At 70.7% G+C, this 112472-nt stretch carries 105 protein-coding genes, 3 tRNA genes and 1 pseudogene (2 of these 109 only partly in view); 63 read left to right on the top strand and 46 right to left on the bottom strand.

Going from position 1 to position 112472, the window contains the following annotated elements:
- Positions 1 to 1122: the 5' portion of an ROK family transcriptional regulator gene (locus tag MUN74_RS07400; RefSeq protein WP_244855794.1), read on the bottom strand. 102 nt of this gene lie to the left of the window's left edge; only the first 1122 of its 1224 coding nucleotides appear in the window; the start codon lies at positions 1120 to 1122; its stop codon lies off the left edge, out of view.
- A 129-nt stretch (positions 1123 to 1251) separates the two neighbouring features.
- Here MUN74_RS07400 and MUN74_RS07395 point away from each other — a divergent pair, with 129 nt between their 5' ends.
- Both MUN74_RS07395 and MUN74_RS07390 read left to right on the top strand, forming a co-directional pair.
- Positions 1252 to 4002, top strand: a complete 2751-nt coding sequence (locus tag MUN74_RS07395) for an alpha-N-acetylglucosaminidase TIM-barrel domain-containing protein (protein ID WP_244855793.1) — start codon at positions 1252 to 1254, stop codon at positions 4000 to 4002.
- Between the two features lie 116 nt (positions 4003 to 4118).
- Positions 4119 to 5705: an MFS transporter gene (locus tag MUN74_RS07390; RefSeq protein ID WP_244855792.1), complete on the top strand. Its 1587-nt coding sequence runs from the start codon at positions 4119 to 4121 to the stop codon at positions 5703 to 5705.
- A gap of 110 nt (positions 5706 to 5815) precedes the next feature.
- On the opposite strand, the gene MUN74_RS07385 is transcribed toward MUN74_RS07390, so the two are convergent.
- A complete protein-coding gene (locus tag MUN74_RS07385) occupies positions 5816 to 6823 on the bottom strand; it encodes a diacylglycerol/lipid kinase family protein (RefSeq protein ID WP_244855791.1) in 1008 nt (335 codons plus the stop codon).
- 73 nt (positions 6824 to 6896) lie between these two features.
- Here MUN74_RS07385 and serS point away from each other — a divergent pair, with 73 nt between their 5' ends.
- The 10 genes from serS to MUN74_RS07335 all read left to right on the top strand — a co-directional run bounded on the left by serS (position 6897) and on the right by MUN74_RS07335 (position 15056).
- A complete protein-coding gene (gene serS / locus MUN74_RS07380; RefSeq protein ID WP_244855790.1) occupies positions 6897 to 8165 on the top strand; it encodes a serine--tRNA ligase in 1269 nt (422 codons plus the stop codon).
- Positions 8162 to 9022, top strand: coding sequence for an HAD family hydrolase (locus MUN74_RS07375; RefSeq protein WP_244855789.1), 861 nt, complete (start codon positions 8162 to 8164; stop codon positions 9020 to 9022). The genes serS and MUN74_RS07375 overlap by 4 nt, the downstream gene beginning before the upstream one ends.
- Before the next feature lie 65 nt (positions 9023 to 9087).
- Positions 9088 to 10569, top strand: a complete 1482-nt coding sequence (locus MUN74_RS07370) for an LCP family protein (protein WP_244855788.1) — start codon at positions 9088 to 9090, stop codon at positions 10567 to 10569.
- A gap of 125 nt (positions 10570 to 10694) precedes the next feature.
- Positions 10695 to 10779: transfer RNA gene (locus MUN74_RS07365), tRNA-Ser, on the top strand.
- A gap of 76 nt (positions 10780 to 10855) precedes the next feature.
- Complete coding sequence (locus MUN74_RS07360) at positions 10856 to 12133, top strand: LCP family protein (protein ID WP_244855787.1); 1278 nt, start codon at positions 10856 to 10858, stop codon at positions 12131 to 12133.
- 76 nt (positions 12134 to 12209) lie between these two features.
- Positions 12210 to 12298, top strand: a tRNA-Ser gene (locus tag MUN74_RS07355).
- Between the two features lie 57 nt (positions 12299 to 12355).
- Positions 12356 to 13102 (top strand): signal peptidase I, encoded by a 747-nt coding sequence (gene lepB, locus MUN74_RS07350; RefSeq protein WP_370647360.1) that lies wholly within the window; start codon positions 12356 to 12358, stop codon positions 13100 to 13102.
- Between the two features lie 53 nt (positions 13103 to 13155).
- A complete protein-coding gene (locus MUN74_RS07345) occupies positions 13156 to 13656 on the top strand; it encodes a metallophosphoesterase family protein (RefSeq protein ID WP_244855786.1) in 501 nt (166 codons plus the stop codon).
- A gap of 49 nt (positions 13657 to 13705) precedes the next feature.
- The gene (locus tag MUN74_RS07340) at positions 13706 to 14584 is read left to right on the top strand and encodes an alpha/beta fold hydrolase (protein ID WP_244855785.1); all 879 of its coding nucleotides are present in this window, start codon (positions 13706 to 13708) and stop codon (positions 14582 to 14584) included.
- A gap of 52 nt (positions 14585 to 14636) precedes the next feature.
- Positions 14637 to 15056, top strand: a complete 420-nt coding sequence (locus MUN74_RS07335) for a PPOX class F420-dependent oxidoreductase (RefSeq protein ID WP_244855784.1) — start codon at positions 14637 to 14639, stop codon at positions 15054 to 15056.
- A 72-nt stretch (positions 15057 to 15128) separates the two neighbouring features.
- On the opposite strand, the gene MUN74_RS07330 is transcribed toward MUN74_RS07335, so the two are convergent.
- The 3 genes from MUN74_RS07330 to MUN74_RS07320 all read right to left on the bottom strand — a co-directional run bounded on the left by MUN74_RS07330 (position 15129) and on the right by MUN74_RS07320 (position 18399).
- Positions 15129 to 16013, bottom strand: a complete 885-nt coding sequence (locus tag MUN74_RS07330) for an anti-sigma factor (RefSeq protein WP_244855783.1) — start codon at positions 16011 to 16013, stop codon at positions 15129 to 15131.
- Positions 16010 to 16600: an ECF RNA polymerase sigma factor SigK gene (gene sigK / locus MUN74_RS07325; protein ID WP_244856383.1), complete on the bottom strand. Its 591-nt coding sequence runs from the start codon at positions 16598 to 16600 to the stop codon at positions 16010 to 16012. The genes MUN74_RS07330 and sigK overlap by 4 nt, the downstream gene beginning before the upstream one ends.
- Before the next feature lie 65 nt (positions 16601 to 16665).
- The gene (locus MUN74_RS07320) at positions 16666 to 18399 is read right to left on the bottom strand and encodes a cytochrome c biogenesis protein CcdA (RefSeq protein ID WP_244855782.1); all 1734 of its coding nucleotides are present in this window, start codon (positions 18397 to 18399) and stop codon (positions 16666 to 16668) included.
- Positions 18400 to 18543: 144 nt separating this feature from the next.
- On the opposite strand from MUN74_RS07320, the gene MUN74_RS07315 reads away from it, so the two are divergent.
- The 6 genes from MUN74_RS07315 to MUN74_RS07290 all read left to right on the top strand — a co-directional run bounded on the left by MUN74_RS07315 (position 18544) and on the right by MUN74_RS07290 (position 23867).
- Positions 18544 to 19206 carry a fasciclin domain-containing protein gene (locus MUN74_RS07315; RefSeq protein WP_244855781.1) on the top strand — a complete coding sequence of 221 codons (663 nt, stop codon included), beginning with the start codon at positions 18544 to 18546 and terminating at the stop codon, positions 19204 to 19206.
- Positions 19207 to 19313: 107 nt separating this feature from the next.
- The gene (locus MUN74_RS07310) at positions 19314 to 19727 is read left to right on the top strand and encodes a DUF4383 domain-containing protein (protein ID WP_244855780.1); all 414 of its coding nucleotides are present in this window, start codon (positions 19314 to 19316) and stop codon (positions 19725 to 19727) included.
- A gap of 9 nt (positions 19728 to 19736) precedes the next feature.
- Positions 19737 to 20312 (top strand): hypothetical protein, encoded by a 576-nt coding sequence (locus tag MUN74_RS07305; protein WP_244855779.1) that lies wholly within the window; start codon positions 19737 to 19739, stop codon positions 20310 to 20312.
- Positions 20313 to 20402: 90 nt separating this feature from the next.
- Entirely contained in the window at positions 20403 to 21530 is a 1128-nt protein-coding gene (locus MUN74_RS07300) for a DUF998 domain-containing protein (RefSeq protein WP_244855778.1), read from the top strand.
- A gap of 220 nt (positions 21531 to 21750) precedes the next feature.
- Entirely contained in the window at positions 21751 to 23289 is a 1539-nt protein-coding gene (locus tag MUN74_RS07295) for a nucleobase:cation symporter-2 family protein (RefSeq protein ID WP_244856382.1), read from the top strand.
- A gap of 146 nt (positions 23290 to 23435) precedes the next feature.
- A complete protein-coding gene (locus MUN74_RS07290; RefSeq protein WP_244855777.1) occupies positions 23436 to 23867 on the top strand; it encodes a hypothetical protein in 432 nt (143 codons plus the stop codon).
- Positions 23868 to 24208: 341 nt separating this feature from the next.
- Here MUN74_RS07290 and ku read toward each other — a convergent pair whose 3' ends face one another.
- Positions 24209 to 25162, bottom strand: a complete 954-nt coding sequence (ku, locus tag MUN74_RS07285) for a non-homologous end joining protein Ku (protein WP_244855776.1) — start codon at positions 25160 to 25162, stop codon at positions 24209 to 24211.
- A gap of 114 nt (positions 25163 to 25276) precedes the next feature.
- Here ku and MUN74_RS07280 point away from each other — a divergent pair, with 114 nt between their 5' ends.
- Together MUN74_RS07280 and MUN74_RS07275 are read left to right on the top strand one after the other, a co-directional pair.
- Positions 25277 to 27793 carry an ATP-dependent DNA ligase gene (locus tag MUN74_RS07280; RefSeq protein WP_244855775.1) on the top strand — a complete coding sequence of 839 codons (2517 nt, stop codon included), beginning with the start codon at positions 25277 to 25279 and terminating at the stop codon, positions 27791 to 27793.
- Positions 27794 to 27972: 179 nt separating this feature from the next.
- The gene (locus tag MUN74_RS07275) at positions 27973 to 29346 is read left to right on the top strand and encodes an NRAMP family divalent metal transporter (protein WP_244855774.1); all 1374 of its coding nucleotides are present in this window, start codon (positions 27973 to 27975) and stop codon (positions 29344 to 29346) included.
- A gap of 50 nt (positions 29347 to 29396) precedes the next feature.
- Here MUN74_RS07275 and MUN74_RS07270 read toward each other — a convergent pair whose 3' ends face one another.
- From MUN74_RS07270 to MUN74_RS07260, 3 genes are read right to left on the bottom strand one after another with little or no spacing between them, the layout of a single operon-like run.
- Positions 29397 to 30383, bottom strand: coding sequence for a DNA topoisomerase IB (locus MUN74_RS07270; protein WP_244855773.1), 987 nt, complete (start codon positions 30381 to 30383; stop codon positions 29397 to 29399).
- Between the two features lie 25 nt (positions 30384 to 30408).
- Positions 30409 to 30675: a DUF7218 family protein gene (locus MUN74_RS07265; RefSeq protein ID WP_244855772.1), complete on the bottom strand. Its 267-nt coding sequence runs from the start codon at positions 30673 to 30675 to the stop codon at positions 30409 to 30411.
- A gap of 33 nt (positions 30676 to 30708) precedes the next feature.
- Positions 30709 to 31590 carry an SDR family oxidoreductase gene (locus MUN74_RS07260; protein WP_244855771.1) on the bottom strand — a complete coding sequence of 294 codons (882 nt, stop codon included), beginning with the start codon at positions 31588 to 31590 and terminating at the stop codon, positions 30709 to 30711.
- Between the two features lie 147 nt (positions 31591 to 31737).
- On the opposite strand from MUN74_RS07260, the pseudogene MUN74_RS07255 reads away from it, so the two are divergent.
- Positions 31738 to 32040: pseudogene (locus tag MUN74_RS07255) on the top strand (DUF7882 family protein); the annotation flags it as partial.
- 208 nt (positions 32041 to 32248) lie between these two features.
- On the opposite strand, the gene MUN74_RS07250 reads toward MUN74_RS07255, so the two are convergent.
- Positions 32249 to 32821 (bottom strand): SRPBCC family protein, encoded by a 573-nt coding sequence (locus MUN74_RS07250; RefSeq protein ID WP_370647359.1) that lies wholly within the window; start codon positions 32819 to 32821, stop codon positions 32249 to 32251.
- 181 nt (positions 32822 to 33002) lie between these two features.
- Between MUN74_RS07250 and MUN74_RS07245 the strand changes: the two genes are divergently transcribed.
- The gene (locus tag MUN74_RS07245) at positions 33003 to 33215 is read left to right on the top strand and encodes a hypothetical protein (RefSeq protein ID WP_244855770.1); all 213 of its coding nucleotides are present in this window, start codon (positions 33003 to 33005) and stop codon (positions 33213 to 33215) included.
- A 34-nt stretch (positions 33216 to 33249) separates the two neighbouring features.
- Here MUN74_RS07245 and MUN74_RS07240 read toward each other — a convergent pair whose 3' ends face one another.
- Positions 33250 to 33573 carry a DUF7882 family protein gene (locus MUN74_RS07240; RefSeq protein WP_244855769.1) on the bottom strand — a complete coding sequence of 108 codons (324 nt, stop codon included), beginning with the start codon at positions 33571 to 33573 and terminating at the stop codon, positions 33250 to 33252.
- Positions 33574 to 33634: 61 nt separating this feature from the next.
- Positions 33635 to 34348, bottom strand: coding sequence for a DUF6766 family protein (locus tag MUN74_RS07235; RefSeq protein ID WP_244855768.1), 714 nt, complete (start codon positions 34346 to 34348; stop codon positions 33635 to 33637).
- A 123-nt stretch (positions 34349 to 34471) separates the two neighbouring features.
- On the opposite strand from MUN74_RS07235, the gene MUN74_RS07230 reads away from it, so the two are divergent.
- From MUN74_RS07230 to MUN74_RS07205, 6 genes are all read left to right on the top strand, one after another.
- Positions 34472 to 35479 carry a LacI family DNA-binding transcriptional regulator gene (locus MUN74_RS07230; RefSeq protein WP_244855767.1) on the top strand — a complete coding sequence of 336 codons (1008 nt, stop codon included), beginning with the start codon at positions 34472 to 34474 and terminating at the stop codon, positions 35477 to 35479.
- A 309-nt stretch (positions 35480 to 35788) separates the two neighbouring features.
- Positions 35789 to 37489 (top strand): glycoside hydrolase family 13 protein, encoded by a 1701-nt coding sequence (locus MUN74_RS07225; RefSeq protein WP_244856380.1) that lies wholly within the window; start codon positions 35789 to 35791, stop codon positions 37487 to 37489.
- Positions 37490 to 37613: 124 nt separating this feature from the next.
- Positions 37614 to 38978 carry an ABC transporter substrate-binding protein gene (locus MUN74_RS07220; RefSeq protein ID WP_244855766.1) on the top strand — a complete coding sequence of 455 codons (1365 nt, stop codon included), beginning with the start codon at positions 37614 to 37616 and terminating at the stop codon, positions 38976 to 38978.
- Positions 38979 to 38983: 5 nt separating this feature from the next.
- Positions 38984 to 39964 carry a carbohydrate ABC transporter permease gene (locus MUN74_RS07215; protein WP_244856379.1) on the top strand — a complete coding sequence of 327 codons (981 nt, stop codon included), beginning with the start codon at positions 38984 to 38986 and terminating at the stop codon, positions 39962 to 39964.
- The gene (locus MUN74_RS07210; protein WP_244855765.1) at positions 39961 to 40947 is read left to right on the top strand and encodes a carbohydrate ABC transporter permease; all 987 of its coding nucleotides are present in this window, start codon (positions 39961 to 39963) and stop codon (positions 40945 to 40947) included. The genes MUN74_RS07215 and MUN74_RS07210 overlap by 4 nt, the downstream gene beginning before the upstream one ends.
- Before the next feature lie 194 nt (positions 40948 to 41141).
- Positions 41142 to 41214: transfer RNA gene (locus MUN74_RS07205), tRNA-Arg, on the top strand.
- Between the two features lie 104 nt (positions 41215 to 41318).
- Here the strand turns inward: MUN74_RS07205 and MUN74_RS07200 are convergent.
- Together MUN74_RS07200 and MUN74_RS07195 are read right to left on the bottom strand one after the other, a co-directional pair.
- Positions 41319 to 42263 (bottom strand): site-specific integrase, encoded by a 945-nt coding sequence (locus tag MUN74_RS07200; protein ID WP_244855764.1) that lies wholly within the window; start codon positions 42261 to 42263, stop codon positions 41319 to 41321.
- Between the two features lie 220 nt (positions 42264 to 42483).
- Positions 42484 to 43179, bottom strand: coding sequence for a hypothetical protein (locus tag MUN74_RS07195; protein ID WP_244855763.1), 696 nt, complete (start codon positions 43177 to 43179; stop codon positions 42484 to 42486).
- Positions 43180 to 43349: 170 nt separating this feature from the next.
- On the opposite strand from MUN74_RS07195, the gene MUN74_RS07190 reads away from it, so the two are divergent.
- From MUN74_RS07190 to MUN74_RS07170, 6 genes are all read left to right on the top strand, one after another.
- Positions 43350 to 43589, top strand: coding sequence for a helix-turn-helix domain-containing protein (locus MUN74_RS07190; RefSeq protein ID WP_244855762.1), 240 nt, complete (start codon positions 43350 to 43352; stop codon positions 43587 to 43589).
- Between the two features lie 44 nt (positions 43590 to 43633).
- Positions 43634 to 44293, top strand: a complete 660-nt coding sequence (locus tag MUN74_RS07185; protein ID WP_244855761.1) for a hypothetical protein — start codon at positions 43634 to 43636, stop codon at positions 44291 to 44293.
- A 189-nt stretch (positions 44294 to 44482) separates the two neighbouring features.
- Positions 44483 to 44773: a hypothetical protein gene (locus MUN74_RS07180; RefSeq protein ID WP_244855760.1), complete on the top strand. Its 291-nt coding sequence runs from the start codon at positions 44483 to 44485 to the stop codon at positions 44771 to 44773.
- 10 nt (positions 44774 to 44783) lie between these two features.
- Entirely contained in the window at positions 44784 to 45158 is a 375-nt protein-coding gene (locus MUN74_RS07175) for a helix-turn-helix domain-containing protein (protein ID WP_244855759.1), read from the top strand.
- A 360-nt stretch (positions 45159 to 45518) separates the two neighbouring features.
- The gene (locus tag MUN74_RS19305; protein WP_370647358.1) at positions 45519 to 45815 is read left to right on the top strand and encodes a helix-turn-helix domain-containing protein; all 297 of its coding nucleotides are present in this window, start codon (positions 45519 to 45521) and stop codon (positions 45813 to 45815) included.
- A 535-nt stretch (positions 45816 to 46350) separates the two neighbouring features.
- Positions 46351 to 47817 carry an APC family permease gene (locus MUN74_RS07170; RefSeq protein ID WP_244855758.1) on the top strand — a complete coding sequence of 489 codons (1467 nt, stop codon included), beginning with the start codon at positions 46351 to 46353 and terminating at the stop codon, positions 47815 to 47817.
- A 136-nt stretch (positions 47818 to 47953) separates the two neighbouring features.
- Here the strand turns inward: MUN74_RS07170 and MUN74_RS07165 are convergent, their stop codons facing one another.
- From MUN74_RS07165 to MUN74_RS19300, 3 genes are all read right to left on the bottom strand, one after another.
- On the bottom strand, positions 47954 to 48559 hold the full coding sequence (locus MUN74_RS07165; protein ID WP_244855757.1) for a DUF305 domain-containing protein: 606 nt from the start codon (positions 48557 to 48559) through the stop codon (positions 47954 to 47956).
- Positions 48560 to 48662: 103 nt separating this feature from the next.
- Positions 48663 to 49088 carry a hypothetical protein gene (locus MUN74_RS07160; protein ID WP_244855756.1) on the bottom strand — a complete coding sequence of 142 codons (426 nt, stop codon included), beginning with the start codon at positions 49086 to 49088 and terminating at the stop codon, positions 48663 to 48665.
- A gap of 201 nt (positions 49089 to 49289) precedes the next feature.
- Positions 49290 to 50606: a hypothetical protein gene (locus tag MUN74_RS19300; protein ID WP_370647357.1), complete on the bottom strand. Its 1317-nt coding sequence runs from the start codon at positions 50604 to 50606 to the stop codon at positions 49290 to 49292.
- A gap of 61 nt (positions 50607 to 50667) precedes the next feature.
- On the opposite strand from MUN74_RS19300, the gene MUN74_RS07150 reads away from it, so the two are divergent.
- On the top strand, positions 50668 to 51135 hold the full coding sequence (locus MUN74_RS07150) for an Hsp20/alpha crystallin family protein (RefSeq protein WP_244855755.1): 468 nt from the start codon (positions 50668 to 50670) through the stop codon (positions 51133 to 51135).
- Positions 51132 to 51446 (top strand): GNAT family N-acetyltransferase, encoded by a 315-nt coding sequence (locus MUN74_RS07145; RefSeq protein ID WP_244855754.1) that lies wholly within the window; start codon positions 51132 to 51134, stop codon positions 51444 to 51446. The genes MUN74_RS07150 and MUN74_RS07145 overlap by 4 nt, the downstream gene beginning before the upstream one ends.
- 260 nt (positions 51447 to 51706) lie before the next feature.
- Here MUN74_RS07145 and MUN74_RS07140 read toward each other — a convergent pair whose 3' ends face one another.
- From MUN74_RS07140 to MUN74_RS07125, 4 genes are all read right to left on the bottom strand, one after another.
- On the bottom strand, positions 51707 to 53017 hold the full coding sequence (locus MUN74_RS07140; protein WP_244855753.1) for an APC family permease: 1311 nt from the start codon (positions 53015 to 53017) through the stop codon (positions 51707 to 51709).
- The gene (locus tag MUN74_RS07135; RefSeq protein ID WP_244855752.1) at positions 53014 to 54363 is read right to left on the bottom strand and encodes a M20/M25/M40 family metallo-hydrolase; all 1350 of its coding nucleotides are present in this window, start codon (positions 54361 to 54363) and stop codon (positions 53014 to 53016) included. The genes MUN74_RS07140 and MUN74_RS07135 overlap by 4 nt, the downstream gene beginning before the upstream one ends.
- Before the next feature lie 82 nt (positions 54364 to 54445).
- Positions 54446 to 55894, bottom strand: a complete 1449-nt coding sequence (locus tag MUN74_RS07130) for an SLC13 family permease (RefSeq protein WP_244855751.1) — start codon at positions 55892 to 55894, stop codon at positions 54446 to 54448.
- Positions 55895 to 55997: 103 nt separating this feature from the next.
- Positions 55998 to 56465: a MarR family winged helix-turn-helix transcriptional regulator gene (locus MUN74_RS07125; RefSeq protein ID WP_244855750.1), complete on the bottom strand. Its 468-nt coding sequence runs from the start codon at positions 56463 to 56465 to the stop codon at positions 55998 to 56000.
- A 340-nt stretch (positions 56466 to 56805) separates the two neighbouring features.
- On the opposite strand from MUN74_RS07125, the gene MUN74_RS07120 reads away from it, so the two are divergent.
- Both MUN74_RS07120 and MUN74_RS07115 read left to right on the top strand, forming a co-directional pair.
- On the top strand, positions 56806 to 57183 hold the full coding sequence (locus MUN74_RS07120) for an ArsR/SmtB family transcription factor (RefSeq protein WP_370647356.1): 378 nt from the start codon (positions 56806 to 56808) through the stop codon (positions 57181 to 57183).
- 83 nt (positions 57184 to 57266) lie between these two features.
- A complete protein-coding gene (locus MUN74_RS07115) occupies positions 57267 to 58877 on the top strand; it encodes a SulP family inorganic anion transporter (RefSeq protein WP_244856377.1) in 1611 nt (536 codons plus the stop codon).
- 33 nt (positions 58878 to 58910) lie between these two features.
- On the opposite strand, the gene MUN74_RS07110 is transcribed toward MUN74_RS07115, so the two are convergent.
- The 3 genes from MUN74_RS07110 to MUN74_RS07100 form a co-directional block, all read right to left on the bottom strand.
- On the bottom strand, positions 58911 to 59723 hold the full coding sequence (locus MUN74_RS07110) for a winged helix-turn-helix domain-containing protein (RefSeq protein WP_244855748.1): 813 nt from the start codon (positions 59721 to 59723) through the stop codon (positions 58911 to 58913).
- Between the two features lie 505 nt (positions 59724 to 60228).
- Complete coding sequence (gene upp, locus MUN74_RS07105) at positions 60229 to 60861, bottom strand: uracil phosphoribosyltransferase (RefSeq protein ID WP_244855747.1); 633 nt, start codon at positions 60859 to 60861, stop codon at positions 60229 to 60231.
- 10 nt (positions 60862 to 60871) lie between these two features.
- Entirely contained in the window at positions 60872 to 61636 is a 765-nt protein-coding gene (locus tag MUN74_RS07100; protein WP_244855746.1) for an SDR family oxidoreductase, read from the bottom strand.
- Positions 61637 to 61708: 72 nt separating this feature from the next.
- On the opposite strand from MUN74_RS07100, the gene MUN74_RS07095 reads away from it, so the two are divergent.
- Positions 61709 to 62584, top strand: coding sequence for a sigma-70 family RNA polymerase sigma factor (locus MUN74_RS07095; protein ID WP_244855745.1), 876 nt, complete (start codon positions 61709 to 61711; stop codon positions 62582 to 62584).
- Positions 62585 to 62642: 58 nt separating this feature from the next.
- The gene (tadA, locus tag MUN74_RS07090; protein WP_244855744.1) at positions 62643 to 63116 is read left to right on the top strand and encodes a tRNA adenosine(34) deaminase TadA; all 474 of its coding nucleotides are present in this window, start codon (positions 62643 to 62645) and stop codon (positions 63114 to 63116) included.
- Here the strand turns inward: tadA and MUN74_RS07085 are convergent.
- Positions 63035 to 64333: an MFS transporter gene (locus MUN74_RS07085; protein WP_244855743.1), complete on the bottom strand. Its 1299-nt coding sequence runs from the start codon at positions 64331 to 64333 to the stop codon at positions 63035 to 63037. The two genes, tadA and MUN74_RS07085, sit on opposite strands and share 82 nt — an antisense overlap.
- Positions 64334 to 64436: 103 nt before the next feature.
- Here MUN74_RS07085 and MUN74_RS07080 point away from each other — a divergent pair, with 103 nt between their 5' ends.
- A complete protein-coding gene (locus tag MUN74_RS07080) occupies positions 64437 to 65318 on the top strand; it encodes a winged helix-turn-helix transcriptional regulator (protein ID WP_244855742.1) in 882 nt (293 codons plus the stop codon).
- Here the strand turns inward: MUN74_RS07080 and MUN74_RS07075 are convergent.
- The gene (locus tag MUN74_RS07075; RefSeq protein WP_244855741.1) at positions 65299 to 65964 is read right to left on the bottom strand and encodes a TetR family transcriptional regulator; all 666 of its coding nucleotides are present in this window, start codon (positions 65962 to 65964) and stop codon (positions 65299 to 65301) included. The two genes, MUN74_RS07080 and MUN74_RS07075, sit on opposite strands and share 20 nt — an antisense overlap.
- Before the next feature lie 117 nt (positions 65965 to 66081).
- Between MUN74_RS07075 and MUN74_RS07070 the strand changes: the two genes are divergently transcribed.
- Entirely contained in the window at positions 66082 to 66867 is a 786-nt protein-coding gene (locus MUN74_RS07070) for an SDR family NAD(P)-dependent oxidoreductase (RefSeq protein WP_244855740.1), read from the top strand.
- An 82-nt stretch (positions 66868 to 66949) separates the two neighbouring features.
- Here MUN74_RS07070 and MUN74_RS07065 read toward each other — a convergent pair whose 3' ends face one another.
- A complete protein-coding gene (locus tag MUN74_RS07065) occupies positions 66950 to 67912 on the bottom strand; it encodes a cation diffusion facilitator family transporter (RefSeq protein ID WP_244855739.1) in 963 nt (320 codons plus the stop codon).
- Positions 67913 to 68028: 116 nt separating this feature from the next.
- Between MUN74_RS07065 and proC the strand changes: the two genes are divergently transcribed.
- From proC to MUN74_RS07045, 4 genes are all read left to right on the top strand, one after another.
- On the top strand, positions 68029 to 68877 hold the full coding sequence (gene proC, locus MUN74_RS07060) for a pyrroline-5-carboxylate reductase (protein ID WP_244855738.1): 849 nt from the start codon (positions 68029 to 68031) through the stop codon (positions 68875 to 68877).
- A complete protein-coding gene (locus MUN74_RS07055) occupies positions 68874 to 70160 on the top strand; it encodes a beta-N-acetylhexosaminidase (RefSeq protein WP_244855737.1) in 1287 nt (428 codons plus the stop codon). Before proC ends, MUN74_RS07055 begins: the two co-directional genes overlap by 4 nt.
- 125 nt (positions 70161 to 70285) lie before the next feature.
- Positions 70286 to 70675, top strand: coding sequence for a YciI family protein (locus MUN74_RS07050; RefSeq protein ID WP_244855736.1), 390 nt, complete (start codon positions 70286 to 70288; stop codon positions 70673 to 70675).
- On the top strand, positions 70672 to 72021 hold the full coding sequence (locus MUN74_RS07045) for a DUF6596 domain-containing protein (RefSeq protein WP_244855735.1): 1350 nt from the start codon (positions 70672 to 70674) through the stop codon (positions 72019 to 72021). Before MUN74_RS07050 ends, MUN74_RS07045 begins: the two co-directional genes overlap by 4 nt.
- A 95-nt stretch (positions 72022 to 72116) precedes the next feature.
- Here the strand turns inward: MUN74_RS07045 and MUN74_RS07040 are convergent, their stop codons facing one another.
- A complete protein-coding gene (locus MUN74_RS07040) occupies positions 72117 to 72353 on the bottom strand; it encodes a hypothetical protein (RefSeq protein ID WP_244855734.1) in 237 nt (78 codons plus the stop codon).
- Between the two features lie 161 nt (positions 72354 to 72514).
- Here MUN74_RS07040 and MUN74_RS07035 point away from each other — a divergent pair, with 161 nt between their 5' ends.
- Entirely contained in the window at positions 72515 to 74095 is a 1581-nt protein-coding gene (locus MUN74_RS07035; RefSeq protein WP_244855733.1) for an SDR family oxidoreductase, read from the top strand.
- 33 nt (positions 74096 to 74128) lie between these two features.
- On the opposite strand, the gene rlmC is transcribed toward MUN74_RS07035, so the two are convergent.
- Positions 74129 to 75280 carry a 23S rRNA (uracil(747)-C(5))-methyltransferase RlmC gene (rlmC, locus tag MUN74_RS07030; RefSeq protein WP_244855732.1) on the bottom strand — a complete coding sequence of 384 codons (1152 nt, stop codon included), beginning with the start codon at positions 75278 to 75280 and terminating at the stop codon, positions 74129 to 74131.
- A 228-nt stretch (positions 75281 to 75508) separates the two neighbouring features.
- Between rlmC and MUN74_RS07025 the strand changes: the two genes are divergently transcribed.
- Positions 75509 to 77419, top strand: a complete 1911-nt coding sequence (locus MUN74_RS07025) for an NAD(P)-binding protein (protein ID WP_244855731.1) — start codon at positions 75509 to 75511, stop codon at positions 77417 to 77419.
- 48 nt (positions 77420 to 77467) lie between these two features.
- Positions 77468 to 78025, top strand: a complete 558-nt coding sequence (locus tag MUN74_RS07020) for a DUF402 domain-containing protein (protein WP_244855730.1) — start codon at positions 77468 to 77470, stop codon at positions 78023 to 78025.
- Here the strand turns inward: MUN74_RS07020 and MUN74_RS07015 are convergent.
- The 12 genes from MUN74_RS07015 to MUN74_RS06960 form a co-directional block, all read right to left on the bottom strand.
- Positions 78022 to 78831, bottom strand: coding sequence for an LLM class flavin-dependent oxidoreductase (locus tag MUN74_RS07015; RefSeq protein ID WP_244855729.1), 810 nt, complete (start codon positions 78829 to 78831; stop codon positions 78022 to 78024). The genes MUN74_RS07020 and MUN74_RS07015 overlap by 4 nt on opposite strands.
- Before the next feature lie 71 nt (positions 78832 to 78902).
- The gene (locus MUN74_RS07010; RefSeq protein ID WP_305038272.1) at positions 78903 to 79598 is read right to left on the bottom strand and encodes a response regulator transcription factor; all 696 of its coding nucleotides are present in this window, start codon (positions 79596 to 79598) and stop codon (positions 78903 to 78905) included.
- Entirely contained in the window at positions 79598 to 82087 is a 2490-nt protein-coding gene (locus MUN74_RS07005; RefSeq protein WP_244855727.1) for an ATP-binding protein, read from the bottom strand. The genes MUN74_RS07010 and MUN74_RS07005 overlap by 1 nt, the downstream gene beginning before the upstream one ends.
- A 4-nt stretch (positions 82088 to 82091) precedes the next feature.
- Positions 82092 to 82706, bottom strand: coding sequence for a potassium-transporting ATPase subunit KdpC (gene kdpC / locus MUN74_RS07000; RefSeq protein ID WP_244855726.1), 615 nt, complete (start codon positions 82704 to 82706; stop codon positions 82092 to 82094).
- An 18-nt stretch (positions 82707 to 82724) separates the two neighbouring features.
- A complete protein-coding gene (gene kdpB, locus MUN74_RS06995) occupies positions 82725 to 84932 on the bottom strand; it encodes a potassium-transporting ATPase subunit KdpB (protein WP_244855725.1) in 2208 nt (735 codons plus the stop codon).
- A gap of 2 nt (positions 84933 to 84934) precedes the next feature.
- Positions 84935 to 86626, bottom strand: a complete 1692-nt coding sequence (kdpA, locus tag MUN74_RS06990; RefSeq protein ID WP_244855724.1) for a potassium-transporting ATPase subunit KdpA — start codon at positions 86624 to 86626, stop codon at positions 84935 to 84937.
- Positions 86626 to 86715: a potassium-transporting ATPase subunit F gene (locus tag MUN74_RS06985; RefSeq protein ID WP_244855723.1), complete on the bottom strand. Its 90-nt coding sequence runs from the start codon at positions 86713 to 86715 to the stop codon at positions 86626 to 86628. Before MUN74_RS06985 ends, kdpA begins: the two co-directional genes overlap by 1 nt.
- A gap of 354 nt (positions 86716 to 87069) precedes the next feature.
- Positions 87070 to 87555, bottom strand: a complete 486-nt coding sequence (locus MUN74_RS06980) for a GbsR/MarR family transcriptional regulator (protein WP_244855722.1) — start codon at positions 87553 to 87555, stop codon at positions 87070 to 87072.
- Positions 87556 to 87583: 28 nt separating this feature from the next.
- Positions 87584 to 89206 carry an ABC transporter permease gene (locus MUN74_RS06975; protein WP_244855721.1) on the bottom strand — a complete coding sequence of 541 codons (1623 nt, stop codon included), beginning with the start codon at positions 89204 to 89206 and terminating at the stop codon, positions 87584 to 87586.
- Positions 89203 to 90156 (bottom strand): ABC transporter ATP-binding protein, encoded by a 954-nt coding sequence (locus MUN74_RS06970; protein ID WP_244855720.1) that lies wholly within the window; start codon positions 90154 to 90156, stop codon positions 89203 to 89205. Before MUN74_RS06970 ends, MUN74_RS06975 begins: the two co-directional genes overlap by 4 nt.
- Before the next feature lie 146 nt (positions 90157 to 90302).
- A complete protein-coding gene (locus MUN74_RS06965; protein WP_244855719.1) occupies positions 90303 to 90971 on the bottom strand; it encodes a potassium channel family protein in 669 nt (222 codons plus the stop codon).
- Entirely contained in the window at positions 90964 to 92409 is a 1446-nt protein-coding gene (locus tag MUN74_RS06960; protein WP_370647355.1) for a TrkH family potassium uptake protein, read from the bottom strand. Before MUN74_RS06960 ends, MUN74_RS06965 begins: the two co-directional genes overlap by 8 nt.
- A 72-nt stretch (positions 92410 to 92481) precedes the next feature.
- Between MUN74_RS06960 and MUN74_RS06955 the strand changes: the two genes are divergently transcribed.
- Entirely contained in the window at positions 92482 to 92910 is a 429-nt protein-coding gene (locus MUN74_RS06955) for an ArsR/SmtB family transcription factor (protein WP_244855718.1), read from the top strand.
- Between the two features lie 66 nt (positions 92911 to 92976).
- Here the strand turns inward: MUN74_RS06955 and MUN74_RS06950 are convergent, their stop codons facing one another.
- Both MUN74_RS06950 and MUN74_RS06945 read right to left on the bottom strand, forming a co-directional pair.
- Positions 92977 to 93468 (bottom strand): anthrone oxygenase family protein, encoded by a 492-nt coding sequence (locus tag MUN74_RS06950; protein ID WP_244855717.1) that lies wholly within the window; start codon positions 93466 to 93468, stop codon positions 92977 to 92979.
- Between the two features lie 174 nt (positions 93469 to 93642).
- The gene (locus MUN74_RS06945; protein ID WP_244855716.1) at positions 93643 to 94152 is read right to left on the bottom strand and encodes a GNAT family N-acetyltransferase; all 510 of its coding nucleotides are present in this window, start codon (positions 94150 to 94152) and stop codon (positions 93643 to 93645) included.
- Between the two features lie 116 nt (positions 94153 to 94268).
- Between MUN74_RS06945 and MUN74_RS06940 the strand changes: the two genes are divergently transcribed.
- The 5 genes from MUN74_RS06940 to MUN74_RS06920 all read left to right on the top strand — a co-directional run bounded on the left by MUN74_RS06940 (position 94269) and on the right by MUN74_RS06920 (position 100051).
- Positions 94269 to 94367 (top strand): 30S ribosomal protein bS22, encoded by a 99-nt coding sequence (locus tag MUN74_RS06940; RefSeq protein WP_003792170.1) that lies wholly within the window; start codon positions 94269 to 94271, stop codon positions 94365 to 94367.
- Between the two features lie 178 nt (positions 94368 to 94545).
- Positions 94546 to 94815 carry a glutaredoxin family protein gene (locus MUN74_RS06935; protein ID WP_244855715.1) on the top strand — a complete coding sequence of 90 codons (270 nt, stop codon included), beginning with the start codon at positions 94546 to 94548 and terminating at the stop codon, positions 94813 to 94815.
- A 115-nt stretch (positions 94816 to 94930) separates the two neighbouring features.
- A complete protein-coding gene (locus MUN74_RS06930) occupies positions 94931 to 97273 on the top strand; it encodes an arylsulfatase (RefSeq protein ID WP_244855714.1) in 2343 nt (780 codons plus the stop codon).
- A gap of 76 nt (positions 97274 to 97349) precedes the next feature.
- Positions 97350 to 98270, top strand: coding sequence for an HAD family hydrolase (locus MUN74_RS06925; protein WP_244855713.1), 921 nt, complete (start codon positions 97350 to 97352; stop codon positions 98268 to 98270).
- Positions 98271 to 98275: 5 nt separating this feature from the next.
- Positions 98276 to 100051, top strand: a complete 1776-nt coding sequence (locus MUN74_RS06920; protein ID WP_244855712.1) for a SulP family inorganic anion transporter — start codon at positions 98276 to 98278, stop codon at positions 100049 to 100051.
- A gap of 217 nt (positions 100052 to 100268) precedes the next feature.
- Here the strand turns inward: MUN74_RS06920 and MUN74_RS06915 are convergent, their stop codons facing one another.
- From MUN74_RS06915 to aspS, 3 genes are read right to left on the bottom strand one after another with little or no spacing between them, the layout of a single operon-like run.
- Positions 100269 to 101189, bottom strand: coding sequence for a formylglycine-generating enzyme family protein (locus MUN74_RS06915; protein WP_244855711.1), 921 nt, complete (start codon positions 101187 to 101189; stop codon positions 100269 to 100271).
- Positions 101190 to 101248: 59 nt separating this feature from the next.
- Positions 101249 to 102346, bottom strand: coding sequence for a hypothetical protein (locus tag MUN74_RS06910; RefSeq protein ID WP_244855710.1), 1098 nt, complete (start codon positions 102344 to 102346; stop codon positions 101249 to 101251).
- 27 nt (positions 102347 to 102373) lie between these two features.
- The gene (gene aspS, locus MUN74_RS06905; protein ID WP_244855709.1) at positions 102374 to 103723 is read right to left on the bottom strand and encodes an aspartate--tRNA(Asn) ligase; all 1350 of its coding nucleotides are present in this window, start codon (positions 103721 to 103723) and stop codon (positions 102374 to 102376) included.
- Between the two features lie 305 nt (positions 103724 to 104028).
- Here aspS and MUN74_RS06900 point away from each other — a divergent pair, with 305 nt between their 5' ends.
- From MUN74_RS06900 to MUN74_RS06865, 8 genes are all read left to right on the top strand, one after another.
- The gene (locus tag MUN74_RS06900; protein WP_244855708.1) at positions 104029 to 104985 is read left to right on the top strand and encodes a Dyp-type peroxidase; all 957 of its coding nucleotides are present in this window, start codon (positions 104029 to 104031) and stop codon (positions 104983 to 104985) included.
- Complete coding sequence (locus MUN74_RS06895) at positions 104982 to 105221, top strand: hypothetical protein (RefSeq protein WP_244855706.1); 240 nt, start codon at positions 104982 to 104984, stop codon at positions 105219 to 105221. The genes MUN74_RS06900 and MUN74_RS06895 overlap by 4 nt, the downstream gene beginning before the upstream one ends.
- A 109-nt stretch (positions 105222 to 105330) precedes the next feature.
- Complete coding sequence (locus MUN74_RS06890; protein ID WP_244855705.1) at positions 105331 to 105996, top strand: histidine phosphatase family protein; 666 nt, start codon at positions 105331 to 105333, stop codon at positions 105994 to 105996.
- Complete coding sequence (locus MUN74_RS06885; RefSeq protein WP_370647354.1) at positions 105996 to 106643, top strand: TlpA family protein disulfide reductase; 648 nt, start codon at positions 105996 to 105998, stop codon at positions 106641 to 106643. The genes MUN74_RS06890 and MUN74_RS06885 overlap by 1 nt, the downstream gene beginning before the upstream one ends.
- Before the next feature lie 60 nt (positions 106644 to 106703).
- A complete protein-coding gene (locus MUN74_RS06880; protein ID WP_244855702.1) occupies positions 106704 to 107456 on the top strand; it encodes a cytochrome c biogenesis CcdA family protein in 753 nt (250 codons plus the stop codon).
- The gene (gene resB, locus MUN74_RS06875) at positions 107434 to 109296 is read left to right on the top strand and encodes a cytochrome c biogenesis protein ResB (protein ID WP_370647353.1); all 1863 of its coding nucleotides are present in this window, start codon (positions 107434 to 107436) and stop codon (positions 109294 to 109296) included. The genes MUN74_RS06880 and resB overlap by 23 nt, the downstream gene beginning before the upstream one ends.
- 54 nt (positions 109297 to 109350) lie before the next feature.
- Positions 109351 to 110406, top strand: a complete 1056-nt coding sequence (gene ccsB, locus MUN74_RS06870; protein WP_244856373.1) for a c-type cytochrome biogenesis protein CcsB — start codon at positions 109351 to 109353, stop codon at positions 110404 to 110406.
- A 137-nt stretch (positions 110407 to 110543) separates the two neighbouring features.
- Positions 110544 to 112472, top strand: partial view of an ATP-binding protein gene (locus MUN74_RS06865; RefSeq protein WP_244855701.1) — the 5' portion only. 669 nt of this gene lie beyond the right edge of the window; only the first 1929 of its 2598 coding nucleotides appear in the window; the start codon lies at positions 110544 to 110546; the stop codon falls past the right edge of the window.

The raw sequence follows: 112472 nt of genomic DNA, 5'->3' as shown, positions 1-112472 counted from the left end.
CACGACCGTGTTCTCGGCGAACGGCGAGAGCCGCACGTCGATCGGCTCGGCGCCGCGCGCAGTCAGCCGCCGTTCGAGCGCCGCCGTCAGCACGTCGCCGCCACGGGCGATGCCGCCCGTGACGTAGACGCGATGCAGGTCGAGTGCGAGCAGGATGGGCGTGAGCGCCCGCGCGGCGACGTCGGCGAGCAGGTCGACGATCTCGGTGGCCGCGCGCTCGCCGTCGTTCGCCCGCTCGAACACGTGGGCGGCAGCGGCCTCGGGGCCGAGTTCCGACGCGAGCCGGGTGAAGGGGTCGCGCGCCGCAACGAGCCGGGCGACCTCGTCGATGCGCTCGGCGCCGACGACGGCCTCGAGCGGGGCCCGGTCGCCGCTCCACGGGTCGGTGACCATGAGTGCGCCGATCTCGCCCGCTGCGCCGAGCGTGCCGCGGTAGAGCCGTCCGTCGAGCACGAGGCCGGCGCCGAGGCGCTCGCCCCATTGCACGGTCAGGAACGAGGGCGGGCAGTCGTCGAGCTCGGACATGGCGAGCGCGGCGAGGTTCGCGTCGTTGTCGAGGTCGACGGCCACGTCGAAGCCCCGGCCGAGCTCTCGCGTGAGGTCGAGGTCGGTCCAGGCGTCGATACCGCGGATGACGCGCACGCGGCCCTCGGCGCGGTCGATCATGCCGACGCTCGCGACCGCGACGGCCGCGATGGCGGCGCGGTCGAGCCCGGCGTCCGCGAGCGCCCGATCGACGGTGACGTTCACGAGGCGCAGCAGTTCGCGCCCGTCGCGCATCTCGTGCGAGGCGTTCGCCTCGGCGATCACCGTGCCCGCCGCGTCGGCGACCTCGGCGACCACGCGGTGGAGGCCGATGTCGACGCCGAGCACGTGGAAGCGCTCCGACGCGACTGTGAACCTGGCCGCCGGGCGGCCGAGCGAACCGACCGGGTCGTGCCGACGCAACCAGCCGTCTGCGTCGAGCTCGTCGATGATCGTGGCGACGGTCGATCGGGTGAGCCCGGTGCGCTCCGCGATCTCGACGATGCGCACCGGCTCGTCGCCGGCGCGCAGCTCATCGAGCACCCGGCCGGTGTTGTAGCGCTTCAGCCGTGCGGTGCCGACGATCGGGTCGTTCATGTGGGCTCCGTTCCGCGAGCAGTTTAGCCGAGACTTTACGTTAAGACCTTGCGTAAAGATCGGGGCTCTGGTTGGGTCGGGATGGCGGCGCGTTCCGCGCCGCCATCCGAACCACCGGCGAAAGGCCCGATGATGCACCCAACGCCCAGACGACGCCGACGAGCGTCCCTCATCCCGCTCGCAACGATCGCGACCACCGTGCTGCTCGCGACGGGCACCGCCGTCGCCGCGAACGCCGAGCCATCGGCCCGTGACGCGAAGCTCAACGTCCCCGCGAAGACCGCGCGAGGGCTGGAGCCCGCGCGAGACGCGCTCGAACGACTCCTCGGCGAGGCATCCGGCGGCTTCGATCTCGCGAAGCTCGAGTCGGCCGACGGCGTCGACGCCTACGAGGTCACGTCGAAGCGCAACCACGTGCGCATCGCCGCGACCGACTCGGCGACCGCGCTCGCGGGGGTGAACGCGTACCTCGGCACGATTGGGCAGTCGATCTCGTGGAACGTGCGCAACGTCGACCCCGGAGCCGCACTGCCCCTGCCGACCGAGCCGATCACCGCGACGTCGAACGTGTCCCACCGCTACTACGGCAACGACACCGAAGACGGCTACACGGGTGCCTACCGCACGTGGGAGGAGTGGGAGCGCGAGATCGACGAACTCGCGGCGCTCGGCTTCAACGAGGTCTTCATGCCGGTCGGTTCCGAGGCGGTGTACGCCGAGGTGCTGCAGCAGTTCGGGTACTCGGCCGAGGAGGCGCGGGCATGGATCCCGCTGCCCGGCCATCAGCCGTGGTGGCTCCTGCAGAACATGTCGGGTTACCCCGCGGGTACGAGCGACGCGCTCCTCCAGGAGCGCACCGAGCTCGGCCGCAAGATCGCCGACCGACTGCGCGAGCTCGACATGACGCCCGTGCTGCCCGGCTACTTCGGCACGGTGCCCACCGACTTCGCCGAGCGCAACGCCGATGCGCGGGTCGAGCCGCAGGGCGGCTGGGTCGGATTCCAGCGACCCGGCTGGCTCGACCCGAACTCGGTCGTGTTCCCCGAGGTGGCCGATGCGTTCTACGAAGCCTCCGAGCAGCGACTCGGCGCCTCGGGCGCGTACAAGATGGACGTGCTGCACGAGGGCGGTCGGCGCGGGTCGGTCGACGTACCCGCCGCCACCCGCGCGATCGAGACTGCGCTGCAGGACGCGCACCCCGGCGCGACCTGGGTGCTGCTCGGCTGGCAGAACAACCCGCCGGCCGACGTCGCCGCCGCCGCGAACCCCGAGACGACCTTCATCGTCGACGGCCTCTCCGATCGCTACGACGGCCGCGGCGGGCTCGAGGCGCAGTGGAGCGGCATACCGTACGCTTTCGGCACCATCTGGAACTTCGGCGGCCACACGACCATGGGCGCCGAGCTCACGACGTGGAACGAGCGCTACTACGACTGGCTGGGCGCCGACGGCAGCGCCGTCGACGGCATCGCCGCGATGCCCGAGGGCGGCCTCAACAACCCCGCCGCGCTCGACTTCTTCGCCGGACTCGCATGGCGCGACGGCCCCGTCGACATCGACGCCTGGTTCGACGACTGGACCGAGCGCCGCTACGGCGTCGACGACCCCGAGCTGAAGGCCGCCTGGCGGGCCCTCGCCGGGACCGCGTACACGCTGCCGACCAACGACAGCTACAGCGAGGCCCACGACGGCCTCTACGGCGCCCGCCCCTCGCTCTCGGCGAGCCGCGCCGCCACCTGGTCGCCGGGCAGCTTCTCGTACGACCCCGACCGGTTCGCGGAGGCCCTCGACCACCTCCTGGCCGCCGCGCCCGCCGCGGGCGAGAACGCGAGCTACCGCTACGACCTCATGGACGTCGCGCGCCAGGTGACCTCGAACACGTCACGCGTGCTGCTGCCGCAACTGCAGCAGGCGTACGGCATGCGCGACCGTGCGGCGTTCACTCAGCTCAGCGAGGAGTGGCTCGGAAACATCGACCTGCTCGACGACCTCGTCGCGACGCAGCCGCAGACGCTGTTCGGCCGCTGGATCGCCGACGCCCGCGCCGCGGCGGCCGACCCGGCCGAGGCCGACCGCCTCGAGTTCGACGCGCGGTCGATCGTCACGACGTGGGGCGACCGCAACGCCGTGAACGCGGGGCTCAACGACTACGCGAACCGGGAGTGGCAGGGCCTCGTCGGCACCTACTACAAGGACCGTTGGGAGCGCTTCTTCGCGAGCATCCAGACGGCGTTCGACACGGGCAAGGCTCCCGCGTCGATCGACTGGTACGCCGTCGGCGCCGAGTTCACCGCCTCGACCGATACGTCCGGCTTCGCAACCGAGCCCGCCGGTGATGTCGTCGAGCTCGCCGGCCTCGCGGTGGAGGCCTGGGATGCGACGGTGCCCGACCTTCCCGACCCGCCGACGGCGGGAGAGCACTTCGTGTCCGACCTCCCGTTCGCGACCGTGTCGCTCAACGCGGCCTACGGTCCGATCGAGCGCGACACCGAGATCGGCGAGGCGGCGTACGGCGACGGCAGGCCCATCCGGCTCGCGGGCGTCGAGTACGCCAAGGGGCTCGGCGTGAACTCGCCCACGACGATCGGGTTCAACCTCGGCGGGCGGTGCTCCGCGTTCGAGGCGGTCGTCGGCATCGACGACATCATGAACAAGGCGGGGGCGTCGCCGAACGTCATCTTCCGCGTCGTGGCCGACGGAGAGGTGCGCTACGACAGCGCCGCGATGACGAAGGGCCTCGCAGCCGAGGTGGCCGTCGACGTCGCGGGCGTCCAGCGGCTCGAGCTCGTGGTCGACCCGAACGCCGCCGGCTCGCCGGCCGGTCAGGCCGAGTGGTGGGACCGCGCGGACTGGGCCGACGCGACGGTGACCTGCGGCTGATCGCAGCCGCCGAGCGGGGCCGGTCGGAAGCGACCGGCCCCGCTCCGGTGCGTTCGGGCGCCGTCGCCCGAACGGGGACTCTTCCGGTGCGACCGCGCGTTGTGGTTGCATGAGCCATGGACTCGAACGGTGCGCCCGGCGAGGTGCGGTTCAACGGCAAGCTGGCACTGCTGCTCGCGATGGCGATGTTCGTGCTCGTCGTCGACACGTCGCTCATGAACGTGTCGATCTCGGCCGTCGTCAACGACCTGCACACGACCGTGAGCGGCGTGCAGAGCGCGATCGCGCTCGAGGCCCTCGTCTCGGCGGCGTTCATCCTGATCGGCGGCAAGACGGGCGATCTGATCGGGCGCAAGCTCGCCTACATCCTCGGCCTGCTCGGCTACGCGGTGGGTGCGATCGCGATGGTGTTCGCGCAGGACCTCATCGCGATCATCATCTTCTGGGCCGTCGTCGGCGGCATCGGCGCCTCACTGCTGCTGCCGGCGATGCAGTCGCTCATCCACGGCAACTTCGAGGGCGCCCATCAGAAGCGCGTCTACGCCCTGGTCGGAGCGTCGGCGGCGATCGCCGCCGCGGTCGGGCCGCTGCTCGGCGGGTTCATCACGACGTTCCTCTCGTGGCGGGTCGGCTTCGCGCTCGAGGCGCTCATCATCGCCGTCGTGCTCGCGGGCATCGGGCTCGTGAAGGACGTGCCGTACCACGGTGACCGGTCGATCGACCTCGTCGGCGCCCTGCTGTCGATCGTCGGCATGGGCGGCGTCGTGACCGGCATCCTCGTCTGGCAGGAGGGCGGCGGCTACGTCGGGCTCATCATCGGCATCGGCGTGCTCGGACTGGGCCTCCTCGTCTTCTGGCTCCGCAGCCGCAAGCGTGCGGGCAAGCCCGTGCTGCTCGACCCCGCGCTCTTCGAGTCGAAGATGTTCCGTACGGGCGCGAGCGGTCAGTTGCTGCAGCAGATCGCGCTCGGCGGCACGATGATCGTGCTGCCGATCTACCTGCAGATGGTGTTCGAGTACAACGCCCTGCAGGCGGGCCTCTCGATCGCCCCCCTCTCGCTCAGCATGTTCGTCGTCGCGTTGCTCGCGGGGCGCGGACTGAAACGCCGCCCGGCGAGCATCATCATGTGGGGCTTCATCCTCGTCGTCATCGGCATCGCCGTGATCGTGCCGATCGTGCCGATCGCCGACTCGGGCTGGTACCTCACGATCCCGCTCATCGTCGCGGGCTGCGGACTCGGCTTCCTCGTGTCGCAGCTCAACAACTACACGCTCTCGCCGATCTCCGACGAGCGGGTGAGCGAGGCGGCCGGGGTGAACTCGGCGGCCGGATCGTTCGGACTCTCGTTCGGGCTCGCCTTCGCCGGTGCGATCATGCTCGCGACGCTCGCGTTCACGTTCACCGCGAGCGCCGAGGCGAGCTCGGTACTGAGCGCCGAAGAGGCGCAGCAGGTCTCGACCGTGCTCGAGGAGGACGCCGAGATCATGAGCGACACCGGCCTCGCCGAGCTGCTCGTCGACGAACCGGCCGACGTGCAGGCCGAGATCCTGCGCATCAACACCGACTCGCGGGACATCGCCCTGCAGGTGGCGCTCTTCGTGCCGATCCTGGCCGGGCTGCTCGGCATCGCGAACGGACTGCGCATGCGCCGGCTGCCCGACCCGAACCCGTCGTCGTCGGCCGAGGGGTCGATGCTCGGCTGACCGGGTCTCGATACGGCGCTGGCGCGCCTACTCGACCACCGGGGTGGCGCTGGCGCGCCTACTCGACCACCGGGGTGGCGCTGGCGCGCCTACTCGACCACCGGATCGGGTCAGCGCGGCACGCGCACGATGAGCGACGCCGGGTCGACCTCGAAGCGGGCGGCGGCGACCGTGCCGAACTCGTCGCCGTCGATCTCGAACTCCTGCGGCCCGCCCTCGATGACGAGGTCGACGGTGCGCCCGCGGGAGTACGCGACGACCTGGCGCCGGTTGCCGCCGGTGAGGTCGAGCACCTGCCGGCCGATCGCGGTCTTGCGCATCACCCGGTTCTCCCACGCGATGACGCGCCAGACGAACAACCAGCCGAACAGGTTGCGCGGCTGCAGTCGCACGACGTCGAGGCGTCCGTCGTCGATCTCGGCGTCGGGGATGAGCTCGAGGTTGCCCGGCAGGTAGCCGAGGTTCGCGACGAGGATGCTCGACACCCTCGACCGGTGGTGGCGGCCGCCGTCGAGCCGGTGCACGACGCGGAACGGCTCCGAGTTCGGCAGCGCCCGCAATCCCGCGTCGACGTACGCCAGCCAGCCGACCTTCTTCTTCAGGTCGGGGTTCGTGTTCGCGATCATCGTCGCGTCGATGCCGATGCCCGCCATCACGAGCGAGGCGTGCGACTCGGTCGTGCCGTCTGGGCGCCGAACCCGCGCGATGAGCACGTCGACCGCCCGGTCGAGACCGGCGAACGCGAGCACGACGGCGTCGTCGACGTCGTTGACGGGGATGTCGAGGTTGCGCGCGAAGAGGTTTCCGGTGCCGAGCGGCACGATGCCGAGGGGCACGCCCGTGCCCCGCAGGCCCGCCGCGACCGAGCGCACGGTGCCGTCGCCGCCGGCCGCGACCACGAGGTCGACGCCCTTTTCGACCGCCTCGCGGGCCATGCCCTTGCCGGGGTCGTCCTCTGCGGTGTCGATCCACAACGACGGCGCGAACCCCTGGCGCTCCTCGGCGCGCTCGACCGCGGCGCGCAGCGCGTCGACCCCCGACTTGGTGGGGTTCGAGATGATCGCCGCACGCGGGCGCGGCTCCGAGGCATCCGCCGTCGGTTGGTGGTCGGCCGTCACCCTGCCAACGGTACGGCACCGCGCCCGGGCGGTGGCTGAAGGGCGGGGGATGCCGCGGGCTAGACTTGCTCGGGTGATCGACCCCGTGCTGCTCCGCGAGAACCCCGACGTCATCAAGCGTTCGCAGGAGCTCCGTGGCGAGTCCTCGGCGTTCGTCGACGAGGCGGTTGCCGCCGACTCGGCCCGTCGCACCGCCATCACCGTCTTCGAGACGCTCCGCGCCGAGCAGAACGCGTTCGGCAAGCAGGTCGCGCAGGCTCCGAAGGAGGCGAAGGCCGAACTCGTCGCGCAGGCGCAAGAGCTGGCCGCGCGAGTGAAGGCGGCGAGCCAGGCCGCGAGCGACGCCGAGGCCGAGTTCACGCTCGCCGTGCAGAAGCTCGGCAACATCGTCATCGACGGCGTGCCCGCCGGCGGTGAAGACGACTACCTCGTGCTGCGCGAGGTCGGCCAGATCCCCGCGTTCGACTTCGAGCCCCGCGACCACCTCGAGATCGGCGAGCTGCTCGACGCGATCGACATGCAGCGCGGTGCGAAGGTGTCGGGCGCGCGCTTCCACTACCTCAAGGGCGTCGGCGCCCGCCTCGAGCTCGCCCTCATGACTATGGGGCTCGACCGGGCGATCGCCGCCGGATTCACCCCGCTCATCACGCCGACGCTCGTGCGCCCCGAGATCATGAACGGCACCGGGTTCCTCGGCGCGCACGCCGACGAGGTGTATTACCTGCCCGAGCAGGAGCTCTACCTCACCGGCACGAGCGAGGTCGCGCTCGCCGGCTACCACGCCGACGAGATCATCGACGTGTCGAACGGGCCGATCCGCTATGCCGGCTGGTCGACCTGCTACCGCAGCGAGGCGGGCTCGCACGGCAAAGACACCCGCGGCATCATCCGCGTGCACCAGTTCAACAAGCTCGAGATGTTCACCTACATCGACCCGGCCGACGCCGAGGCCGAGCACGAGCGCCTGCTCGCGTGGCAGGAGGGCATGCTGCAAGACCTCGGGCTCGCGTACCGCGTGATCGACACGGCGGCCGGCGACCTCGGCTCGAGCGCGGCGCGCAAGTACGACGTCGAGGCGTGGGTGCCGACGCAGAACGCGTACCGCGAGCTCACGTCGACCTCGAACTGCACGACCTTCCAGGCACGCCGCCTCGACATCAGGCACCGCACCGAGAGCGGCAAGACGGCACCGGTCGCGACCCTCAACGGCACGCTCGCGACGACCCGCTGGATCGTCGCGATCCTCGAGACGCACCAGCAGGCCGACGGCTCGGTCGTCGTGCCCGAGGCGCTGCGCGGCTACCTCGGCGGACTCGAGCGATTCGAGCCCGTCGCGCGATGAGCATCGAATCGAGCCCCGGTGGTCGAGTAGCGAGCGCCAGCGAGCGTATCGAGACCGCGGCCGAGCCGTGGTTCGTCGCACTCGACGTCGACGGCACGATCATGCACGAGGACGGCACGATCGACGACCTCGTCGCCGACGCCGTCGCCGCCGCCGAAGACCGGGGCCACCTCGTCACGCTCGCGACCGGCCGCTCGTGGGCGACGACGCGCCCCGTGCTCGAGCAGCTCGGGCTCACCCCCGAGTACGTGGTCTGCGCGAACGGCGCGATCACGATGCGTCGCGACGACACCGCCGAGGGCGGTTACTCGCGCGAGCACGTCGAGACCTTCGACCCGACCGCGGTGCTCGAGCGCATCCGCGCGTTCCTGCCGTCGGGCAAGTTCATGGTCGAGCTCGCCGACGGGTTCCGGCTCTACACGCGCGGCATGACCGAGTGGAACCTCGACAACGCCCGCGAGGTCGAGTTCGAGGGCCTGCTCGACCAGCGCGCGACGCGTGTCGTCGTCACGAGCCTCGAGCACGGGCTCGACGAGTTCTTCGAGATCGTCGACCAGATGGGCCTGCACCACGTGAGCTACGCGATCGGCTGGACGGCCTGGCTCGACATCGCGCCCGACGGGGTCAACAAGGCGACCGCGCTCGAGCGGGTCCGCGGCTGGCTCGGCGCCGACGCCGCACGGGTGCTCGCCGTCGGCGACGGCCGCAACGATCTCGAGATGTTCGCCTGGGCGGGCGCCGCGGGCCGGTCGGTCGCGATGGGCCAGGCGCCCGACGAGGTGCGGGCGGCGGCGCGTGAGGTGACCGGCGCGGTCGACGAGGCCGGGCTCGCCGCGACGCTCGACACGTTGCCCTGACCGGCGAATCACAGCCCGCGCGGGGGTGCGGGAAATAGAATCATCCGGTCGGGAGGGGAAACGACGTGGAGCAGAACGAAGGGCCGACGGCGGGGGATGCCGCGGCGCCGACGAGCCCGACCGACGAGGTCGACCTCGCCGACGGGTCCGGCGCTTCCACCGAACCGGACGGGCCGGCCGACGAACCCGGCACGCCGGCCGAACCGGACCGACCCGCTGAAGCGGATGGGCCAGGCGACGCGCCCATCGGCCCCGAGCCCACCCGTCACGGGCGCCTGCCACGGCACACGGGGCCGCGCGCGACGCTCAAGCTCGTCGCATCCGTCGTCGCCGTCGTCGCGGTGAGCGCGACCGCGGTCGCCGCCTACGCGGCCGTCGACCTCGTGGGCTCGGTCAAGCAGGGCGCCTCGCTCGCGAGCGAGGACATGCTCGACGGCGTGCCCGACATCGGCGCGATGGACGGGGGCCTCAACTTCCTGCTCGTCGGCAGCGACAAGCGCCCGGCCGACGGTTCGTTCGGCGACCCCGAGGAGGACTCGGGCATCCTCAACGACGTCAACATGCTCCTGCACGTCTCGCAGGACCACTCGCACGTCGAGGTCGTGAGCTTTCCGCGCGACATGATCGTGCCGGTGCCCGAGTGCCCCGACCCGGTCGACCCGACCACCGGCCCGCTGTCGGCGATGTCGGGCGTGCCGCTCAACAGCGTGTTGAGTCATGGTGGCCTGACGTGCGTCGCGATGACCATCGAGCAGCTCACCGGCACGAAGATCCCCGTCGCCGGCGTCGTCGAGTTCAAGGGCGTCGCCGCGCTGTCTGAGGCGGTCGGCGGCGTCGAGGTCTGCCTCGCCGACCCGATCGACGATCCCGCCTCGGGTCTCAAGCTCACGGCCGGCACGCACAGCATCAAGGGGTTCGAGGCGCTCGCGTTCCTGCGCACCCGCAAGGCGACGAACGACGGCAGCGACCTCGGCCGCATCGCGAGCCAGCAGGCGTTCCTCGCATCGCTCGCACGCACCCTGCAGTCGAGCGGAACCCTCAGCGACCCCGTGAAGCTGTACTCGATCGCGAAGGCCGTGCTCTCGAACATGGAGCTCTCGAAGGAGCTGCAGAACCCGGCGCGTCTCATGTCGATCGCACGGGCGCTCGCCGACACCGACCTGTCGAAGATCGCGTTCGTGCAGTACCCGACGGCGGGCTACGGCGACGGGGTGCACGTGGAGCCCGCCGAATCGGCCGAGGCGGTGAACCTCGCCCTGCAGGCGGACCGCCCCGTCGTGATCGACCCGACCGCGAACGACAACGCCGGCTACGGAACGTCGGACCCGACGACCCCCGCCGTCGAGGCGGCCACGACCGACGCCGACACCGAGACCGAGAGCGCCGAGGAGGCGCAGGCCGTCGACACGGGCACCGATTCGGGTGGGGATGCCGCAGCGCCGGCGTCGGCCGAGCCGGCGACGACGCCGGCCGAGGAGCAACTGCCTCCCGACGTCACGGGGCTCACCGGCACCCAAGTGCGCTGCGTGACCGGAAATGGCGACTGATCTCGCCTTCTTCCTCGCTTCAGGACTCTTTCAGGCGTGACTGACAGGCTGGCCCGAGCGCATTTCGGCTAGAATCGGGGCCTGCCTGCACGATCTGCTCCACGTCGGAGCGGTCGCACGGGCATGGAGGGCTGTCCGAGCGGCCGATGGAGCTGGTCTTGAAAACCAGTGGGCAGAAATGTCTCGTGGGTTCGAATCCCACGCCCTCCGCGCGACACGACACGAGAGGACCACGGTGAACGAAGCGTTGCGACCCAGCTCACGTCGCGCCGCGAAGAACCCCGCGGTGGCGCGCCACGGCCGACTCCGTCGTCGCTCGATCGGACGCACGCTCGCGAAGGTCGTCGCCTCGGTCGCGGCCGTCGCCCTCGTCTCGGGCGGAGCCGTCGCGGCCTACGCCGCATGGGACCTCGCCAACACGCTGAAGCCCACCGTCTCGCTCGGCAACGCCGACGTGCTCGAGGGCGTGCCCGACGTCGGTGCCATGGAGGGCGGCGTGAACGTGCTGCTCATCGGCAGTGACAGCCGTGAGGGGCAGGGCGACGCGTTCGGCGACCCCGACGAAGAGACCGCCGTGCTCAACGACGTGACGATGCTGCTGCACATCTCGCAGGACCACTCGCACGTCGAGGTCATCAGCTTCCCCCGTGACATGTTCGTCGACGTACCCGCCTGCCCCGACCCGGCCGACCCCGCCGGCGAGCCGCTGTACGAGCAGTACGGCGTGAAGATCAACTCGGTGCTCGACTACGGCGGCATGGCGTGCGTGGTGAAGACCGTCGAGCAGCTCACCGGCATCACGATCCCGTTCGCGGGCACCGTGCAGTTCCTCGGCGTCGCCGCGATGAGTGAGGCCGTCGGCGGCGTATCGGTCTGCGTCGCCGAGCCGATCGAAGACGAGCACACCAACCTGTACCTCACGGCCGGCGAGCACTCGCTCAAGGGCATGGAGGCGCTGCAATTCCTGCGTACTCGGCACGGCGTCGGCGACGGCTCCGACCTCGGGCGCATCTCGAACCAGCAGGTGTTCATGTCGTCGCTCGTGCGCAAGCTGCAAGACGGCGGCACGCTCGGCGACCCCGTCGCGCTGTACTCGATCGCGAAGGCCGCGCTCGCGAACATGGAGCTCTCCGACACCCTCGCCGACCCCACGACGATGGTCTCGATCGCGAAGGCCGCGAAAGACATCGACCTCTCGAAGATCGCGTTCATCCAGTACCCGACGGGTTACGTCGAGGGCGGCGTCGTGCCGAGCGACTCGGCCGAGATCGTGAACACTGCGCTGCAGCAGGACATCCCGGTGACGTTCGACCCCACGGCCGACGACGCCACGTTCGCCTCGGCGGGCGACCCGACCGCGCCGCCCGTCGACCCCGCGACGACCGACGGCGAGGCGGCCCCGGCCGCGCTCTCCACCGAGGAGAGCGGCGAGGAGGCTCCCGCGGAGGACACCGCCGAGGTGCCCACGCCGGCCCCGTCGACCGAGCCGCTGCCGAGCGACGTCACCGGCCAGACAGCGGCCGAGACCAGGTGTTCCGCGGGCCGTACGCTCGAAGACCAGTAGCCGATCTCGCCCGAATCGTGTTTCGGCCGGGCATCGGGTTATGATGGCTGTCGCGTGTGCGCTTGCGTACCCGCGAGGAGACGTCGCATAGTCCGGTCGAGTGCACCACCCTGCTAAGGTGGAGTCCCCGTAAGGGGACCGCGGGTTCAAATCCCGCCGTCTCCGCACTTCGAAGCCCCTCGTTCTCGAGGGGCTTTCGTCGTCCACTGGAGGAGGCCGGGATTGTCCGCTGATGCCGCCGATGCCGGGGCCGACGAAGCGCCTCCTGCAGCTTCGCGTCGGAGGCGGCATCCGGGCCTGCTGTTCGCACGCGATCTCGTGGTGATCGCCGTCGTCGCGATCCTCGTCTCGTTCCTCATCAAGACGTTCCTGGTCCGGCCGTTCTACATTCCGTCGCAGTCGATGTCGCACACGCTCGAGATCGACGACCGCATCATGGTGAACGAGCTCGTGCCCGACGTCGTGCCCATCGCGCGGGGCGACGTGGTGGTGTTCGAAGACCCGGGCGGCTGGCTGGACGCACGGCCCGAGCCGCCGAAGCCGCCGCTCGCCGCCGCGGTCGACTCGTTCCTCGTGTTCGTCGGACTCGCCGCGTCGGACTCCGACAGTGATCTCGTCAAGCGCGTCATCGGCCTGCCCGGCGACCACGTCGAGTGCTGCGACGAGCGCGGGCGGATGAGTATCGACGGCGTGCCGCTCGACGAGCCGTACATCTCGTTGCCCGGCGGGGAGACGCGGGCGTCGAAGACCGACTTCTCGGTCACGGTGCCCGACGGCGCGCTCTGGGTCATGGGCGACAATCGCGACGACTCCCGCGACTCGCGCTACCAGACCGAGACGCCGTCGGAGGGGTTTGTTCCGATCGAGAACGTGATCGGCCGCGCGTTCGTCGTGAGCTGGCCGATCGACCGCTGGGCCTGGCTCGGCGACTATCCCGAGACCTTCGCCGGCGTCAGCGACCAGGGGTAGGAGCCGCTGGCTCCGATGTTGATCGGCCACTGTCTCGGGCGCAGGATGGACGGGTGGTCACGAACCTGCTCCTGCTCGCCGACAGCCATGTCCCGACGCGGGCTCGGCGGCTCCCGGATGCGGTCCTCGATGCCGTCGACCGCGCCGACGTGGTCGTCCACGCCGGGGACTGGACCGACCTCGCCACCCTCACGATGCTCGAATCGCGCGCCAGCCGGCTTTACGGGGTGTGGGGGAACAACGACGGACCGGAGTTGCGGGCACGACTTCCCGAGGTCGCTCGATTCGAGGTGGAGGGCGTCACGCTAGCGGCCGTCCACGAGACGGGTCCGGCGAGGGGGCGCGAGGAACGCATGGACTCGGAGTTCCCCGATGCCGATGTGCTCGTGTTCGGACACTCGCATATCCCGTGGGACACGGTGTCGCCCGCCGGGATGCGGTTGCTCAATCCGGGGTCGCCGACCGACCGGCGACGCCAGTCCGTCTGCACGATGATGCGCGCAGTGGTCGACGGCGACCGCATCGAGGTCGAGCTCGTCCCCGTGTCTCGCTGATCGGACGACGACTCCGCCGGGCGACGGTGGCTCGGCGTACCGTCGAAGGGTGTTCGAGGGTTTCGAAGAAGACGTGATCGAGCTCGGTGAGACCTCGGTCTTCGTACGGCACGCCGGTGAGGGGCCGCCGGTCGTGCTGCTGCACGGACACCCGCGAACCTCGGCGACCTGGCACCGGGTCGCGCCGCAGCTGGTCGCTGCGGGCTTCCAGGTGTTCTGCCCGGACCTCCGCGGTTACGGCCGCTCCCGAGGGCCGTCGCCGACACCCGACCACACCGCCCACAGCAAACGCGCGTCGGCCGGCGACATCGTCGCCGCGATGGGCCGCCTCGGCGTGGAACGGTTCCACCTCGTCGGTCACGACCGCGGCAGCTACGTCGCGATGCGTCTCGCGCTCGACCACCCGCACGCGGTCGACCGGTTGGTGCTGATGGACTGCGTCCCGATCAGCGAGCACCTCGCCCGGGCCGACGCCCGGTTCGCGACCCGATGGTGGCACTGGTTCTTCTTCGCCCAGCCCGACGTGCCCGAACGCGTGATCGGTGCCGATCCCGACGCCTGGTACGGTCCGAAGGCCGATCCCGAGAAGATGGGCGCGGCGAATCATGCCGAGCTCATGCAGGCCGTCCGTCGCCCCGGGACGATTCGCGCGATGCTCGAGGACTACCGCGCCGGTCTCACCGTCGACCGTGACGACGAGCTCGCCGATCGAGCCGCCGAGCGCCGGATCGAGGCGCCGCTCCTGCTGCTCTGGGCGCTTCGCGACGATCTCGAGGAGCTCGTCGGTGACCCCCGCGACATCTGGCGCACCTGGGCGCACCGAGTCGAAGGACACGGCATCGATGCCGGCCATCACCAGGCCGAGGAGGCACCCGACGAGGTGACCGAGGCGCTCCGTCACTTCTTCGCCACCGAAGGCGAACACTGACGAGGCAGTGACGGGCGGTTCGGCGGCACAGCTGCCTCGGTACCATTGCCGGGTGCGCGAGTTGACGGATGCCGGAGTCGAGTTCCTCGCCGAACGGCACCTCGCAACGCTCTCGACGCTGGCTCCGTGGGGCGGCATCCACGCGGTGCCGGTCGGGTTCACCCTGCACGGCGGCGTGCTCCGGATCATCACCTCCGGCGATTCGCAGAAGGTGCGAAACGTCCTGCGGGATCCAACGGCGACGGTGAGCCAGGTCGCCGGTGCCCACTGGGTCGCGTTCCAAGGCCTGGCAACGGTTCACGACGACCCGTCCGAAGTCGAGCTGGCCGTCGAGCTGTACGCGAAGCGCTATCGACGACCGCGCGAGAACCCTCGGCGCGTGACGATCCACGTCGTACCGCAGCGGCTGTTCGGCAGTGCCGCGATGGTCGGGCCGCACGGGGCGGAGGGCTCCGTGCGGGACCCGCGCTGAGCGATCGCACGCGCGAGCGTCGCAGGCCGGGCCGCGCGAGCGTGGCCCGTGGCGGCATCACGGACGCGCGGCTCAGGTCGGGATGACCGCGATCGGGTCGGTCGTCGGCTGCTCCGAACCGCCCTCGGGCTCGATCGTGATGCCGACCGCGACACCCGGCGCGAAGTCGCCCTGCAGGATGCGCCACGTCTCTTGGCCGTGCACGTCGAAGGTGCCGGCGGATGTCGCGCCCGACTCGTCGATGTACCAGAGTTCGTAGGTGCGGTCATCGCCGGCGGCCGGGAGGCCCTCGGCGATGATCGCGCTGCGCCCGGCCTCGGCCGACCAGACGAGCGTCACCTCGCCGCCGCCCGAGACCTCGGACGTCGTCCGCTCGGCGTCGGGCGCCGCAGCGAGCGCCGCCATCTCGCGCTGGGCGCCCCACCCGTTCGGTCCAGCCCAATTGAGGCCGACCACGACGCCGCCGATGACGAGCAGCACGGCCGCGGCCGACGAGAGCACGATGGCGATGTGGTTGCGGCGACGCCGTCGGGCGGCGAGTTCGTCGACCGGTGGCTCACCGGCCGGCGCTCCGGCCGACCGTTCGGCCGGCGCCTCGGCCGGCTCGGATGCCTCGGGGGCCGACCCGGGCACAACGTTCTCGGCACGCGACGGATCGTCGACGGCCGGGATGCTCCCATCGACCGACACGACCGGGCGCTCCTGCGGGGTCGCGTCGAGACGGGCGAACAGGTCGGCCTTGAGGCTCGGCGGGGGAGCGACCGGCGGCAGCGATTCGCCGAGGGGTGCGGCCGCGGCGCGGAAGGCCTCGACCTCCGCCCGGAGCTCGGGCGAGGCCTCGAGGGCGCGCTCGAAACGGAGCCGGTCGGGCTCGTCGAGTGCCCCGAGCGCATACGCGGGCGCGAGGTCGCGCAGGTCGTCGGGGTCCACGTCGCCCCGGTCGTCGGGTCGGCTCATGTCGTCACCCCCAGCAGCTCTCGGAGTCGGATCATGCCGTCGCGCAATCGGGTCTTCACGGTGCCGAGCGGCAGACCGAGACGTGCGGCGATCTCGGACTGGGTGCAGCCGTCGTAATAGGCGAGCGAGAGGCACTCGCGTTGCGCCGGACTCAGGCCCGCGAGGGCCCCGCTCACCCGCTCGTGCTCGACGGCGATCTCCGCAGCCTCGGCGACGTCGTCGACCGGCACGTCGAGATCGCGGACGCCCGCCTTCAGGTCGCGCTCACGCGACGCCTGCACCGACCGCACCCGATCGACGGCCCGCCGGTGGGCGAGGGTCAGCAACCAGCTGATCGCGGCCCCGCGTGCGGGGTCGAAGCGGGCCGCCGTCTGCCATGCCTCGAGGAACACGTCCTGGGTCACCTCCTCGGCCTGCGCGGCATCGACGAGCACGCGACGGACGAGCCCGAAGACCCGTGCCGCCGTTTCATCGTAGAGGCGGCTGAAGGCGTCGCGGTCGCCCGATGCGGTCGCGACGAGCAGATCGTCGAGCGCGCTCGTGCGCGATTCTCGCTGCGCTCCGGCGTCGACCACGGCATCCAGCATGGCAGAGCCGGCGAGTGACCACCGGCCCTGGCGGACCGGCGCGGCAGATGGTACGAGCGCATGGGTCATCCGAACGTGAACGAGTAGGCGTCGACCCCCGCGGGGACTTCGACGGTGAGCGAACTCGTCGACGGGGCATCCGACTCGCGCAACAGGTACGACCGCGGGACGCCGGCGACCTCGATGCGTCGATCGCGACCGCCGTCGCTGACGACGACCGTGCCGTCACCCCCGAGCACCATGCGCACCTCCCGGGCGTGATACCGCAGGTGAACGGATGCCTCGGCGGAGCCGGCCGCGGGGGTGATCGACTGCGTCCCCAGTTGCCAATCGCCGTCGAGGGCGAAGGAGTCGCCCGGTTGGTCGGTTGGCGGCTCGAAGCTCGTCGTCGCCCGCCGATAGGGCTCGACGCCCGCGAAGTTCACCTGCTTGGTCGTACCGAGGTAGGTCTCGGGCGTGGTCGATCCGGCCGTCGGCGTCTCGTCGGCGAGGTCGGTCGGGCCGGGCAGCGCGACGTCGGGGTCGGCATCGACGAGCAGTTCGCGGATCAGCCGCTCGGTGCGGTCGTAGTGGCCCTCGCCGAAGGCGACGTGCCGCACCGTTCCGTTCGCGTCGATCAGGTAGTGCGCGGGCCAGTACCGGTTGCGATAGTTCGTCCAGGTCGACAGCGAGTCGTCGAGCGCCACCGGGTAGTCGATGCCGAACGACTCGATCCCGGCGGCGACGTTGCGCGGCTCCTTCTCGAAGGCGTACTCGGGCGAATGGATGCCGATGACGGTGAGGCCCGCATCGCGGTACGCCTCGTCCCACGCGACGACGTGCGGGATGGAGCGCTGGCAGTTGATGCACGAGTACGCCCAGAAGTCGACGAGCACGACCCGCCCGCGCAGCTCGTCGAGGTCGACGGGCGCGCCGTCGGCGGTGTTGAACCATTGGCGGATGCCGCGGATCGACGGCGCCCGACCGCACGACTCGAGCTCGGCCGCGCCGTTCGTGCACTTCGAGAGCTCGCGGTTCTCGTCGGTGACGAGGCCGCCGAGGTCGAGCGCCTCGGTCACCTCCTCCGACTGGGCGAGCTGCCGCTGCAGGTCGGCGGTGTAGTCGGGCACGAGCCGCTGCAGCACCTGCGGCAGGTTGAACGCGAGGCCGACGGCGAGCGCGATCATCACGACGCCGCCGGCGATGCGGATGCCGCGCTGGTGGCGGCGGAACGACGCGAGCCGTTCGGCCATGCCTCGGCCCGCGAGCGCGAAGAAGAGCAGCGGTGCCGCCGCGCCGATCGCGAACGAGATCGTGAGCACGACGGTCTCGACGCCGATCCGCCCGGTCGATCCCGCCACGGTGATCGCCGCGAGCACGGGGCCGGCGCACGGCACGTACACGGCGCCGAGTGCGAAGCCGAGGCCGAACCCGCCGCGGTCGGTGCCGACCGACTTGCGCGGGATCCACGCGAACGGCCGCTCGAGCAGCTCCTCGAAGCGGGGCACGATGAGCCCGACGCCGATGAGCACGAGCACGACGAGGCCGGCCCAGCGCAGCACGTCCTGCGGCAGGCCGAGGAGGCCGAGCAGCAGCGATCCGGCGAGGGTGACGAGGCTGAAGCTCACGACGAGGCCCGCGATCACGAGGTAGGGCCGCCACCAGCTCGGTGACCTGCTGCCGGGATCCGTGCCGGTCGCGTCACCGCGGGCGCTCTGCGCGCCTCCCGAGAGCAGGATCACGGGCAGCACGGGAAGGATGCACGGCGAGATACCGGTGATCAGGCCGCCGGCAAGGCCGATGAGTGCGAGTGCGAGCACGGGGTACCTCGTTTCGTGGGGTCGACAGTGGTTCGGAGCCGAGCTCCCAACCGATTGGTCGAAGAACGTCCAATCCGACTGGCCGGCGCCTCCGAATCCCTGTCGACGGCCCGCACGGGGCCGCGTACTCGAAGGAGGAGATCCATGCGATCCATCCGCAGCACCCGCACCGTCCTCGCCGTGTTCTCGATCACGGCCGTCGCCGCGCTCGGCCTCGCCGGCTGCAGCGCGGGCGACACCACCGCCGAATCCGACGAGCCCGCCATGTCCGAGGAGGCCACGCCGACCGAGCAGGCCATGGAGGCCGATCCCGCGGCCGACCTCGTCGGGCCGGGGTGCGCCGCCTACGCCGAGGCGGTGCCCGACGGCCCCGGCTCGGTCGTCGGCATGTCGCAGGACCCGGTCGCCGTGGCCGCGTCGAACAACCCGCTGCTGACCACCCTGGTCGCCGCGGTGTCGGGACAGCTCAACCCCGACGTGAACCTCGTCGACACGCTCAACGGCGACGAGTTCACGGTCTTCGCGCCCGTCGACGACGCCTTCGCGAAGATCGACCCGGCCACGATCGAGTCGCTCAAGACCGACGCCGACACGCTGACGTCGATCCTCACGTACCACGTGGTGCCCGGCCAGCTCTCGCCCGACGAGGTGGTCGGCACGCAGACCACCGTGCAGGGCGGCACCGTGGAGGTCACGGGATCGGGCGACGAGCTCATGGTCAACGACGCCGCCGTGATCTGCGGCGGGGTGCACACGGCCAACGCCACCGTCTACCTCGTCGACTCGGTGCTCATGCCGGCCATGTGACGTGACCGGCCCGCCCCGGGCGATCGCCCGGGGCGGACCGATCCGAGGAGCGACACGCTCCGAACCACATCTGACGCGGCATCCGCCGCCCGTCTCCAGGAGGAATCATGCGCAACTCACCGAATCGCATCGTCGGCGTCGTCTTCGGCGCGGTCTACCTGCTCGTCGGCCTGCTCGGCTTCGCCGTCACCGGCGGTGTCGGCTTCATCGCCACCGAAGGCGGATTGCTGCTCGGCATCTTCGCGGTGAATCCGCTGCACAACATCGCCCACCTGCTGATCGGCGGCGCGCTGCTCATCGCGGGCATCGTGGGCGCCCGCGCGGCGAAGGTGGTGAACACCGTCATCGGTGCGGCCTACCTGCTGCTCGGCATCCTCGGGTTCTTCCTCGCGGGAACCGCGGCGAACATCCTCGCGCTGAACACCCCCGACCACTTCCTGCACCTCGCGAGCGCGCTCGTGCTGCTCGGCGTCGGTCTGGGAACCGAGCGTGCCGGCGCCACCCGGCCGCTCGCCGCGTAGGCGCGACTGATGTCGGCGCGATCCACGATTCCCCGGTTCGTGCGCGGCTGGCCGATGCTCGCCGCGCTCGGCGCGGGCCTCGTGCTGATCGCGACCGCGGCCGGTGCGCTCGACGCCACCGGTCGGGCTTCCGGTGTCGGCGGGGGAGCCGGCGCCGGAGGCATCGTCGCGGCCGCGGTCCTGGTCGGATGCGGCGTCGCCGCGTTCGGCTGGGCCGTGGTCGCGCTGCATGCCGGTCGCCTCGTCGCCCCGCGGGCGGCGCTCGCCGTGTCGCTCGGCCTCGTCGGAGCGTCGGCGATGCTGCTCGCCACGGGGACGGGACCCTCGCTCGGCGTCGCAGTGCTGCCGCTGCTCGCGGGCGCCGCCTTCGCGCTCGTCGTCTCGGCGGGTGCCGCGGCCCGGCTCCGCGGGGGACGACGACGCCGTACCGGCGTGCCACGAGGCGGCTCGGTGATCGGCATGGTCATCGGCGCCGCCCTGGTCGCGGCGCTCGCGACGCCCGCGCTCGCGGCCACGGCCGCCGGCGAGCTGGCCGTTCCGCACGGGGAGCTGCACGATCCGGGCCACCGGCACGCGGGGAGGTGAGCGACTTCCGCGCGCCCCGCCCCGCGGGCGCGTCGAACGGTCGAGAATCGAAGCGTCACCGCCCGCAGCACCGTTCGCGAAGGAGGCGCCGTGATCCCGCACTCCCGTCCGGCGCGTCGCGAGGCCATCGCCGGCAGCCCGGCCGCACGAGTCGAGGCGCGGGCGGAGCGCTGGGGGCTCGCCGCGCTCGTGGGCGGGCTGCTCATCACCGTCATCCTCATGTCGGGCACGCGCGTGGCGCTCGCGGGTGCCGACTCGCTCGGCAACCTCGCCGCGTGGACGGCGGCGGCGTTCGCGGGTGTCGCGTTCGCGGCATCCTTCATCGTCGAATCGTGGCGCGGGCACGCCGACTGGCGCCGACGCCTGCCGTTCGTGAAGCGGGCCGTCGACCTCGTCGCGATGTCGCTCGCGATGGCGATGCTCGCCTACCTCGTCGTGCTCGCGGTGGCCAACCTGTTCCAGCTGGGGTTCCGCGGGCTCACGGTCGATGCGCTCGGCGGGGGAGCGCTCGCGGGCGCAGCCGCGGCGGCGGCCACGTACGCGTCGGCGCTGTCGGGCGCTCGCGTCACGACCGACGGGCTCGCGACGCTCGCGACGCTCGTGCTCTTCATCGGCACGATGGCGAGCATGCTGAGCTCGCCCGATGAATCGTGGTGGCAGCTGCACTTCTCGCAGCTCGGCAACCTCGCCGACGGTGCGGCGTACCGGTTCAACCTCGCCCTCATCCTCACCGGTCTCGTCGTCACCGTGCTCGCGAACTACGTCGGACACGACCTCGAGCAGGGTCTCGTGGCGCGGGGCGTCGATCCGCGCTGGCGGGTGCGGCTGCTCGCCTGGCTCTTCGCCGGCATCGGCATCTGCATGACGGTCGCGGGCATCGTGCCCGACGCGGTCAGTGTTCCGCTGCACGTGACCGCGGCGACGGGCATGGTCGTCGTCTTCGGCGTGTTCGTGTTCTGCGCGGTACGCGTGCTCCCGGGTCTGCCCGCCGAGGTCGCCGGCTTCTCGCTCTTCGTCGTGATCGGCATCCTCGTCGCGGTCGCGCTGTGGGTGCCGATCGGCTACTTCAACCTCACCGGCACCGAGTTCATCGCCGCGGGGTTGCTGTTCGCGTGGCTGCTCGTGTTCGTGCGCGCGATCAGCGCCTACTCCCACGGCGACCCGAATCTGGATGCCCCGGTGCCGGCGCGGCCGATCGACGAGTCTTCCGCCGGATAGTTGCGAGCGGCCGCTGCGGCCGATGCCACGCGAGCCGTTCGTCACGAAGGGGTTGACAGATGATCTGTCCAAGCGTTCACTTGTCTTCACTCAGTGGAAAACGACTTCCGTAATGTGAAAACAGAGATGTTCGCACACAGGGCGGGGGCACGGACGAAGGACAAGCAGTGAGGCTTGAAGCATTCTCCCTGAGCTCGGAGGCGCGGTGCGTCGCATGAGCATGAAGATCACGAAGCGGGCCACCCGTGCGCGAAGCGCCGGCGACGGCACCGTGAACGCACCACGTCCTGAGGACGAGCGGCTGAAGATCAGCACCTCGTTCGCCTTCGGGCTCCAGCACGTGCTGACGATGTACGGCGGCATCATCGCTCCGCCGCTCATCGTGGGCTCGGCGGCCGGACTCTCCGCAGCCGACATCGGCCTGCTCGTCGCGGCCTGCCTCTTCGTGGGCGGCGTCGCGACCCTCCTGCAGACGATCGGCATCCCGTTCTTCGGTGCGCAGCTGCCGCTCGTGCAGGGCGTCTCGTTCGCGAGCGTCGCGACCATGGTCTCGATCGTCAACGGCGGCGGCATCCAGGCGGTCTTCGGTGCCGTGCTGGTCGCCGCGGCCATCGGATTCCTGATCACGCCGATCTTCTCGAAGATCATCAGGTTCTTCCCGCCGGTCGTCACCGGCACGGTCATCACGATGATCGGCCTCTCGCTGCTGCCGGTCGCCGCGAACTGGGCGATGGGCGGCAACCGCGAGGCCGCGAACTACGGCAGCATGGCCAACATCGGTCTCGCCGCCCTCACGCTCGCGATCGTGCTGCTGCTCTCGAAGCTCGGCAACGCGGCGGTCTCGCGCCTGTCGGTGCTGCTCGCGATCGTCGTCGGCACCCTCGCCGCGATCCCCATGGGCATGGCCGACTTCTCGAACGTGGGCACGGGGCCGGTCTTCGCCTTCCCGACCGTGTTCGCATTCGGTCCGCCCGTCTTCGACATCGCCGCGATCGTGTCGATGCTCATCGTCATCCTCGTGATCCTCACCGAGACCACCGCCGACATCCTCGCCGTCGGCGAGATCGTCGGCACCAAGATCGACGCGAAGCGCATCGGCAACGGACTCCGCGCCGACATGCTCTCGAGCATGATCTCGCCGCTGTTCAACTCGTTCCCGCAGAGCGCGTTCGCGCAGAACGTCGGCCTCGTCGCGATCACCGGCATCAAGAGCCGCTTCGTCGTGAGCGCCGGCGGCGCGATCCTCATCGTGCTCGGTCTCCTGCCGATCCTCGGCCGGGTCGTGGCCGCCGTGCCGCCCGCCGTGCTCGGCGGCGCCGGCATCGTGCTCTTCGGCACCGTCGCCGCGAGCGGAATCCGCACCCTGTCGAAGGTCGACTACCGCGGCAACATGAACCTCATCATCGTCGCCACATCGATCGGCATCGGCATGCTGCCCATCGCGGCGCCCGCGTTCTACGACCAGTTCCCGAGCTGGTTCTCGACGATCTTCCACTCGGGCATCTCGTCGGCGGCCGTCTCGGCGATCCTGCTCAACATCCTGTTCAACCACGTCAAGGCGGGCAACTCGAAGAACTCCTCGGTCTTCGTCGCATCCCCGCCCCGAATGGTGCGCGAGGAGGAGCTCACCGCCCTCGAGGACGGCGACTACTACCTCGGCGGCAAGCTCATCGCGGCCGACGGCCGCGAGGTGAAGATCATCCCGACGGGCAGCATCCCGGCGATCCTCGACGATGACGATCCGCCGAAGCGCGACTGACGGGGTGGCGTGACCGCGCCGTCGCCCGGGGCCCGTGGGGTGGCGCCGGGCGGCGGCGCGATCTGTGCGTGGAGGCGTGTCGGCGCTCCTCACTAGACTTCTGGAGTCACATTCGATTTGGGGGACTTGCCACCATGCAGAAAATCATGAAGACTACCGCGCTGCTGTTCGCCGGTGCACTGCTGTTCACCGGCTGCGCGTCGAACGGTTCGGGCGACGGCACGGCGACCACCGCCGCCGCCGACGACTGCGAGACCATTCGCGTCGCCGTGCGCGACATCTCGAACGGCGCGCAGAACGCCGTGATCACGGGCACCGAGCAGGCGGCCGTGCTCGAGAAGCTCGACGGCTACTCGACGCGCCTCGACGACCTCGCCACCGAGTACGCCGACAACGAAGACGTCACCGCCGCGATCGGCACCCTGCAGGAGAAGGTCACCGCGGCAGAAGACTACGCGAAGACCCTCCCGACGGCGCCCGACGACACCTTCGAGGCCGACGCCGACGCGCAGGCCGCCGTGACCGGCGACATCCAGGCCGCCGCCGTCACCGTCACCAAGGCGTGCACGGGCGAGTAATCACCTTCCGCACCGCGACGAGCGCGCGGCATCCGTTCATCGGATGCCGCGCGCTTTCGTCTGTGCGGTCGGCGCAGGCCGACTGCCTCGGGCCGTGCTGCCCGTCGGCCGTGGTCGCAATCACGAGAACTTGCAGGATGAGCCGTCCGGCACCGCCGTATGCGGGGGTGCTCACCGGATGGTCCTGTAACTGTGCCTGGTGGCCGGGGCGCTTCGTGCGCAGGCGGCCGAACTTGCAGGATGAGCTGTCCGGCACCGCCGTATGCCGGGGTGCTCACCGGATGGTCCTGTACCCGTGCCTGGTCGTGTGCCCCGGTGGGGGCCAGGCGGTCACGGGTCGCTCAGGCCGTCTTCGACTTCTTCGGCTTGTCGGCCTTGTCGGCCTTGTCGGCCTTGTCGGCCGACGACTTCGCCTTCGCGGATGATTTCGGCTTGGCCGAGGCATCCGCCTTCGCCTTCGCCGTGCCCCTTCCGCCGGCCTTCGTGCCGGAGCCGCCCGTCTTCGCGCCTCCGCGCTTGTCGGCGATCGAGCGGCGCAGCGCCTCCATGAGGTCGATGACCTCGCCGCCCTCGCCCTCCTCGGGTTCCTCGCCGAAGGTCGCGGCGGTGTCGAGCGCCTCGCCCTGCTCGAGCTTCGCCTCGATGAGCGTGCGCAGCTCCTTCTGGTACTCGTCGACGTACTGCTCGGGCTCGAAGTCGCTGACGAGGCTCTCGACGAGCTGCTTCGAGAGGTCGAGCTCCTTCGCCGAGATCTTCACGGGTTCGTCGAGCGACGCGAACTCGGCCGCGCGCACCTCGTCGCTCCAGAGCAGGGTCTGCACGACGAGCACGTCGCCGCGCACGCGCAGCGCAGCGAGCCGGGTCTTCTGCCGCAGCGCCATCTGCACGATCGCCGTGCGGTCGGTCGACTCGAGCGTCTCGCGCAGCAGCACGTACGCCTTGTTCGACGCCGAGTCGGGCTCGAGGTAGTAGCTCTTGTCGAGCATGAGCGGGTCGATCTGCTCGCTCGGCACGAACTCGACGACCTCGATCTCGCGGCTGCGCTCGGCGGGCAGCGACTTCAGGTCTTCATCGGTGATGACGACGGTGCGTTCACCGTCGTCGTACGCCTTGTCGATGTTCTGGTAGGCGACGACCTTGCCGCACACCTCGCACTTGCGTTGGTACCTGATGCGCCCGCCGTCCTCGTCGTGCACCTGGTGCAGGGACACGTCGTGGTCTTCGGTCGCGCTGTACAACTTGACGGGCACATTGACGAGGCCGAATGTGACCGCCCCTTTCCAGACGGCTCGCATACCCACCAGTACACACCCGAGGGATGCCTCGTGGGAACCCGCGGCCCCAACCTCGAGTCGCCCGAATATGCGCAGAACCGGGCAACTCGGGGCTGAGACGGGCAGGATGGGGGCATGGCCGATGGGGAGCGGCAGCTCGTGGAGGTCGAGGGCCGGCGGCTCAGGCTGACGAACCTCGACAAGGTCATGTATCCCGAGACGGGCATGACCAAGGGCGAGGTGATCTCGTACTACGCCGAGATCGCCCCGTTCATGCTGCCCCACGTCGCCGGGCGACCGATCACCCGCAAGCGCTGGGTGCACGGCGTCGGCACCGCCGGCGACCCGGAGGCGCCGTTCTTCGAGAAGGCGCTCGCCGACCACGCGCCCGAGTGGATACGTCGCGGCGTGATCCAGCACTCCGACGGGCCGAAGACGTACCCGATCGCGGGTGATCGGGCGACCCTCGTCTGGCTCGCGCAGCAGGCTGCGCTCGAGCTGCACGTGCCGCAGTGGCGCTTCGCGCCCGACGGCTCGGTGTCGAACCCCGACCGCATGGTGTTCGACCTCGACCCCGGGCCCGGCATGGGCCTCGCCGAGTGCGCGGAGGTCGCCCGGTTCGTGCGCGAGCTCGTGGCCGGCATGGGGCTCGAGGCGATGCCGGTGACGAGCGGCAGCAAGGGCATCCACCTGTACACGGCGCTCGACGGCGGTCAGACGTCGCAACAGGTCTCGGATGTCGCGCACGAACTCGCGCGCGCCCTCGAGGCCGACCATCCCGAGCTCATCGTGTCGAGCATGCGCAAGTCGCTGCGCACCGGCCGCGTGCTCATCGACTGGAGCCAGAACAACGGCAAGAAGACGACGATCGCCCCGTACTCGCTGCGGGGCCGGTCTCACCCGACCGTCGCCGTGCCGCGCACCTGGGAGGAGCTCGACGACCCCGGGCTGCGCCACCTCGAGGCGCACGAGGTGCTCGAGCGGGTCGCCGAGATCGGCGACCCCATGGCCGGGCTGTCCGGGGATGCCGCCGGCGACGACCCCCTCGCGACCTATCGCTCGATGCGTCGGGCGGGGCGCACGCCCGAACCGATGCCCTCCGGTGGTCGAGTGGCGACGAAGGAGCGTTTCGAGACCGGGTCGCGCGGTCTCGATACGCGTGCTCCGTCGTCGCTCGCTGCTCGACCACCGGAGGAGGCACGCTTCGTGATCCAGGAGCACCACGCCCGCCGGCTGCACTTCGACCTGCGGCTCGAACGCGACGGCGTGCTGAAGAGCTGGGCCGTGCCGAAGGGCGTGCCCGAGACGTCCGGCACGAATCACCTCGCCGTGCAGACCGAGGATCACCCGATCGAGTACCTGACCTTCGCGGGCACGATTCCGTCGGGCGAGTACGGTGCAGGGTCGATGACCGTGTGGGACACGGGCACCTACGACGCCGAGAAGTGGCGCGACGACGAGGTCATCTTCACCCTCGACGGTGCGACCGGCGGACCGCTCGGCCGGGTGCGGCTCGCGCTCATCCGCACCGACGGCAGCGGCGAGAAGAGCTCGTGGCTGCTGCACCGGATGAAGGAGCAGGGTGCGGCGAGCAGCAGGTTGAGGAGCGACGAAGGAGCGTCTCGAAACCCATCGCAGCGGGGCACCGGGTTTCGAGACGGCGCTGGCGCGCCTCCTCGACCACCGAAAGGGCCGGTGCCCGAGAAGCCCATGCTCGCGACGGGCGGCACGCTCGGCATGCTGCGGGGCGGCGACTGGGCGCTCGAGTGGAAGTGGGACGGCATCCGGGCGCTCGCCCGTGTCGAGGGCGGCGTCGTCCGCCTGCGCAGTCGCAACGGCATCGACGTCACGGCCCGCTACCCCGAGTTGCACCGGCTGCCCGAGATCGTCGACGGCGACGCCCTGCTCGACGGCGAGATCGTCGCGCTCGACGAGGCGGGCCGACCGTCGTTCGGCGTGCTGCAGCAGCGGATGGGGCTCACGAGGCCCCGCGAGATCACGGCGGTCGCAGCATCCGTGCCGGTTCGCCTGCTGCTGTTCGACGTGCTCGAAGCGGGTGGCGAACCGCTCGTCGACGAGCCCTACCGAACCCGGCGCGCACGGCTCGAGGCCCTGGTGCACCCGCGTCACGGCATCCCCGTCGAGGTGCCCGCACTCGCCGACGGCGAGCCCGAGGCCGTGCTCGAGGAGAGCCGGCTGCTCGGGCTCGAGGGGGTCATGGCGAAGCGGACCGACTCGACCTACCGGCCCGGTGCGCGCTCCGACGACTGGCTGAAGCTCAAGCTGACGCGCACGCAGGAGGTCGTGATCGGCGGCTACCGGCGCGGGGTCGGCACGCGCGAGGGGCGCATTCGGTCGCTCCTCGTCGGCATCCCGGGGGAGGCGGGGCTCGAGTACGCCGGTCGGGTGGGCTCGGGGTTCCGCGAGCGCGACCTCGACCGGCTGCTCGAACGCCTCGACGGGCTCACGCAGCCGAGCTCGCCGTTCGTCGAGGTGCCGGCGACCGACGTCCGCGACGCGGTCTGGGTGCGCCCCGAGCTCGTCGGCGAGATCGAGTTCGGCGAGTGGACCGGCACGGGCGTCGCCCGGCACCCGCGTTGGCGGGGCCTCCGGCCCGACAAGACGCCCGCCGACGTGCAGCGCGAGGTGTGAGCCGCCGCTGACGCGGGCTCACGCCCCGAGTCGCCGAAAACTGCTCTTCCACGGCCGACGAACGACATCTTCTGGCGACTCGATGGGCTTGCCGGGGTGGGCGTCGGAACGGCGTCAACCGGTTGAGGGCGCATCACCGCGCGGCCTAGCGTGGGCAGCGGATGGCGGCAGGAGGTGCGATGGGCAGGCGCAGGCACGACGAGGATGCCGCGGGGCGGGACGTCCCCGCCGCGGAGCCGCAGGAACGGGGCGACGACGCCGAGCAGCCCCACGGCATCCGCCGAGTGCTGCGCCTGCTCGGCCCCGGGCTCATCACGGGCGCCTCCGACGACGATCCCTCGGGCATCGCGACCTATGCGCAGGCCGGAGCGACCTTCGGCTACGGCACGCTCTGGACGGTGCCGTTCGTGCTGCCGCTCATGATCGCCGTGCAGGAGATCTGCGACCGCACCGCCTCGGCGACCGGCAAGAGCCTCGGTGCGCTCGCCCGCAGCCGCTTCACGGGGGTCGGGCGCTGGGTCGTGCTGCTGCTGCTCGTCGCCCTGTTCGCCGCGAACGGGCTGAACGTCGCCGCCGACCTGCTCGCCGTCGGCGAGGGGATGGCGCTCGTGGGCGCCGGCCCCGCGCACATCTGGAGTGCGGTCGCGGGGCTCGGCATCGGCGCCGCGCTCTTCTTCGGGTCGTTCGAGATCGTGGCGAAGGTCATCCGCTGGCTCTGCCTGAGCCTCTTCGCCTACGTCGGCGTGCTGATCGTCGCGAACGTCGACTGGGGCGACGTGCTGCGCGGCCTCGCCGGGCTCGACTTCAGCCTGTCGCCGGCGTATCTCGGCATGATCGTGGCGATCCTCGGCACGAGCATCTCGCCGTACCTGTTCTTCTGGCAGACCGAGGACCGCGTCGAGGAGCTCCGCGACGAGCCCGAAGGCGGTGACGAGCCGGTGCCGCTGCAGCAGCGCCGACGTCGGAGTGCGAGACGCCGGCTCGTCGACACCCGCGCCGACGTCGTCGTCGGCATGGTCTTCTCGGTCGTCGTCATGTTCTCGATCGTGGTTGCGACCGCGGCGACGCTCGGCGCCGAGGGCAAGAAGGTCGAGAGCGCCGCCGACGCCGCGGCCGCGCTCGAGCCCATCGCCGGTCCCGCGGCATCCGTGCTGTTCGCCCTCGGGTTCATCGGCTCGGGCCTGCTCGCCGTTCCCGTGCTCATCACCGCGGGCTCTGCCGCGCTCGCCGCGCTGCTCGGCAAGGAGTGGAGCCTCGCGCACTCGCCGCGCCGCGACCCGTTCTTCTACACGCTCATCGGCATCGGCACGGTCGGCGGGGTGCTGCTCGCCACGTTCTCGACCGACGCGGTGGGGCTGCTCGTGTTCAGCGCGCTCATCAACGGGATCGTCGCGGCGCCGTTCCTCGTGATCGTCATGATCATCGCGCAAGACAGAACAATCATGGGCCGGTACCGGGTCGGCCCGCTCGCCGCGACGTTCGGCTGGATCACCGCCGCCGTGATGAGCGTCGCGAGCGTGATCGGCATCGCGCAGACGGTGTTGGGCGGCTGACCAGCCGGCGCCGGTCATCCGGCGTCAGCCGCGACCGGCACTCGCCATCGTCAGGCGCCGTCGCCGTCGCCGTCGCCGCCGAGCAGTTCGAGCAGCCGACGTTCGCGATCACGCCCGGATGCCACGACCGCACCCCGCTCGTACGCGTCGACGACGCGCGGGTCGACGTAGCTGGCGCGGGCGATGGCCGGGGTGTTGCCGAGCGCGGTCGCGGCGGCGCCGATCGCCTCGCGCACCGCCGCGGCGCGGGCCCGTGCCGTCGACTCGGGGCCCAGTTCGGCGAGCCGCTCGGCGGCGACGAGCGTGCCGCGCAGCGTGCGGAAGTCCTTGGCCGTGAACTCGCCGCCCGTGCGGGCACGGATGTCGTCGTTCACGTCGGCGGGCGACGCCGCGCGCATCGCGGGCCCCTCGCGCCAGGCGTACAGCCGCGCCGCCGCCGACCGCTCGCCGGCCTCGCCGACGAAGACCGCGAGCCGCTCGTCGGCGACCCGCAGTTCCTGGGCGATGCCCCCCTTCGCGCGGAACCGGAAGCGCACCGTGTCGGCGGTCTCGACGGCGGCGTTGCGCACGAGCAGCGTCGTCAGGCCGCGGTTGCGGAACCCGGCGAGCGACTCCTCCGAGCCGATTCGGATCGCACCGAGGTCGAGGGTCGTGAACGCGGCCGCGAGCACGCGGGCCCGTGGCATCCCGTCGACGGCGAGGTCGCCGCGCGCGCTGCGGCGCGCCGCCGGCAGGGCGAGGGCGAGCTCGGCCATGCGCTGGAACTTCTCGGCGTCCTGCCGCTCGCGCCAGGCCGGGTGGTAGAGGTACTGCCGGCGGCCTGCTGCATCGACGCCGACCGCGAGGATGTGCGCGTTCGCACGGTCGGCGATCCACACCTCGTTCCACGCCGGCGGCACGGCGAGGTCGGCGATGCGGTCACGCTCGGCGCGTCCCGCCGCACCCCCGTCGGAGTGCACGTAGCTGAAGCCGCGCCCTCGCCGCACCCGGGCGTAGCCGGGCGAGACGTAGGGCACGACCCGCTTCAGGCGCGGCATGGCGTCGCACCCGAGGCCGACGCGCTCAGTGGTTGCGCAGGGCCGAGATGAGCTCGGACTTGCGCTTGTCGCTGTACCCGTGCAGGCCGATCTCCTTGGCCCGCTTCTTCAGCTGGTCGACGGTCCAGTCCTCGTAGTCGCCGTGCTTGCCGCCCTTGCGGCCGATCGCGCTGCGGCCCTGCTTCGCCGCCGCGTTGGAGATGCGCGCGGCCTTCTCCTTCGAGGCGCCGTCGTCGCGGAGCTCCTCGTAGAGCTCGGGGTCCTTGAGTGACGAGTTCCTGCGTCCTGGCATGATCTCTCCTTCCCTTCTCGCCCGCTCATCCCCTCAGAGCGGGCGGCCGCCCGTGACCGGCACGATCGCGCCCGACACGTACGACGCTTCGTCGGAGGCGAGGTACACGTAGGCGCCCGCGAGTTCGGCGGGCTGGCCGGCACGGCCGATCGGCGTGTTCTTGCCGAATTCGGGCAGCTTGTCGGGCCACCCGGTCGCCGGGATGAGCGGCGTCCAGATCGGGCCCGGGGCCACGGCATTGACCCGGATGCCCCGTGGCCCGAGCTCCTCGGCGAGGGCCCGAGTGAAGGCTACGAGCGCGGCCTTCGTCATCGCGTAGTCGACGAGCGCGGGCGAGGGTTCGAAGCCCTGGATCGAGGCGGTCGTGATGATGCTCGACCCCGGTTCCATCAGCGGCACCGCCGCGCGGGCGAGGAACACCGGTGCGAAGAGGTTCACCCGCATCACGTTCTCGAAGTCGTCGCTCGGCACGCCCTCGATGCCGCCGCGGTCGCGCTGGTGCGCGGCGTTGAGCACGAGCAGGTCGATTCCCCCGAACGCCTGGTCGACGCGCTCGATGAGCTCGGTGCAGTAGGCCTCGTCGCGGAGGTCGCCGGGCAGCAGCAGCGGATCGCTGCCGGCATCGGTCACCCAGACCGCGGTCTCGTCGGCGTCGGCCTGCTCCTCGGGCAGGTACGCGATGGCGACCCGCGCACCCTCGCGGGCGAACGCGATCGCCACGGCACGGCCGATGCCGGAGTCACCGCCCGTGATGAGGGCCCGGCGGCCCTCGAGGCGTTTCGCGCCGCGGTAGCTGTACTCGCCGTGGTCGGGCTGCGGAGCCATCGGCGCGGTGAGGCCCGGCGGTTCCTGCTCCTGACGCGGGAACCGGTCGGTCGTGTGCTTCGTCGTGGGGTCGATGAGCGCGTCGGTCATCTCGCCTCCTTCGATCGCAGCCACCGTATGCAGGTCGGCCGTGCTGCCGGTAGGGATTGACAGAGCGGTTCGGTGCATGTGGGATATGCGCAGACCGTCCGTCCCGATCTGGGAGGCCGCGGGCGGGGAGAGGAATACGGTGATTCTGTGGGAACGCTCTACTACGGTGACTCCGGTACCCCCATCGGCATCGAAGACCGGGCGCTCGCGCATCTGAAGGTCGCGATCATCACGAAGCTGCGTCGAGGCGAGAGCTTCACGCTCTCGTGGCGTCACACCGACGATCAGGCGCGCGGCCGAAGCACGCTGTGGCTGCACGCCTCGATTCCGCTGCGATTCGTGTTCGACGAGCCCGAGGCGCCCGACCTGAGCCGCAAGTGGATCGAGGACCTCATGCGCTCGGCGAACAGTACGGGCGGTATCCAGCTGATTCCCGAACAGCTCGACACCGGGCCCATCGAGACGATGCCGGACCAGCCCGTGCAGGTCGGGGTCGACGTGCAGGAGGTCGACGACGGGGACGGCGCCGATACCCGCGAGCCGGGCAAGGGCCGGGAGAAGGCGTCTGCCGCCGGTTCGTGACGCCGGCCGGGTCCTCGGGGACGCCGGACCCCGACGACGGGCCCGGCGTCCCTGACGCAACTCGCCCCGGCGCACCTCAGGTGGCGATGTCGGGATCGGCGCCGCTGACGCCGTCGTCACTCGTACGTCGCTCGCCGGTCGGACGGGGCGGGGGCGTGCTCCCGGGCACGTAACCGCCGTCGCTCGTCGCCTCCCCGCCATGGACCTCGCCGCGCCACGCGCCCGTCTCGGCTCCGCGGTGCTCGATGAAGTCCTTGAAGCGACGCAGGTCGTTCTTCACCTGCAGATCGTCGATCTGCAGCACGGCGCCGGCGTTCTCGACGAAGCCCTCGGGCTCCCACTCGAGTTCGAGGTCGACGCGCGTGCGGTCGGGTCCCTCGGGGGTGAACTCGACGATGCCGCGATGCGCGACCTCGCCGACGCTGCGCCAGGCGACGTGCCGGTCGGGCACCTGGTCGCCGATGTCGGCGTCGAACTCGCGTCGCACCCCGCCGATCGAGACCACCCAGTGGGTGAGTTCGTCGTCGAGCTGCGTGATCTGCTCGACCCCCGTCATGAACTCGGGAAAGGTCTCGAACTGGGTCCACTGGTCGTAGGCGACCCGGATGGGAACCTCCACCTCGGTCGTCGCCGTCACGGTCGTGGTCATGGCCGTTCCTCCGTCCTGCTCGGTTCACCCGGCGCCGGTCGGCGCGGGCGGGCATCGTGTGCCATGCCGAGCCACGCTAGGCGGCGGCCCCGGTCGTGGCGAGGGGCTTGCCGCTCGACGGAGGTGCTGGTAGACGAGAAACAGGGCGCGCATCCGATGCGGGCCGCGGAGGTGGTGCGGCATGGAATCCGTCGACGAAGGGCGCGCCGAGATCGAGCGCTGGTGGCCGCACCTCTCGATCAGGGCGAGGCATCTCGTGCTCGACGACCTGACGGCGCCGCTCGACGAGACCGTGATCATCGAGATCGAGGCCATCACCGCGGCATCCGCGCCCGATCGTCTCACCGAGGCCGAGCAGCGGTTCGTGCTGACGCAGATCGAGGCGGTCGACTGACCGACGACGCCGGGGCTGATCGGCCCGGCGAAGGTCAGTCGCCCTCGAACTCCTCGGTCTCGTCGGGCTCGGGCACGTAGTGGAGGCCCGCGGTGCTGTTTGCCGACATCAGCAACTGCTCGACCCAGAGCCGGTTGAGCTTCGGCTGGCGGTTGCCGCTGAACACGAACTGCAGGGGGATCGACTCGTTGAGCCAGAGGGTCGTGCGACCGCTGCCGTTGGCGACGCCGTGCTCCCAGGTCAGTGCGAAGCTCTCGCCGCGGCGCAGCTTGTTGATGATCGCGATGCGCAGGTGGGCGAGCGTGCGGTCGTCGATGTCGAGCTCGCGGTTCGACGAGTTGTAGATGAGCTTGCCCATACCCGAACTCTAGTCGTCGCGGGCCACCCGGTGGGAGTGTGCGGCGCGGGGCCGACCGGTCTCACGAGCCGGTCTCGTGGTGCGGCGTCGCGACGGGCTTCGACTCGGGCGAGCCGCGCTGGCGCAGGAGGACCGAGGCCCCGACGATGGCTGCGACCGCGAGGAACTCGCTCTGCCAGTTCTGCATCGACTCGAACCAGAACTGTGCCGTGCCGAGGTACTGCCACACCGTCACGCCGGGCAGGCCGTGCTGCAGCTGTTCCTCGGAATACGTCTCGGCCCCGCCGACCGCGTGCAGGAAGAAGGAGAGGCAGAAGAGCACGAAGAAGAAGATCGCGAGCGAGTTCTCGTAGAGCACGAGCACGAGCCCGCCCCGGCGCACGGGCCACGGGGTGTCGGGGCCGACCTCCGCCTCGCGTGGGTCCTCGTCCTGCGGGGTCCGCTCGCCGAGCGGCTTCGACTCGCTCGAGCCCTTCTGGAAGAGGAACACCGTGAGCACGACGTACGCGCCCATCTGCAGGAACTCCGACTCCCAGTTCTCGAACGTCGCCTCGATGAAGTGGCCCGAACCCAGGTACTCGACGAAGCCGACGGGACTCCCGCCGTGGTCGAGCTGCTCCTCGTTGTAGACCTGGAATCCCGTCGCGGCCATGCCGGCCATGCAGAGCACGAAGATCGCGAGGCAGACGACGATGAGCGCGTGCTCGCGAAGCCACCGGACGAGTCCGTGCTCGCCGGCCTTCGCTGCCGGTGCCTCGGTGGCCTCTTTCGTCATCGTGACCCCCTCGGCTCGATGCTGGCGGCGCACCGACCGGGCGGGCAAGGGGTTGACGAGGCATCCCCACCGGCTCTCGCAGGATTGTCGAGTTCTTGCAGCGTCTCGCGTACGATTGCGGCCATGTCGAGAAGGCTCGCGGACGTCGCACGCAAGGTCGGAGTGAGCGAGGCGACGGTGAGCCGCGTGCTCAACGGCAAGCCCGGCGTCTCGCCGTCGACCCGTGACGCCGTGCTCACCGCGCTCGACGTGCTCGGCTACGAGCGACCGACGAAGCTGCGCGGCGAACGTGCGCGCCTGGTCGGGTTAGTCATGCCCGAGCTGCAGAACCCGATCTTCCCCGCGCTCGCCGAGGTCATCGGTGGCGGGCTCGCGCAGAACGGGTTCACGCCCGTGCTCTGCATCCAGACGGCGGGCGGCATCTCCGAGTCGGACTACGTCGAGCTGCTGCTGCACCAGCAGGTCTCGGGTGTCATCTTCGCGGGCGGCGCGTACGCCCAGGCCGACGTCAACCACGACCACTACGAACGACTGCGCGAGCTCAAGCTGCCCACCGTGCTCGTCAACGCGCCGATCGACGGACTCGGCTTCGCCACGGTGTCGTGCGACGACGCGGTGTCGGCCGAACAGGCGCTCGGGCACCTCGCGCAGCTCGGGCACGAGCGCATCGGGCTGCTGCTCGGGCCGCGCGACCACGTGCCCTCGCAGCGCAAGCTCGCGGCGGCCCGCGTGATGGCCGAGCGGCTCGGCATCGACCTGCCCGACGAGCGGATCGTGCACTCGCTGTACTCGCTCGAGTCGGGCCAGACGGCCGCGGCGAAGCTGCTCGCCGCGGGCGTCACGGGCATCGTCTGCGCGAGCGACCCGATGGCGCTCGGCGCCGTGCGCGCCGCACGGCGCGCCGGGCTGCGCGTGCCCGAGGACGTGTCGGTGATCGGCTTCGACGACTCCGCGCTCATGAACTGCACCGAGCCGCCGCTGACGACCGTGCGCCAGCCGATCGAGTCGATGGGCAAGATGATCATCGAGCTGCTCATGCGCCAGATGTCGAGCGAGCGCGCGATCGGCGACGAGGTGTTCTTCGCGCCCGAGCTCGTGGTGCGCGGCTCGACGGCGCCGGCGGCCCGCTGACCGTCTCCGTCCGTGGGTTGAGGAGCGAGCGACGAAGGAGCACGCGTCTCGAAACCCGGATGGCCTGGTTCCCGAGAGCGGCTCACCGGGTTTCGAGACGCGTCGCCGCTGCGCGTCGGCGCTCCTCAACCAGCGGAGGGGTTTCTGCAAGCCGCTGCCGCAATTCGACGCAAGCTGTCGCAAATCTGTGCTCGATTGTTGAATAGTTGCATCATTCTGTTGCTCTCATTACGTTGAGGCGCATCGACGCCGGCGTCTCCCTCCAGCCGGCGCGAACCCGCCCGACTCGAGGAGAACGACCGCGTGACCATGCCGCTCACCGACGCCCCAGGCACCGTGCCGCCCGCGCTCGCGCACGACCCGCTCTGGTGGCGCAGCGCCGTCATCTACCAGGTGTACGTGCGCAGCTTCGCCGACTCCGACGGCGACGGCACGGGCGACCTGCGCGGCGTGCTCAGCCGCCTCGACTACCTCGCCGACCTCGGCGTCGACGCGCTCTGGTTCAACCCCTGGTACCCGAGCCCCCTCGCCGACGGCGGGTACGACGTCGCCGACTACCGCGATATCCACCCCGCCTTCGGCACCCTCGCCGACGCCGAGGAGCTCATCGCCGCGGCCGCCGGCCGGGGCATCCGCACGATCATCGACATCGTCCCGAACCACGTGAGCTCGCGGCATCCCTGGTTCGAGGCGGCCCTCGCAGCCGGGCCCGGCAGCCCCGAGCGCGAGCGCTTCTGGTTCCACCCGGGCAAGGGGGCGGGCGGCGACGAGATGCCGACGCACTGGGTCTCGAACTTCCAGGGCGACACCTGGACCCGCACGGTGAACCCCGACGGCACGCCGGGGGAGTGGTACCTGCACCTCTTCACGCCCGAGCAGCCCGACCTCAACTGGAACCACCCCGACGTGCGCGCCGAGCACGAGGACATCCTGCGGTTCTGGTTCGACCGCGGCGTCGCCGGCGTGCGCATCGACTCGGCGGGCCTGCTCATCAAGGACCCGGCGCTGCCGGAGGTGCCCGAGGTCGTCGCCGCCGGTCAGCACCCCACCGAGGACCGCGACGAGGTGCACGACGTGTACCGCTCCTGGCGGCGCATCGCCGACTCGTACGAGGGCACGCGCGTGCTCGTCGGCGAGGTCTGGGTGCCGGATGCCTCCCGCTTCGCGGCCTACCTGCGCCCCGACGAGATGCACACGGCGTTCAACTTCGACTTCATGGCGCGCCCGTGGGACGCCGCCGAGCTGCGCGCGTCGATCGACCTCATGCTCGACGCGCACGCCCCGGTCGGCGCCCCGAGCACCTGGGTGCTTTCGAACCACGACGTCACCCGCCCGGTCACCCGGTACGGCCGCGACGACTCGTCGTTCGCGTTCGCGAAGAAGCGCTTCGGCACGCCGACCGACCTCGTGCTCGGCACCCGCCGGGCCCGCGCGGCGGCGCTGCTCACGGCGGCACTGCCCGGCTCGCTCTACCTCTACCAAGGCGACGAGCTCGGCCTGCCCGAGGTCGAGCTGCCGCGCGAGGTGCTCGAGGACCCGATGCACTTCCGCTCGGGCGGTGTCGACCCCGGCCGCGACGGATGCCGCGTGCCGCTGCCCTGGCGCGGAACGTCGGCGCCGTTCGGGTTCGGGCCCGACGGAACCGGCGGCGGCGAGAGCGCCGGCGCGGCGCCCTGGCTGCCGCAGCCCGCCGAATGGGCGGGGCTCACCGTGCAGGCCCAGCAGGCCGACCCGTCGTCGATGCTCTGGCTCTACCGCCAGGCGCTGCGGCTGCGTCGGCGCGAGGCCGCGCTCGGCGACGGACCGATGGCCTGGCTCGAGCACGGCGACGACGTGCTCTGCTTCCGCCGCGGCGACGACCTCGTCTCGATCACGAACCTCGGGCGGGCGCCCGTCGCCCTGCCCGACCACGAGAGCATCCTGCTCGCGAGCGCCCCGCTCGAGGCCGGCATGCTCCCGACCGATGCGACGGCCTGGCTCCGCACGGCGCCGGCGCCGAGGCATCCCTGAACCGCATTACGAACCCGGGCACCACCGGTACCCCAGCACCACCGACACCCCAGCACCACCGATACCCCAGCACCACGGAAACAGCCCGCACCACCCCAGCACAGCACCGAAAGGAAACAGGACAATGAAGTCATCACGCAGCATCGCGATCGCGGGGCTCACCGCCCTCGTGGTCGCCGGCTCGCTCGCCGCCTGCAGCGCCGACTCGTCGGGCGGCGACGACGGCAAGCTCGAACTGCGGGTCGCCACCTTCCCGCCCGGCGCCGACCAGGCCGCGTACGACGCCTTCGCCGAGCAGGAGAAGCAGTTCGAGAAGGCCAACCCCGACATCGACGTGATCGGCGTCGAGTACGAATGGACCGCGCCGACCTTCGCCGCACAGCTCGCGGGCGGCAGCCTGCCCGACGTATTCACCGTGCCGTTCACCGACTCGAAGACCCTGCTCGAGAACGGCCAGCTCATGGACCTCACCGATGAGATCGACGAACTCGGTTACACCGACAAGTTCAACCCGATCATCCTCGCCGAGGTCACGGGCGCCGACGGCAAGCTCTACGGCTTCCCGCGGCAGGCCTACGCGAACGGCCTGCACTACAACCGCGACCTGTTCGAGCAGGCGGGGCTCGACCCCGACCAGCCGCCGACCACCTGGGACGAGGTGCGCGCGGCCGCGAAGACCATCGCCGAGAAGACCGGCAAGGCCGGCTACGCGACCATGACGACCGGCAACACGGGCGGATGGCAGCTCTCGGTGCAGGCCGACTCGCGCGGCGCCTCGCTGCAGGATGCGAACGACGACGGCACCTACACATCGACGATCGACAACGACGCGACGAAGGCGACGCTCGAGTACCTGCACGACCTGCGCTGGGAGGACAAGTCGATGGGGTCGAACTTCGACCTCGACTGGGGCTCGATCAACCAGGAGTTCGCTGCCGGAAACATCGGCATGTACACGACGGGCTCCGACGTGTACACGGCGCTCGTGCGCGACTTCGGCATGTCGCCCGACCAGTACGGCCTCACCGTCATCCCGACCGAGGAGGGCGGCGGCGTGCTCGGCGGCGGCGACATCGCGGTCGTCGCGCCCACGGTCGACGACGAGACCAAGGCGGCGGCGGTCACCTGGATCGACTGGTACTACATGCAGAAGCTCCTGAACGAGGACGCCGCGGTCGCCGACGCGAAGGCGCTCGCCGCGAGCGACCAGGCGGTCGGCACCCCGGTGCTGCCCGTGCTCGACCGCGACACCTACGAGGAGTCGCTCACCTGGATCGAGCCGTACGTCAACGTGCCGCTCGACCAGATGACGGGCTTCACCGACGGCATCTTCGAGCAGACGCCGGTCGGCGAGTTCAAGGGCCAGACGCAGCCCATCTACGCCCTCATGGACAACCTCGTGCAGGCGGTGCTCACCGACGAGAACGCCGACATCGATGCGCTGCTGAAGCAGGTCGACGTCGACGCGCAGGCCCTGCTCGACCAGTGACGACCATGATCGATCGGGATGCCGCGGCGGAGGCCCCGCCGCGGCATCCCCCCGCCCTCGACGGGAACGCACCCGCGCGCCGCCGACGCCGCCGCACCCCGCTGACGTGGGTGCGCGGCGGCGGGCTGTGGAACCTCGCGTTCCTCGCCCCCATGCTCATCGTGTTCGGGGTGTTCAGCTGGTCGCCGATCGTGCAGTCGGTGATCATGAGCTTCCAGAAGACGAACCTCATCGCACCGCCCGTGTGGGTCGGCCTCGACAACTTCGCGCGGGTGCTCGCCGACCCGAACCTCGGCGTCGCGATCGTGAACACGCTGTACTTCGCGGTGCTCGCGCTCGTGCTCGGATTCCCGCTGCCGCTCGTGCTGGCCGTCATGATGAGCGAGGTGCGGCGGGGCAAGGGGCTGTACAGCGCGCTCGCGTACCTGCCGGTCGTCGTGCCGCCGGTCGTCGCGGTGCTGCTCTGGAAGGTGTTCTACAACGCCTCGCCCGACGGCGTCTTCAACACGATGCTCGGCTGCGTCGGCATCCCGCCGCAGCCGTGGCTGCAGTCGGCCGCGACCGCGATGCCGTCGCTCGTCATCGAGGCGACGTGGGCGGCGGCCGGCGGCTCGATCATCATCTACCTCGCGGCGCTCATCGCCGTGCCGCCCGAGCTGTACGACGCGGCCGAGGTCGACGGCGCCGGCATCTGGCGCAAGATCTGGCACGTCACGCTGCCGCAGCTGCGCGGCATCCTCTTCATCATGCTGATCCTGCAGGTCATCGCGACCTCTCAGGTGTTCCTCGAGCCGTTCCTGTTCACGAGCGGCGGGCCGAACAACGCGACCCTCACGATCCTGCTGCTGATCTACCGCTACGCCTTCCAGAACAGCCTCGGCGGCGACTACGGCGAGGCGACCGCGCTGAGCCTGATGCTCGCGATCTTCCTCGGCCTGCTGAGTTGGGCCTATTTCAAGCTCACCGAACGCTGGAGCACCGAATGACCGCCCCCACCACCCGTGCGACCCGGATCGCCGTCGCCCGTGCGCCCGGGTCCGGCCGGGGCCGATCCGGCGGCCCCGGCCGCGGCCGACGCGGACCCGACGCGTCGAACGACCGCGGGGTGCTCGCCGCCTCCGACCGACGCCGCGGCCCGGTGCGCGTCTCGATGACCGGCGTGCACCTCGTGCTCTTCGTCGGGCTCGTGGTCGCCGGCCTCGGCCCGCTGCTGTGGCTCGCGAAGTCGGCCGTGTCGACCACGCAGGACACGCTGAGCCACCCGTTCGAGCTGTGGCCGAGCGGCATCGACTGGGCGAACCTCGGCACCGCGTGGAACGACATCCACATCGACCAGTACTTCCTCAACACGGTGTGGGTCGCCGCGGGGTCGTGGTTCTTCCAGGTGTTCATCGCGACCACCGCGGGCTACGCGCTCTCGGTGCTGCGGCCGAAGTACGCGCCCCTCCTGAACGCGCTCGTGCTCGCGACCCTCTTCATCCCGGCGGTGGTGCTGCTCGTGCCGCTGTACCTCACGGTGCTGCATCCGCCGCTCATCGACACGTCGCTGCTCAACACCTACTGGGCCGTGTGGCTGCCGGCCGCGGCGAATGCGTTCAACATCCTGCTCGTGAAGCGCTTCTTCGACGGGCTGCCGCGCGAGGTGTTCGAGGCGGCGCGCACCGACGGTGCCGGGCCGCTGCGCCTGTTCTGGTCGATCGTGCTGCCGATGTCGAAGCCCATCATCGGCGTCGTGTCGGTGTTCGCCGTGATCGCCGCGTGGAAGGACTTCCTCTGGCCGCTGCTCGTGCTGCCCGACCCGGCGATCCAGCCGCTGTCGGTGCGGCTGCCCGCCGTGCAGTCGCAGACCGAGCTCGACGTGTTCCTCGCGGCGCTCGCGATCTCGACGCTCATCCCGGTGGCGCTGTTCCTCGTGTTCCAGCGGCTGTTCCTGCGGGGCGCCGGGCTTGGGGGCGCGGTGAAGGGGTAGGGCGCGCGGTCGTTCTGCAGGCACTTCTGCGCGCCGCGCCGTGCTGCGGCGTCGTTCCGCGGCGGGTCGCCCCGAAGTGCCTGTTCTCGGATGCCGCGGCCGGGGCTGCCCGCCCTCGATTGGCGATCACGCGTGACGTAGGTTAGAGTTACGTGGTTGCCTGATCGCGAAGCAAGCGCCAGGCGGCATCTGATGCGCCCGTAGCTCAATGGATAGAGCATCTGACTACGGATCAGAAGGTTGGGGGTTCGAGTCCCTCCGGGCGCACGAGAAAAACCGCCCCTCATCAGCACTTATGCAGATGAGGGGCGGTTTCGTTTTCGGGCGGATTCAAGCGGATCCCCCTTTTACTCACCCGAAACTCGTTTTGACTACGGTTCCCCGAGCGGTTCGAGCGCGGCCGAAACGTCGGGCGCCATGATCGCTTTCGCCACGTAGTGCTTCGCGGTCACGGCCGTTCCGGAGTGCCCCAATTGGGATGCCGCGTCCCGGGTCGAGTACTCGCGATCGATCATGGTCGCGACCGTCTTTCGGAACGTGTGCGGAACGACCCAATCGAACCCGGCCGCCGCTCGCGCGTCGCGCCATTGCCGGTGCAGATTCGCCGTCTCCCGGAGAGTTCCGGTGGTCGACGGGAACACGAGATTCATCGGGTTCGGTGTCCCGCCCGACTCGACCCGGCGCCGCATCAGGGTCTCGACGGCGAACCGTGGCAACGTGACCGTGCGATGCCCGGCGGCCGTCTTCGGGTGATCCTGCCGAATGATCCCCTCGCCGGGCACCCGGACGACGGTTCCGCTGATCGTCACCGTCGGCCGTTCGGCCGCGAGGTCGACGTCATCCCACCGGAGCGCGCACAACTCCCCGATGCGGGCGCCGGTCGCAAGCAAGATATCCACGACGTCCGGAATATCGGGGTTCCGGCGCCGCCCCGCCTGTTCCGGATCGTCGACCCACCCCCGCACGCCCTCCCGGAGCGCGCGCACGTCGTCGACGCTGAGCGCGCGAACCTCCGACTTCGGTGACCGGAACGCGGCAACCTCGCGGATCGGATCCGTCCGGATCGCGCCATGCCGAACCGCCATGCCGAGCATCCCCGACAAGATGACGCGCGCGTGCCGCGCCGTGCTGAGCGATGCTTTCGCGGTCGCTTTCAAGAACCGGTCCATCGCCGGAACGGTCGCCTCGCGGATCCGGAGTTCGCCGACCCCGGGAACGATCGCCCGGTCGTACACCTCCCGGTAGCGAGCGACCGTCGACGGGGAACGGTCGCTGTCTGCGATCTCGTCGAACCAGAGCGCGCCGAGATCGCGCAACCGGAGTTCGGGCCGGATCTCGTCGCCCCCGGACCCCGCCGCTTCGCGCTCGCGGAGACGCGCCTCTAGGGTGCGTTGCGCGGCCGCGCCCGACGTCCCCCACGCCTCGACGCGGGTCGTGTGACCGGTGTACTCGCGATACGTCGCCCGGGCGCGCCATTTCCCGGGCGTGACCTCTGAGCGGGTGATTTTGCCCCACGTTCCGACGGGGAGCGGCGGCCTAGGCATTCGTGTTTCCCTTTCGTGGCTTTCGTGTCGACGGATCCAGCGTTCCGGCCTCGCGGGCCGCGGCGACCCAACGACTCGTCGCGGTCCGACTGATCCCGAGCGTTTCCCCGACGAACCCGCCGGGTGCCCGCCCGTGGGACTCACCGAACCGGTACAGGGCGGCCGTCGTCCGAGTGCCGACGACACTCGTCGGCCCGTGACGGCGGACCATCTGCCGCCATTCGTCATCCGGCACGATGACCGGCCGCCCACCCTCATCGGTTCCGAGCCACCGGGCGCCGCCGCCCGTGCCGACCGGCGCCGGGAGGTAATCGTCATCGCGCCATTCGTCGGCCGTGGGGGCATACGATCCGCCGAACGTGTGCAGGACCGTGAACCCCGGCCCGTGGATCCCGTCCGCGTGGAGGGCCGACCGGACCGCGCGCACGAGATCGGGCACGCGCACCCGGTTGAGCGCCGTCGTCGTCACCGGCAGATCGTCCGTTCCGACGATCGTGAGGGTTCGCAACTCGTGAACCCCCGACGCGCCGATCTCGAATGACCCGACCAGATCCCGACCGTCCGCGGCGCCGACGAATCGCAAGGTCACCGACGCCGGGCGTTCCACGCCCCACGCCGGGACCATCGCACGCGGCCCGACCTCGACCGGATCAATCCGGAGATCCCGGGGAATCTTGGGTGTCGTCATGCGGGAGAGCCTAGCGTGATTTCCCGCAAATATCCCGCTTAGTCCTGTCGGAGCCTAGAAACTTCATTGAAATACGGGGGAAGTAGGGTAAGCGGGAAATATCGGGATGGGTTGTCAAAGCTCGCGGAGATCCCTAGTGTGTCGTCAATCGACGATCGAAAGGGGGCGTGATGCCCGCGGCAACCACCCACCCGCAACCCGAACTCACCCGGGGGCCGCTCGCAACGACCGATGAGGTTGCGGCGATCCTCCACAAGTCCGTTGCGGCACTCAACCAAATGCGCGGCCGCGGAGAGGGGCCGCCCTATCTGAAAATCGGCCGCCGCGTCTACTACCGGCTCGGAGACGTAGACGCCTATCTCGAATCGCTCCGGACGATCCCGCCCGAGCGAACCCGGGACTCGCGCTAGCCGCGACGAGAGCCACCAATCCAAACACGCGAAAGGTTTTACCGATGACCCTGTTTAACCGCTCGAAGCCCTCAACCGTCGACGATGGTCCGGCGCTGCCAGCCGGGTTCGATGATCCCGAGTCCGACACGTTCGTACCCGAAGCCCTCCGCCCCTACTGGCGTGACAACCTCTCGAATCCTGCGGCCCTCCCGGCCGTCATCGATGAACGAATCGAGCTCGAAGCCCGCGAGGCGGCCGAAGCCCTCCAGCGTGCCGACTGGGAAGCGAACCGGACCATCGGCAACACTGGCCGACGCGGCGAATTCGTGTTCGACGGCCGCGAATACGCGACGTTCCCGATCGCCGATGAGATCCGGCGCATCAGGAAGTCACCCGACGACCTCGCCCGTATCCAGGCGCTCGCAATTCACGCTCTGCACGTCGCCGACGCGAAGGCCGCCGCCGCGGCCGCGGCCAGCACGGCCGCCCGTGTCGCACAGGACACGTGCCCGGTCTGCGGCGATCGGCCCCCGCACGCCGGGGCGCCGGTCGTGAGGCCGCGAGCGTTCAGGGGCCGTAGCGGTCGCGAATTCAGAATGACGTGCTGCCGCGAATGCGCGAACGCGGTCGACGTCGTACACGCCGAATGGCTCCGGACTCACGTCGTGCGCGATGGAAAGACGCGCGTGCAACTCGTCACCGAAGCCCTCGCGAACCGCTGAGCATCAAAGCCAGAAGGGGGGCACGCGATGGACACGAAAGCGAACCCGTCGGGTGTCCCTCTGTACGGCGTCCGGCGCTGTTACGTCGGTCTCGTCGTCTCGGATCTCACCGTCACGGACCATCTCGGGGGAAAGCGTTTCCGGCTCCGGTGTGTGTGCGGCGCCTACGTCGACGCCGACGAACGGAACGTGCTCGAAGACGCCGTGCTCTCGTGCGGAAACCATCCGCCCGCCGACGGCCGAACGCCCGGTGTCTACGGCCGCGCCCATCGGAACGTGCGCCGCGAGCGTGGCAACCCCGGCGCGTGCGCGTGCGGCCGCCCCGGCGCCGAATGGGCGTTCAACGACGACACCCCGCCCGACGGATTCACCGTCGGCGGCTACCCCTACTCATTCGACCCGGCCGCCTACGCCCCCGTCTGCATCCGCTGCCACCGCCGCGCCGCACGACGCCCGCGGGGCACCGAAGCACTGTTCTAGGTCCGTCGTCATGCCGATCCGCGACCGCGACGGGCGCGCCGTGCGCCATATCGACCAACAACAACGAATCGCCCTCGCGCACACGCGCGAGACGAACCCGCGATATCGACTCGCGCTCGCCGTCATCATCATGCACAACGGATCTGGCAACCCCTACCCGTCACTTCGGACCATCGCCGAACTCGTCGGATGCAACCGAACGACGGCATGGCGCGCCGTGCAGAAACTCGCCGACCGCGGAGAAATCACGTTCGTCCGGGGCAAGGGCGGGCCGCGCAACACGTGGGTATCCAACCGCTACGACCCGTCGATCTCCTGCCCGCCCGACTGTCACGACCCCGCCCACGTCGAACCCGCCGCCTACTACGGCCCCACGCCGTTCTGAGGCCCGAGCCGGTCACCCCTCGACCCGTCGCCCCACCGGGCGCCGCCCGCTGTCTACGCCCCCGCCGCGGGCCGCTCTGCCCTGTTCCGCTTAGGCGGAACAACTAGCCGGTTATCCACAACCTCAAACGCCTGTTCCGCTTAAGGCGGAACAACTCACCCAGTGAACTGTTCCGCTCCGGGTGGGACAGAAACTTAACTACTTAACTTTCCATCTCCGACTTACGTAACGCTTCGCGTGTGCGCGCGCACACGCGCGCGCGAGAGATCCCCGATTTTTTAAGCGGGACGCGACGGCAACCCCGCGCCTCGCCACTTCCATTTCCTCCCAGCGCTGATACAAAATGCGGTACAAAATGAGGTGACTGAACGCGGATCGGCCGCCCTGGATAGGCTCGACCCCGTGACCGTGCGACCGATTACGAGTGAGGACCGCGCAGCGAGCCACGTGCTCGAAGCAACCCGGCGCGCCCGCGGGATGCCGAAGGCCGAACTCGCACGCCGGGCCGGTCTCCAACTCCGCACGCTGCACTACTACCTCGACTGTGAGCGGGCGATGACGGTCGGCACGTTCCGCGCTCTTTGTGACGCCCTCGGCCTCTCGCGAGAGGATGCTGCGGCGGCGATCACTCGTTGGCTTTCAAGGCCGGTTCTCTAGGGCTGGCGCTGGAAACGGCCCGGGATCGACGCCGCCCGATCTGCCCACCTTTTTACCCACCTCTTTTGCGATATCTCCCCGGATCTCGCGAGACTCCCCGGATCATCAGAGGATCACGACTCCCGCGGAAATATGCGGTCGGAGCCGTCCGGAGATCTCGGAAGGTGCCGGATCAGGCAACAGAAGGTTGGGGGTTCGAGTCCCTCCGGGCGCACGAGAGAAGGCGGTTCGCGGAATGCGAACCGCCTTCGTCGTTTTCGGGGGCGATTTCGTGCCGTCACCACGCGCCCGACGCGGACGGGGCTTTTCGACGGTGTGTTACGAGGTCGACCGCCCGATTCGTCGGCGAATTCATGCCCATGCAACTGATTCCGCAGTCGTCGTGTACTGTGATCCGGCGGTCTGAATCCCGCCTGTCGATGGACAGACTGGATGGTCCGCAGTGCTCGACTGGACACAGTGTCGTTCCCGCTCACTCGACGATCGGGTAACGTCGCCGTGCTCGACCAACGAAGTTCCCCCGAGAGGATCGATGATGACCCGACCCGCCACCATGGCGCCCACCACGCTGAAGCGTTCGCTCGGCCTGTGGGCGATCGTCGGCCTCGGCCTCGGCTACATGACGCCGATGACGGTGTTCGACACCTTCGGCTACGTCTCCGAGGAGAGCGGCGGAGTCGTTCCGCTCGCGTACGCCTTCGCCCTCATCGTGATGCTGTTCACGGCGATCAGCTACGGCCGCATGACCCGCGTCTACCCCTCGGCGGGTTCGGCGTACACCTACGCGTCGGAGACCATCCACCCGAACTTCGGCTGGCTCGTCGGCTGGACGGCGCTGCTCGACTACCTGCTGCTGCCGCTCGTCAACGCGCTGCTCGTGCGCCAGTACCTCGAGTCGTTCTTCCCCGACGTGTCGGGATGGGTGTGGGTCATCGGCTACGTCGCCGTGATCACGCTGCTCAACCTGTGGAGCATCTCGTCGACGTCGAAGGTCAACGGCACGCTGCTCATCTTCCAGGTGGTGCTCATCGCCGTGTTCATCGTGCTCTCGTGGTCGGCCCTCGCGCAGGGTGCCGGCGACGGCACGCCGTTCACCCTCGAGCCGTTCTGGCACGCGAACGTGCAGGTGATGGCGGTCGTGAGCGCCGCGACCATCGTGTGCTTCTCGTTCATCGGATTCGACGCGATCACGATGTACACCGAAGAGGCGAAGGATGCGGGCATCGTGCCCAAGGCGATCGTGCTCGCGCTGCTCTTCGGCGGACTCATCTTCTTCACCGCGGGCTGGTTCGCGCAGGCGCTCTTCCCGACCGACGCAGGCTTCGAGGGCACCGCGCTCCCCGAGATCGCGTACTCGGTCGGCGGCATCATCTTCCAGATCTTCTTCGTCTCGGCTGCGGTCGCCGCTGCGGTCGCGTCGAGCCTCGCATCGCACGCGAGCGTCTCGCGCATGATCTACGTGATGGGCCGCAACGGCACCGGGCCGATCTCGCGCTTCTTCTCGTACGTGCACCCCAAGTACCGCACGCCCGCGATCGCCGTCATCTTCGTCGGCGTCGTGTCGCTCGGTGCCGCGGTCGCCGACCTCGACTTCATCTTCACGCTCATCAACTTCGGTGCGCTCATCGCGTTCACGATCGTGAACGTGACGGTGATCCTGCACTTCGCGGTGCGCAACAAGCAGGTGAAGGGCTTCTCGCAGATCTTCCGCAACATCGTGCTGCCGGTCATCGGCATCGCGCTCACGGTGCTGCTCTGGGTCAACCTCAACATCGACGCGATGATCTACGGCCTCATCTGGCTGGCGGTCGGCGTCGTCGTGCTGCTGACGATCACGCGCTTCTTCACGCGCAACCTGCGCATGTCGTTCGAGGAGGACGAGGTCATCTCCGAGGGCGAGGAGGGCGAGGCAGCGCTCAGTGCGGCCGACCGCGAGGTGCTGCACGAGGGCGAGGCGCAGCTCGAGAGTGAGCGCCGGTCCGAGGTCGACCCCCGCGCCTGACCGAAGCACCCGTGACACCGCGTCGGCGTGACCGCATCGCGGCGTGACGAACGAAGCGGCCCCGCCCGAAGGCGGGGCCGCTTCGGCGTTCAGCGCCGACGATGCGCGAAGCGCGCGCTCGAAGGGCCGGCCGCGATCACCCGTCGCCGAGCAACTGCCGCATGGTCGCGATCTCGGCGGTCTGGGTGTCGACGATCGTGCGCGCCATCTCGGTCGCGCCCGAGTGCTCGCCGTCGGCGAGCTCGGCCTCGGCCATCTCGACGGCACCCTCGTGGTGCACGATCATCTGCTCGAGGAACAGTCGGGATGCCTCCGCCCCGGTGGCGTCGGCGAGGGCGGCCAGGTCGTCCTCCGACATCATGCCGTCGCCGTGGTCCATGCCCGAGCCCGAGCCGTGGTCCATGCCCGGCATCGAGTCCCCGCCCGCGCCCCACGCGTCGAGCCACTCGTTCAGCTGGTCGATCTCGGGCTGCTGCGCGGCCTTGATCTGCGTCGCGAGCTCGCGCACGGCGGGATCGACGCCGTCCTTGGCGAGCAGGTCGTCGCTCATCTCGACGGCCTGCTCGTGGTGCGGGATCATCATCTGCGCGAACATCACGTCCGCGTCGTTCGCCGATTCCCCGCCGCTTGCGGCGGAGCCGTTCGAGGTGCCGCCCGAGGCGGTGCACGCCGCGAGGGCGATGGCGGCGGTGAGGGCGAGCGCGGCCGCGGCTGCGGCACGCAGGGTCTTCGTGGTGTTCATGGGTCGCTTCTCTCTGCGGAATCTGTTTCGTCACTGATCTGGATGCGGCGCGCCGGAGCGGCTCGAGGCGTCGAGGGTGCCGGCGCCGCCGGGTGATCGTGATTCAGGTCCGGCTGATGGAGAGTGCGACGAGGCTCGGTGGCCTGGGTGACGCCACGGCCACCGGATGCGCGACGGCGAGCTCGAGCGGCCTCGTGACCGCGCCCAGGCGGCGGGGCGCGGCGGCGACGATCAGCACGCCCGCAGCGGCGAGCATGACGCAGCCGATCATCATGAGTGCGCACCCGACCGGGTCGGCGGGCGCGTCGTGCGTGTGGCCGAGGGATGCCTCGTGGCCGACGGCGTGCATCTCGTCGGCGTCGGTCGCGGCGGTTGCCGCCGTGACATGCACCGAGTGCTCGGGGCCGGAGCCCGACGCGTGCATCGCCAGCAGTCCGACGATGAGCGCGGCCATCGCGACGACGCCGAGCAGCGTCGCGCGTGCGGTGCGCGAGCCGGGCAGCGCCGTGCGGCGGATGCCGTCGAGCATCGGCGACCACCTCCTCGCGATGGGATACCCCGGTAGTGTATCCGTTTCACAGGGGCGGAGGGGTGTCTCCGGTGCCGGACGACTCATCCGATCCGCGTGATGGCGGGGCTCAGGGAGGATAAGTAAGCTCATTTGACAGCTGATTTCCCTGATCGAGGGTTTCGACCGATGAGCGGTGCATACGCGGGGGAGCACTCCGCCTCATTCGGCCTGGACTTCGCGATCGCCGGCGTCGTCCCGAAGAAGCAGGGCGCCGGCGAGCGCGAGACGCACGGTCGGCCGTTCGGCGTGCCCGCGGCTCGTGCGGTCGAGGTCGCGGTCAACGGCCCGGCCGCGGTCGCGCGGACCGTCGCGACGCCCACCGTCGCCACCCCGACCGCGGTCACGCCGACGTCGCGGGTGACCTCGATCGTTCGTCGTCTCTACGCCCTGCTCATCGCCGCGGCGGTCTCGATCGTGCTCTACCGGGCGCTCGAGCACAGCGCACTGTTCGCGCGCGAGGGGGCGCTCGCGCACGACGGAACCCTGAGCCTCGACCCGGCGGGACTGGTGCCGGCCATCGCAGGCGGCGCCGTCGTCGGTGCCGCGCTGCTCGTCGCGTCGGCGTCGCGCACGAGCCTCGCCGCGATCGCCCATCTGCGGCTGCCGGGTCTCGGCGCGGGTCCACGCGCGGTCGCGAACGGCTTCACGTGGGCGGCGCTCGCGATGCTCGCGGTGCACTTCACGGCGGCCGCGTTCGATCCGCTGCCGGGCGGGCACGAGTTCTACGGACTGCTGCTCGGCGGGCTCTTCGGGCTCGGCACCTATCGGCTGCATCGTCATTCGATCGACCACGAGGCGTACCGCACCTTCAACCTCGTCGCGATGCTGCTCGCGGCCGGCAGCCTCGCGAGCATGAGCATCACGCCCACGGGCGACTGGTGGACCCGCAACTTCTCGACGCTCGGCACGTCGAACGATCTCGCGGCCGTCTGCTTCAACGTCGCGGTCATCGTGTCGGGTGCGGGCATGGCCGGGCTCTCGGGGGCGCTCACGCGGGCGCTCGTGATCGGCCCATTCGGCATCCGGCGCGGAGCTCGCACGTCGATGCGGGTGCACATCGGTCTCGTCGGCTTCGGCCTGATGGGGGTCGGTGCCGTGCCGATCGACCGCGTCCCGGTGCTGCACAACGCGTTCGCCCTGCTCGCGGCGGCGGCGTTCGCGTCGCTGTGCCTCGGCACGCGCTGGTACGCACAGCGCATGCCGCGCGGCTTCGCCTGCTTCTCGTACCTCGCGTTGGCCGCCGAGGTCGTGGCGATGGTCGGGTACGACGTGCTCGGCTGGTTCAACCTCACGGTCTTCGAGATCGTCGCCTTCGCGCTCGTCTTCGCCTGGCTGATCGCGCTCGTCGCGTCGACCTCGCACCGCCGCCACCACGAACCGGTTGCGGATGCGACGGGCACGAGTCGCGGCATCCATGTCGTCGCTCGTGGTCGTTCGCTGTCGGCGCACGCCGACGCGGAATCCTCCGCCGCCCATGGCGTTGTTCCTGACAGAGAGTTGAGTCAGATCGACTCAATGTCATCGATCAGGAGGAATGATGGCCACCGCCTACGACCCGTTCCGCGACCTCGACCGGGTCGCATCCGCCCTCTTCGACACCCGGCGCGGCCCGCGCAGGATGCCGATGGACCTCTACCGCGACGGCGACCACTACGTGCTCACGGCCGATCTTCCGGGCATCGATCCCGGATCGGTCGACATCGACGTCGACGGTCAGCTGCTCACCATCCGCGCCGAGCGCACCCTGACGACCGGCGACGGCGTGAAGTGGATCACCCGCGAGCGCGAGGCGGCGTCGTTCCTGCGACAGCTCAACCTCGGCCAGGGCGTCGACACCGACCGCATCGCGGCGAGCTACACGAACGGCGTGCTGAGCGTCACGATCCCCGTCAGTGAGAAGGCGAAGCCGCGCAAGATCGCGGTCGAGCACGGGGACGCCTCGGCGTCGGCGTCGACCACCGACGAGACCGTCGAGGCCGAGCGCGTCGAGCCGATCGAGCGATGACCGACGCACAGCCGGCTCGCCCGGCGGCCGCCGTCGAGATCACCCGGCTCGACGACCGGCACCGCTACGAGCTGCTCGTCGACGGTCGGCGAGCCGGCTTCGCCGAGTTCCGGCTGCAGCCGGGGGCCGTCGTGTTCACGCACACGGTGGTGAGGCCCGAGTTCGAGGGCCGCGGGCTCGGCAGCCGGCTCGCGAAGCACGTGCTCGACGACGCGGTCGCCCGTGGGGAGCGCATCGTGCCCGAGTGCCCGTTCATCGCGGCCTACCTGCGCGAGCACCCGGGGTACGAGGGCTCCGTCGACTGGCCCTGACGATATGGCGATTCCCCCCGTTCGGGGCGGTGCGGAGCGCTCTCACGGGCGGTTACGATTCGATCACTACCCGAGTCCAGACCCGACCGGACCGGCCCGTCACCCCGGCGGCCGAGCGATCGGAGATGTCCCTATCGATCGCTCGGGTCAGGCTCGCCGAGCTCAGTTCGGGTCGCTCGGCGGGACGGTCTCCTCGTGAGGCCGCGATGGGGTGGGAGGTAGGGTTCCCACCCCATCGTCATGCGCCGTGGCGCCGCGCGTCACCCATCGCGCCGCGCTGCCGCCGCCTTCCACCCGAAGTCCACGACGATCGCGAGCGCGATGATGGCGACGAGCGCGATCGCCGTCGCGGGTTCGGTCACGAGCGTCGTCGCGCAGAACACGATGAAGGTGCCGAGCGTCGCGATGAGGCCGATGACGAGCACCACGATGTTCGCACCCGTCTCGCGGAAGATGCGGAAGTGCGCGACGGAGACGGCCGAGAACACCAGCAGCGCGACCGCGCTGCCGATCGACGCGATCTTGTTGAGGTCGAAGCCGACGACGAGCACGGTCGCGAGCACGGCCATCACGATGAGCCCGAACGGGAACCGCGCGAACGTCCGGCCGAACACGGGCGGGAACTGGCCGACCGAGGCGAGGTGCTGGGTCATGCCGATCGACGGGTAGAGGCCGGCGTTCACCGCTCCCGTCGTCGAGAACAGCGCCGTGATGACCATGAGCACGTAGCCGGCCTCGCCGAGCGTCGGCTTCGCGGCCTCGGCGAGGGCGGTCGTGCCGTACTCGACGACCTGGTCGGCCGTGAGCGTGCCGAAGACGCCGAGCGAGACGGCGACGTAGATCGCCGTCGCGATCGCGAGCGCGAAGTAGATCGCCTTCGGCAACTGGCGTGCCGGATTCGGCAGGTCCTTGGCGGTGAACGTGATCACGCCGAAGCCGAGGAACGCGAAGAACGTGAGCGCGACGCTCGAGATGATCTGCTGCACGCCGGGGTAGCCGGCCGGATCGAGGAGCGCGGGGTCCCAGTTCGCGATCGTGACCGTCGCGAACACCACGAGGATCGCGAGCACGACGACGACGATGACCGACTGCACTCGCGCGACGACCTGTGAGCCGACGGCGTTGAGACACGACATCACGACGATGAGCAGCACCCCGAGCACCTTCGCCCAGCCGGCGTCGCCGCCCGCGACGACCGAGCTCGCGTACCCGCCGAACGACGAGGCGATCATCGCCACGACGATCGAACCCGCCGTGAAGAACAGCCACGAGCCGATGCCGGTCAGATGCCCTTCGCCGAACCCCTTGGAGAGATAGGTGAGGATGCCGCCGCCCGACGGGTACTTCGCCCCGAGCTTCGCGAACGAGTACCCCTGCAGCGCAGCGATGACACCGGCGACGAGGAACGACACCCACACGGCCGAACCGGCCACCGCGCCCGCCGCGCCGAGGAGGGCGAAGATGCCGGCGCCGACCATCGAGCCCACGCCGATGAACGTGGCCTGCAGCACCGTCATGCGCTTCTCGGGCGACGGCGTGGCCGGCGGCCGCGTCGTGGACGATTCGGTCATGCCGAGGCCGCGAAGCCCGTGATGAAGAGCGTCTGCGCGGCGATCATGCGCTCGATCTCGCCGGGGTCGACCGATTCGTCGGACGCGTGGATGCGTGACTGCGCGGTGTCCTCGGCGCCCCACAGGATGATCGCCGATCCGGGCGAGACCTTCTGCAGCGAGGCGACGAGCGGGATCGACGCCCCGCTGCCGATGTTCTCGACCGGCGCACCGTAGGCCGCTGAGAGTGCGTTCTCGGCTGCGATGATCGCCGGGTTCGAGGCATCCACCGCGAACGCATGGCCGACCTTGACCTTCTCGACCTCGACCTCGCAGTTCCACGGCCGCTGCGACCGCAGGTGCGACATGAGTGCCTCGAGCTGCGCGTCGCCGTCGGAGCCGGGCACGATGCGCATCGAGAGCTTCGCGGTCACCGACGGCAGCAGCACGTTCGACGCCTCGACGGTGTTCGGCAGGTCCATGCCGAGCACCGTCACCGAGGGCTTCGCCCAGATGCGGTCGGACAGCGACCCGGTGCCGAGGAAGTCGACGCCCGGCAGGATGGCCGAGCCGGCGCGGTACACCTCCTCGTCCATGTCGGCGCCGCTCCACGAGGAGCTGTCGACGCCGGGGATGACCGTGTCGCCGTGCTCGTCGTGCAGGGTGTCGAGGATGCGGATCATCGCGGTCATCGCGTCGGGTGCCGCTCCGCCGAACATGCCCGAGTGCACGGGGTTCGCGAGCGTGCGCACCGTGACGGTGCATGCGACGTCGCCGCGGAGCGCCGTCGTGAGGCCGGGGCGGCCGACCTCCTGCGGGCCGATGTCGCCGATGACGTACGCGTCGGCGGCGAACAGCTCGGGGTTCGCCTCGACGAAGCCCTCGAGGTGCGAGATCGTCTCCTCCTCGCCCTCGACCAGGATCTTGATGCGGCACGGCCGGTCGGGCCCGATGAGCTTGAGCGTGCCGTAGTGGATGACGAGGCCCGACTTGTCGTCGGCGGCACCGCGCCCGTAGATGCGGCCGTCGTCCTTCGTCACGGGCTCGAACGGGCTCGACGACCACCCCTGGCTCTCGGGGGCGGGCTGCACGTCGTAGTGCGCGTAGAGCAGCACCGTGGGCGAGCCCTCGGGCCCCGGCAGGTCGGCGTACACGCACGGGTAGCCGCCCGGCACGTCGAGGAGGCGCACGCCCTCGGCGCCCGCCGCCTCGAAGAGCTCGACGACGGCCTCGCCCATGCGGTGCACCGGTTCGGGGTCGAAGCCCGGGAAGGCGACCGACGGGATGCGCACGAGGTGCTCGAGCCGCTCGATCACCTCGGGCATGAGCCCCGCTGCGGCGGTCTTCAGGTCATCGGTCTCTGGCATGGTGTCTCCTTCGATGAATGCTGCTGACGGAAGTCGGAGGTATGCCGAACCCGGGCGGGCATCCGCCCCGTTCGAACGCGGCTCACGCCGGGACGACGAGCTGGAGCAGCAGGCCCGCGCCCACGACCGCGACCCACGACACGAGCATCGGGATCGTGAACGAGTGCCAGACCGGCACCTGGGTGAGCTTCGTCGATCCCGTGAGGTCGGTCTCGACGGCGGCGATCTGCGAGCCGTTGGCCGGGAACAGCCAGACGCCGATGAGCGACGGCCACATCGCGGTGATGATGCCGGGGGCGAGGCCGGCGGCCAGCGCGATCGGGATCATCGTGTTCGTCGTCGCCGACTGGCTCGTCGTGAGACCGCAGACCACGAAGAGGGCGACGGCCAGCAGCAGTGGGTTCGCCTCGATCATCGCGCCGAGCGGCTCGATGATCGTCGCCTCGTTCGCCGAGATGAAGGTGTCGGCCATCCACGCGATACCGAAGAGGGCGACCGCGGCGACGAAGCCGGCCTTGAGCAGCGGCTGCTCGACGACCGCCGACGGCTTGACCTTGCGCACGAGGATGATGACGAGCGCGACGGTGAACATGACCATTTCGATGACGGTCGACATGCCGATCGGCTCGAGGTTGCCCTCTTCGTCGGGGAAGGCCGGTCGCAGCGACGGGAACAGGCCGAGCGCCACGATGAGCAGCGTGCCGGCGACGAAGATGTAGGCGGAGATCGCGCCGCCGGGCGGCACCGGGTGCTCGATGCGCACGGGCTTCGACGGGGTGGATGCCTCCGCCGGGGCATCCGGGCCGCCGGTCTTCACCGCCGTCGCCGTGGTGCTGCCGCTGCCGCCGGCGACCTTCGCGGCGTAGCGGGCCTTGAGCGCCTCGGGCACCTCGACGGTGCCCTGCTCGACGCGCTTCAGGAAGACGGGGTCGTCGAGCAGGTCCTTGCCGACGCGCTGCTGCACGATCGAGGTCACGATGCACGCGACGATGGCCGCGGGGATCGTGATGAGCAGGATCTGCGGGAGCCCGTAGCCCGTGCCGTCCATGAGCACGAGGTACGCGGCCATGGCCGCCGATACCGGGCTCGCCGTGATGCCGAGGCCCGAGGTGACGGTCGACGAGGCGAGCGCGCGTTCGGGGCGCTGCCCGTTGCGGTACGCCGTCTCGTAGATCACCGGGATGAGTGCGAAGAAGATGTTCGACGTGCCCGAGAGCACCGTGAACACGAACGCCACGAGCGGGGCGACGTAGGTCAGCCGCTTCGGGTTCGCCTGGATGATCTTCGACGCGATCGCGACGAGGTAGTCGATGCCGCCCGCCGCCTGCATGGCCGACGACGCCGTGATCACCGCGATGATGATGAAGAACGCGTCGACCGGGATCGACCCCGGCGGCAGCTGGAAGACGAACACCAGCACGACGGTGCCGACGACGCCCCAGAGACCGAGGCCGAGGCCTCCGGTCCGGACTCCCATGACGATCGCGCCGATGACGACGCACGCCTGCAAGGTGACGAGCACGTAGTCCATGGCGGCCTCCCCAAGCCAAACCCAGCCCTCTACTTGAGGCTGAGGCTATTGCCCGGGTCGCCCAGTGTCTAGACCCGTTTCGGGGTGTTCGCCGGCGCCTCGCCTACGACGCGTCCGCGGCGGGCGTCTCGGCGCGGAGCGGGTCGGCACGCAGGCGCGTGCAGAGCTCGATGAGGGTGCGCAGCTCGTCCTCCGACAGGGCGTCGCCGAACTGCCGGTTGATCGCGTCCATGTGCGAGATCGCGACGCGGCGGAACAGGGCGAAACCCTCCTCGGTGATGCCGACGATCGTGCCGCGGCCGTCGGCCGGGTCGGGCGCCTTCGTCACGAAGCCGCGTGCGGTCAGTCGGTCGACGAGCCGGCTGACGCTCGGCTGCGTGATGAGCACGCTGCGATTCAGGTCTTTCAGGCGCAAGCGCCGCCCGGGCGCGCGCGAGATATTGAAGAGCACGTCGTACTCGTTGAGCGAGATGACGTCGCTCGGGAACTCGGCCGCGAGCGCCCGCATGATCGTGACCTGCGCACGGAAGAGCGACTCCCACGCGGCAACGGTGATCGCGCGATCGGCCATGCCGGCTCCCTTCGTCGAACGGACGCATCCAACAATAGGGAACCCGGCGACACGGTGCAGTCGGAGACGGTTGAGGGCCGGTCGTAGAGGCTGACGACCGGCCCTCTCCCTTGCACCAAGAGTGTCCTGCAATCACATTCCGCGCCGTCCGCCACAGCAAACAGTCGGCGCACTTCCGAATATATAACGGATCGGTAACGGGCGCTAGTTATCGTTCTGTGATTTTTCGGAGCGGGTCGCGGTGGGCGTGCTGCGGCCGACGTGAAGCCCTGGATTGGCGCATTCGGCGCCCGAAGCGCATGATGAATTTATCAATCCATCAATCGAACGGATGGTTCCCGTGACGCACCCCGACGCCCACCGGCCGCTCTACGAGGTGAAGGCGAACCTCTTCAAGGGGCTCGCCCATCCACTGCGGGTGCGGATCCTCGAGGTGCTCTCGGCCGGCCCCGAGGCATCCGTCTCGGAACTGCTCGAGGCCACAGGGCTCGAGGCATCTCACCTCTCGCAGCACCTCGCCGTGCTCAAGCGCAACCTGCTCGTCGTCGCCGAGCGCCGGGGCAATCAGGTCTTCTACCGGCTCGCCTACCCGCAGGTCGCCGACCTGCTGCGCGTCGCCCGCGCCCTGCTCGGCGAGATCCTGCAGACGACCGAGCGTCAGCTCGTCGAGCGCACGGGGCTGCCCGAGATCCCGCCCGCGGCGGTCGTGGGCGCGTGACCGGGTCGACGCCGGCCACGCCGGAGACCGGGGGCGACACCCGCCGCCGCGCGTTCGCGCGCCTCGCCCGGTCGGCTGCGGCGCTGCTGCCGAGCCCCGCCGACTACCGCGACCTCCGGCGGACGTGGCGCGGCGACGTGCTCGCCGGCATCACGGTCGGCATCGTCGCGCTGCCGCTCGCGCTCGCGTTCGGGGTGAGCTCGGGCGCGGGCGCCGAGGCCGGCCTCGTCACGGCGATCGTGGCCGGCGTCGTCGCCGCGGTCTTCGGCGGCTCGAACGTGCAGGTCTCGGGGCCGACGGGCGCGATGGTCGTCGTGCTCGCGCCGATCGTCGCCGCCCACGGTGCGGGGGTTCTCGCGCTCGTGGGCGTGTTCGCCGGGGTCATCGTGCTCCTCGCGGGCGTGCTGCGACTCGGGCGGGCCGTGACCTACATCCCGTGGCCGGTCATCGAGGGGTTCACCCTCGGCATCGCGGTCATCATCTTCCTGCAGCAGGTGCCGGCCGCGCTCGGCGTCGCGCCCGGTGAGAGCACGAACGCCGCCGTCGCGGCGGTGCAGTCGCTCGCCTCGGTCTCGTGGCCCGAGGTCGCGTGGACGCTCGGCATCGTCGCCGTGGTCGCGGCGATCATGCTCGTCGCCCCGCGGCTGCACGCGAAACTGCCCGGCTCGATCATCGCGATCATCGTCGTGAGCACGGCCGCCTGGCTCGTGCACGCGCCGGTTGCGACGATCGGCACGCTGCCGGTCGGCCTGCCCGCGCCGATCGTGCCGACCGCCGACTGGTCGACGGTCACGGGGCTCGCGGGTGCGGCGCTCACCGTCGCGGCGCTCGCCGCGATCGAGTCGCTGCTCTCGGCGCGGGTCGCCGCGTCGATCTCCGACACCGGCCCGTACGACGCCGACCGCGAACTCGTCGGACAGGGACTCGCCTCGGTCGCCGCCGGCCTGTTCGGCGGCATGCCCGCGACGGGCGCGATCGCCCGCACCGCCGTCAACGTGCGCTCGGGCGGACGCACCCGGCTCGCGGCGGTCGTGCACGCCATGCTGCTGCTCGTCATCGTGCTCGTCGGCGGCTCGGTCGTCGCGGTCATCCCGCTCGCGGCGCTCTCGGGCGTGCTCATGGTGACCGCGACCCGGATGATCTCGCTCGCGACGGTGCGGACCGTGCTCGGCTCGACCCGGTCGGACGCCGCCGTCTTCGTCGTCACGGCCGTCATCACCGTGAGCTTCGACCTCATCTACGCGGTGCTCATCGGCATCGCCGTCGCGGCCTTCTTCGCCCTGCGCGCGCTGTCGCGCTCGAGCGGCGTGCACCGCGAGGAGCTGCCCCCGCCCGCCCAGCCCGGCGACGAGCGAATCGCGCTCTTCCGGCTCGAGGGCGCCCTGTTCTTCGGCGCGGCCGAGCGCATGCTCGAACGCGTCGGCGACATCCGCGGCATCGAGGTCGTGATCATCCGGATGTCGCAGCTGCAGCTGCTCGACGCCACCGGCGCCCAGGTCATCACCGAGCTCATCACCGCGCTCGAGCGCCGCGGGGTGACGGTGCTCGTGAAGGGCATCCGCCCCGACCATCTCGGGGTTGCGCGACGTGTCGGAGTGGTGTCGTCGCTCCGGCACCAGAACCACCTGTTCGACGACCTCGGACTCGCCGTCGCGCACGCGCGCGACCACGTCGCCCGGGCGGCCGCCCGGTAATGGCCGAGGTGCCCGGAGTCGCCGGGCCGCGACTCAGTACAGGTCGGGCGAGGGCGTCGAGGCCTGGCGGATTGACACGTCGGCGTGGCGGTCGAAGCGGTAGCCGACGCCGCGCACGGTGCGCACGATGTCCTGGTAGTGGGCGAGCTTCGAGCGCAGGCGGCGCACGTGCACGTCGATCGTGCGCTCGCTCGGGGCCTCGTCGTCGGCGTTCCACAGGCTCTCGATGAGCTCGTGGCGGTCGATCGTGCGGCCCTCGCGCAGCACGAGGTACTGCAGCAGCTCGAACTCCTTGTAGGTGAGGCCCGCGGCCTCGCCGTCGAGCAGCACCCGCTTGCGCGAGATGTCGATGATGACGCCGTTCGGGTGGCGGTCGGCGTCGTTGCGGGTGCCCTTGCCCTCGCGCTGCTTCGCGAGCGCGGCCGGGTCCTGCAGGGCGAGGCGCACGACGTCGACGTCGCGGCCGCCGGCGCCCTCGGGGGCGAGTGCCACGGCGGCGTACGTCTCGGAGGAGGGCGCGACCTCGGCGGTCAGCGCGCGCAGGGCCTCGACGATGCGGTGCAGCGTCGTGCCGTCTTCGGCCGCCTTGGCCTCGTCGATGCCGACGTAGAGCACGAAGCCACGGGCCTCGGTGCCCTCGGGCACGGCGCGAACGCGGGGAGCGGCGGGCGCGGCGCTGGCCGGCCGGGCGGCGACCGTCGCGTCTTCGGCGGCGACGGCCGACGACAGCGAGCGGAGCGGGGCGGCCGACGGGGCGGCCGAGAGCGAGGGGGCCGTGCGGGCCTGCACCGGGCGGACGGCCGGGGCGGTGGTGACGGCGGGAGCGGTGGCGAGTGCGAGAGACATGACGGGATCCTTGTGAAGTCGAAGACGGTGCAGCAGACGACCCCGATCGCGGGGTCGGAAACGAACGGCCGGTACGGCCTGGCGAACCCCCGAGAGCCGGTGGGTTCAGTGGAGTCCGTGCCGACCGGGATGCGGGTCGGCTGCGGAACTCGGCGGTCGAGTCGCGGTCAGCGGCACATTCGACAACACATGGGCGCACGCGCCGACATCATGATGTCGGCAATCCTGTTCACCTCGCGGGTGGTCAGGGTGCGTGCGCTGTCAGTCATGGGTGCGAGTAAATCCGAGAGTCGAGCGTGTGTCAATTCGTGACCCTCGGATGACGGGGTGTGACGTCGCAGCGGGTGCGCGTCAGCGCGAGGCATCCGGAGAATTCAGATGGCCGGATGCCTCGCGCGCAAGAATCTTCGACGAGGAAGCAATTTCAGAAATCTTCCTCATCGGTATCGCGACCCGGCGTGTCTCTGCTCGAAGATCCTTCGAGCGGCCATGCCGAGTGGCGTGCTTATACCGTGCCGTAGAGGCGGTCGCCCGCATCGCCGAGGCCGGGCACGATGAAGCCGTGCTCGTTGAGCCGCTCGTCGATCGCGCCGAGCACGAGCGACACCTCGCGGCCGTGCAGCGCCTGCTCGACCGCGGCGAGGCCCTCGGGCGTCGCGAGGATGCAGATCGCGGTGACATCGGTCGCACCGCGTGCGAGCAGGAACTCGATCGCCGCGCTGAGCGACCCGCCCGTCGCGAGCATCGGGTCGAGCACGAAGCACTGCCGGTCGGAGAGGTCGTCGGGCAGGCGTTCGGCGTAGGTCGTCGGCTGCAGCGTCTCTTCGTCGCGGGCCATGCCGAGGAACCCGACCTCGGCGCTCGGCAGGAGCTTCACCATGCCCTCGAGCATGCCGAGCCCCGCGCGCAGGATCGGGACGATGAGCGGCTTCGGGTCGGCGATGCGCACGCCCGTCGTCGGTGCCACCGGCGTCACGATGTCGACCGGTTCGACCCGCACCCCGCGGGTGCCCTCGTACGCGAGCAGCGTCATGAGCTCTTCGACGAGCGAGCGGAACACGGGCGACGGCGTGTTCTCGTCGCGGAGCACCGTCAGTTTGTGGGTGATGAGCGGGTGGTCGGCAACGTGGACTCGCATGGCCCCGATTCTACGGCCGGGCGGCCTCGCGTGCTTCGAGGAATTCGGTCCAGGTTCCCGTGCCGCGTGCGGCGCCGGCGCCCGCGAGATTGGCCTCGCTGCGGTAGGCGCGCCCGACCGCGCCGGGCAGGCCGAACCGCAGGTGCGGGCGGTGGCGCACGGGCAGCTCGTCGATGAGGCTCTCGAGCGAGCGCACCTCGGGCCCGGCGAGGTCGGCGACGCGTCCCTGGGGTGGCTGGAACGCCAGCTCGGCGATCCGCGCCGCGACGTCCTGCACGGCTACCGGCTCCAGTCGAACGTCCTTCATGACCGGCACGATCGGGAGCTTCGCCATCCCGTTCGCCATCCCGTACGCGAAGCCGTGGAACTGGGCGGCGCGCACGACGGTCCACGGCACGCCCGACTCGGCGAGGATGCGCTCCGACTCGGCCTTGCGGCGGAAGTACCCGATCGGCATCGACTCGGCGCCGATCACCGAGATCATGACGACGTGGCCGACCCCCGCTGCACGCGCCGCCTCGGCGACGTTGCGGGTGCCGACGTCGTCGCCCTTCGGGCCGCCCGCGAGATGCAGCACGACGTCGACCCCCACCATCGCACCGTCGCGGCCGACGCCCTCGACGGTGTCGCCGACGACATATTCGACCCCGGGCGCGGCCGGCCGCGGCGACCGGGTGAGCACCCGGATGCGGCGCCCGGGGCCGACGAGCCGCGGGACGACGTGGCCGCCCAGGCCGCCGGTGCCGCCCGTCACGAGAATGGTCGTGGTGTTCATGGTCGTTCCTCCGTCACATCGGGGCCGTGCGCCCCGTCATCCAGGTGACGGACGACCGAAGGAGAATGTGACATGGCCATCGACCGCGACCAGCTCGCCGCCGCATTCGAGGAGCGGCGACCCCGGCTCCACGCCATCGCGACCCGGCTGCTCGGCTCGGGCGCCGAAGCCGACGACGTGCTGCAGGAGGCCTGGTTGAAACTCGACCGCGTCGACCCCGACGAGATCGAGAGCCTCGACGCCTGGCTCACCACGGTGGTCTCGCGGCTGAGCCTCGACGTGCTGCGGTCCGCGCGCGTGACGCGCAACGACCCCTGGGCCGTCGACGTCTGGGAGGATCGGCCGTCGAGCGCCCCGGATCCCGCCGCGGTCGCCGCCGGCAACGAGCGCGTCGCCGTCGCACTCACGACCGTGCTCGACCTGCTCGGCCCGGCGGAGCGACTGGCCTTCGTGCTGCACGACGTCTTCGGCCAGCCCTTCGACGAGATCGCGGAGGCGATCGGGCGGTCGCCCGAAGCGGCGCGGCAGCTCGCCTCCCGGGCGCGCCGCCGGCTGCGCGGCACGGATGCCCCGGCCCGGGCGACGGGCCCGAGGGGGCGCGCGGTCGTCGAGGCCTGGCTGCGCGCGGTGCAGGAGGGCGACCTCTCGGCGCTCCTCGGCCTGCTCGACGAGCACGCCGTGCTGCGCGCCGACTACGGGGCGACGTCGGTGCGCCTTGAGGGTGCCGACGAGATCGCGGCCTCGGCGACGACGGCCGCGCACCTCGCGTCGCACTCGGTGCCCGTGCTCCTCGGCGGGCGCCCGGGCGTGGCCGCCGTGCTGCACGGTCGGGTCGTCTCGCTCCTGGCGTTCGAGCTCGACGACCACGACCGGATCGTCGGCCTCGACGTGCTCGCCGACCCCGCGCGGCTCGCCGGCCTCGACCTCGGCGCCGCGCTCGACGCCTGATCGAGACGGTCGCGCGGTACCGTGGCATCCGAGCGGGCGGTCGAACGGGAGGCGGGACATGGAGCAGGCGATCCATCGCGAGTGGATGCGGCTCGCGCTCGCCGAGGCCGCGCAGGCGCCCGCCACCCGAGACGTTCCCGTCGGCGCCGTCGTCGTCGACCGTGACGGTCGGCTCGTCGCATCCAGCCGCAATGAGCGCGAGCTGCACGGCGACCCCACCGCCCACGCCGAGGTGCTCGCGCTGCGACGAGCGGCCGAGGCGACGGGCGACTGGCGGCTCGAGGGCTGCACGCTCGTCGTGACGCTCGAGCCGTGCATCATGTGCGCGGGCGCGATCCTCGCCGCAAGGGTGCCGACGGTGGTCTTCGGCGCCTGGGACGAGAAGGCCGGCGCCGCGGGGTCGCTCTACGACGTGTTGCGCGACCGACGTCTCAACCACCGGGTCGAGGTCTACGCGGGCGTCGAGGCCGAGGCATCCGCGGCGTTGCTGCTCGAGTTCTTCGAAGACCCGCTGCGGCGACCCTCGTCGTAGTCGTCGAGGTCGCGCAGCCGGCGAACCGGGCTGAACCACAGGATGACCGGGCCGGCGAGCAGCAGGAACGCCGATCCGAACAGCACCGCCCGGCTGCCCGCCTGCGCGGCGAGCAGACCGGCGGCGACGGCGCCGACCGGGATCATGCTCCACGAGACGAAGCGCACGGTCGCCATGACCCGTGAGAGCAGTTCGGGCGGGCTCGCCACCTGTCGGTAGGTGCGGGTCACGACGCTGCCCGGCACCACCGAGGCGCCGAACACGAGCGTCCCGATCGCGAAGCACAGCCAGCCGACGGCACCGGCGCCGAGGGGGATGAGCGCGGCCCCGGCGAAGCCGACCAGGCCGTCGACGAGCAGCACCCGTGCCGACCCGAACCGTCGCACGAGCCACGGCGTGGCCGTCGCCGCGAGCAGCGACCCGACGCCGTCGGCGGCGAGCAGCACGCCGACCATGGCCGGCGGCGCATCGAGGTCGCGCACCAGGTAGATCGCGAAGAGGCCGGCCTGAACACCGCAGACGAGGTTCACCACGCACGCCCACCAGGTGGCTGGGGCCATCACGGGGTGCCGTACGACGAACCGCCAGCCCTCGGCGATCATGGCGCGCATCCCGGGACGAGCGGCGCCGTCGGCCGGCGCGGGTTCGCGCCGCTCGGGGAGGCGCCGGAGCAGCAGTGCCGACGTCACGTACGAGACGACGTCGACGAGCAGGGCGGGTACCGCGCCGACGGCCTGCACGAGCAGGCCCGCGAGCGACGGGCCGCCGAGCTGGGTCGCGGCCTGCGTGCCCGAGACGAGGCTGTTGCGGCTCGTCAACTCGTGCTTCGGCACGACGGACGGCAGGAACGTCGTGTTGGCCGTGAAGTAGAACACCTCGGCCACGTTCACCGCGAGCGCCACGAGCACGAGCAGCGCGAGCGACAGGTCGCCGAGCCACCAGACGAGTGGCACGGCGAGGATCGCCGCGGCTCTCACGAGATCGGCGACCACTTGCGTGGCGCGCAGCGGCAATCGGTGCACGATCGCGCCAGCGGGGAGACCGAGCACGACCCAGGCGAGATATGACGAGGCAGCGAGCAGGCCGGTCTCGACCGGACCGGCATCGAGCACGGTCACGGCGGTGAGCGGCAGTGCGACTGCCGTGACCGCCGTGCCCAGGCCGCTCGTCGTGCTCGCGGTCCAGTAGATCCAGAACGGCCGTGCGCTCGTGGCCATCGGCCACCTCCTCGTCGGGGCGATGTCGTGTAAGTTCCATATTGGAACTTACACGACGGCCGCGTCGACCGCAGTCGGCCCGCGGCGGGGGAGAATGGACGCCATGCGCCGCGAGGACCTGACCGACAGCACGTGCGGCATCGCGCAGTCGCTCGGCGTCGTCGGCGACTGGCAGAGCCTGCTCATCGTGCGCGAGGCCGCCGCCGGGGTCACCCGGTTCGAGGGCTTCGCGCGCGAGCTCGGCCTCTCGCGCCGTGCGCTCACCGAACGGCTGGGCTCACTCGTCGAGCACGGCGTGCTCGAGAAGGTGCCGTACTCGGCGCGTCCGCCGCGCCACGACTACCGGCTCACGCCGAGCGGCGAAGGGCTGCTACCGGTGCTGCTCGCCCTGCAGGAGTGGGGCACCCGGTTCGTCATGGGCGACGGCACGCTGAGCGGTGCACTCGGCGACGGCGACCTCGCGCGGGTGCGCGGCCTCGAGGGGGCGCGTGTCCCTGATGTCTCCTTGACGGCGCACGACGGGTCGACCGTGCAGCTCGTGGACCCCGATCGGTGGACCGCGCTGTTCTTCTTCCCCGGTGCGTACGCGCCGGGTACCCACGGCTATCCGCCGCGCTGGGGCGAGGTGCCGGGCACGGCCGGCTGCACGCTCGAGTGCCTCACGTACGGCCGGCGGCATGCGGCCCTCGCGGACGCCGGGGCACGGGTGCTCGGCGTCAGCACGCAGCATCCCGAGCAGCAGGCGGCGTTCGCGGCGCATGCCGAGTTGCCGTACCTGCTCGCCTCCGACCAGGACGGTCTCGCGGCGTCGGCGCTGCGGCTGCCGGTGTTCCGCGCGGGCGGTGCCGACCGGCTGAAGCGGGTCACCCTGCTCGTCGACACCGCCGGCGTCGTGCGCCACGTGCAGGCGCCGGTGGTCGACCCGGCGCAGTCGGTCGACGACGTGCTCGAGGTGGTGCGGGAGCTCAGCTCGGCACGAGCGTGATGCCGCGCGAGAGCTGGGCGAACGCGCGCACCGCGAGATCGGCCGCCGAACCCGGTCCGGTGTCGGGGCCGTCACCGGCGGCCCACGCCTCGAGGCCGACGCGCACGGCGTCGGTCGCGGCGGTCGCCGTGAGGCGCACCTCGAACGGGTCGGCGTCCTCGTCGACGAGTTCGGCGATGATGGCCCGGAGCCGTGCCTCGGAGTCGTGGTTCACGCGGTGCCACACCGTGAGCAGGGCCGGGTCGTCGACGGCCGCGCGCAGCAGGCCACGGGTCCACCGCAGTCCCTCGTGGTCGAGCTCGGTCACGGGCGTGAGCTGCGCCTCGATCACGGCGGGGATCGCGGCGATCGGGTCGCCGGTCGTGGCGGCGAGCGCCTGCTGCCAGGCGTCGGCGCCGCCCGCGAGGAGCGGGGCGACCGCGTCCTCCTTCGTGCGGAAGTAGCGGTAGAAGGTGCGCAACGAGACGCCTGCGCTCGCGGCGATCGTCTCGGCCGTCACCTGATCGGCGCCGTGCTCGGCGAAGAGCACGGCCGCGGCGCGGGCGATCTCGAGCTGCGTCGCGGCCTTGCGGCGAGCGGTGAGCGACGGGGGTGCCGGCGACGGCGCGGCGGCCGGGCCTGGCCGGACGGGGGTGCTGCGTTCCACGGTCGAAGCGTACGCGAAATACGTCGGCCATGGTCGTTGTTTGTCATAGTGGCACGTCGTGCCATACGGGCGTAACGTGTAATACATCGAAACAGACTCTCTGAAAGGTCGCAATATATGAACCGCTATGAAGGTCGCCGCGCACTCGTCACCGGCGGTGGATCGGGCATCGGCCAGGCCACCGTCCTGCGCATGCTCGCCGAGGGCGGCCGCGTCGCCGCAGCCGACGTCAGCGCCGCGGGCCTCGCCGACACCGTCGCCAAGGCCGGCGACGCCGCCGAACGCCTGCACATCGTGACGATGAACATCGCCGACGAGGCATCCGTGCAGGCCGGCGTCGCCGATGCCGTCGCCTGGCTGGGCGGGCTCGACGCACTCGTGAACGCCGCGGGCATCCTGCGCTCGTCGCACACCCACGAGACCACGCTCGACGCGTTCGAACAGGTCGTCCGCGTGAACCTCGTCGGCACGTTCCTCGTCATCCGCGAGTCGATCCCCGCTCTCCTCGCGGGCGACGGCGCCGCCGTCGTCAACTTCAGCTCGACCTCGGCAATGTTCGCCCACCCCTACATGGCGGCGTACGCGGCCAGCAAGGGCGGAGTGCAGTCGATGACGCACGCGCTCGCCGCCGAGTACGCGAAGCAGGGCATCCGCTTCAACTCGGTGCAGCCCGGCTCGATCTCGTCGGGCATGACCGACGGCTCGGGCCAGTCGAAGCAGAGCCAGGGCCCCGGCCTGCCCGACGACGCCGACATGATGCTCTTCATGAAGCTGCAGCCCGCGCTCGGTCAGGGCTTCGCCGGCCCCGAGACCGTCGCCTCGGTCGTCGCGATGCTCGCGAGCAGCGACGGCGCCTTCGTCACCGGCACCGAGGTGCGCATCGACGGCGGCACGCACTTCTGAGTCCTGCTGCTTCACGACCGAGGCCGCCCGCGACGATCCGAAGATCGATCGCGGGCGGCCTCGGCCGGTTCGCGGGATGCCGCTACTCGAGCCCCTTGATGACGATCGCGTCGGTCGGGGGCGTCGTCTGGTTCGGGTCGACGTACACGTCGGGCTCGACGTAGATGACGCGCGCCGCGGGCACGGCGTGCCGGATGCGCTGCTCGATGACGTTCGTCGCGGCGGCCACCTCGAGCAGCTTCTGGTCGGACGCGAAGCCGAGCTTCGCGGCGACGAGCAGTTCGTCGGGCCCGAGGTAGAGGGTCTTCATGTGGATGATGCGCTCGGCCTCGGGGCCGGCGAGGATCGCCTGCTCGATCTTCTGCACGTCGTCCTCACCGGCGCCCTCGCCGACGAGCAGCGACTTCGTCTCGATGCCGAGCACGATCGCGACCACGACGAGCAAGGTACCGATCATGAGGGTGCCGACCGCGTCGAACACGGGGTTGTGGGTGATGGCGGTGAGGCCGACGCCGAAGAGGGCGAAGACGAGGCCGATGAGGGCCGCGACGTCTTCGAGCAGCACGACGGGCAGCTCGGGCGCCTTCGCGCGCCGCACGAACTGGATCCAGCTCTGCCGACCGCGGATCTGGTTCGACTCCTTCACCGCGGTGCGCAGCGAGAACGACTCGAGCAGGATCGCGATCACGAGCACCGCGATCGGCACCCAGATGTTGGTCAGCTCGTGCGGGTGCTGCAGCTTCTCGACGCCCTCGTAGATCGAGAACACGCCACCGACCGAGAACAGGATGATCGACACGATGAACGCGTACACGTAGCGTTCGCGGCCGTAGCCGAACGGGTGCTCCTTGTCGGCGACCTTGCGCGCCTTGCGACCGCCGAAGATGAGCAGCACCTGGTTGCCCGAGTCGGCGAACGAGTGCACGGCCTCGGCGAGCATCGACGCCGACCCCGAGACCGCCCACGCGATGAGCTTCGTGATCGCGATGCCCAGGTTCGCGAGGAACGCCGCGATGATCGCTTTCGTACCGCCGGATGCACTCATGGCGTCAATCCTACGGACGGTCGAGATCGGCTGCGTGCATACCGCCGGATGCACTCATGGCGTCAATCCTACGGACGGTCGAGATCGGCCGTGTGCACGAAACCTAGGATGGTCGCATGAGTGCCGACGCCGTCGTGAAGCTGCCCGTCATCGCCTTCCTCGGGGCCGGATCGATGTCGGGGGCGATCCTCTCGGGCCTGCTCCGGCCGGGGGTCGAGGCGGAGGGCATCCGAGCCACGAACCGCACCGCGGCGAAGGCCGCCGCGCTCGCCGCACTGCCCGGCGTCACGAGCTTCTCCACCGACGAGGATGCCTCGGCGAACCGCCGCGCGGTCGCCGGAGCGAAGGTCGTGGTCGTCGGCGTGAAGCCGGCCATGGTGCCCGATCTCCTGCGCGAGATCGCCGACGCGCTCGAGCCCGGCACGGTCGTCGTCTCGGTCGCCGCCGGCGTCACCGTCGCGACGTTCGAGTCGCTCGTGCCCGACTCGGTGAGCGTCATCCGCACCATGCCGAACACGCCGGCGATCGTGGGCCGAGCGGTCACGGGCGTCTCGCCGGGCACCCGCTCGAGCGACGACGATCTCGCGCTCGCCGTCGCGCTCTTCGAGACCGTCGGCGAGGTGCTCGTCGTGCCCGAGTCGCAGCTCGACGCGCTCTCGACGATCTCGGGCTCGGGGCCGGCCTACGTTTTCTACCTCATCGAGCAGCTCACCGCGACGGCGATCGACAAGGGGTTCACGCCCGAACAGGCGGCCGTGATGGTGCAGGGCACGTTCCGCGGAGCGAGCGAGCTGCTCGCCGACGCCGGGGAGGACCCGGCCGAGCTGCGCCGTCGCGTGACGAGCCCGAAGGGCACCACCGAGCGCGCGGTCGCCGTGCTCGAGGAGGCGCAGCTCAAGCAGACGTTCGACCGGGCCACCGACGCCGCGCTCGCCCGGGCGCGCGAGTTGGCGGCCGGCGCGTGACCGCACCCGCACCCGGCCTCCGCCTCGATGGTGAGCCCCGCTTCGCGTGGCGCGGCGTCATGCTCGACGTCGCGCGCCGGTACCGGCCCATCGCCGACCTCGAGCGCTTCGTCGACCTGCTCGCGGCGCACCGCCTCAACGTGCTGCAGCTGCACCTCACCGACGACCAGGGCTGGCGGTTCGAGGTGCGCGCCTACCCCCGGCTCACCGAGGTCGGCGGGCGCCGGTCGCAGACCCAACTCGGCCACGGGCCGCGCTCGACCCTCGACGGGGTGCCGCACGAGGGCTGGTACACCCAGCACGAGCTGCGCGGGCTCGTGCGGTATGCGGCGGCCCGCGGCATCCGCATCGTGCCCGAGATCGATGTACCCGGCCATGCGCAGGCGATCCTCGCCGCGTATCCCGAGTTCGGAGTCGGCGGCGCCGACGCCGTGCGCGAGCGCATCTCGGAGCCGTGGCCGCGCTTCGGCATCAGCGACGAGGTGCTCAACGTCGAGGCGTCGACGCTCGAGTTCATCGGCACGGTGTTCGACGAGCTGTGCGACGTGTTCGACTCCGAGCTCATCGGCCTCGGCGGCGACGAGGTGCGCAAGGACCGGTGGCGGGCCGACGCCCGCACCCAGGAGCTCATGGCCGAGCGCGGGCTCGCGAACGAGGAGGAACTGCAGTCGTGGTTCCTCGCGCAGGTCGCCGACCGGGTGCGCGGGCACGGGCGCCGCGTCGTCGGCTGGGACGAGATGCTCGAGGGCCGCGACCCCGCACCCGATGCGGTCGTGGCCTCGTGGCGCGGACCGGTCGGGGCCGAGCTCGGCGCGCGGCTCGGTCACGACGTCGTGCTGTGCCCCGATCTCTGGACGTACTTCGACTACCGGCAGTCCGATCGGGAGGACGAACCCATCCCGGTGGGCACGGTGCTCTCGCTCGAGGACGTCGGCACGTTCGACCCGGTGCCGGCCGGCGCACCGTCGGGGTTCGCCGACCGCGTCGTCGGCGTGCAGGCGAACGTCTGGTGCGAGCACCTCGACGGTCGCGACCGGCTCGACTACGCCGTGTTCCCGCGGCTCGGCGCGTTCGCCGAGGTCGCCTGGAACGGCGGGCCGGTCGCCCCGGACGACTTCGCGGCGCGGCTGCCCGAGTACCTGGCGTGGCTCGATGCGCAGGGGGTCGCGTACCGGCCGCTCGACGGTCCCCGGCCCGAGCAGCAGCGGCCCGGTGTGCCGGGCGTTCCCCGAGACCGCGCCGACCGGCTCGCCGAGCTCGCGCGACTCACGGCGAATCTCTGACCTCGGCCCGCTGGCGAGGACTTTCGCGATCGATGTCGATTTCGAGCGGCCGACTTCGTCACCATGGTGTGACGAACGTCGTCACGGGCCCGCGACGGGCCTCGACGAAGGAGATGCGAGACATCATGACCGACACGTACATGTACCTCATCCACGAGCCCGACTGGGACTCGGACGCGTTCCTGAACGGCGGTGGCGGCGTGCCGGGCGGTGAGCCCGAGAACAACTTCCCCGCGCACAAGGCCTTCCAGGAGGCCGTCGTCAAGCTCGGGGCCCGGCTCGTCGGCGGTGCCGCGCTGCAGAACGCGCGCCACGGCGGGCACGTCACCCCGGGCACCGGCGACCGGGTGCTCGACGACGCCGTCTACTCCGACGGCCCCTACCCCGACACGACCGAGGTCGTCTCTGGCTACTACCTCGTCGAGACCGACGACGAGCAGGTCGCCCGGCAGATCGCGGCACTCGTGCCGACCGGCGGGCACATCGAGTGGCGCAAGGTGTTCCCGACCTCGTGAGCGGATCGGTCGCCGGCCTCGGCGAGGACTTCGTCGACGCCTGGCCGCGCATCGTGCGCGCCCTCGCCGCCTACACGGGCAGCGTGGACGACGCGCAGGAGTACGCGGCCGAGGCCGTCGCGAGGGCCGTCGCTCGATTCGCCGAGCCCGGTGACGGCCGGCCGCTCGACTCGGAGGCCCAGGCCGGTGACGGCGGCCCGCCGCTCGGCTCGCTCGCCGCGTGGTGCATCACGGTCGGCAAGCGCGCCTGGCTCGACGATCGCCGCAGGGCCGCGACCGAGCAGCGCCACGCCGAGCGGCTCGCGGCCGATTCAGCGATGCGGTCGAGCGATGGGGATGCCTCAGCCGAGGCATCCCGAATCGATGACCTGACCGCAGGCGGCGCGCTCGACGACCGCCTCGCGCTGTTGTTCGTCGCGTGCGACCCCGCGCTCACCGAGCAGGCGCGGCTCGTGCTCGCGCTGCGGCTCGTGTGCGGGCTCGACGTGCCGCGGATCGCCGCCCACCTGGGCGTGCAGCCGTCGGCCGCCGCCGCCCGGCTGACCCGTGCGAAGCACGCGCTCGCCGAGGCGCGCGGGCGATTCCACGTGCCCGAGGCGCCCGAGCGGCGGGTGCGGCTGCCCGTCGTGCTCGCCGCCGTCGCGGGCATGTTCACGGTCGCCCACCGCGACGTGCTCGACCCGCAGACGCCGTTCGACGACCTCGGCCGGCAGGCGTTGTCGATCGCCGACGCGCTCGTCGCCGAGTATCCCGACGACGCCGAGGTGCGCGGGTTGCGGGCGGTGATCCGGTTGGGGCTCGCGCGACGGCCCGGGCGACTGGATGCCGCGGGGGCGGCGGTGCCGCTCGACGAGGTCGACCGACGGTCGTGGGATCGACGGCTCATCGAGGCCGGCCTCGACGATGCGGCAGCGGCCGCCGATCGCGGCGACGGACGCTTCGTGCTCGAGGCGGCGATCGCCGGCCTGCACAGTTCGGCGCCGAGCTTCGCCGCCACCGATTGGGATCGCGTGGTCGGCTTCTACCGTGCGCTCGAACGGGTCTGGGGCGCGCCGTCCGTGACGGTCGCGAGGTTGTCGGCCGAACTGCACCGGGCGCTGCTCGCGACACCGTCGGGGGAGCGCTCCGCGGCGCTGCGGCGGGTCGCGCGCGAGCTGCACGCGCTCGCCGAGGGCTCGGCGCCGTACGCCGCGATCGACGCGCGACTCGCCCTCGCCGACCTCGACTGGCGCGCCGGTCGCAGGGCCGAGGCGGCGAGGCAGTACGGCGAGCTCGCCGCGGTCGTGCCGACCGAGCCCGTGCGGCGGTTCTGCCTGGCGAGGGCGGGCCACCCGGTGGTCGAGTAGCGACGGAGGAGCGTATCGAGACCCTCTCGCGAGGGTCTCGATACGCGTGCTCCTCCGTCGCGCGTCACCCGGCCACCGGGGCCGGCGCGCGCGCGTCAGCCCGCGTGCTTGGCGTCGTGCCCGCGGCGGTTGGCCACGGCGCGCACGAGCCTCACCACGAGGTACGTGGCGGCGCCGAGTGCGAGGGCGGCAGCTCCGGAGAGCAGCCCGGCATTCGTCGCCTGCGACGTCGTGCCTGCCTCGAGCTCGTTCAGGTACCCGAACGTGAATCCGATTGCGAACACCCACACCGCGACGATGACGGTCGTGGGGATGATTCCGATCCTTCGCATGTCACCTCCTTTCGCGTGACCTTCCAGTATAGCCGATACGGCATGAAACGCCTGAGCAGGGACGAATTCAGGGGAAGGGGTTGCTTCGCAGGTGGCGTACGGGCATATGTTCGGATGCGGCATCGGGAGGCGGCTGATGCGCTCGCGACAGGAGGTGTGGAATGAGCCTCGACTCCCTGACGGCACCGACCGGGCGCGAACCCGCACTGCGATCGCGCCCGCGCAGCGACGGCACCGCCGAACGCGCGCTCGTCCTCGGTTCGACGGGGTACATCGGCGGCAGGCTCGTGCCGCGACTGCTGGCCGCGGGTTACCGCGTTCGGGTGCTCGTGCGCAGCCCCGAGCGGTTGACGGCCTTCGCGTGGGGCTCCGACGTCGACGTCGTCGCCGGCGACGCCCGCGACGCGGACGTCGTCGCGCGGGCGATGGACGACGTCGATGTCGTCTGGTACCTCATCCACTCGATGACGAGCGGGCGACGATTCGCGGACCTCGATCGCAGGCTGGCGCTCGTCGCCTCGAGGGCGGCACGTCACGCGAACGTCCACCGGATCGTGTACCTGGGCGGGCTGCATCCGCCCGATGCCGAGCTCTCGGATCATCTGCGGTCCCGTGTGGAGGTCGGCGAGATCCTGCTCGGCTCAGGCGTGCCGACGACGGCTCTGCAAGCGGGGGTCGTGATCGGGTCGGGGTCGGCATCGTTCGAGATGATCCGCCACCTCACCGAGGTGCTGCCGTACATGCCCGCGCCCCGATGGGTGAGGAACTTCATCCAGCCGATCGCGGTGCGCGACGTGCTCTACTACCTGCTCGCCGCCGCGCACCTCCCGGCCGACGTCAACCGGGCGTTCGACATCGGTGGCCCCGACGTATGGCGATACGGGCAGATGATGAACGGATACGCGATCGAAGCGGGCCTGCCGCAGCGCGGGATCGCCGCCCTCCCCGTCCTCACGCCGACCCTCGCGTCGCACTGGGTCAACCTCGTCACCCCGATACCTCGGGCGCTGGCCCGGCCGCTCGTCGAGTCGCTGCAGAACAACTGCGTCATGCACGACCACGACGTCGACGAGTTCATCCCTCCGCCTCCGGGCGGGCTCACGCCGTACCGCGAGGCGGTGTCGTTGGCGCTCGGCCGCGTCGAGAACGATCAGGTGGAGACCAGTTGGCTGGATGCCAGGGTGCCCGAGGCGCCCAGCGACCCGTTGCCCAGCGACCCAGAGTGGGCGGGGCGCACCGTGTTCACCGACGTCCGATCCCGTGAGACCTCGGCGAGCGTCACCGCGTTGTGGTCGGTGATCGTCGGCATCGGCGGCGAGAACGGCTGGTACTCGACCCCGATCCTCTGGTCGCTGCGAGGCTGGGCCGACCGTCTCGTCGGCGGTGTCGGACTCTCGCGCGGGCGCCGCAGCAGAACCCGGGTCGCCGTCGGGGACGCGATCGACTTCTGGCGCGTCGAGGCCGTCGAGGAGGAGCGCCTGCTCAGGCTCCGTGCCGAGATGAAGGTGCCGGGCAGCGCGTGGCTGGAACTGCGGTGCGAGCCCGGGGATGGCGGGTCCCGCTACATCCAGCGGGCCGTGTACTTTCCCAGGGGCCTGAGCGGACGCCTCTACTGGTGGGCGATCGTCCCGTTCCACGGCATCATCTTCGCCGGCATGCAGAATCTGATCGTCGCGATCGCGGAGGGGAAGGATCCGGTCTCGAGGCCGACGACGCGGGCCGGGGACTCGACGCCGACATGACCGCCGCCGGCGCGCGAGACGGGCGGCATCCGGTCAGCGGCGCTCGAGCAGCACCATCACCTCGAAGTGCGTCGTCTGCGGGAACATGTCGAACACGCGCGCCCGCACCGGCCGCAGCGACGGCATCGCCGCGAGGTCCTTCGCGAGCGAGGCGGCATTGCAGCTCGAGTACAGCACGTGCGAGACGGGGGATGCCTCGAGCCAGCGTGCGAGCTCGGAGCCGATGCCGCGCCGCGGTGGGTTGACGATGACGAGATCGGGGGCGTCGGCGTGCGGCGCGCGCAGCGCGAACTCGGTCGCGTCGCCCGCGGCGAACGAGAGACGTGAGAGCGCGGCATCCGTTCGGCTGAGCTCGGCGCTCGCGACGGCCTCGACGCTCGTCTCGATGCCGGTGACCGCGGGGCCGGGGCCGGCCTCGGCCGACGCGTCGCTCGCGATGTGCAGCGCGAAGCCGCCGACGCCCGAGTAGAGGTCCCACGCCGAGTCGGGGGCGAGGTCGCGGATCCAGGTGCGCGCCTCGGCGTAGAGCGCCGCCGCGATCTCGGTGTTCGTCTGGAAGAAGCTCTGAGGCCGCAGGTGCATCGTCACGTCGTTGAGCCGCATCGGCAGCGTCTCGGCGTCGGTGAGCACGATCTCGTGGTCGCCCTCGAGCACGGCCTTGTGTTCGGGCAGCACGTTCGCCGTCACGACGCGCGCGTTCGGCAGTTCGGCGAGCAGGGTCGGCAGGTGCTTGCGGATTCGGGCGACGGGCTCGGTCGAACGCAGCACGAACCGCACCATGAGCTCGCCGTCGGGCGACTCGGTGACGATGAGGTGCTTGAGCTCACCCGTGCGACGGCGTACATCGTACGGAGTGACGCGGGCCAGCGTGATGAACCGGGCCAGCACGGGGAACGCCGCGCGATGACCGGGGGAGCAGATGCCGCACGCCTGCAGGTCGACCCCGTACCCGTCGGCGTCGAGGATGCCGATGGTCGGGGCATCCACGCTGCCGCCGACGACCATCTTCGCCTTGTTGCGGTAGCCGTCCTCGCGGCTCGCGACGGGCGGCTCCCAGGTGCCGCCGCCGAAGGGCGCGAGCAACTCTTCGGCGTGCGCCTGCTTGTCGGCGAGCTGCGCCTCGTACGGTCGGCCCATGAGCGCGCACGAGGTGCAGCGCCCGGCGTCGAAGTACGAACAGTCCACGGGTCAATCCTCGCACCCGGGCCCGGTCGGCCGGCCCTAGCGCGTCGATCGTGGTGCGGAATCCGTCGGATCGACGACGAAACGCTGCTGAGATCAGCCGACTTCGCAGATTGTGCAACGAAATTCTTGACCCCTGTCGAAGGGCGTCGTTAGCCTGCGGGCACGCGGCGATCGAACGCCGCGGAGCATCAGACGACGTAGACGAAGTGGACGACGAAGGGGTCTGACATGGCGAAGCACGGAGATGAAGAGCTCGGGATGTCGGCGGGGATCAGCCGACGCGACCTGCTCAACGGGATGGCCGTGGTGGCGGGGGCCGCTGCATTGACGGCGGTGCCCGGCGGCGCTGCGCACGCGCAGGCCGGCGGCGGATCGGTCGCCGCGAGCCGACCGCGGCAGACAGGGCTCGTCGGCCAGACGGACGCGGCCCGCGAGGCCGGTCACGGCGCGACGTTCGGCGGCGCCTCGTTCGGCAAGCCGAAGGCGACCGGTGAGGCGTACGACCTCGTGGTCGTCGGCGGTGGCGTGAGCGGGCTGTCGGCCGCCCACTTCTACCGCAAGCGGTTCGGTGCCGACGCGCGCATCCTCGTCATCGAGGCACTCGCCGACTTCGGCGGGCACCAGCATCGCAACGAGTTCTCGGTGCGCGGGCGCACCCTGCTCAGCAACGGCGGCATGGTCAACCTCGACAGCCCCGACACCTGGAACGCTCCGTCGCTCGAGCTCATGGACGACCTCGGCATCGACTTCGCCGAGCTCGCCGAGGGAGTCGACACCGGGCTTTACGGGTCCATGGGGCTCACGAACGGGTACTTCTTCCCCGAGGAGTCGTTCGGCTCCGACACGTTCCTGCGCCGCGCACCGGGGGAGTCGACGGCCTCGCTCGTGTCGCGGCTGCCCCTCTCGCAGCAGGCGCGCGACGACATCATGCGCATCGAGACGTTCAGCGATGACGTCTTCCCCGGCCTCAGCGACGCCGAGAAGAAGCAGGCGCTCGCGCGCATGACCTACCGCGAGTACCTGCAGAACCTCGTCGGGGTGGGCGACGAGGCGCTCGTCTACTACCAGAAGCGCCCGCACGGCCTGTGGGGCGCCGGCATCGAGGCCGTGCCGGCGGGCGACTGCTGGGGCGTCGGCTATCCCGGCTTCGGGGGCCTCGGGCTGAGCCCCGAACCGTACCCCGGCATCGGCCGCACGCCGGCGATGTCGCTCACGACGACCGACGAGGAGCTCTACTACTTCCCCGACGGGGGTGCGACCGTCTCGCGACTGCTCGTCTCCCGCCTCATCCCGCAGGCGTTCGGCGGCGTGCAGACGCAGGAGAGCGTCATCGGCGCATCTGCCAACTACGCACTCCTCGACCACCCGAAGTCGCCCGTGCGCATCCGGCTCAACAGCATGGCGACCGCCGTGCGCCATCGCGCCGGAACGAGCGGGCCGATCGACGTGGACTACGTGAACGGCGGCAAGGCCTACCGGGTCGAGGCGAAGCACGTCGTCATGGCGTGCTGGAACGCCGTCTCGTCGTACATCGTCGACGGTCTCCCCGCCGACCAGGTCGACGCGATGCGCTATGGCGTCAAGGTGCCGCTCGTCTATGCGCGGGTGGCCGTGAAGAACTGGACGGCGTTCGCGAACGCCGGCGTCTCGCGGGTGACCCCGTACAACCACTTCTGGGACAGCCTCGGCCTCGCCACCCCGACCGACCAGGGCGGCTACCGCTCGGCACGCGACCCCGAGGAGCCGATCGTCGTGACGCTGTCGAAGACGCCGAACCTGCCGGGCGAACGCATCACCCGCGTCCAGCACAAGGCCGGTCGCCGCGAACTGCTCCAGGTCACGTTCGCGGACTTCGAACGCGACATCCGCGACCTCATGCAGCGGTCGCTCGGCGACTTCGGGTTCAACGCCAAGCGCGACATCGCCGCCATCACGGTGAACCGCTGGTCGCATGGCTACGCCTACGAGTACAACTCGATCGCCGACCCGGCGATCTTCGGCCCGCTCGAACAGCAGCCGTTCCAGGCGGCCCGTCGACGGCACGGCAACATCACGATCGCGAACTCCGACGCCCAGGCGTTCGGCTACACGCACGCCGCCGTCGACGAGGCGAGTCGCGCGGTCGCCGAGTTGAGCTGAGGGATGCCCCGGGGCTGAGTCGTGCGGGCGGGGCGTACCGTGGTGCGGGTGAGCACCCCGGAACGCCCTGCCCGCCCCACGACTCCTGGCACCCTGGTGCGCGTGCGCGGCTCGAAGTACGACGGGCGTGCGCACTGGGCGTTCGACGGCGTCTGGCTCGGCGCTGACGAGCACGGGGATTGGATCGGCTTCCCCGTGGGCACGCACTTCGAGCGACCGGGAGCCGCGTTCACCGCCGCGTGGCCGTCGCTCACGCTCGTCACCTCGACCGGCTGGATGCCCGCGTTCAACCTCGGCCATCCGCGCCGGCTCGGCACCTACGTCGACCTCACCACCGTGCCCGAATGGCGGGCGGATGCCTCGGGCTTCACTATCTCGTACGTCGACCTCGACCTCGACGTGGTCGAACGCGACGGCGAGCCGGCGTTCATCGACGACGAAGACGAGTTCGCCGAGCATGCGGTGGAGTTCGGGTACCCCGCGGACCTCGTCGAGCGCGTGCGGGCCGACGCCGATGCGCTGCTCGCCGCCGTGCAGCGCCGCGAGTCGCCGTTCGACGGGGCCACCGCGGCGGCGTGGTTCGACCGGCTCGCGGCCGTGGGCTAGGCCCCGCCGAGCCGCTCGATGAGGGGCGTCAGCACCTCGGCGTGCTCGTGCGCCATGGTGAAGTACGAGACTCCGGCCGCCTCGCGCAGGTGCTCGAGATGGTCGGCGTCGCGCTCGACGTCGCCCGAGAGCAGCGCCGCGGCGTCGGCTTCTTCGAGCCCGCGCGCCGAGAGCCCCAGCCGGTTGCGGAGCCAGTCGGGCAGGTCGTCGCCGACGCCCGCGATCTGCAGCGCGATCTCGAGGTCGGCTCCGGCCGTCGTGCGCGCGCGGGTCGCGAGCGCGGCCACCTCGTCGACGGTCGCGGTCGGCGGCATCGCGAGGGCGAGCGTTCGGGCATGGGCTCCGGCGATCCGCAGCATCCGGTCGCCGTTGCCGGCGATGACGACGGGCAGATCGGGCAGCTCGGCCCGCACCGCAGCGGCGGTCGCCTCGACGCGATCGACGCGACGGCCCGGAGCGCCCCACTCGACACCGAGCCGCTCGGCGTCGTGCTCGCCGCCGGGGCGTCCGGCACCGAGGCCGAGCTCGAACCGTCCGCCGCTCAGTTCGTGCAGGGTCGTCGCCTCGCGCACGGCCGCTTCGGGTGATCGCAGCGGGGCCGAGAGCACCCACGTGCCGAGGTGCAGGCGCTCGGTTGCGGCAGCCGCGGCTGCGAGGGCGGAGAAGGGCGAGGCGGTGCCGACGGTGTCGGGCACGAGCAGCGTCGAGAGGCCGCGCTGCTCGAGATCGCGGGCGATCGCAGCCCACGAGGCTGCGGTGCCGCGCCGCCCGACGACGGCGCCGAATCGGAACGGGTGAGGAGTCATGATTCGATCCTGCGCGCGTCGCCGTCGGTGCGCATCCGCCCTGCGGCGACACTGGCACTACTCCCGCGGGACTACGGCTCGAACCGGTACCCGAGCCCGGGCTCGTTGAGGAAGTGCTTCGGCTCCGACGGCACGGGCTCGAGCTTGCGCCGCAGTTGCGCGACGTAGAGCCGCAGGTAGCCGGCGTCGTTCGCGTGGTACGGGCCCCACACCTCGCTCAGCAGCATCTCACGCGTGAGCAGCTTGCCGGGGTGCTTGAGGAACAGCTCGAGCAGCCGCCACTCGGTGGGCGTCAGGCGAACGGATGCCCCGTGGCCGGCGCCGTCCGAACCGGTCGGTCGCACGACGCGAGCCGCGAGGTCGACCTCGAGGTCGCCGACGTGGTGCACCGCACCTCCGTCGCCCTCATCGGCGGGCCGGCGCGATCGGGCCCGGATGCGGGCGAGCAGCTCGTCCATCGAGAACGGCTTCGTCACGTAGTCGTCGGCGCCGGCGTCGAGCGCCTCGACCTTCTCGCCCGAGTCGGTGCGGCCCGACAGCACGAGGATCGGCACGCTCGACCATGCACGCACGGCGCGGATGACGTCGATGCCGTCGACCTTCGGCATGCCGAGGTCGAGCAGGATGAGGTCGGGGTGGCCGTTCGCGGCCCGGTCGATCGCCTCGGCCCCGTCGCGTGCGTGCAGCACCTCGTAGCCGCGCGCGGCGAGGGTGATGCGCAGTGCGCGCTGCAGCTGCTCGTCATCGTCGGCGAGGAGGATCCTCATCATGCCTCCTCGTCGGTCGCGGCCGGCAGTGTCACGACCATGGTGAGCCCGCCGCCCGGCGTGTCCTCGACCTCCAGTGTGCCGTCCATCCCCTCGACGAACCCCTTCGACAGGGCGAGCCCGAGCCCGAGTCCCGTCTCGTTGTCGGTGTCGCCGAGCCGTTGGAAGGGGGTGAACACCTCGTCGCGCCGTTCGGGCGGGATGCCGGGGCCGCGGTCGACGACGCGCAGCTGCACCTGATCGCGGAACCCCGACGCGGCGAGTCGCACCCGCTCGCCGTCGGGCGAATGGCGCACCGCGTTCGCGAGCAGGTTGACGACCACGCGTTGCAGGAGGCCCGCATCGGCGAGGAGCAGCGGCGCGTCGTCGGCGACGTCGAGCTCGACCTCGCCGGGCCCGAGACCCAGCTCGTCGAGCGCGGGGAACACGACGTCGGCCGCCTCGATCGGTGCGAGCCGCACGGCGAGGGCGCCGGCCTGCACGCGGCTCACGTCGAGCAGGTTCGTGACGAGCTCGGCGAGCGAGTCGAGGCTCTCGGCCGCCGTGTCGAGCAGCTCCCGGCGCTCGTCGTCGGGCAGCCGAAGCTCGGCCGAACGCAGCGCGCTGATCGCCGCGCTCGCCGAGGTGAGTGGACGCCGCAGGTCGTGCCCCACCGCCGCGAGCAGTGCCGAGCGCACGCGATCGGTCTCGGCGAGCTCCGACGCCTCCTCGGCGGCCGACCGCAGCGCGCCGTGCTCGAGCGCCGCATCCATCTGCGTGGCGATCACCTGCAGGAGGCGTCGCTCCGAGGCATCCGGATCATGACCGTGCAGCTCGAGCACGGCACGGTCGGCGATGGGCAGCATCGTCACGCGGTCGTCGTTCGACGGTTCGCCGTCGGCGACGACCGGTTCGCCGTCGACGAGGAGCCGCACGCCCGTCAGCCCGAACGCCTCGCGCGTGCGGGTGACCATGGCCTGCAGGGCGTCCTCGCCGCGCAGCACGCTGCCGGCCATCGTCGCGAGCATCTGCGACTCGGCGGCCGCGCGCCGCGCCTCGCGGGTGCGCCGGGCCGCCTGGTCGACGACGTAGCTCACGAGCAGCGCGTTGGCGACGTAGAAGACGAGCGCCAGCAGTTGGCGGGGCTCCGCGATCGTGAGCGTGTAGAGCGGCTGGATGAAGAGGAAGTTGAGCGTGAGGCCCGAAAGCACGGCCGCGAAGAGCGCGGGCCAGATGCCGCCGATGAGCGCGACGACGATGACGAGCAGTTGGTACGCGAGCACGTCGCTCGTGATCGACGACTCGGTGTGGAAGAGCTTGAGCACCCAGCTCAGCAACGGCCCGGCGACGAGGGCGACGGCGAAGCCGAGCAGCAGCCGGGTGCGGCCGAGCGCACCCCGCGAGAGGCGGGGCAGCGAGACGGCGGGGCCGGCGGCCGCGTGCGTCACGATGTGCACGTCGATGTCGCCCGACTCGCGGATGACGGTCGCGCCGATGCCGGGCGGCGAGAACGCCGCCGCGAGCCGCGAGCGACGGCTGACGCCGATGACGAGCTGCGTCGCATCGACGCCGCGCGCGAACTCGACGAGGGTGCGCGGCACGTCCTCGCCGACGACCTGGTGGAACGTGCCGCCCAACTGCTCGACGAGCGAGCGCTGGGCGTCGAGGGTGCCCGGATGCCTCGGGCGCATGCCGTCGGGATTGGTGACGTGCACGGCGATGAGCTCGCCGCCCGACGCGCGGGCGGCGATGCGGGCACCTCGGCGCAGCAGCGTCTCGCCCTCGGGGCCGCCCGTGAGGGCGACGACGACGCGCTCGCGCGCCTCCCACTTGCGGTCGATGCCGTGCTCGGCGCGGTACTTCTTGAGGGCCTGGTCGACCTCGTCGGCCAGCCACAGCAGCGCGAGCTCGCGCAGCGCCGTCAGGTTGCCGAGCCGGAAGTAGTTCGACAGCGCCGCGTCGATGCGCTCGGCCGGGTAGACGAGCCCGCCCGAGAGGCGGTCGCGCAGCGCCTGCGGCGAGAGGTCGACGACCTCGATCTGGTCGGCCGAGCGCAGCACCCGGTCGGGAATCGTCTCGCGTTGCGGCACCCCGGTGATCTGCAGCACCACGTCGCCGAGCGACTCGATGTGCTGCGCGTTGACGGTCGAGATGACGTCGATGCCCGCATCGAGGAGCTCCTCGACGTCCTGCCAGCGCTTCGCGTGCCGCGAGCCGGGCGCGTTCGTGTGGGCGAGCTCGTCGACGAGGGCGACCTCGGGGCGACGCGCGAGCACGGCGTCGAGGTCCATCTCGTCGATCGCCATGCCGCGGTGTGTGGTCGTGCGGCGCGGCACGATCTCGAGGCCCGTGGTCATCTCGGCGGTCGCGCGCCGGCCGTGCGTCTCGACGAAGCCGACGACGACGTCGCGGCCCTCGCCGCCGAGTCGCTTGCCCTCCTCGAGCATCGTGTAGGTCTTGCCGACGCCGGGCGCGGCGCCGAGCAGCACCCGCAATCGCCCCCGCTTCATGTGGTCAGTCTCCCACCAGGGCCGCGAGCGCGAGGTTGAGCTCGAGCACGTTCACGGTCGGCTCGCCGAGGTAACCGAGGTCGCGGCCCTGCACGTGCTCGTCGACGAGCTTCGCGACCTCGGCCTCGGGGAGCCCGCGGGCGGCCGCGACGCGGGCGACCTGCAGGCGGGCGTACTCGGGGCTGATGTGCGGGTCGAGGCCGGAGGCCGAGGCGGTGAGTGCGTCGGCGGGCACCTCGTCGGGTGCGACGCCGTCGGCCGCCGCGACCTGGGTGCGGCGCTCCTCGATGGCCGAGACGAGGTCGGGGTTCTCGGGCCCGAGGTTGCTGCCGCTCGAGGCGCCGCCGTCGTAGCCGTCTCCGGCGGCCGAGGGGCGCGGCTGGAACCAGTCGTGCGACGGCGCGCCCGAGGCATCCGCGAACGGTTGCCCGATGAGGGAGGAGCCGACGACGGCGCCGTCAGCATCGTGCACGAGCGAGCCGTTCGCCTGGGCGGGCAGCGCGAGCTGGCCGATCGCGGTGACGAGGGCGGTGTACGCGACGCCGAGCACGAGGGTGAAGGCGATCATCGCGCGGAGCGCGACCCAGTGGGTGCGGAGGGTGGTGCGGGTGGAGGTCATGGGGCGGTCCTTTCCGAGTCAGAAGCCGGGGATGAGGCTGATGACGAGGTCGATCAGCTTGATGCCGATGAACGGGGCGATGATGCCGCCGAGTCCGTAGACGAGCAGATTGCGACTGAGGATCGAGCTCGCGTCGCCCGGCCGGTACTTCACGCCGCGCAGTGCGAGCGGGATGAGCGCGATGATGACGATCGCGTTGAAGATGACGGCCGACAGCACCGCCGAGGCGGGGGAGTGCAGCTGCATGAGGTTGAGCACCCCGAGCCCCGGGAACACGCCCGCGAACATCGCCGGGATGATCGCGAAGTACTTCGCCACGTCGTTCGCGATCGAGAACGTCGTGAGCGCGCCGCGCGTGATGAGCAGCTGCTTGCCGATGCGCACGATGTCGATGAGCTTCGTCGGGTCGCTGTCGAGGTCGACCATGTTGCCGGCCTCCTTCGCGGCCGACGTGCCCGTGTTCATCGCGACGCCGACATCGGCCTGGGCGAGCGCGGGCGCGTCGTTCGTGCCGTCGCCCGTCATAGCCACGAGGTTGCCGCCCTCCTGCTCGCGCCGGATGAGCGCGAGCTTGTCCTCGGGGGTGGCCTCGGCGAGGTAGTCGTCGACGCCCGCCTCCTTCGCGATCGCGGCGGCCGTGAGCGGGTTGTCGCCCGTGATCATGACGGTGCGGATGCCCATCGCGCGCAGCTCGGCGAAGCGTTCGGTGAGCCCGTCCTTCACGATGTCCTTGAGGTGCACGACGCCGAGGATGCGCGGTGCCTGGCCAGGCTCGTGCACCGCGACGACGAGCGGGGTACCGCCGCCGGTCGAGATCGCGTCGACGCGCTCGGCCAGCTCATCTGCGGTCGCCCGGTCGATCGGCGCGGATGCCTCGACCCACGCCGTCACGGCCGAGCCGGCGCCCTTGCGCACGATCGTGCCGTCGGCGAGGTCGAGCCCCGACATGCGGGTCTGGGCGGTGAACGGCACGACCTCGCCCTCGGGCGCCGCATCGAACCGGATGCCGCGGGCCGACGCGAGCTCGACGATCGAACTGCCCTCGGGGGTGGGGTCGGCGAGCGAGGCGAGCGCGGCGGCCCGCACGAGCTCGGTCTCGTCGACGCCCGGCATCGGCACGAACTCGCTCGCGCGACGGTTGCCGTAGGTGATCGTGCCGGTCTTGTCGAGCAGCAGGGTCGTGACGTCGCCCGCGGCCTCGACCGCACGGCCCGACATCGCGAGCACATTGCGTTGCACGAGGCGGTCCATGCCGGCGATGCCGATCGCCGAGAGCAGGGCGCCGATCGTCGTCGGGATGAGGCACACGAGTAGCGCCACGAGCACCGTGATGCTCACGGGCGACGCCGCGTAGGAGGCGATCGGGTTGAGCGTCAGCACGACGACGACGAACACGATCGAGAGGCTCGCGAGCAGGATGTTGAGCGCGATCTCGTTCGGGGTCTTCTGCCGGGCGGCGCCCTCGACGAGCGCGATCATGCGGTCGACGAAGGTCTCGCCCGGCTTCGAGGTGATGCGCACGACGATGCGGTCGCTGAGCACCCGGGTGCCGCCGGTGACGGCCGACCGGTCGCCGCCCGACTCGCGCACGACGGGTGCCGACTCGCCCGTGATCGCCGACTCGTCGACCGAGGCGATGCCCGCGACGATGTCGCCGTCGCCCGGGATGAGCTCGCCCGCCGACACGACGACGAAGTCGCCGAGCCGCAGGTCGGCCGACGAGACGTCGGTCAGCGCACTGTGATTCCGGTGATCGAGTAGGCGCGCCAGCGCCGTATCGAGATCCGCCCCGTCGAGCTCCACCCGGTGCGCCACCGTCGACGTGCGAGTCTTCCGCAGCGTGTCGGCCTGCGCCTTTCCGCGGCCCTCGGCGACCGACTCGGCGAGGTTCGCGAAGACCACGGTGAGCCACAGCCAGACGGCGATCGCCCACGTGAACGAACCGGGCACGGCACTGCCGCCCGAGGTGCCCGGACCGCCGATGAACGGCTCGGCCACCGCGAGCACGGTCGTGAGCGCGGCGCCGACCTCGACGATGAACATCACCGGGTTGCGCCACATCTGCCGTGGGTCGAGCTTGCGCAGGGCGCCCGGCAGGGCGGTCGCGAGCTGGCGCGGTCCGAACGCGCTCGGGCGACGTTTCGACGATGACGACTCGGGATGCGACGGGGTCGGCGCCGCGGCATCCGGCCCGGTGTTCTGGGTGGTTTCGCTGGTGAGCGACATGGTCAGCTGAGTCCTTCTGCAAGGGGCCCGAGTGTGAGCACGGGGAAGTAGGTGAGGGCGGTGATGAGCACCGTGACGCCGACGAGGAGGCCGACGAACTGCGGCTTGTACGTCGGCAGGGTGCCGGCGGTCTCGGGCACCTTCCGCTGCGCGGCGAGCGAGCCGGCGAGGGCGAGCACGAACACGATCGGCACGAAGCGGCCGAGCAGCATCGCGACGCCGAGGGCCGTGTTCAGCCACGGGGTGTTCGCGGTGAGGCCCGCGAACGCGGAGCCGTTGTTGTTCGACGCGCTCGTGAACGCGTAGAGCACCTCGCTCATGCCGTGCACGCCGGGGTTCCAGATCGAGACCTGTTCGACGTCCTCGCGGATGGCGGGGATCGCGAACGAGAGCGCGGTGCCCGCGAGCACGAGCGTCGGCGTGACGAGGATGTAGAGGCTCGCGAGCTTGATCTCGCGCGGTCCGATCTTCTTGCCCAGGTACTCGGGGGTGCGGCCGACGAGCAGGCCCGCGATGAACACGGCGATGACCGCGAGCACGAGCATGCCGTAGAGGCCCGATCCGACGCCGCCGGGGGCGACCTCGCCGAGCATCATGTTGAGCATCGGCATCATGCCGCCGAGGGCCGTGAACGAGTCGTGCATCGAGTTGACCGCGCCGGTCGACGTGAGCGTCGAGGTCGTGCCGAACAGGGCCGAGCCGAAGATGCCGAAGCGCGCCTCCTTGCCCTCCATCGCGGCGCCCGCGAGCTGCGGTGCGGTGCCGCTGCCGGCCGCCTCGAGGGCGCTGAGCGCCGTGAGCGAGACGACGAAGAGGGTCGCCATGACCGCGAGGATCGCGTAGCCCTGCTTGTTCGAGCCGACCATGCGGCCGAAGGTGCGGGGTAGGGCGAACGGGATCGCGAGCATGAGCACGATCTCGAAGAGATTGGTCCACGCGGTCGGGTTCTCGAACGGGTGGGCCGAGTTCACGTTGAAGAAGCCGCCGCCGTTCGTGCCGAGCAGCTTGATGACCTCCTGGCTCGCGACCGGGCCGCCGGGCAGTTGCTGGGTGCCTCCGGCGAGGGTGTGCACCTCGGTGAAGCCGTTGAAGTTCTGCACGACGCCGCCGACGATGAGCACGATCGCGCCCACGATCGACAGCGGCAGCAGCAGGCGGAACGCCCCGCGCACGAGGTCGACCCAGAAGTTGCCGATCGTGGCCGACCCGCGCCGCGCGAAGCCGCGCACGAGGGCGACGGCGACGGCGATGCCGACGGCCGCGGAGACGAAGTTCTGCACCGCGAGGCCCGCGAGCTGCACGGTGTAGCCCATGGTCAGCTCGGGCGAGTACGACTGCCAGTTCGTGTTCGCGACGAACGACGCGGCGGTGTTGAAGGCGAGTCCCTCGGGCACCGCCGGCAGGCCGAGCGAGTACGGCAGCACGGCCTGCATCCGCTGCAGCGCGTAGACCAGCAGCAGCCCGACGAGCGAGAACGCGAGCACGCCGCGCAGGTACGCGGGCCATGACTGCTCGCCGCGGGGGTCGACGCCGATGAGGCGGTAGAGACGGCGCTCGACCTTCAGGTCGCGGTCGCTCGTGTAGATGCGGGCCATGTAGTCGCCGAGCGGTCGGTACAGCAGGCCGAGCACGAGCGCGAGGGTCGCGGCTTGTGCGACGCCGAGGAGGGCGTCGGTGATGGTGGGGCCGCCCATCAGAAGCGCTCGGGCTTCACGAGGGCGACCACGAGGTAGACGACGGCGGCGATGCCCAGCGCGGCGGCGAGGAGTGCGAACCAGATCACAGCTTCTCGACCCCCTTGGCGATGAGGCCGACGACCGCGAACACGGCGAGGATGCCGAGGAGGTAGACGATGTCGAGCACGGAGACTCCAGGGTTCGGGAGCCGCCCCGCTCACGCGGCGGCGGGCAGCGCCAGTGCGCTGCATCCCGATGCAACACCGATGCGGATGCCCCGGGGCCGATCCTCACGGACCCCTAACGCCCGCCCCGCGACATCCCTACGGGCCGCTTACTCGACGCCCCCGCGGGTTGAGGAGCGCCGACGCGGAGCGGCGACGCGTCTCGAAACCACGTAACCCGACCCCGGGACCCCGATCACCCGGTTTCGAGACGCGTGCTCCTTCGTCGCTCGCTCCTCAACCCGCGGAAGGGGCGACCGTCGCGTCCCGCTGCGCGTCCCACTCGGCGAGCAGCTCGGGCATCTTGCCGTCGAGGAACCGGTAGAAGCCGGCGGTGTCGCGCAGGCGGCGCACGCCCGCGTGCGACTCGTCGTCGATCGCGTCGGCCGCCCGCTCGGAGAGCTCGGCGATGACGCTGTAGATCGACGACTTCTGCACGATCGCGCGGTACCACGCGTCGTCCGAGAACTCGAAGCGGTCGCGCCGGCTGCCGCGTTCGCGCACGCGGTGCACGACGCCGAGCTGCTCGAGGTAGCGCACCGCGCCCGAGATGGCCGCCGCGCTCGCGCCGATCTCGCCGCCGAGCTCGCTCGCGGTCAGCCCGCGGTCGGAGACGAGCAGCGCCATGAGTACGCGTGCGGGCATGCGCGGGAAGCCGGCGCCGGCCAGGACGGCGGTCGACTGGTCGACCGCCGCCCTGAGTGAGACCTCGTCGCGCGCCATGCTTCGATTCTTTCAGGCCGAGACCGGGTCAGGCCCCCGAGGCCAGTTCGCGGCGTCGCATGGACACGACGGCCAGGGCCCCGGCGGCGAGCCCGACGGCGATCATCCAGAACCCGCCCGACCAGTCGATGTCGTCGCCCGTCGGCACCGGCGAGTGGGTGAACGGCGACAGGTCGACCATCCAGTCGGGAGCGCCGAGCAGCGGCCCGAAGACCCCGATGATCGCGGCGACGCCGACGATCGACCAGCCGAGACCGATCGTCCACCGGGGCAGCAGGGCGAACACGAGCAGCGTGATGCCGAGGAACACGAGCGACACCGGCAGCTGCGCGAGCGCGGCCTGCGAGATGAGCGGAACCAGGTCGGACGGGGTGTTCGACGCCCCCGAACCTGCGAGCCCGCCGAGCCACGCCGCGGCGAGCACGACCACGATCACGAGCACGCCCACGAGCCAGTACTCGAGCAGCCAGCGCATGCGGGGCACGGGCGTCGCGAGCACCTGCTCGGCGGTGCCGTGCGCCTCCTCCTGGCGGGCACGGATCGCGACCTGCACGGCGCAGCACGCCGCGAGGATGCCGATGATGCTGAAGAACATCGCGATGAACGCCTGCTCGAGGGTCGCCCCGCCGCCGAGAGCGTGCTGCAGGGTGTCGACGACCTGGGGCGCGTCGCCGCTGAGCTGGTCGATGAGGCCCGAGAGCGAACTCGCCGTGAGTCCCGCGACGGCGGCGCCGACGGCCCACGCGATGAGCGTCGAGAGGTTGAGCCGCCACGCGAGGCCGAACGAGCTCGACAGCGCCCAGCTCGCCGATGCGCGGCCCTTGCGGCCCGGCAGCAGGCTCGCGCCCTGGTCGCGCACCGCCTGCAGGGCGAAGACGATCACGACGAGCACCGCCGAGACGCCGAGCGCGAGCAGCAGCGGCCACAGGTCGTTCTCGACGTACGCACCGGTCGCCTGCCCCCACCCGATGGGCGAGAGCCAGCTCGGCCAGGCCGGGGTCACGTGCAGCAGGTCGTCGGACGGCGTGCCCGCGGCATCCCCGATGCCGCGCAGCAGGTACGCGCCCACGACCACGGCGACGCCCGCGCCGTTGGCCCCGCGCGAGGTGCGGAACAGCTGGGCGCAGAACAGGCCGATCGCGACGAACGCGATGCCCACTGAGGCCATCGCCGCGCCCGTGACCCACGAACCCTCCGCGTCGAGGCCCGCGCCGATCAGCGCGAGCGCGACGACGAGGCCGAGCACGAGGTTCGCGAGCACGCCGTGCACGAGGGTCGCGACGGTGGGCTTCACGCGCCCGGCCGGGGTCGCGGCGATGAGCTCGGCGCGGCCCTGCTCCTCCTCGGCGCGGGTGTGTCGCGTGACGAGGAAGGTGCTCATGAGCCCGCCCATGAGGGCGAGCCACGCGAACAGCTCGAAGAAGCTGAAGGCGCCGAGGTCGGTGCCGTTCGGGGTGCCGCGGAACACGAGGATCGTGCGGCTCGCGGTCGCGACCTGCAGGATCTGGGTGCGCTCGGCCTCGTCGCCGTAGGTGTCGAGCACGGCCGCGATCGAGCCGTACGCGAGCACGCCGATGCCGATGATCCACAGGATGAGCTGCAGGCGGTCGCGGCGCAGCCGCTGCCTGAGCAGCGTGCCGAGGGTGCTCATGCCAGCGCCTCCTCCGAGACCTCGGCGGGCCGGCCGAGCTCGTCGCCGTAGTGCCGCAGGAAGAGCTCTTCGAGCGAGGGCGGCGACACGGTCAGGCCGTGCACGTCGAGCCGCGCGAGATCGGGCAGCACGGATGCGACGCGGTCGCTGTCGACCGTGAAGCTGACCCGTCCGTGGTCGATGAGGAGGTCGTGCGCGTCGGGGATGCGGTCGACCTCGGCCGCGAGCGCGACCGGGTCGACGCCGTCGGCCGCGAACGCGATCTCGGTTCGCGTGAGGTGGCGCAGCTCGGCGAGCGTGCCCGACTCGACCGTCTTGCCTGCGCGGATGATGCTCACCCGGTCGCACAGCTCCTCGACCTCGGAGAGGATGTGGCTCGAGAGCAGCACGGTGGCGCCCTCGCCTGCCACGCGGGCGATCTCGCGGTTGAAGACCTGCTCCATGAGGGGGTCGAGGCCGCTCGTGGGTTCGTCGAGCACGTAGAGCTCGGCGGGCGTCGCGAACGCCGCGATGAGCGCGACCTTCTGCCGGTTGCCCTTCGAGTACGCGCGCCCCTTCTTGCGCGGGTCGAAGTCGAAGGCCTCGAGCAGCCGTTGCTTGCGGGCCGCGTAGCCGGCCTTGTCGATCGTGCCGCCGCGCAGGCGGGCGAGCAGGTCGATCGCCTCGCCGCCCGTGAGGTTCGGCCAGAGGCTCACGTCGCCGGGCACGTAGGCGACCCGCCGGTGGAGTTCACCCGCATGCTTCCACGGGTCCTCGCCGAAGAGGGTGGCTGTGCCGCCCGAGGCCCGGGCGAGGCCGAGGATGATGCGGATGGTGGTGGACTTGCCTGCGCCGTTCGGGCCGAGGAATCCGTGCACTTCGCCGGCGCCGACCTCGAGGTCGAGCCCGTCGAGCGCGACGGTGCGGCCGAATCGCTTCTCGAGGCCGCTGGCGCTGATCACTGTCGTCATGAGCGTGATGTTACGCTCGTTTCACAAATTTGTGAATCTTCCTAACGGAACCCTAACGGGGTGGTCAGGCGCCCCCGTCCCCCGGTGGTCGAGTAGCGACGAGGGAGCGTATCGAGACCCCTCGCCGCGCAGCATCCCGCGCCCGCCTACTCGAGCGCCGCGAACCGCTCGATGTCGCCCTCGGTGCCCGACACGATGATGAGGTCGTGGTTCGACACGACCGTGCTCTCGGTCGCGTACGTGAACGGCTTGCCGGGGCTCTTCACGCCGACGACGGTGACCCGGTGCTTCGAGCGCACGCCCGACTCGGTGAGGTTCTTGCCGCGGATCGGTTTCGGCGGGTACATCTTCACGAGGGCGAAGTCGTCGTCGAATTCGATGAAGTCGAGCATGCGGCCCGACACGAGGTGCGCGGTGCGCTCGCCCGCCTCGCGCTCGGGATAGATGACGTGGTTCGCGCCGATGCGCTGCAGGATCTTCCCGTGCGACGCCGAGATCGCCTTCGCCCAGATCTGCGGGATCTTGAGGTCGACGAGGTTCGCGGTGATGAGCACGGATGCCTCGATCGACGACCCGACCGCGCAGACGGCGATCGAGAAGTCCTGGGCGCCGATCTGCTTGAGCGCGTCGATGTTCTTGGCGTCGGCGACCACCGCGTGGGTGACCCGCTCCGACCACTTCTGCACGAGGCCCTCGTCGGTGTCGACCGCGAGCACCTCGCGGCCGAGCCGGTCGAGCTGTCCGGCAGTGGCGGCGCCGAACCGGCCGAGGCCGATCACGAGCACCGGGGCGTCGTGCCTGATCTTGTCAACCAACGATGGGCCTCTCTTCCGGTCGTTTGAACAGCTGGCGGCGCTGGCTCGCGGCGAGCGCCGCGGCGAGGGTCACGGTGCCGACGCGGCCCATGAACATGGTCGCGGCCATGACGTACACGCCCTCGGGCGGGAGTTCGGCGGTGAGCCCGGTCGACAGGCCGCAGGTCGCGAACGCCGAGATGACGTCGAACAGCACGTTCTCGAACGGCGCCTTCGTGATCTGCAGGATCGCGATCGACGCCCCCGCGACGATCGTCGCACCCCACAGCACGACGCTCACCGACAGGCGCAGCATGTCGCGGGGGATGCGGCGGCCGAACGCCTCCATCGAGGGATTGCCTCGCGCCTCGGCGAACGCGGCGAGGAACAGCACGGCGAGCGTCGTCACCTTGATGCCGCCCGCGGTCGACGCGGAGCCGCCGCCGATGAACATGAGCATGCTCGAGACGAGCTGGCTCGACCCGTAGAGGTCGTGCATGTCGATCGTCGCGAAGCCGCCCGATCTCGTCATCATCGACATGAAGAACGACTGGAAGATCGTCGGCCCCGCGTCGAGGTGGCCGTACGTCTTCGGGTTGGCGTGCTCGAGCAGCAGGAACATCGCGGCGCCCGCCACGAGCAGGATCGTCGTCGTGGTGAGCGTGAGCTTGACGTGCACGCTCCACTTGCGCGGGGTGCGCCAGGCGCGGGCGAGCGCGAAGATCACCGGGAAGCCGAGCGCTCCGAGGAACACGCCCAGCATGAGCATGGTCTGCATCCAGTAGTCGTGCTCGAAGGGCAGGAGCCCGCCGGGGTTCGGTGAGAAGCCCGTGTTCGTGAACGCCATGGCCGAGTAGTAGAGGCTGTACCAGATCGAATGGCCGGCGTCGTATCCCGCGGCGAGCATGCTCGGCATCAGCGCGACCGCGATGACGCCCTCGATGACCAACGCGCTGACGGCGACGGTGAAGAGCAGCCCGCCGACCTCGCCGAGACGCACGGCCTGGCGCTCGGCGACCGGACCCACGTGGATGCGAGAGGGGTTGGTGTCGCTCGCTGCCATGAGCTTCGCGCGCAGCCCGAGCCGCCGCGAGATGACGAAGCCGAGCGTGGTCGCCAGGGTGAGTACGCCGACACCGCCGATGTTGACGCCGATGTACACGAGGGCATGCCCGAAGGGCGACCAGTACGTCGCCATGTCGACGGTCGCGAGGCCCGTGACGCAGATGACCGAGACGGCCGTGAACAGCGCATCGTGGAGGGGAGCCCCCGAACCCTCGCCCGCTCGCGCGATCGGCAGCGAGAACAGCAGGGTGAACAGCAGGATGAGCGCGGCGAACACCACGATCGCGAAGCGCGACGGCGAGCTCTTCATGAAGGCGTCGACGCCGTCGCGCAGGCGTCCGAGCCACGAGCGATGGTCGACCCCACCGAGGCGGCTCACTCGCTCTGCGCGCATCGACCCCCCTGTCAGTCGTCACCAAGCGCGAGTGTCATGGTACTCCCCGCCTCGAATGACTACCCTTGGGGCATGGCTGACATCTTCGACGTCGTGGCGGACGCGACCAGACGCGACATCCTCGCCGTGCTGCTCGAGCGCGAGTCGACGGTGCCGCAGTCGGGCGGCGAGATCAGCGTCTCCGAGATCGTCGCGGCGCTCGGCACGAGTCAGCCCACCGTCTCGAAGCACCTGAAGGTGCTGCGCGAGTCGGGCCTCGTGGCCGTTCGCGAAGAGGGCCAGCACCGGTACTACCGGCTCGACCGCGCCCCGCTCGAGACGATCGAAGACTGGCTCATTCCCTTCACGGCATCGGATGCCGCGGCCGATGCGGCGACACTGGCCGGCGCCGACTCGCACGACGAGGCGCTCAACGACGAGCAGCGCGCGTTCGCATCGAAGATCGGCAAGGCGTTCGCCGAGACCGCGCACCAGGTCACGGCCGCCGTCAAGCGCAAGTAGCGCCTCGCTCGCCGGTCCAGAAGGGCCGGCGGAGCCGGAGGCGCGTCGAGATCCCGCGAGTGCGATCTATCGCAGGAGTAGTGCGACGACGAGGCACACGCACGCCGCCGCCGACGTGAGCCAGCGCACGTGGTTCCAGGCGACCCAGCCCGGGCGGAACTCGCGCCATGCCGCGCCCAGCGCCGCGTCATCCGTCTCGGACACTGCCGCGAGGCGGTTGTTGCGCGGGACGTTCGCGCCGGCGGTGACCCCGATCGCCCCGACCACGTAGATGATCGCGGCGGCGGTCATCCACCAACCGTTGCCGGCGATCCGGCCAGTGAAGGCGAACACGAGCACCACGATCGCGACGAGCACCAGGCCGGTGCCGAAGAGCGCGAGCATGAGCGGCGGACGCGGTGCCGTGACGTTGATCTCCCGCATCGCACGCGCTGCGTCGGCGGGCGGCAGCCGGTCGAGACCCTGCATGACGAACCCCGAGAAGGCGAAGAACACGCCGGAGACGATTCCGGTGCCGACGATCGCGAGCACGAGCAGCACGAGGAAGAGGAGGTCCATCGGGCCAGTCTGTCGGAGAACGCCCTGCTGCGGGAAGCGTTGTCCACACCGCGGGCCGCGCCCGCGTGCGCCGCGCCCAGCGAGTCGCCAGAACATGCGCTTCGTCTCGCGTCGGGCAGCACTCTTCGGCGACTCGGCGACTCGGCGGCTCGGCGGGCAGGGCCGGACGGCGCGTCAGCGCAGCGGCTTGATCATCTCGAGCTCGAGGCCGCCCGGCTCGAGCTCGTAGGGGCGGTTCCGGCCGGTGAACGTGAAGCCGAGCTTCTCGTAGAACCGGATCGCCCGCGCATTCGTCTCGTGCACCTCGAGCCGGAGGGTCGAACCGTAGCCGAGGGCCCACGCCTCGACCGCGTCGAGCAGCCGACGCGAGGTGCCGGCGGCGTCGCCGCGGTGGTCGGGTGCGACGTAGACGCCGACGAGCAACGGGCCCGACGCGGCATCCGGGATGTACCCGCCCATGTGCCCGACCCATCGCGTGCCGTCGATCGCGACGATCGAGGTCTGCCCGGCCGTGGTGCCGCGCGCGCCGCGCAGGCGCCAGCCCGCCTCGTCGACGTCGAGCGCCTGCTCGAGCGTCTCGGCATAGGCGATCGGGTAGTCGCGCAGCATCTCGAGGCGCAGCGCGCGCACCGCCTGCCAGTCGTCGGCGGTCGTCGAACGGATGGTGAGGTCGGGGCTCTGCATCACTCGACGGTACCGGGTGAACGAGAACGCTCTGCGAATCGGCTAGACTACTCCGAGGCTTTCTGCCTTCGGCTGCGGCACGCGCGGCCGGCACGATCTTTCTCTGTGAGGTTCTGATGGGTTCCGTCATCAAGAAGCGTCGCAAGCGCATGGCGAAGAAGAAGCACCGCAAGCTTCTTCGCAAGACGCGCCACCAGCGTCGCAACAAGAAGTAGTCGCGCGAGCGACTGCAGCTGAGCGTCGAGCCCCTTCGGGGTTCGGCGCTTTTCGCTGTCTGCGGGACCGTCGGTCGAGTAGCGCGGAGCGCGTATCGAGACCACGGCGTCGGGCGGTGGTCTCGATACGGCGCTTCGCGCCTACTCGACCGACCGAGCACCGACGTACGATCGAGGCATGGCCCGAGACATCCAGCTCACCCTCATCGGCAAGCCCGGCTGCCACCTCTGCGACGACGCGCGCGAGGTCGTGCAGGCCGTCATGGCCGAATTCGAGCGGGATGACGCGTGCGACGTCTCCCTCGACGAACTGTCGATCCTCGACGACGAGGCGCTGCGCAACCGCTACGCCGAGGAGATCCCGGTGCTGCTCATCGACGGCGAGGTGCACGACTACTGGCGGGTCGACCCGGTGCGGCTGAAGACCGCGATCTGCGCGAAGTCCTGAGCCTTGCTCGTCACGTCGAGTTCGCCGTGAATCCCTAGCGCCCGCCTCACGCCCGTGGCTAGGGTGACGAACGGGGGCACGGGTCTGCCCTCGTTCGTTAGAAGGGGAGTGCGCGGTGGTGCGTGAATTCAAGGGGAAGATCGAACTCGACGTTCGAGACTCGCAGGGCGACTGGGAGGCGTTCCTTCCGTCGAAGCCTCGCGAAGGGGCGCCGAACGTGCTCGTCGTGCTCTACGACGACACCGGCATGGCCGCCTGGTCGCCGTACGGCGGTCGCATCGAGATGCCGACGATGGAACGGCTCGCGAAGAACGGCTTGACGTACTCGCAGTGGCACACGACGGCGCTGTGCTCGCCGACGCGCTCGACGTTCCTCACTGGGCGCAACCACCACTCGAACGGGTTCGCGTCGATCTCGGAGTCGTCGACGGGCTTTCCCGGCTACAGCTCGCACATCCCGCCGTCGAACGCGACGATGGCGAACGTGCTGCGCGACGCCGGATGGTCGACGTTCTGGGTCGGCAAGAACCACAACGTGCCGATCGACGAGTGGACGGCGGGCGCGTCGAAGAAGAACTGGCCGCTCGCCCAGGGCTACGACCGGTTCTACGGCTTCATCGGCGGTGAGACCAACAACTGGTACCCCTCGCTCGCCGAGGACAATCGCTACATCGATCAGCCGTACCTGCCCGAGGACGGCTATCACCTGTCGAAGGACCTCGCCGACCAGGCGCTCAAGATGATCCGCGACGTCAAGCAGACCGAGCCCGACAAGCCCTGGTACCTGTGGTTCTGCCCGGGCGCGAACCACGCCCCGCACCACGCGCCGCAGGAGTACATCGACAAGTACAAGGGCAAGTTCGACGACGGTTACGAGGCGTATCGCGAGTGGGTGCTTCCGCGCATGGTCGAGCGCGGCATCCTGCCCGCCGACACGGTGCTCACCGACCTGAACCCGATGCCCGACGGCACCTTCTCGCAGAGCGACGAGGTGCTGCCGTGGGACACGCTGAGCGACGAGCAGAAGAACATGTTCTGCCGCATGGCGGAGGTGTACGCGGGCTTCAGCGAATACACCGACGCGCAGGTCGGCCGCATCATCGACTACCTCGAGGAGTCGGGTCAGCTCGACAACACGCTCGTCATCTACTGCGCCGACAACGGCGCCTCGGGCGAGGGGTCGCCGAACGGCTCGGTCAACGAGGGCAAGATCTTCGGCGGCTATCCCGACTCGCTCGAGGAGAACCTCAAGCTCGTCGACAAGCTCGGCTCGCCCGACACGTACAACCACTACCCGACCGGGTGGGCGGCGGCGTTCACGACGCCGTACAAGATGTTCAAGCGCTATACCTACCAGGGCGGCATCGCCGACCCGCTCGTGATCTCGTGGCCTGCCGGAATCGAGGCGCGCGGCGAGGTGCGGCACCAGTACCACCACTCGACCGACATCGTGCCGACCATTCTCGAGGCGTGCGGCGTCGAGTTCCCCGACACGTACAACGGGGTCGAGCAGTCGCCGCTCGCGGGTGTCTCGATGGTGCCGTCGTTCGACGCCGCGCCCGACGCACCGACCAACAAGCGCACGCAGTACTACGAGATGTTCGGCCAGCGCGGCATCTGGCACGACGGCTGGAAGGCCGTCACCGTGCACGGTCCGCTCAGCGGTCGGAGCAACTTCGCCGACGACGAATGGGAGCTCTACCACACCGAGGTCGACCGGTCCGAGGCGAAGAACCTCGCCGCCGCGCACCCCGACAAGCTCGAGGACCTGAAGGCGCTCTGGTTCGAGGAGGCGAAGGCCAACAACGTGCTGCCGTTGAACGACCTGCAGATCATCGGCAACCCCAAGGACTTCGAGACCTTCGTGCACATGGAGTTCCACCAGCCGGCGCCGCCGTCGGGGAAATTCGTCTACTACCCGGGTACGAGCGAGATCCCCGAGCGCAGCGCGGCGAATGTGCACGGCGGGTCGTACAAGGTCGCGGCCGAGATCGAGTTCACTCCCGAGACCGAGGGCGTGATCTTCGCCCATGGCTCCCGGTTCGGTGGGCACGCGCTCCTCGTGAAGGACGGCCAGGTGCACTACGTGTACAACTTCCTCGGCATCCCGCCGGAAGACCGTCTGTCGGCGCCCGCGCCGACCTCGGGCAAGCACATCATCGGCGTCGAGTTCGTGAAGGAGGGCATCGGCGACTACCGCGAGCCGAAGGGGCCGGCGCGGCTGTACATCGACGACCAGCAGGTCGACGAGAAGCCCATCCGCACCGTGCTCGGCCACTTCTCGCTCTGCGGCGAGGGCCTCACGATCGGGCGCGACAGCGCCGACCCGGTGTCGTCGCTCTACGGCTACGGGTTCGACTTCACGGGGGGTGAGATCGCGAAGGTCGTCTTCGACATCGCCGACGACGCCTACGTCGACCTCGAGGCGCACCTCGCGGCGGCGTACGCCCGCGACTGACCGACCCGCTGCCACAATGGCGGAACGGGGGTGCGGATGCCTCGCACCCCCGTTCCCCGTCTCGAGAGGAGACCCCGTGCCGAACTCCCTGCCGTCCTGGGCCGAGGGCCCGACGCGTGACGCGATCGTCGCCTTCGTCGAGCAGGTGACCACGGGCCCCGACGCCGTGCCCGAGGCCGAGCGCGTCGCCGTGTTCGACAACGACGGCACGCTCTGGACCGAGAAGCCCATGCCGACGCAGCTGCACTACATCGTCGAGCAGTGGCGGGCGCAGGCGACCGCCGACCCGTCGCTCGCCGACAAGCAGCCGTACAAGGCCGCCGTCACGGGTGACTTCGCCTGGCTCGGCGGCGCGATCGACAAGCACTACGCGGGCGACGACAGCGACCTCAAGGTGCTCATCGGCTCGCTCGTCGGCGTCACCGCCGGCATGAGCGTCGAGGACTACGCCGCGTCGGTGTCGGAGTTCTACGAGACGGCGAAGCACCTCACCCTCGGCACCCCGTACGCCGACGCGGTCTACTCGCCGATGATCGAGCTGCTGCGGTACCTCGAGGCGAACGGGTTCACCGTCTACATCGTCTCGGGCGGCGAGCGGGACTTCATGCGGCCGATGACCGAGCAGTACTACGGCATCCCGCCCGAGCGGGTCGTCGGCTCCGCCCTCGGGCTCGCGTACGACGCCGACTCGGGCGACGTGCGTTACACCGCGGGCCTCGACTTCTTCGATGACGGCCCCGAGAAGCCCGTGCGCATCTGGAGCCGCATCGGCCGCCGGCCGCTCATCGCGGGCGGCAACTCGAACGGCGACCAGCCGATGCTCGACTTCGCGCGCAAGGGCGGCGGACTCGCCCTGCTCATCCACCACGACGACGACCAGGGGCGCGACACCCCGTACGACAAGGGAGCCGAGCAGGCGTTGGCCGCAGCATCCGATCGGGGTTACACGGTCGTGAGCGTGAAGCGCGACTGGTCGCGCATCCACCCGGAGAACTGACCCGGATGCCGCAGACCGCCGCCGCCCGTCGCACACGGTTCCTCTTCCCGACGCTCGAGGGTTACCGGCCGTCGCTGATCGGCCGCGACGTGCTCGCCGGACTGTCGGCGGGTGCTGTCGTCGTGCCGCAGGCGATGGCGTACTCGACCATCGCGAACATGCCCGTGCAGATCGGGCTCTACACGTGTATGGTGCCGATGCTCGTGTACGCGATGATCGGCGGATCGCGGGCGATGAGCGTGTCGACCACGTCGACGATCGCGACGCTCACGGCGACGACGCTCGTCGCCGGCGGGGTCGCGGCCGACAGCAAGGACCCGGTGCCCGACCTCATGGCGCTGACCCTCATCGTCGGGGTCATCCTGCTCGTCGCGCGGCTCGTGCGGGCGGGCTCGGTGGTGGAGTACATCGCGAAGCCGACGATCATCGGCGTGCAGGTCGGTGTCGGCGCGACGGTCGCCGTGGGGCAGTTGCCGAAGCTGCTCGGCGAGGGGTCTGAGTGGTCGGGGCACGGGTTCTTCCGCGCGATCCTGGCAGCGATCGAGGCGCTGCCGGGGGCGAACGTGCCGACGATCCTCCTGTCGATCGCGTCGATCGCCGCGCTGCTGCTCATCAAGCGCTTCGCCAAGGGCGTGCCTGGGCCGCTCATCGTGGTCGCGGCCGGCATCATCGCGATCTGGCTCACCGACCTGGAGCAGCTCGGCGTCAAGCTCATCGCGCCGGTGCCGCAGGGCCTGCCGCCGTTCGAGCTGCCGTCGTTCGCGCACGTCGAGGGCATGCTGCCCGGGGCGATCGCGATCGCGGTCATGGCGTTCCTCGAGTCGACGGCGGTTGCGCGCGGTATCCGCAAGCCCGGCGAACCGCAGATCGACAGCAACCGCGAGCTCCTGGCGACCGCCGCGGCGAACACGGTCGGCTCGTTCTTCCAGACGCTGCCGTCGGCGGGCGGGTTCTCCCAGAGCGCCGTCAACCAGGGCGCCGGGGCGCGGTCGCAGCTCGCATCGCTGACGACGGTCGGGCTCGCCGTGCTCGTCGCGCTGTTCCTCGGGCCGGTGCTCAGCATGATGCCGCAGGCGACGCTCGCATCGCTCGTCTTCGTCGCGGTGATCGGACTCATCGACGTGACCGCGATCGTGCTGCTCTGGCGCACGAGCCGCAACGACTTCTGGATCGCGACCGCGACCGCGATCGTCGGCCTCACCGCGGGACTGCTCTACGCCGTGCTCGTCGGGCTCGTCGCGACGTTCGTCGTCATCTTCCGCGAACTGGGGCGGGTGCGCATCGATATCGGGTCGCCCGTGAACGGGGTGCTGCCGGTGCGACTGCTGGGGCCGCTCTTCACCGCGAACTCGCTCGCGTACGAGAACCGGGTGCTCGCGGCGGTCGCCGCGCCGGTGGCCGGGGATGCCGCTGCCGAGGCATCCCCGGCGTCGAAGGACGATGCGGCGGCGACGCCGGTCGCGCCCGATGCGCCGGTCGCGCCCGATGCGCAGGTCGCGCCCGATGCGCAGGTCGCGCCCGACGTGCCGGTCGCGTCTGACGCGCCGGTCGCTCCAGCGGTGCGGGCCGTCGCCCTCGAGCTCACTCGCCTCGAGGTGACGTCGGTCACGGTGCTCGACATGCTCGCCGACCTCGATCGCGAACTCGCGTCGCAGGGCGTCGAGCTGCGTCTCGCGGCCGTCGCCCCTGAGGGCGCGGCATCCGCGCGGCGGGGCGACTGGTTCCCGGCGCTCGAGGCGGCGGGCCGGGTGTACCCGACGCTCGAGGCGGCTTGCGCCTGAGGTGCGTCGATGAGGCGCCGTCGCCGTCGCTGCCGAGCTCGGATGCCCGGGGTTCTCGTTCGACCAATGCCAGCTCCGCCTCACGATGAGGCGGAACTGGCATTGCTCATGAGCGCAACCCGCTCAGGGGCGCAACCCGTGGACTTCGGGGCACCGATCGAGGTGGTCGGCGCTCGCCGGGCGGTCCGCCGTGGGCGGTCGAGCCGGAGGCGCGATGTCAGCCGATCGTGCGGGCGCAGCGGAACCCGATGTGCGTCGTCGCCGTGTCGTCCGCCTGCGGTGAGCGCGCGGCGGGGCGATAGCGCAGGCAGTACTCGGGCGAGCACAGGTGCGACCCGCCCTTGAGCACGCGCCGCGGGATGCGTGAGCCCGGTTCGGCCGACGCGGCGGCGAGCAGGTTCTGCCGGGCGCCGGCATCGACGGGCTGCTGGCCGGGCACCTCGTGGCGCGCGGTGTAGAAGTCGGTCGTCCACTCCCAGACGTTGCCGGCGACGTCGTACAGGTCGTATCCGTTGGGAGCGAAGGTCTTCACGGGTGACGTACCGGCCCACCCGACCGAGGTCTCGTAGGGGAAGTGCCCGAGCCAGCGGTTGACCATCACCTGGCCGTCGGGCGTCTCGTCGTCACCCCAGGCGAACCGTGCCCCGTCGAGGCCGCCTCGGTGGGCGTACTCGAGCTCGGGCTCGGTCGGCAGGCGTCGGCCCGCCCACTCGGCATAGGCCGAGGCATCCTCGAAGCTGACCTGCACCACCGGGTGCGTCGGCCGCTCCGCGAGCGCGTCGAAGTCGTCGGCACCGAAGGGATGCCGCCAGCTCGCGCCCGCACCCCACCGCCACCACTGGCGCCAGTCGCGCAGGTCGACGGGACCGGACGTGGGCGTGAACACGAGGCCGCCCGGCACGAGGTCGGCTGGGTCGGCACCGGGGAAGTCGGCCGGGTCGAGCGGACGCTCGGCGACCGTCACGTACCCGGTCGCCTCGACGAACGCGGCGAACTGCTCGGTCGTCACGGGGTGCTGCTCGAGCTCGAACGACGCGACCTCGCGCTCGTGCACCGGGGTCTCGTCGGCGTAGAACTCGTTCGAGCCCATGCGGAACGTGCCGCCCTCGATGCGAACCAGCGGCGTGAGATCGACCATGCTTCGAGCCTAGGGGCTTGCCGGGCCACCGCCGGCGGGCCGCCGGGCCCCGCCGTTCGTCAGCGCCAGGCGAACGTGTCCATGATCGAGTCGGCGAGTTCCTCGAGGAGGTCGGCCGTCACGTCGAGTGACGAGTGCTCGCGCCGCAGGAGCACCCGGAAGAGCAGGCCCTCGGGTCGCCCGTCGTCGGCCCGGCGGCCCGTCGCCGGGAAGGCGTACCCGATCTCGAGTGGCGAGCCCTCGGTTCCGGGCTCGAGTTCGCGCTGCCATCGGAATAGGCGGGCATGCCGCGCTCGCAGTTCACGCGCGGGCGAACCGGCCAAGGATGCGACCATGACCTCGAACGGCGCACCGGCCCGGCTCGTGATGCGTGACAACGCGATCGTGATCGGCGCGGTCTCGGGGGTGGTCGTCGGGGGCAGGAACCCGATCAGGTCGACCTCGGAGACGGTGCCGGCGGCATTCGCCTCGTGCGGGTCCGAGGCCTCGAGCCCACCTTCCCCCGACCGACCGCCGAGCCGCCGCAGCAGTCGCTGGAACGGCCCGACGAGACTCGGCGTCGCGCGCTCCTCCTCGAATCGCGTATCGCGCCAGCCGAACGGCAGCTCGACGCGATACGTCGCCGGGCCGAGGCCATCCTCGCCACGTCCCAGCGTGGTGTGGATGCCGCCTGGCAGCAGTCCCGCCTCGCGCAGTCGCGTCCGGCGCCGAGCACCGAGCAGTTCGCTCACGAAGGCGAGCACGGCGCTGCCGCCGAAGAGCGCGATCGGCAGCCATGGCCCGCCGAACAGCGCGATGAAGAACCAGCTCGAGATCGCGCTCGCCGCGGCCGTGTTCACGACGCCCATGGCCGCGGCATCCGACCACGCCCGTCGGGTCGCGACGAGCAGCACGGTGGCCGCGGCAGAGACGACGGCGAGGGCGACGACGAGCCAGCCGGGCACCGTGAACAAGGGCGCCGGCAGCAGCGCATCCCATTTCTCGGATGCCTCGGGCAGCACCCGGCCGCCGGTCAGGAGCAGCGAGCCCAAGAGGTAGACGACGAGCAGCAGCGGCAGCACGAGCTGCGCCCCGACGGCGACGTACATCGCGACCGTCGCGACCCGCAGCGGCCGCAGCCGTGGCAGCGATCGTTGCGCGGCATCGACGTCGGACATGGGTAGCGGCTCAGCGCGGCGCCGTGCCTAGGGCAGCAGGCGCGTCGGGCCGCGGAAGAGGTACGTCGTCTCGCGGATCGAGTGCTCGTCGAGCATCAGCATGAGCACGCGGGCGAGGCCCATGCCGAACCCGCCGTGCGGCGGCACGCCGTAGCGGAAGAAGTCGAGGTAGAACTCGAGCTCCTCGGGGTCCATGCCCTTGTCGCGCGCCTGCTCGATCAGCACGTCGATGCGGTGCTCGCGCTGCGCGCCCGTCGAGATCTCGACGCCGTTGTAGATGAGGTCGTACGAGTTCGTCAGGCTCGGGTCGCCCTCGTGACGCATGTGGTAGAACGGCCGGATGCTCGACGCGTAGTCGGTCAGGAACACGAAGTCGTGCCCGTACGTCTCCTTGACGTACGCCGAGATCTGGCGTTCGCCCTCGGGGTCCATGTCGTCGTCGGCGCGGGGGATGACGTAGCCGCGGTCGGCGACGATCTGCTTCGCCTCGGCGAGCGGGATGCGCGGGAACGGCCGCGACGGCACCTGGATCTCGAGGTCGAAGAGCTCCTTGATCTCGGCGCCGTGCTTGTCGACGACGGCCTGGAAGCCGGCGACCATGAGCTCCTCGTGGAGGGCCATGACGTCCTCGTGCGAGTCGATCCAGCTGATCTCGGTGTCGATCGAGGTGAACTCGGTCGCGTGGCGCGAGGTGAACGACGGGTCGGCGCGGAACGCGGGGCCGACCTCGAACACGCCGCCGAAGCCGGCAGCCTGGGCCATCTGCTTGAAGAACTGCGGGCTCTGCGCGAGGTACGCCTTGCCCTCGAAGTAGTCGACCTCGAACAGCTCGGCGCGCGACTCGGAGGCCGACGCCATGAGCTTCGGGGTCTGGATCTCGATGAGGCCCTTCTCGACCCAGACGCCGCGCAGCGCGTGCAGGAACGTCGTCTGGATGCGGAAGATGAGGTTCTGCTTCGGGTGACGCAGGTCGAGGAAGCGCCAGTCCATGCGCTTGTCGAGGCTCGAGTCGGCCGCGATCGGCGTCTCGGGGTTCGCGGCCGCGACGACGTCGAGCGTCGCGATCTTCACCTCGATGCCGCCGAGCTTGACGCGCTCGTCGTGCTTGAGGTCGCCCGTCACGGTGATGAACGAGCCGTGCGCGAGCGCCGAGATCGCCTCGGTGGTGGCCAGGCGGGCGGATGCCTCGGCGTCACCCTGCTGGCTCTCGTCGAGCTCACGCGTGGCGGGGTTCACGAGCTGCACCGCGCCGGTCTCATCGCGCAGGATGACGAACTGCACCTTCTTCTGATCGCGAACCGTCTCGACCCATCCGGACACGGTGACGGGGCCGTCGGGGAGCGCGGCGAGGTTCTTGACGAGGGTGCGGTTGTTCACGATCGACCATCCTACCTGCGGGTTTGTCGCGCCTCCCGTTGCGGTGGTCGAGCTCCGATCGACTCCGGTGGTCGAGTGGCGACGAAGGAGCGTATCGAGACCCCAACCCGCTGGTTGAGTAGCGCCGACGAAGTCGACGCGTATCGAAACCCCCGTCTACGACCCACAGACTTCCAGACTTACAGGACCAACGACCCGGCACCTCGACATACGGGGGTGGTGGGCGGCTCATCCTGTAAGTGCGCAAGACTCCGCCGAGCCATAGGGTGGCGGCAGGGCACGCCCGACCCGAGGGGAGCACGACGATGGACGCAGCAGGACGCCGGGTGCCTTTCGACGCGCAGCAGGTCGACGCACCGCTGTCGCGCTCCGCGGTGTTCCTCGTCGTGACGATCGGGCCCAGCCCCGAACAGCTCCGCACCGCGCTCGAGGTCGTCGCCGGAATCGACGACCTCGTGAAGTCGGTCGGGTTCCGCGACCTCGGGGCGAACCTCTCGTGCATCGTCGGCATCGGATCCGCCGCCTGGGATCGCCTCGGCCGCAGCGAGCGGCCGGCGGAGCTGCATCCGTTCGCCCGAATCGACGGCCCGTCGCACGCGGCCCGGTCGACACCGGGCGACCTGCTGTTCCACATCCGCGCCGAGCGCCCCGACTTCTGCTTCGAGTTCGAGCGGCTGCTGCTCGAGCAGCTCGGCGACTCGGTGCGAGTGGTCGACGAGGTCAACGGGTTCCGGTACTTCGACGCCCGCGACCTGCTCGGCTTCGTCGACGGCACCGCGAACCCGACCGGCCGCGGCATGGCCGACGCGACCCTCATCGGCGAGGAGGACTCGGCGTTCGCCGGCGGCTCCTACGTCGTCGTGCAGAAGTACGTGCACGACCTGGCGACGTGGAACTCGATGACGACCGAAGAGCAGGAGGCGGTCATGGGTCGCCGCAAGGCCGACGACGTCGAGCTCGACGACACCGAGCCGCAGCGCGCGCACAAGACGCTCGCGACGATCACCGACGACGACGGCAACGAGTTCGCCATCCTGCGCGACAACATGCCGTTCGGCAGCCCCGCGTCCGGCGTGTACGGCACCTACTTCATCGGGTACACCCGTCGCCTGTGGGTGATCGAGCGGATGCTGCAGCGGATGTTCCTCGGCGACCCACCCGGCCTTCACGACAAGCTCCTCGACGTCTCGACCGCGACGACGGGCACGACGTTCTTCGTGCCGTCGCTGCAGTTGCTCGAGGGGCTGGCCGACGGGACGTGACTGACGACGCGTCCTCCCTCTACCTTCAGGACCTCGGAGACCTCGTGAAGCAGGCCGGCCTGGAGGCGAAGCGCGTTGCGCGAACCGCTGAGGAGACTGACCGACAATTCGCGCTTGGACGATTGTCCGCGTTCTACGAGATCATTTCGCTGATGCAGCAACAGGCTGAGGCCTTCAATCTCGAGCTCGTGGCTGTCGGGCTCGAGGACATCGATCCGGATCGCGAATTGATCTGACCGCAGTGGAGTGGGTTTCGAGACCGCCGGCTGCGCTCGCTCGTCAGCCCGCTGAGCACCCGCGGATACTCGGCGGATTCAAAGGATCCGGCTCTCTAGACTGGGAGCCGTGCCGGCCGAGCAGATCCATCTCGTGCGCCATGGCGAGGTGTTCAACCCGCAGGGCGTGCTCTACGGCCGTCTTCCCGGTTACGGGCTCAGCGACCTCGGCCGCCTCATGGCGAAAGCCGCGGCCGACGATCTCGTTTCGCGCGGGCGCCCCGTCTCGGCCCTGATCACCTCGCCGCTGCAGCGCACGCAGCAGTCGGGCGAGCCGATCGCCGCGGCGTTCGGGCTCGAGCCGACGCTCGACGAACGCGTGATCGAACCCGAGAACCGCTTCGAGGGCAAGCGCATGCGCGGCCAGGGCGGCGCGCTCCGCGACATCCGCAACTGGGGCCTGCTCGTGAACCCGTGGGAGCCCAGCTGGGGCGAGCCGTTCCGGTCGATCGCGGCCCGCATGATGGCGGCGATCGAGGATGCCTGGAGCGCGGTCGACGGTGGCGACGTCGTCATCGTCAGTCACCAGCTGCCGATCTGGATGGTGCACCGCCACCTCGCCGACGAACGACTCTCGCACGACCCGCGGCGACGACGCTGCGCGCTGTCGAGCATCACGACCCTCGAGATGCAGGGCGCAGCCGGCAGTGCCGCCGGGCGTCGCTTCGTCGAGGTCGGGTACACGGATCCCGCGGCGGGACTCGCCGCGCAGGCGACGGATGTGGGTGCGGTGTGATGCGTGTCGGTGCACGTGGTCTCGATACGCGTCGCGCTGCGCGCGGCGCTACTCGACCGGCAGTCGGGGTTGCGGCGCTCGCCGCGGTGACTGCGCTGCTGCTGACGGGGTGCACGAGCGACCCGCTCGCCGAGCAGTTCCGCGAGGGCAGCGGCAAGAACTACATCGCCGGTGACGGCAGCATCTCCGAGTTCGACGAGGGCTCGCGCGGCGAGCCCGTCGAGTTCGCGGGCGAGACCGCCGACGGCGACGCGTTCGACTCGGCCGACACCGTCGGCGACGTGACCGTGGTGAACTTCTGGTACGCGGGCTGCGCCCCGTGCCGCGTCGAGGCGCCGATCCTCGAAGAGGTCTACGAGCACTATGGCGAGGGCGAAGACGGCGTCTCGTTCGTCGGCGTCAACGTGCGCGACCAGGCCGGCAATGCGAACGCCTTCGAGAAGACGTACGGCGTCGACTACCCCTCGATCCTCGACGTCGACGACGGCGACGCGCAGCTCGCGTTCGCGGGCGACGTGCCGCCGGCTGCGGTGCCGACGACGATCGTGCTCGACAAGCAGGGCCGCGTCGCCGCCCGCGTGCTCGGCCAGCTCGAGGACGCCTCCATCCTCCGCGGGCTCGTCGACAGCCTGCTCGAGGAGAACTGACGTGGGGCCGGCCAAGAATTCGCGCTGTCTCGTCGCGGCGCCCCGCAGGCGGGCCGTCTGATGGGGCCCGGCGAGCTCGTCTACAGCGGCCAACTCCTCATCGCGGTGCCGATCGCACTCGCCGCCGGCATCATCTCCTTCCTCTCGCCCTGCGTGCTCCCGCTGGTTCCGGGGTACCTCGGCTACATCGGCGGGTTCACGGATGCCTCGGCCGATGCCGAGACCGAGCGACGCAACCGCCGCCGACTGCTGCTGGGCGTGCTGCTCTTCATCGCCGGCTTCACGGTCGTGTTCCTCGTCTACACGGCGCTCGCGGGCGCCGCGGGCGCGTGGCTTCGCGCCTGGCAGGACCCGATCACGCGCGTGCTCGGCGTCGTGCTCATCGGCATGGGGCTCGTCTTCGTCGGCCAGTTCACGTTCATGCAGCGCCAGTTCAAGCCGAGCTGGCGCCCGGCGACCGGGCTCGCCGGCGCGCCGCTGCTCGGCGTCGTGTTCGGCCTCGGCTGGACCCCGTGCATCGGCCCCGCGCTCGCCGCTGTGCTCACGCTGAGCCTCAACAGCGAGTCGGTCGGTCGCGGCGCCGTGCTCGGTCTCGCGTACTGCATCGGCCTCGGCATCCCCTTCCTCCTCGTCGCCTTCGGGTTCGGCTGGGTGACGGGGTCGCTGGCGTTCCTGCGCCGGCACATCCGCACGATCAACCTCATCGGCGGCGGCCTGCTCATCGTGATCGGACTGATCATGGTGTCGGGCCTCTGGACCGCCTGGATGAGCGACCTGCAGGGAGTGATGAGTGGCATCGACCTCGTCCTCTGATCGGAAGGGCGCCCGGCCGGCCCACGACACGCACGGCGTCGACCCGCTGCGCCCCGCCGATCACTACGACTCGCCCGAACCCGAGCCCGCGGCATCCCCGGGCGGAACCGGTGGAGCCGGCGGCTCCGGCGGCCCGGGCGGCGACGGCGTCGCGCAGCCGAAGCTCGGCTTCGTCGGCTGGCTGCGCTTCGGCTGGCGCCAGCTCACGAGCATGCGCACGGCGATCCTGCTGCTGCTGCTCCTCGCGATCGCCGCGGTGCCCGGATCGCTCGTGCCGCAGCGCTCGAGCGACCCGAACGGCGTCACCCAGTACTTCACCGACAATCCCGACCTCGCGCCGGTGCTCGACAAGTTCCAGATGTTCGACGTCTACACGTCGGCGTGGTTCTCGGCGGTGTACCTGCTGCTGTTCGTGTCGCTCGTCGGCTGCATCATCCCGCGTACGAAGCACCACTTCGAGGCGCTTCGTGCTCGACCGCCGCGCACCCCGGCCCGGCTGAACCGCCTCGCGGGCTACACCGAGCGGGCATTGCCCGAGGGGGTGGATGCCGCGACCGCGGTGGCCGAGGCATCCAAGCTGCTCAAACAGCAGGGGTACCGGGTCGAGCCCTACGAGCTGCGCGGCGCCCCGAGCGTGTCAGCCGAGCGCGGGTACCTGCGCGAGACCGGCAACCTCGTGTTCCACACGGCGATGCTCGGCGTGCTCGTCGCGGTCGGCGTCGGCGGCGGGTTCGGGTTCGCCGGCCAGCGCGTCGTCGTCGAGGGGCAGTCGTTCGTCAACACGCTCGCGGCGTTCGACTCGTTCAACCCGGGCCGGTTCTTCAGCGACAGCGAGCTCGACCCGTACAAGCTGTCGCTCGGCGACCTCGACGCCGTGTACGAGACGCAGAACCAGGACGCGATCGGCCAACCGATCGACTTCACCGCGCACGTCACCGTGACCGACCGCGACGGCACGGCCGAAGACGGCGCCGTCAAGGTGAACGAGCCGCTGCGCACGCACGGCACCGACGTGTACCTGCTCGGCAACGGCTACGCGCCCCACATCGTTGTACGCGACCCCCAGGGCGAGGTCGTGTTCGACGACGCGGTGCCGTTCCTGCCGCAGGACGCGAACCTCTTCTCGATCGGCGTCGTCAAGGTCACCGACGGGCTCGACGAGCAGCTCGGCATGATCGGCCTGTTCTACCCGACCCAGAGCACGATGGACAGCGGGGCGTCGGCCTCGACCTACCCCGACCTCGTCTACCCGGTGCTCTCGCTCACGGTGTACGAGGGCGACCTCGGCATCGACGCCGGCAAGCCGACCTCGGTGTACACGCTCGACCCGTCGGACATGACGCAGCTCAACGGCCGCAACACCGACGTCGCCTCGATCGAGCTCATGCCCGGGCAGGTCACCGAACTCCCCGGCGGCCGCGGCACCGTCGAGTTCGTCGACGACAGCACCGACGCGGCGCCGGCGACCGAGGTCGCACCCGACCGCACCGATGCGGTGCCGACCGACGAGCGCCCCTTCAACGAGTCGGTGAAGCGGTTCGCGTCGTTCGACATCCACCACGACCCCACGCAGGGCTGGGTGCTGGTCTTCTCGATCCTGATCCTCGCGGGGCTGCTGCTCTCGCTGTTCATCCCGCGCCGCCGCATGTGGGTGAAGGTCACCACGCGCCGCGACGGCACGAGCGTGCTCGAGTTCGCCGGACTCGCCCGCGGCGAGGACCCGAACCTCGAGCAGGCGGTCGCCGCGTTCGCCGACCGCCTCGCCGGGCCGGCGCCCGACGTCGATGACCCCGTCGTCGCCGCCGAATCCCCAGACGACACCGCGAAACCCACGACGTAAGGTAGTCACGTGCCCACCCTCGACGAAATCTCGGTCCTCTGCGTCTACTCGGCGATGGCCGTGTACGCGATCGCCTTCATCGCCTACTCGATCGACCTGGCGAAGCGGGGTGCCGCGGCCGCGGCCGCCGCCGATGCGGTACAGGATGCCTCGGCCGAGAGCACGGCCGACGCCGACGCCTCGACGGGCGAGGCACGCGAGCGGGTCGGCGTGCTGCAGGCCGCCGCCGCGGCGAAGGCGGATGCCGCCGCCCAGGTCGCGGCATCCGGTTCGATCACCGCGCCCGCGCCCCGTCGTTCGCGCTGGAAGAGCGCGGTCGACGACGGCGCCACCGTCGACTACGGTCGTTCGCCGGCGCTGCGCGTCGCGGTCGCGATGACCGTCGTGGCGTGGCTGCTGCACCTCACCGCCGCGGTGCTCCGCGGCATCGCGGCCGAGCGCGTGCCGTGGGCCAACATGTACGAGTTCGCGCTCACGGGCACGCTGCTGATCACGACCGTGTTCCTCACGGTGCTGCTCTTCGCGAAGCACGACCTGCGGTTCCTCGGCACGTTCGTCACCGGGCTCGTGCTCGTGCTGCTCGGGCTCGCGTCGACGAACTTCTACGTGTCGGTCGTGCCGCTGCCGCCGGCCCTGCAGGACTACTGGCTCGTCATCCACGTGTTCGTGGCGACGACGTCGGTGGGCTTCTTCGCGCTGAGCTTCGCGCTCTCGGTCGTGCAGCTCATGCAGTCGCGGCGCGAAGCGCTCGCGGCGAGTGCCAAGGCGGTCAAGAAGAGCTTCCTCGCGACGCTGCCCGACTCGGTGACGCTCGAGTCGCTCGCCTACCGCGTGACGATCATCGGCTTCATCCTCTGGACGTTCACGCTCATGGCCGGCGCGATCTGGGCCGAACGCGCGTGGGGCCGCTACTGGGGCTGGGACACCAAGGAGGTGTGGACCTTCATCATCTGGGTGGTCTACGCCGGCTACATCCACGCGCGTGCGACGCGCGGCTGGCGCGGTTCGCGGTCGGCCTGGCTCGCGATCATCGGCTTCTCGACGGTGCTCTTCAACTTCACGATCGTCAACCTCTTCTTCAAGGGACTCCACGCGTACTCGGGGCTCTGAGCCCCGCATCGTCTCCTCGTGAGTCGCCGAAAAATGCTCTTCGTCGCGCGATGAGCAGCGCGTTTCGGCGACTCGCGGCGTGACGGTTCAGGGCGGACCCGGTTGCGGCGCGGGGCGGCTGCGAGGACGATCGCTGCATGGGCAGCGGGCTGCTCGAGCGCGATCGTGAGCTCGACGAGTTGCGCGTCGCGGCGAGCGACGCGGCGATGGGCCGTGGCCGGGTGGTGCTGCTGCACGGCGAGGCGGGCATCGGCAAGTCGAGCCTCGTGAACGCGCTGCGGGCTGCCCCGCCCGATGGCGTGCGCGTGCTCGTCGGCGCGTGCGACGCGATGTCGACGCCTCGGCCGTTGGGGCCGCTTCGCGACCTGGCTCGGTCGGTCGGGCCGAGCCTCGGTGCGGCGCTGCGGTCCGGCGATCGCGAAGACGTGTTCGCGACCCTGCGTGATGAGCTCGCGGATGCCTCGGGCACGGTGCTCGTCATCGAAGACGCCCACTGGGCCGACGAGGCGACGCTCGACGCCGTCCGCTTCCTCGCGCGTCGCATCGACGAGCTGCCCGCCGCGCTCGTCGTGACCTACCGCGACGAGCTCGACCGCGACCACCCGCTCGGGCGGCTGCTGGGCGACCTCGGCCACGGCGACCGGGTCATCCGAATCGCACCGCGGCGGCTCACGCCGACCGCGGTCGACGCGCTCACCGCGGGCAGCGGCCTCGACGCCGGTCGCGTATTCGCGACGACCGCCGGAAACCCGTACTTCGTCAGCGAGCTCGTCGCCTCGGCGGGGGAGTCCTCGGCGGGGGAGTCGGGCGTGCCGCAGACCGTCGTCGACGCGATCACCGGACGACTGCGGCGGCTCGAGTCCTCCACGCAGGACCATGTCGAGCAGCTCGCCGTGGTGCCGTCGGCCGTCGATCCCGAATTGCTCGCGCGGCTCGTGCCCGGCTCAGCGGGGGCGCTGCGGGCGGCCGAGGAGGGCGGGCTCCTCGACGTGAGTCCCGAGGGCGTGCGGTTCCGCCATGAACTGACCCGGCGTGCGGTGGTCGACGCCCTGCCCGCTTCGCGCCGCATCGAACTCGAGCGGGCGGTGCTCGCCGCGCTGCTCGACGCGGGCATCTCCGATCCTGCGCGTCTCGTGCACCACGCGCTCGGCGCGGGTGACGTCGATGCCGTCGTCGCGTGGGCGCCGGCAGCGGCACGGGATGCCGCGACGTCGGGAGCCCACCGCCAGTCGGCGGCGCACTACGCGGCCGCGCTCGCGCACGCCGACCGGTACGAGACGGCCGAGCTCGCCGACCTCTTCGAGGAGTTCGCGATCGAGTCGTACACGATCGGAGCGGCGAGTGCCGCCGTGTCGGCGCAGGTCCGCGCCGTCGCCCTCCGGCGCGAGCTCGGCGACGCGCGCAGACTGGGCGCGAGCCTGCGCTGGCTCTCGCGCTTCGACTGGTTCGACGGTCACCGCAGCGACGCCGAGGCCGCAGCGCGCGAGGCCTCGGCCGTGCTCGCGGACGCGGGCGACGAGGGCCTCTACGCGATGGCGCTCAGCAACGAGGCGCAGCTCGCACTGCTCGCGCACGACACCGAGCGCGCGCTCGACCTCGCCGCGCGGGCGATCGCGATCTCGCGCGAGACCGGTGACCACCGGGTGCTGTCGCACGCCCTCAACAACCACGGCACCGGGCTGATGTTCCTCGGCGACGACGACGGCATCGGCGAGCTCCTCGAGGCGGCGGAGGCGGCACTCGGGGTCGACGACATCGAGGATGCCGCCCGTGCGTTCGTGAACCTCGTGTGGGCGCTGCTCGACCAGTACCGCCTCGAGGTCGCCGATCAGCACCTCTCGCGTGCGATGGAACTCACCGAACGTTCGGAGTTCATCGGATTCGCGACGTACCAGCGCATGGAGCAGGCGAGGCTCGAGTTGGCCCGGGCCCGGTGGGACGAGGCGCTCGCGCTCGTCGAACCGCCGCCGGGGATGCCGCACGCCCGCTGCGTCGCGCTGACCGTCGCGGGCACGGTGCGCCTGCGGCGAGGCGACGAGGGTGCCGACGCTCTGCTCGACGAGGCG

The organism is Agromyces sp. H17E-10 (assembly GCF_022919715.1).
In the GTDB taxonomy this organism is placed as follows: Bacteria; Actinomycetota; Actinomycetes; order Actinomycetales; family Microbacteriaceae; genus Agromyces.
Note: the sequence above shows the minus strand (reverse complement) of the source record. Positions and strands in the feature narration are given on the sequence as shown.

What these genes read in the sequence shown, in the direction of transcription:
- MUN74_RS06920 (WP_244855712.1), top strand. Translation starts at nt 98,276, where the DNA reads ATGCCGCAGACCGCCGCCGCCCGTCGCACACGGTTCCTCTTCCCGACG.
- MUN74_RS07310 (WP_244855780.1), top strand. Translation starts at nt 19,314, where the DNA reads ATGCGCAACTCACCGAATCGCATCGTCGGCGTCGTCTTCGGCGCGGTC.
- MUN74_RS07215 (WP_244856379.1), top strand. Translation starts at nt 38,984, where the DNA reads ATGATCGATCGGGATGCCGCGGCGGAGGCCCCGCCGCGGCATCCCCCC.
- MUN74_RS07295 (WP_244856382.1), top strand. Translation starts at nt 21,751, where the DNA reads ATGAAGATCACGAAGCGGGCCACCCGTGCGCGAAGCGCCGGCGACGGC.
- MUN74_RS07395 (WP_244855793.1), top strand. Translation starts at nt 1,252, where the DNA reads ATGATGCACCCAACGCCCAGACGACGCCGACGAGCGTCCCTCATCCCG.
- MUN74_RS06915 (WP_244855711.1), bottom strand. Translation starts at nt 101,189, where the DNA reads ATGGTCGATCTCACGCCGCTGGTTCGCATCGAGGGCGGCACGTTCCGC.
- kdpC (WP_244855726.1), bottom strand. Translation starts at nt 82,706, where the DNA reads ATGACCTCCACCCGCACCACCCTCCGCACCCACTGGGTCGCGCTCCGC.
- proC (WP_244855738.1), top strand. Translation starts at nt 68,029, where the DNA reads ATGAGTGCCGACGCCGTCGTGAAGCTGCCCGTCATCGCCTTCCTCGGG.
- MUN74_RS19300 (WP_370647357.1), bottom strand. Translation starts at nt 50,606, where the DNA reads ATGGGCGGCGGAGGATTCCGCGTCGGCGTGCGCCGACAGCGAACGACC.
- MUN74_RS06910 (WP_244855710.1), bottom strand. Translation starts at nt 102,346, where the DNA reads ATGTCCGACGTCGATGCCGCGCAACGATCGCTGCCACGGCTGCGGCCG.
- MUN74_RS07065 (WP_244855739.1), bottom strand. Translation starts at nt 67,912, where the DNA reads ATGAGTGCATCCGGCGGTACGAAAGCGATCATCGCGGCGTTCCTCGCG.
- MUN74_RS07070 (WP_244855740.1), top strand. Translation starts at nt 66,082, where the DNA reads ATGAACCGCTATGAAGGTCGCCGCGCACTCGTCACCGGCGGTGGATCG.
- MUN74_RS06935 (WP_244855715.1), top strand. Translation starts at nt 94,546, where the DNA reads ATGGCCCGAGACATCCAGCTCACCCTCATCGGCAAGCCCGGCTGCCAC.
- MUN74_RS07305 (WP_244855779.1), top strand. Translation starts at nt 19,737, where the DNA reads ATGTCGGCGCGATCCACGATTCCCCGGTTCGTGCGCGGCTGGCCGATG.
- MUN74_RS06880 (WP_244855702.1), top strand. Translation starts at nt 106,704, where the DNA reads ATGGGGCCCGGCGAGCTCGTCTACAGCGGCCAACTCCTCATCGCGGTG.
- MUN74_RS07135 (WP_244855752.1), bottom strand. Translation starts at nt 54,363, where the DNA reads ATGCCAGAGACCGATGACCTGAAGACCGCCGCAGCGGGGCTCATGCCC.
- MUN74_RS07270 (WP_244855773.1), bottom strand. Translation starts at nt 30,383, where the DNA reads ATGCCGCGCCTGAAGCGGGTCGTGCCCTACGTCTCGCCCGGCTACGCC.
- MUN74_RS06945 (WP_244855716.1), bottom strand. Translation starts at nt 94,152, where the DNA reads ATGCAGAGCCCCGACCTCACCATCCGTTCGACGACCGCCGACGACTGG.
- MUN74_RS07035 (WP_244855733.1), top strand. Translation starts at nt 72,515, where the DNA reads ATGAGCCTCGACTCCCTGACGGCACCGACCGGGCGCGAACCCGCACTG.
- MUN74_RS06955 (WP_244855718.1), top strand. Translation starts at nt 92,482, where the DNA reads ATGGCTGACATCTTCGACGTCGTGGCGGACGCGACCAGACGCGACATC.
- MUN74_RS07130 (WP_244855751.1), bottom strand. Translation starts at nt 55,894, where the DNA reads ATGGACTACGTGCTCGTCACCTTGCAGGCGTGCGTCGTCATCGGCGCG.
- MUN74_RS07240 (WP_244855769.1), bottom strand. Translation starts at nt 33,573, where the DNA reads ATGGGCAAGCTCATCTACAACTCGTCGAACCGCGAGCTCGACATCGAC.
- MUN74_RS07230 (WP_244855767.1), top strand. Translation starts at nt 34,472, where the DNA reads ATGTCGAGAAGGCTCGCGGACGTCGCACGCAAGGTCGGAGTGAGCGAG.
- MUN74_RS07280 (WP_244855775.1), top strand. Translation starts at nt 25,277, where the DNA reads ATGGCCGATGGGGAGCGGCAGCTCGTGGAGGTCGAGGGCCGGCGGCTC.
- MUN74_RS07165 (WP_244855757.1), bottom strand. Translation starts at nt 48,559, where the DNA reads ATGAACACCACGAAGACCCTGCGTGCCGCAGCCGCGGCCGCGCTCGCC.
- MUN74_RS07265 (WP_244855772.1), bottom strand. Translation starts at nt 30,675, where the DNA reads ATGCCAGGACGCAGGAACTCGTCACTCAAGGACCCCGAGCTCTACGAG.
- kdpA (WP_244855724.1), bottom strand. Translation starts at nt 86,626, where the DNA reads ATGGGCGGCCCCACCATCACCGACGCCCTCCTCGGCGTCGCACAAGCC.
- MUN74_RS07260 (WP_244855771.1), bottom strand. Translation starts at nt 31,590, where the DNA reads ATGACCGACGCGCTCATCGACCCCACGACGAAGCACACGACCGACCGG.
- MUN74_RS07010 (WP_305038272.1), bottom strand. Translation starts at nt 79,598, where the DNA reads ATGAGGATCCTCCTCGCCGACGATGACGAGCAGCTGCAGCGCGCACTG.
- MUN74_RS07005 (WP_244855727.1), bottom strand. Translation starts at nt 82,087, where the DNA reads ATGAAGCGGGGGCGATTGCGGGTGCTGCTCGGCGCCGCGCCCGGCGTC.
- MUN74_RS07390 (WP_244855792.1), top strand. Translation starts at nt 4,119, where the DNA reads ATGGACTCGAACGGTGCGCCCGGCGAGGTGCGGTTCAACGGCAAGCTG.
- sigK (WP_244856383.1), bottom strand. Translation starts at nt 16,600, where the DNA reads ATGCTGGATGCCGTGGTCGACGCCGGAGCGCAGCGAGAATCGCGCACG.
- MUN74_RS06960 (WP_370647355.1), bottom strand. Translation starts at nt 92,409, where the DNA reads ATGCGCGCAGAGCGAGTGAGCCGCCTCGGTGGGGTCGACCATCGCTCG.
- MUN74_RS07275 (WP_244855774.1), top strand. Translation starts at nt 27,973, where the DNA reads ATGGGCAGGCGCAGGCACGACGAGGATGCCGCGGGGCGGGACGTCCCC.
- MUN74_RS07050 (WP_244855736.1), top strand. Translation starts at nt 70,286, where the DNA reads ATGACCGACACGTACATGTACCTCATCCACGAGCCCGACTGGGACTCG.
- MUN74_RS06950 (WP_244855717.1), bottom strand. Translation starts at nt 93,468, where the DNA reads ATGGACCTCCTCTTCCTCGTGCTGCTCGTGCTCGCGATCGTCGGCACC.
- MUN74_RS07250 (WP_370647359.1), bottom strand. Translation starts at nt 32,821, where the DNA reads ATGACCACGACCGTGACGGCGACGACCGAGGTGGAGGTTCCCATCCGG.
- MUN74_RS06980 (WP_244855722.1), bottom strand. Translation starts at nt 87,555, where the DNA reads ATGGCGCGCGACGAGGTCTCACTCAGGGCGGCGGTCGACCAGTCGACC.
- MUN74_RS07225 (WP_244856380.1), top strand. Translation starts at nt 35,789, where the DNA reads ATGCCGCTCACCGACGCCCCAGGCACCGTGCCGCCCGCGCTCGCGCAC.
- ccsB (WP_244856373.1), top strand. Translation starts at nt 109,351, where the DNA reads ATGGCCGTGTACGCGATCGCCTTCATCGCCTACTCGATCGACCTGGCG.
- MUN74_RS06940 (WP_003792170.1), top strand. Translation starts at nt 94,269, where the DNA reads ATGGGTTCCGTCATCAAGAAGCGTCGCAAGCGCATGGCGAAGAAGAAG.
- MUN74_RS07015 (WP_244855729.1), bottom strand. Translation starts at nt 78,831, where the DNA reads ATGACTCCTCACCCGTTCCGATTCGGCGCCGTCGTCGGGCGGCGCGGC.
- MUN74_RS07330 (WP_244855783.1), bottom strand. Translation starts at nt 16,013, where the DNA reads ATGAGCCGACCCGACGACCGGGGCGACGTGGACCCCGACGACCTGCGC.
- MUN74_RS07210 (WP_244855765.1), top strand. Translation starts at nt 39,961, where the DNA reads ATGACCGCCCCCACCACCCGTGCGACCCGGATCGCCGTCGCCCGTGCG.
- MUN74_RS07170 (WP_244855758.1), top strand. Translation starts at nt 46,351, where the DNA reads ATGACCCGACCCGCCACCATGGCGCCCACCACGCTGAAGCGTTCGCTC.
- MUN74_RS06900 (WP_244855708.1), top strand. Translation starts at nt 104,029, where the DNA reads ATGGACGCAGCAGGACGCCGGGTGCCTTTCGACGCGCAGCAGGTCGAC.
- MUN74_RS07235 (WP_244855768.1), bottom strand. Translation starts at nt 34,348, where the DNA reads ATGACGAAAGAGGCCACCGAGGCACCGGCAGCGAAGGCCGGCGAGCAC.
- kdpB (WP_244855725.1), bottom strand. Translation starts at nt 84,932, where the DNA reads ATGTCGCTCACCAGCGAAACCACCCAGAACACCGGGCCGGATGCCGCG.
- MUN74_RS07080 (WP_244855742.1), top strand. Translation starts at nt 64,437, where the DNA reads ATGCGCCGCGAGGACCTGACCGACAGCACGTGCGGCATCGCGCAGTCG.
- MUN74_RS07315 (WP_244855781.1), top strand. Translation starts at nt 18,544, where the DNA reads ATGCGATCCATCCGCAGCACCCGCACCGTCCTCGCCGTGTTCTCGATC.
- MUN74_RS07140 (WP_244855753.1), bottom strand. Translation starts at nt 53,017, where the DNA reads ATGACCGAATCGTCCACGACGCGGCCGCCGGCCACGCCGTCGCCCGAG.
- MUN74_RS06885 (WP_370647354.1), top strand. Translation starts at nt 105,996, where the DNA reads ATGCGTGTCGGTGCACGTGGTCTCGATACGCGTCGCGCTGCGCGCGGC.
- tadA (WP_244855744.1), top strand. Translation starts at nt 62,643, where the DNA reads ATGGAGCAGGCGATCCATCGCGAGTGGATGCGGCTCGCGCTCGCCGAG.
- MUN74_RS07185 (WP_244855761.1), top strand. Translation starts at nt 43,634, where the DNA reads ATGACCCTGTTTAACCGCTCGAAGCCCTCAACCGTCGACGATGGTCCG.
- MUN74_RS07100 (WP_244855746.1), bottom strand. Translation starts at nt 61,636, where the DNA reads ATGAACACCACGACCATTCTCGTGACGGGCGGCACCGGCGGCCTGGGC.
- MUN74_RS07245 (WP_244855770.1), top strand. Translation starts at nt 33,003, where the DNA reads ATGGAATCCGTCGACGAAGGGCGCGCCGAGATCGAGCGCTGGTGGCCG.
- MUN74_RS07145 (WP_244855754.1), top strand. Translation starts at nt 51,132, where the DNA reads ATGACCGACGCACAGCCGGCTCGCCCGGCGGCCGCCGTCGAGATCACC.
- MUN74_RS07160 (WP_244855756.1), bottom strand. Translation starts at nt 49,088, where the DNA reads ATGCTCGACGGCATCCGCCGCACGGCGCTGCCCGGCTCGCGCACCGCA.
- MUN74_RS07220 (WP_244855766.1), top strand. Translation starts at nt 37,614, where the DNA reads ATGAAGTCATCACGCAGCATCGCGATCGCGGGGCTCACCGCCCTCGTG.
- ku (WP_244855776.1), bottom strand. Translation starts at nt 25,162, where the DNA reads ATGCGAGCCGTCTGGAAAGGGGCGGTCACATTCGGCCTCGTCAATGTG.
- MUN74_RS07125 (WP_244855750.1), bottom strand. Translation starts at nt 56,465, where the DNA reads ATGGCCGATCGCGCGATCACCGTTGCCGCGTGGGAGTCGCTCTTCCGT.
- MUN74_RS07110 (WP_244855748.1), bottom strand. Translation starts at nt 59,723, where the DNA reads ATGTCTCTCGCACTCGCCACCGCTCCCGCCGTCACCACCGCCCCGGCC.
- MUN74_RS07375 (WP_244855789.1), top strand. Translation starts at nt 8,162, where the DNA reads ATGAGCATCGAATCGAGCCCCGGTGGTCGAGTAGCGAGCGCCAGCGAG.
- MUN74_RS07040 (WP_244855734.1), bottom strand. Translation starts at nt 72,353, where the DNA reads ATGCGAAGGATCGGAATCATCCCCACGACCGTCATCGTCGCGGTGTGG.
- MUN74_RS07175 (WP_244855759.1), top strand. Translation starts at nt 44,784, where the DNA reads ATGCCGATCCGCGACCGCGACGGGCGCGCCGTGCGCCATATCGACCAA.
- MUN74_RS06975 (WP_244855721.1), bottom strand. Translation starts at nt 89,206, where the DNA reads ATGAGCACCCTCGGCACGCTGCTCAGGCAGCGGCTGCGCCGCGACCGC.
- MUN74_RS07150 (WP_244855755.1), top strand. Translation starts at nt 50,668, where the DNA reads ATGGCCACCGCCTACGACCCGTTCCGCGACCTCGACCGGGTCGCATCC.
- MUN74_RS07085 (WP_244855743.1), bottom strand. Translation starts at nt 64,333, where the DNA reads ATGGCCACGAGCGCACGGCCGTTCTGGATCTACTGGACCGCGAGCACG.
- MUN74_RS07025 (WP_244855731.1), top strand. Translation starts at nt 75,509, where the DNA reads ATGGCGAAGCACGGAGATGAAGAGCTCGGGATGTCGGCGGGGATCAGC.
- MUN74_RS07190 (WP_244855762.1), top strand. Translation starts at nt 43,350, where the DNA reads ATGCCCGCGGCAACCACCCACCCGCAACCCGAACTCACCCGGGGGCCG.
- MUN74_RS06970 (WP_244855720.1), bottom strand. Translation starts at nt 90,156, where the DNA reads ATGACGACAGTGATCAGCGCCAGCGGCCTCGAGAAGCGATTCGGCCGC.
- MUN74_RS07095 (WP_244855745.1), top strand. Translation starts at nt 61,709, where the DNA reads ATGGCCATCGACCGCGACCAGCTCGCCGCCGCATTCGAGGAGCGGCGA.
- MUN74_RS07195 (WP_244855763.1), bottom strand. Translation starts at nt 43,179, where the DNA reads ATGACGACACCCAAGATTCCCCGGGATCTCCGGATTGATCCGGTCGAG.
- upp (WP_244855747.1), bottom strand. Translation starts at nt 60,861, where the DNA reads ATGCGAGTCCACGTTGCCGACCACCCGCTCATCACCCACAAACTGACG.
- MUN74_RS07290 (WP_244855777.1), top strand. Translation starts at nt 23,436, where the DNA reads ATGAAGACTACCGCGCTGCTGTTCGCCGGTGCACTGCTGTTCACCGGC.